This is a genomic window from Pseudomonas sp. MF6394, from assembly GCF_002018845.1.
Taxonomy (GTDB): domain Bacteria; phylum Pseudomonadota; class Gammaproteobacteria; order Pseudomonadales; family Pseudomonadaceae; genus Aquipseudomonas; species Aquipseudomonas lactis.
In genome coordinates this window covers 1-101,095 of sequence record NZ_MVOJ01000026.1, presented here as the reverse complement: position 1 = coordinate 101,095, position 101,095 = coordinate 1, and the positions used below count along the sequence as shown (strand labels likewise).

At 63.1% G+C, this 101,095-nt stretch carries 59 protein-coding genes and 1 pseudogene; 22 read left to right on the top strand and 38 right to left on the bottom strand.

The window, feature by feature from the left end; all coding sequences use genetic code 11:
* A partial coding sequence (locus MF6394_RS23390; RefSeq protein WP_161952179.1) for an RHS repeat-associated core domain-containing protein occupies positions 1 to 2,324 on the top strand: 2,324 nt, incomplete at its 5' end.
* A gap of 25 nt (positions 2,325 to 2,349) precedes the next feature.
* On the top strand, positions 2,350 to 2,748 hold the full coding sequence (locus tag MF6394_RS23385; RefSeq protein ID WP_371264142.1) for a hypothetical protein: 399 nt from the start codon (positions 2,350 to 2,352) through the stop codon (positions 2,746 to 2,748).
* 254 nt (positions 2,749 to 3,002) lie between these two features.
* Here MF6394_RS23385 and MF6394_RS23380 read toward each other — a convergent pair whose 3' ends face one another.
* The 5 genes from MF6394_RS23380 to MF6394_RS23360 form a co-directional block, all read right to left on the bottom strand.
* The gene (locus MF6394_RS23380) at positions 3,003 to 4,232 is read right to left on the bottom strand and encodes a M20/M25/M40 family metallo-hydrolase (RefSeq protein ID WP_078467673.1); all 1,230 of its coding nucleotides are present in this window, start codon (positions 4,230 to 4,232) and stop codon (positions 3,003 to 3,005) included.
* Between the two features lie 48 nt (positions 4,233 to 4,280).
* A complete protein-coding gene (locus MF6394_RS23375) occupies positions 4,281 to 5,339 on the bottom strand; it encodes a diguanylate cyclase (RefSeq protein WP_078467672.1) in 1,059 nt (352 codons plus the stop codon).
* 79 nt (positions 5,340 to 5,418) lie between these two features.
* Positions 5,419 to 6,051: a LysE family translocator gene (locus tag MF6394_RS23370; protein WP_032892247.1), complete on the bottom strand. Its 633-nt coding sequence runs from the start codon at positions 6,049 to 6,051 to the stop codon at positions 5,419 to 5,421.
* Between the two features lie 69 nt (positions 6,052 to 6,120).
* The gene (locus tag MF6394_RS23365; RefSeq protein WP_078467671.1) at positions 6,121 to 6,990 is read right to left on the bottom strand and encodes a sugar phosphate isomerase/epimerase family protein; all 870 of its coding nucleotides are present in this window, start codon (positions 6,988 to 6,990) and stop codon (positions 6,121 to 6,123) included.
* 27 nt (positions 6,991 to 7,017) lie between these two features.
* Positions 7,018 to 7,200, bottom strand: a complete 183-nt coding sequence (locus MF6394_RS23360) for a rubredoxin (RefSeq protein WP_032892249.1) — start codon at positions 7,198 to 7,200, stop codon at positions 7,018 to 7,020.
* 158 nt (positions 7,201 to 7,358) lie between these two features.
* Here MF6394_RS23360 and MF6394_RS23355 point away from each other — a divergent pair, with 158 nt between their 5' ends.
* Positions 7,359 to 8,801, top strand: a complete 1,443-nt coding sequence (locus tag MF6394_RS23355; protein ID WP_078467670.1) for an aminotransferase-like domain-containing protein — start codon at positions 7,359 to 7,361, stop codon at positions 8,799 to 8,801.
* Positions 8,802 to 9,326: 525 nt separating this feature from the next.
* On the opposite strand, the gene MF6394_RS23345 is transcribed toward MF6394_RS23355, so the two are convergent.
* Entirely contained in the window at positions 9,327 to 9,797 is a 471-nt protein-coding gene (locus tag MF6394_RS23345; RefSeq protein ID WP_014718112.1) for an Lrp/AsnC family transcriptional regulator, read from the bottom strand.
* A gap of 123 nt (positions 9,798 to 9,920) precedes the next feature.
* Between MF6394_RS23345 and MF6394_RS23340 the strand changes: the two genes are divergently transcribed.
* Both MF6394_RS23340 and MF6394_RS23335 read left to right on the top strand, forming a co-directional pair.
* A complete protein-coding gene (locus MF6394_RS23340) occupies positions 9,921 to 11,165 on the top strand; it encodes a methionine gamma-lyase (RefSeq protein WP_078467669.1) in 1,245 nt (414 codons plus the stop codon).
* A gap of 229 nt (positions 11,166 to 11,394) precedes the next feature.
* Positions 11,395 to 12,066 carry a helix-turn-helix transcriptional regulator gene (locus MF6394_RS23335; RefSeq protein WP_177345153.1) on the top strand — a complete coding sequence of 224 codons (672 nt, stop codon included), beginning with the start codon at positions 11,395 to 11,397 and terminating at the stop codon, positions 12,064 to 12,066.
* Positions 12,067 to 12,629: 563 nt separating this feature from the next.
* Here MF6394_RS23335 and MF6394_RS23325 read toward each other — a convergent pair.
* From MF6394_RS23325 to MF6394_RS23295, 5 genes and pseudogenes are all read right to left on the bottom strand, one after another.
* A complete protein-coding gene (locus tag MF6394_RS23325) occupies positions 12,630 to 14,588 on the bottom strand; it encodes a MacB family efflux pump subunit (RefSeq protein ID WP_078467667.1) in 1,959 nt (652 codons plus the stop codon).
* Positions 14,589 to 14,591: 3 nt separating this feature from the next.
* Positions 14,592 to 15,743, bottom strand: coding sequence for a macrolide transporter subunit MacA (gene macA / locus MF6394_RS23320; protein ID WP_034135256.1), 1,152 nt, complete (start codon positions 15,741 to 15,743; stop codon positions 14,592 to 14,594).
* Positions 15,744 to 16,550: 807 nt separating this feature from the next.
* Positions 16,551 to 27,877, bottom strand: a pseudogene (locus MF6394_RS23305) (amino acid adenylation domain-containing protein).
* A complete protein-coding gene (locus MF6394_RS23300; RefSeq protein WP_078467665.1) occupies positions 27,874 to 40,797 on the bottom strand; it encodes a non-ribosomal peptide synthetase in 12,924 nt (4,307 codons plus the stop codon). The pseudogene MF6394_RS23305 and the gene MF6394_RS23300 overlap by 4 nt, the downstream one beginning before the upstream one ends.
* A 353-nt stretch (positions 40,798 to 41,150) precedes the next feature.
* Complete coding sequence (locus MF6394_RS23295) at positions 41,151 to 52,538, bottom strand: autotransporter-associated beta strand repeat-containing protein (protein WP_078467664.1); 11,388 nt, start codon at positions 52,536 to 52,538, stop codon at positions 41,151 to 41,153.
* A gap of 412 nt (positions 52,539 to 52,950) precedes the next feature.
* Here MF6394_RS23295 and MF6394_RS23290 point away from each other — a divergent pair, with 412 nt between their 5' ends.
* Together MF6394_RS23290 and MF6394_RS23285 are read left to right on the top strand one after the other, a co-directional pair.
* Complete coding sequence (locus MF6394_RS23290) at positions 52,951 to 54,762, top strand: monovalent cation:proton antiporter-2 (CPA2) family protein (protein ID WP_078467674.1); 1,812 nt, start codon at positions 52,951 to 52,953, stop codon at positions 54,760 to 54,762.
* 72 nt (positions 54,763 to 54,834) lie between these two features.
* Positions 54,835 to 55,389, top strand: coding sequence for a hypothetical protein (locus MF6394_RS23285; RefSeq protein ID WP_032892257.1), 555 nt, complete (start codon positions 54,835 to 54,837; stop codon positions 55,387 to 55,389).
* 561 nt (positions 55,390 to 55,950) lie between these two features.
* Here MF6394_RS23285 and MF6394_RS23275 read toward each other — a convergent pair.
* The 6 genes from MF6394_RS23275 to MF6394_RS23250 all read right to left on the bottom strand — a co-directional run bounded on the left by MF6394_RS23275 (position 55,951) and on the right by MF6394_RS23250 (position 62,249).
* Positions 55,951 to 56,667: an alpha/beta hydrolase gene (locus tag MF6394_RS23275; RefSeq protein ID WP_044268384.1), complete on the bottom strand. Its 717-nt coding sequence runs from the start codon at positions 56,665 to 56,667 to the stop codon at positions 55,951 to 55,953.
* 10 nt (positions 56,668 to 56,677) lie between these two features.
* Positions 56,678 to 57,433, bottom strand: a complete 756-nt coding sequence (gene cobF, locus MF6394_RS23270; protein WP_044268387.1) for a precorrin-6A synthase (deacetylating) — start codon at positions 57,431 to 57,433, stop codon at positions 56,678 to 56,680.
* A 45-nt stretch (positions 57,434 to 57,478) separates the two neighbouring features.
* Positions 57,479 to 58,033 carry a histidine phosphatase family protein gene (locus tag MF6394_RS23265; RefSeq protein ID WP_078467663.1) on the bottom strand — a complete coding sequence of 185 codons (555 nt, stop codon included), beginning with the start codon at positions 58,031 to 58,033 and terminating at the stop codon, positions 57,479 to 57,481.
* A 151-nt stretch (positions 58,034 to 58,184) separates the two neighbouring features.
* Positions 58,185 to 59,504, bottom strand: coding sequence for an MFS transporter (locus tag MF6394_RS23260; protein WP_078467662.1), 1,320 nt, complete (start codon positions 59,502 to 59,504; stop codon positions 58,185 to 58,187).
* 33 nt (positions 59,505 to 59,537) lie between these two features.
* The gene (locus MF6394_RS23255) at positions 59,538 to 61,067 is read right to left on the bottom strand and encodes a class I adenylate-forming enzyme family protein (RefSeq protein WP_078467661.1); all 1,530 of its coding nucleotides are present in this window, start codon (positions 61,065 to 61,067) and stop codon (positions 59,538 to 59,540) included.
* Between the two features lie 3 nt (positions 61,068 to 61,070).
* Positions 61,071 to 62,249, bottom strand: coding sequence for an acetyl-CoA acetyltransferase (locus MF6394_RS23250; RefSeq protein ID WP_078467660.1), 1,179 nt, complete (start codon positions 62,247 to 62,249; stop codon positions 61,071 to 61,073).
* A gap of 130 nt (positions 62,250 to 62,379) precedes the next feature.
* Here MF6394_RS23250 and MF6394_RS23245 point away from each other — a divergent pair, with 130 nt between their 5' ends.
* The 4 genes from MF6394_RS23245 (at position 62,380) to MF6394_RS23220 (ending at position 66,894) form a co-directional block, all read left to right on the top strand.
* Entirely contained in the window at positions 62,380 to 62,952 is a 573-nt protein-coding gene (locus MF6394_RS23245; RefSeq protein ID WP_003190613.1) for a LuxR C-terminal-related transcriptional regulator, read from the top strand.
* A 745-nt stretch (positions 62,953 to 63,697) separates the two neighbouring features.
* Complete coding sequence (locus MF6394_RS23230) at positions 63,698 to 64,594, top strand: VOC family protein (RefSeq protein ID WP_078467659.1); 897 nt, start codon at positions 63,698 to 63,700, stop codon at positions 64,592 to 64,594.
* Positions 64,591 to 65,982 (top strand): alginate export family protein, encoded by a 1,392-nt coding sequence (locus MF6394_RS23225; RefSeq protein WP_078467658.1) that lies wholly within the window; start codon positions 64,591 to 64,593, stop codon positions 65,980 to 65,982. The genes MF6394_RS23230 and MF6394_RS23225 overlap by 4 nt, the downstream gene beginning before the upstream one ends.
* A gap of 93 nt (positions 65,983 to 66,075) precedes the next feature.
* Positions 66,076 to 66,894 (top strand): alpha/beta fold hydrolase, encoded by an 819-nt coding sequence (locus MF6394_RS23220; protein ID WP_078467657.1) that lies wholly within the window; start codon positions 66,076 to 66,078, stop codon positions 66,892 to 66,894.
* Between the two features lie 149 nt (positions 66,895 to 67,043).
* Here MF6394_RS23220 and MF6394_RS23215 read toward each other — a convergent pair whose 3' ends face one another.
* Positions 67,044 to 67,430 (bottom strand): DoxX family protein, encoded by a 387-nt coding sequence (locus MF6394_RS23215; RefSeq protein ID WP_047710623.1) that lies wholly within the window; start codon positions 67,428 to 67,430, stop codon positions 67,044 to 67,046.
* Positions 67,431 to 67,613: 183 nt separating this feature from the next.
* Between MF6394_RS23215 and MF6394_RS23210 the strand changes: the two genes are divergently transcribed.
* Positions 67,614 to 68,612, top strand: coding sequence for an NAD(P)H-quinone oxidoreductase (locus MF6394_RS23210; RefSeq protein ID WP_044272306.1), 999 nt, complete (start codon positions 67,614 to 67,616; stop codon positions 68,610 to 68,612).
* A 42-nt stretch (positions 68,613 to 68,654) separates the two neighbouring features.
* Here the strand turns inward: MF6394_RS23210 and MF6394_RS23205 are convergent, their stop codons facing one another.
* From MF6394_RS23205 to MF6394_RS23195, 3 genes are all read right to left on the bottom strand, one after another.
* Positions 68,655 to 69,782 carry an alkene reductase gene (locus MF6394_RS23205; RefSeq protein ID WP_078467656.1) on the bottom strand — a complete coding sequence of 376 codons (1,128 nt, stop codon included), beginning with the start codon at positions 69,780 to 69,782 and terminating at the stop codon, positions 68,655 to 68,657.
* 78 nt (positions 69,783 to 69,860) lie between these two features.
* On the bottom strand, positions 69,861 to 70,538 hold the full coding sequence (locus tag MF6394_RS23200) for a type 1 glutamine amidotransferase domain-containing protein (protein ID WP_044272312.1): 678 nt from the start codon (positions 70,536 to 70,538) through the stop codon (positions 69,861 to 69,863).
* Entirely contained in the window at positions 70,535 to 71,164 is a 630-nt protein-coding gene (locus tag MF6394_RS23195; protein WP_044272315.1) for a TetR/AcrR family transcriptional regulator, read from the bottom strand. The genes MF6394_RS23200 and MF6394_RS23195 overlap by 4 nt, the downstream gene beginning before the upstream one ends.
* A 173-nt stretch (positions 71,165 to 71,337) precedes the next feature.
* Between MF6394_RS23195 and MF6394_RS23190 the strand changes: the two genes are divergently transcribed.
* Entirely contained in the window at positions 71,338 to 72,276 is a 939-nt protein-coding gene (locus MF6394_RS23190; RefSeq protein ID WP_044272318.1) for a GlxA family transcriptional regulator, read from the top strand.
* A gap of 580 nt (positions 72,277 to 72,856) precedes the next feature.
* Here MF6394_RS23190 and MF6394_RS23180 read toward each other — a convergent pair.
* Entirely contained in the window at positions 72,857 to 73,495 is a 639-nt protein-coding gene (locus tag MF6394_RS23180) for a GNAT family N-acetyltransferase (protein ID WP_078467655.1), read from the bottom strand.
* Positions 73,496 to 73,543: 48 nt separating this feature from the next.
* On the opposite strand from MF6394_RS23180, the gene MF6394_RS23175 reads away from it, so the two are divergent.
* Positions 73,544 to 74,416, top strand: coding sequence for an undecaprenyl-diphosphate phosphatase (locus tag MF6394_RS23175; RefSeq protein WP_078467654.1), 873 nt, complete (start codon positions 73,544 to 73,546; stop codon positions 74,414 to 74,416).
* Between the two features lie 106 nt (positions 74,417 to 74,522).
* Here MF6394_RS23175 and MF6394_RS23170 read toward each other — a convergent pair whose 3' ends face one another.
* From MF6394_RS23170 to MF6394_RS23150, 5 genes are read right to left on the bottom strand one after another with little or no spacing between them, the layout of a single operon-like run.
* The gene (locus MF6394_RS23170; RefSeq protein ID WP_078467653.1) at positions 74,523 to 75,476 is read right to left on the bottom strand and encodes a Dyp-type peroxidase; all 954 of its coding nucleotides are present in this window, start codon (positions 75,474 to 75,476) and stop codon (positions 74,523 to 74,525) included.
* Between the two features lie 50 nt (positions 75,477 to 75,526).
* Positions 75,527 to 76,345 (bottom strand): sugar phosphate isomerase/epimerase family protein, encoded by an 819-nt coding sequence (locus MF6394_RS23165; protein WP_078467652.1) that lies wholly within the window; start codon positions 76,343 to 76,345, stop codon positions 75,527 to 75,529.
* A 1-nt stretch (position 76,346) separates the two neighbouring features.
* On the bottom strand, positions 76,347 to 77,546 hold the full coding sequence (locus MF6394_RS23160; protein WP_069558714.1) for an NAD(P)/FAD-dependent oxidoreductase: 1,200 nt from the start codon (positions 77,544 to 77,546) through the stop codon (positions 76,347 to 76,349).
* The gene (locus tag MF6394_RS23155; RefSeq protein ID WP_044272333.1) at positions 77,543 to 77,869 is read right to left on the bottom strand and encodes a MocE family 2Fe-2S type ferredoxin; all 327 of its coding nucleotides are present in this window, start codon (positions 77,867 to 77,869) and stop codon (positions 77,543 to 77,545) included. Before MF6394_RS23155 ends, MF6394_RS23160 begins: the two co-directional genes overlap by 4 nt.
* Positions 77,866 to 78,960 (bottom strand): fatty acid desaturase family protein, encoded by a 1,095-nt coding sequence (locus MF6394_RS23150; RefSeq protein ID WP_078467651.1) that lies wholly within the window; start codon positions 78,958 to 78,960, stop codon positions 77,866 to 77,868. The genes MF6394_RS23155 and MF6394_RS23150 overlap by 4 nt, the downstream gene beginning before the upstream one ends.
* 161 nt (positions 78,961 to 79,121) lie before the next feature.
* Here MF6394_RS23150 and MF6394_RS23145 point away from each other — a divergent pair, with 161 nt between their 5' ends.
* Positions 79,122 to 80,171: a LacI family DNA-binding transcriptional regulator gene (locus MF6394_RS23145; RefSeq protein WP_047710616.1), complete on the top strand. Its 1,050-nt coding sequence runs from the start codon at positions 79,122 to 79,124 to the stop codon at positions 80,169 to 80,171.
* Between the two features lie 18 nt (positions 80,172 to 80,189).
* Here the strand turns inward: MF6394_RS23145 and MF6394_RS23140 are convergent, their stop codons facing one another.
* Positions 80,190 to 82,151, bottom strand: coding sequence for a sigma-54 interaction domain-containing protein (locus MF6394_RS23140; RefSeq protein WP_044272342.1), 1,962 nt, complete (start codon positions 82,149 to 82,151; stop codon positions 80,190 to 80,192).
* 187 nt (positions 82,152 to 82,338) lie between these two features.
* Between MF6394_RS23140 and MF6394_RS23135 the strand changes: the two genes are divergently transcribed.
* Genes MF6394_RS23135 through MF6394_RS23125 form a run of 3 tightly spaced genes read left to right on the top strand, consistent with a single transcriptional unit; the run spans position 82,339 to position 85,080 of the window.
* Positions 82,339 to 83,355 (top strand): Gfo/Idh/MocA family oxidoreductase, encoded by a 1,017-nt coding sequence (locus MF6394_RS23135; protein ID WP_078467650.1) that lies wholly within the window; start codon positions 82,339 to 82,341, stop codon positions 83,353 to 83,355.
* Positions 83,355 to 84,134: a TIM barrel protein gene (locus tag MF6394_RS23130; protein WP_044272346.1), complete on the top strand. Its 780-nt coding sequence runs from the start codon at positions 83,355 to 83,357 to the stop codon at positions 84,132 to 84,134. The genes MF6394_RS23135 and MF6394_RS23130 overlap by 1 nt, the downstream gene beginning before the upstream one ends.
* A gap of 19 nt (positions 84,135 to 84,153) precedes the next feature.
* Positions 84,154 to 85,080 (top strand): sugar ABC transporter substrate-binding protein, encoded by a 927-nt coding sequence (locus MF6394_RS23125; protein ID WP_078467649.1) that lies wholly within the window; start codon positions 84,154 to 84,156, stop codon positions 85,078 to 85,080.
* Positions 85,081 to 85,199: 119 nt separating this feature from the next.
* Here the strand turns inward: MF6394_RS23125 and yghU are convergent, their stop codons facing one another.
* Positions 85,200 to 86,027, bottom strand: coding sequence for a glutathione-dependent disulfide-bond oxidoreductase (gene yghU / locus MF6394_RS23120; RefSeq protein ID WP_032892288.1), 828 nt, complete (start codon positions 86,025 to 86,027; stop codon positions 85,200 to 85,202).
* A 95-nt stretch (positions 86,028 to 86,122) separates the two neighbouring features.
* On the opposite strand from yghU, the gene mug reads away from it, so the two are divergent.
* Complete coding sequence (gene mug / locus MF6394_RS23115) at positions 86,123 to 86,677, top strand: G/U mismatch-specific DNA glycosylase (RefSeq protein ID WP_078467648.1); 555 nt, start codon at positions 86,123 to 86,125, stop codon at positions 86,675 to 86,677.
* Positions 86,678 to 86,796: 119 nt separating this feature from the next.
* On the opposite strand, the gene MF6394_RS23110 is transcribed toward mug, so the two are convergent.
* Positions 86,797 to 87,564 (bottom strand): SDR family NAD(P)-dependent oxidoreductase, encoded by a 768-nt coding sequence (locus MF6394_RS23110; protein WP_078467647.1) that lies wholly within the window; start codon positions 87,562 to 87,564, stop codon positions 86,797 to 86,799.
* Between the two features lie 138 nt (positions 87,565 to 87,702).
* Between MF6394_RS23110 and MF6394_RS23105 the strand changes: the two genes are divergently transcribed.
* Positions 87,703 to 88,851 (top strand): aldose epimerase family protein, encoded by a 1,149-nt coding sequence (locus tag MF6394_RS23105; RefSeq protein WP_069558706.1) that lies wholly within the window; start codon positions 87,703 to 87,705, stop codon positions 88,849 to 88,851.
* 115 nt (positions 88,852 to 88,966) lie between these two features.
* Here MF6394_RS23105 and araH read toward each other — a convergent pair whose 3' ends face one another.
* From araH to MF6394_RS23070, 7 genes are all read right to left on the bottom strand, one after another.
* A complete protein-coding gene (gene araH, locus MF6394_RS23100) occupies positions 88,967 to 89,935 on the bottom strand; it encodes an L-arabinose ABC transporter permease AraH (protein WP_032892292.1) in 969 nt (322 codons plus the stop codon).
* Between the two features lie 9 nt (positions 89,936 to 89,944).
* Positions 89,945 to 91,447, bottom strand: a complete 1,503-nt coding sequence (araG, locus tag MF6394_RS23095; protein WP_078467646.1) for an L-arabinose ABC transporter ATP-binding protein AraG — start codon at positions 91,445 to 91,447, stop codon at positions 89,945 to 89,947.
* Positions 91,444 to 92,448: a substrate-binding domain-containing protein gene (locus tag MF6394_RS23090; protein ID WP_069558932.1), complete on the bottom strand. Its 1,005-nt coding sequence runs from the start codon at positions 92,446 to 92,448 to the stop codon at positions 91,444 to 91,446. Before MF6394_RS23090 ends, araG begins: the two co-directional genes overlap by 4 nt.
* A gap of 139 nt (positions 92,449 to 92,587) precedes the next feature.
* Positions 92,588 to 93,451 carry an SMP-30/gluconolactonase/LRE family protein gene (locus tag MF6394_RS23085; protein ID WP_078467645.1) on the bottom strand — a complete coding sequence of 288 codons (864 nt, stop codon included), beginning with the start codon at positions 93,449 to 93,451 and terminating at the stop codon, positions 92,588 to 92,590.
* Positions 93,452 to 93,467: 16 nt separating this feature from the next.
* Positions 93,468 to 95,048, bottom strand: a complete 1,581-nt coding sequence (locus MF6394_RS23080) for an aldehyde dehydrogenase (NADP(+)) (protein WP_078467644.1) — start codon at positions 95,046 to 95,048, stop codon at positions 93,468 to 93,470.
* Positions 95,049 to 95,058: 10 nt separating this feature from the next.
* Positions 95,059 to 96,051, bottom strand: a complete 993-nt coding sequence (gene araD1, locus MF6394_RS23075; RefSeq protein ID WP_078467643.1) for an AraD1 family protein — start codon at positions 96,049 to 96,051, stop codon at positions 95,059 to 95,061.
* A 16-nt stretch (positions 96,052 to 96,067) separates the two neighbouring features.
* Entirely contained in the window at positions 96,068 to 97,390 is a 1,323-nt protein-coding gene (locus MF6394_RS23070) for an MFS transporter (RefSeq protein ID WP_034135673.1), read from the bottom strand.
* Positions 97,391 to 97,582: 192 nt separating this feature from the next.
* On the opposite strand from MF6394_RS23070, the gene MF6394_RS23065 reads away from it, so the two are divergent.
* Positions 97,583 to 99,319, top strand: a complete 1,737-nt coding sequence (locus tag MF6394_RS23065) for an IlvD/Edd family dehydratase (protein WP_003190553.1) — start codon at positions 97,583 to 97,585, stop codon at positions 99,317 to 99,319.
* A gap of 48 nt (positions 99,320 to 99,367) precedes the next feature.
* Positions 99,368 to 100,090, top strand: a complete 723-nt coding sequence (locus MF6394_RS23060; RefSeq protein ID WP_078467642.1) for a FadR/GntR family transcriptional regulator — start codon at positions 99,368 to 99,370, stop codon at positions 100,088 to 100,090.
* 7 nt (positions 100,091 to 100,097) lie between these two features.
* Here MF6394_RS23060 and MF6394_RS23055 read toward each other — a convergent pair whose 3' ends face one another.
* The gene (locus MF6394_RS23055) at positions 100,098 to 100,697 is read right to left on the bottom strand and encodes a hypothetical protein (protein WP_047710605.1); all 600 of its coding nucleotides are present in this window, start codon (positions 100,695 to 100,697) and stop codon (positions 100,098 to 100,100) included.
* Positions 100,698 to 101,095: the final 398 nt, after the last annotated feature.

The following is a 101,095-nucleotide window of genomic DNA, read 5'->3' as shown; positions in this document are numbered from 1 at the left end:
CCCATGGTGGGATCAAGCGTTATCGCTATGACGACTTGGGGCGACAGGTTGCCCGTGAGGATGAGCATGGCGCACTAATCCAGTATCAGTGGGACGCCGCAGGACGCTTGCTGAAACTGATCCAGCCTGGTGGTGGATGTAGGGAATTCAGCTACAACCCCTACGGCAAAATCATCGCCGAACGCGATGAACTCGGCCACGTCACCCGCTACGAATACGCAGACGGCCTGCACCTGATCAGCCGCCGCCTCAACGCCGATGGCACCCAGGTCAAGTACCGCTACGACAACGCTCGGCTGCTGCTCACCGAGATCGAAAACGAAGCCGGCGAAACCTACCAACTCGACTACCACCCCAACGGCCTGATCCGCCAGGAAACCGGCTTCGACGGCCAGCGCACCGCGTATGCCTACGACCTCAACGGCAACCTGCTGGAAAAAACCGAATACGGCGACGATGACAGTCAGCTAATCACCCGTTACGAGCGCGACCACGCCGGACGCCTCGTAAGAAAAACCCTGCCCGATAACAGCATTATCGATTATGCCTACGACCGCCAAGGCAACCTCCTCAGCGTCGAAGACGGTCACTGGGCACTGGCCTACGAATACGACCGCCAAAACCGCCTCACCGCCGAACACCAAGGCTGGGGCACCCTGCGCTACGGCTACGACGCCTGCGGGCAACTGAAAAACCTGTGCCTGCCGGACAACAATCGCATCACCTTCAACCACGACAAAGGCGGCCACCTCGCCACGGTCGAACTCAACGGTGAAGTGCTTACCTCGCATCTGTTCAAGAGCAGCCGCGAACACCAGCGCCAGCAAGGCCAACTGCTCAGCCACTACCACTACGACGACCAAAACCGCCTGCACGCCCACGCGGTAACCCAACAACAGAACCACCTCTACCAACGCCAATACGACTACGACAAAGCCGGCAACCTCACCCGCCTACTCGACACCCGCAAAGGCGAACACCGCTACCACTACGACCCCCTCGCCCGCCTGACCCGCGCCGACCACTCGCAGGACGTACAGGAACGCTTCGGCCACAACCCGGCGGGCAACCTACTCATGCAAGACCGCCCGGGCCCGGACATCGTTGCGGCCAACCGCCTGATGATCCAGGGCGACCGCCATTACGACTACGACGCCTTCGGCAACTTGATTCGTGAGCGGCGCGGCAAAGGCCAGCAACTCGTCACCGAATACCACTACGACTGCCAGCATCGGCTGATCGGCATCACAAAGCCGAACGGCGAAACCGCCAGTTATCGCTATGACCCATTTGGGCGGCGCATCAGCAAGACCGTGGAGGGCAAGAACACCGAGTTTTTCTGGCAAGGCGACAAGCTGATTGCCGAACACCACGCAGAACGCCATCGAAGCCACCTCTACGAACCCGACAGCTTCCGCCCACTGGCGCTACTGGAAGGCTTCGGCCCCCAAGCCACAACGCCCTACCACTACCAACTCGACCACCTCGGCACCCCGCAGGAACTGACCGACACCGAAGGCGAAATCGTCTGGTCCGCCCACTACCGCGCCTACGGCCAGATCGCCCGGCTCGACGTGGGCAAAGTCGACAATCCACTGCGGTTTCAAGGGCAGTATTTCGATGCGGAAAGCGGACTGCACTACAACCGCCATCGCTACTACAATCCGGATACTGGTCGCTATCTGACGCCGGATCCGGTGAAGTTGGCGGGTGGGATCAATGGGTACCAGTACGTGCCAAACCCTACAGGGTGGGTGGATCCATTAGGCTTAAGTACCTGCCCAGGTGACCAATGCAAGCCTAACGCTCCTCCTATTCTTCCGAAGCCTAGTGTAAATGAAGGCGCGCCCGCTTTACCTCAACTGGGGCGTACTCAGCGACAGGCGAGAATAGATGAACTGGTAGAGGCAAATGCAAAACGAAAAGTGCTGGGTTGGGAGCAGGAATATGATATGCATTCGGTTGAAAAGCATAGCCCAGAGATACCAGATAACGCTTTAAGGCAACGATCTATTGATGGAACAAATCCGACCACTGGGGAGAGAGAAGCTATCAATTCCAGCTCTCAATTTAAAACCTGGGTGATGCAGCTTAATGCTATAAATAAAGCCATGGGCAGGATGCAGGGCGATTCACCACTTCCTACAGGTTTTGATAGAAGGGGTAACCCTGTGATTATAGTCGAGCTACCCGGAGCCGGACGAGGCTACAAGCCTAACCACCGAAACTTAAACGACCCTAAGTACATTGAAAATATGGACAGAGCAGAGATCAGATTTGATAGAAACAATCCGACTCGGCCATTTACCGCATTCCCAAAGTGAGCAGACAATGCTGAAGTGCCCATTCATGAACACCCCTTACACCCCTAATATCTCTCATATATTGGGAGCCTTATCGATATACGACCTTGAGGATACAGTTGGAAAAGAACTATGGAAGTACGACCCTAACAATGAGAAAGACAGAGAAAAAATCATAATTTCTTTTGTTCTGAAGGACCTTATGTATTTGTCATACAGACATCGCTTCGTATTAATGGCTGCACTTAGAGATGTGCTAGACAAACCCGACTTCGACTTTTCGAAAGAATTTGAAAGCGATTATGATGAGTACATAACAATGGCTTGGGACGAAACAGAAATAGACGACCCCCGAGGTTTCTTTGCGGACATTTATCGACTGGCCAACGAGGTCTGGAAAGACGACCTTCAAAAAGCCAGTCTCGAAGACCCTTCCACATGGTGACTTCCGCATTGAACGCAGTACTCGATGTCGGAGGGGCTGCCCCAATGCGAGTTACTCAAGCAAACACAACGCTCAAATCAACAAAGATCAAATGTGGGAGCTGGCTTGCCTGCGAAAGCGGTAGTGCAGTAACACATGCAGCGACTGACACACCGCCTTCGCGGGCAAGCCCGCTCCCACAGGGGATCTGCGTTTGCCGGACGGGCATTCCTCCCCCGTTCAAATCTGCTTCGTTCGCTCATCCAGTGTTCTGATCAGCGCTTGGAAAGCTCCATGATCATCCGACTCAACAAATAAACCCGCGGCACCACACTCTCCACCTCGGCATATTCCTCCGCCGTGTGAATATTGCCCCCCACTATCCCAAACCCATCCAGCGTCGGCGTGCCTACACCGGCGGACAAGCTGGCATCCGCCGCGCCGCCGCTGCCTTCGATGGTCAACTTGCGTCCCAGTTCGCCATAAATCCCTTGGGCAATCGCTACCAACTTATCCGACTCGGCCGTCTGCGGCATCGGTGGCAGGCCACGCTGCAGGCTGGTTTTTACTTCGGTTTCCGGGATCAATTTGTTGGCTGAAACCCGGGCCAGGTCTTTCTCGATTCGGTCGAATTCTTCCGGCAAGGCCGCACGCACGTCGGCCTTGGCGGTCGCCTGGTCAGGGATGACGTTGGTGCGGTCGCCAGCCTTGAGCACGGTGAAGTTGATGGTGGTTTTCTTGTCTTCATCGCCAAGTTTGCCCAGTTGCAAGATCTGGTGCGCGGCTTCCATGGCGGCGTTGCGTCCCAGTTCCGGGGCGACGCCGGCGTGGGCGGCTTTGCCTTTGACTTCGACCACGGCGGTGGCGCTGCCTTTGCGCCACACCACCAGGCCGTCGGCGGGACGGCCGGGCTCCAGGTTCAGGGTCACGTCGTGGCCCTTGGCAGTGTTGCGGATCAGTTCGGAGGCGGCGTCGGACCCGGTTTCTTCGCTGGCGTCGAGCAGGAAGGTGATCTGCGCGTAGTCCTTGAAGCCCTGGCTTTTGAGGACTTTGAGCGCGTAGATGCCGGCGACGATGCCGCCCTTGTCATCCATCACGCCGGGGCCGTAGGCGCGGCCGTCCTTGATGTGGAAGGGGCGCTCGGCAGCCGAGCCTTCCTTGAATACGGTGTCCATATGGGCCATCAGCAGAATCTTGGCCTTGCCGGTGCCTTTGAGGGTGGCAACCACATGGCTGTTGTTGGCGGCTTTATCCGGCACCCGTTCGATGGTGAAACCCAACTGTTTCAACTCATCCACGGCGATATCGCGCACTTGGGTCAGGCCGGGCTCGTAGCCTGAGCCCGAGTCGATATTCACCAGGCGCTCCAGCAGCTTCAAGGCTTCGGCCTTGTATTGTTCGGCCTGTTGCTGGATCTGTTTATGGGGCTCGGCGCTGTAGGCCGGCAGGCTGAAAGACAAGGCCAGGGTGGCGGCCAACAGGGTTTGCGGGAAGGAGAAGAGCATGGACCGATCCTTGTTTTTTGTTGGAGGGTGCCCGGCCACCCTACCCCACTAAACCGACCGCAACCAACTGCCCTGTACTGAACTGACCCGGTTGCGCCCGCTGCTCTTGGCCTCGTACAGCGCCTGGTCGGCATCGTTGAGCCAACTGATGGAGTCGGCATGGCTCGGCTGGTAAGGCGCCAGGCCGATGCTCAGGCTCACTCGCAGTGTCGGGTCCTGGGCGTAGGCCAAGGCGTTGAAGCGACCGCGCAGGGCCTCCATCACCTCGGTGGCACGGTTGAGGGGCATGTCTGGCAGGATCACGCAGAACTCATCGCCGCCATAACGCCCGGCCAGGTCGGTGGTGCGCAGGTTCTGGCGCAGCACCTTGCTTAGTTGGCGCAGGACGATATCGCCGGTCACATGGCCGTAGGTGTCGTTGATGGTCTTGAAGTGGTCGATGTCGATCAACGCGATGGCGGCACCTGCCGGGCCTTGGCGGCAACGTTGAAACTCGAGGTCCAGGTGGTCCTTCCAGGCGCCGTGGTTGAGCAGGCCCGACAGGCTGTCGGTGCGGCTCAAGGCCAGCAGCTCACGCTTGTGGCGGGCCAAGGTGACGGCCTGGCGGTAGCAGATCCAGCCCAGGGCCAGGGGATACAGCATCAGGATCGGCAGGCAGGCATACAGCTGGGCCTGGGTGGTCACGGCGATAAACCCAGGCGTGAACAGCAGCAGCGCGGTGCCCAGCCCCAATGCCTGCGCCGCCCAACCCGCGAATAGGAAGCGCGGCCCGCCGATGGCGACGTTGTTCATGCTCATCATCGACAGGGTGGTGACGCTGGGCAGCGGGTTGAAGTGCATTGCGCCAACCCAGAACCCACCGCAAAAGGAATCGAACAGCAGGCTGCGGCGTTCGCTGCGCAAGGTATTGGCCGAGTGCAACGAGCATTGAAAAGCCAGGTGCGGCCACGCAAAGGCGTTGATCAGCATCCAGGCCCACACCCACAGGGGCGGGTTCAACGGATACATGCCGAACGCCACGCACACAAAGCCGAGCGTCAGCCCCAACAGGCGGGATTTGTACAAGCGCAAAGCGAGCGGAAGTCCTTTTCCTCCGACGGCTGGCATGGTGGGGGCGATCCTGGGTGATTGCCTGGAGTCTAACAGGGCAACGTCAAATCGCCACTACCGCTTATTGGCTAATACTTCAGTGCGAAAACCCACGCGCCAGCATCAAGGCCACGCCCAGCAGCAACACGGCTGTGATCCGCTGCAACAGCACGCGCCGCTTGGGGTTTTCCAGCACATGCTTGATGCGCTGGCCGAAATAGCAATACAGGCAGCCGCTGGCAAATTGCAGCAGCAGGAAAGTCAGGCCGAGGATGGCGATATCCGCCGCCGAGCTGTGTTCACCGGCACCGGCAAACTGCGGGAACACGGCGCTGAACATGATGATGGTCTTGGGGTTGGAAAACCCGGTCAACAGCCCTTTGCCGAACAGGCTTCGCGCGCCCTCAACCGTGCCGGCGTTGTTGATCGATACGCCACTGCTGGTCCACTGCTTGTAGGCCAGGTAAAGAATGTAGGCCACCCCGACAAACTGGATGGTCTGGGTAATGGCGAGGTTGCCCTTGATCAACTCCGAAAAGCCCACGGCAAAGATCAGGATCGAAATCAGGTACGACACACTGGCGCCGACCTGCGCCGGGATCGAACTGCGCAGGCCGTCCTTCAAGCCCAGGCTGAGCAACAGCAGGGTCATGGGGCCCGGGCTGAAGGTCATGGTGGCGCAAAACAACAGGAAGTAGAGAAATGAAGACAGGGTTAACGCACTTGTCATGGCCAGCACCTTGAATAAAGAGAAACAGCAGCAACGGGGCGAACGCAGCCAGCGCCCGCCCCAGGCCGATCAGGCGACGGCGATTTCGGTGGTCAGGGAGTCGCGGTACATCACCGCCAGGTCAGCCAGGGCGGCCTTGGCGGTCTGGTTGCGGGTTTCAAACGCGACCAGGCCCTTCCAGTTGGTCTCGACAATGGCCTGCAGCACATCGGCGTAATCGCAGTTGCCGTCATGGATGCCGAAGTGCTGGTCTTGCACGCCGTTGTTGTTGCTGAAGGAAATGCCCTTGATCAGATGGTGGTACTTACGCACCACCTCTGCCGGCAGGCCGTTCTCGATGTTGGCGTGGCCGGCATCGAGGAAGAAGTACACATTGCTGTGGGCTTGCAGGCGCTCGAACACAAAGGCGTATTCCGCGTCATGGGTGAAGATGTAATGGAATGGCCGATAGTTGACGTAGTTGGACAGGTTTTCCAGGTAGATATCCGTGCCCTTGGCCTCGGCGTACAACGCCAGTTCCTGCACCGACTTGAGGTAATGCTCCAGGGCAACCTTCTTGGCCATCAACACCATTTTCGGCTCGACGATGCAACCACCGTGAATGATCAACGGCGCGCCCAGGCGGCTGGCGATGTCGATTTCCTTCTTCACGTACTCCACGGCCGCGCTACGGAAGGCTTCGACATCACTGCCCAACGGCGCCTTGAAGTTGCCGTGGAAAACCGGCTTGACCCCCGTGGCCGCGATTTGCGCTTGCAGGCTTTCGATACGCGCCTCGGTCCAGTCATCGACCATTTCGCCGAACAGGCTGCCGTCGATGTACCAGTGGGTGCAGTCACCTTCGATGGCGGTTTGCAGGCCCTTTTCGGCGCCCAGGTATTTCTGGTGGGCCACACCGGTGCAGAACGGGACGGTGGCGTTGATCAGTTTGCTGTCCATGGGACGATTCCTTTCGTTGATGGCGGGTCAGGCTTCTTGAAGTTCGGGTAGGTTGATGGCCATGAAATCGGCCTTGGTCACGCCGCAATCCGGGCATGCCCAGTCTTCAGGCACCTCTTCCCAAGGGGTGCCGGCGGGAATTCCGTCCTCCGGAATGCCCAGTTCTTCTACGTACATAAAACCGCAGGGTGCGCACATATAAGTCTTCATGGAAATGCAAAATCCATTGCTCAGGTGTAGGAAATTTCGCCATCTCCTGGCGAGATGCCGCGCAGTCTAGGGGAGTGGCATTGCGCAAGGCAGGTAAAGTGATGCCTAATCCGGCCTAACTTCACCGGTAAAAGCACCGGCAAACACAAGGACGCGTCATGTTTGTATCCGCCATCGCTTTTGTAGAGGGCACGCCCAAGGTCCAGCAGATCGTCGAGGCGTTCAGCCACGCCATCGAAAAGGGCGAATGGGCCCCGGGCAGCAAACTGCCATCCGTGCGTGAACTGACCCAGATCCTCGGCGTCAGCAAGTTCACCCTCAACGAGGCACTGGACCGTCTGCGCGGTCGCCACCTGCTCACCTCGAGCCAGGGCCGCGGCTACTTCGTGGCGATGGACAGCACCCGCCCAGCCTCGGCGACCTGGGTGGACCTGTTGCCCCAAGACCTGCTCAGCGTTTTGCGCCGGCCCTTGGCCACTGCCAGTGGCGAACTGCGCCCTGGCGGCGGGCACTTGCCGGAGGATTGGCTCAATGGCGAAGCGATCCGCCAGGCGATGCGCAGCGTAGTGCGTGCGCCGTCACTGCGCATCGCCGGGCTGGGCACACCGGCGGGGCTATTGCCGTTGCGCCAGGCGCTGCAACAGAAACTGCACGGCGAAGGCTTGTCGGTGCCGGTGGAACAAATCATCACCACACCCAATACCGTGCAGGGCCTGGACATGCTCATGCGCCTGCTCGCCCGCCCCGGCGACACGGTGCTGCTCGATGCACCGTGCTATTTCAACTTCCACGCCAACTTGGCGCTGCACGGCGTCAAAGTCATCACCATTGCCCGACGCCCCGACGGCTTTGACTTCACCGCCCTCGAACAACTGCTGGCCGAACACCGCCCCAGCCTGTACCTGACCACCAGCGTGTTGCACAACCCCACCGGCCACTCCTTCAGCCCCAGCCAGGCGTTCCGCCTGTTGCAACTGACCCAGCAGTATCACTGCCACATCGTCGAGGACGACCTCTACGGCGACCTGCACCCCAACCCACCCCCACGCCTGGCCGCCGTCGCCGGGCTGGACCAGGTCACCTACCTGTCGGGTTTCTCAAAGATCCTGAGTGCCAACACCCGCGTCAGCTACGTCGTCGCCGCGCCGCAACTGGCCGCCAACCTGACCAACATGAAATTGATGAGCGGCGGCGTCACCTCCGAACTGTTCGAACAGATCGTCTACCGCATGCTCAGCGAAGGCAGCTACGCCAAGCACCGCAAACGCATGGTGCAGCGCCTGATGGAAGCCGGGGGGCGCGTCGAACAATGGCTCAAACGCTGCGGGTGCGAACGGCCCATGGCGTATGAAGGCGGGATGTTCATCTGGGCGCGCCTGCCACCCGGCGTAAACGGCGAACTCCTGGCCCAGGAAGCCCTGAAACGCAGCATGGTACTGGCCCCCGGCGCCCTGTTTGGCTACGACCCGGCCCACCGCGACTCAATGCGCTTCAACGTGGCACACAGCGACGAACCACGCGTGCAGCGAGTGTTCGAGGCGCTGCTGCTGCACGGTGTCGCCCAAAAAAGCAAAAGCCCCCCAACCCCAACCCCAACCTAACCTAACCACGATGCGAAGCGAGCAGCTCTTGATCTACCGGTAACCACGATGCGAAGCGAGCCGCTCTTGATCTGCTCTTGATCTGCTTGTGATCTTGATCTCAAGCGCCCCGTTAAACCACGCTGGCCGAACGCAGGCTTGAATTCGTGGGTAACCCGGCAGGACGCCGGGTTAGCCGCCCCGCGCCATGGATGGCGCGTGGCGGCGGCCCACGGATTCAAGCCTGTGTTCGGGCACACCGAGCCTAGGCGAGGTGCCGAGTGGTGGGGCAAGAGCGTTTTGCTTACTTTTGCGCTGTTCAAAAGTGAGCCGCCGTCAGGGCGGAACCCCAAGTAGCCGTTACCGCAGCAATGGATATATACCCAATCCAACTGTGTCGCCTGCCAGGCCGCCTTCGCGAGCAAGCCCGCTCCCACAGTTGGATTGTGGGGTGTCAGGTAGAGTTTCAGGTCGCCATCGCAGGCAAGCCAGCTCCCACAGCTGGATCGCGAGGGTGTCAGTAGGTAAGGCGCCGTAAGCCCCCCATCAACCCGGCAATGGAATCACCCGCAACGGCCGCACCGACTTGTACGAAAAACTCGAATAAATCTCCTTGACGCAAGGCAACGTCTGCAAAACCTCCCGCGCAAACTCACCAAACGACTCCAGGTCCTTGGCCACCACCTCCAGCAAAAAGTCATAGCGCCCCGAAACGTTATGGCAGGCCACAATCTCCGGAATCGCCAACAGCCGCTGCTCGAACGCCCGGGCGATTTCCTGGGTGTGGCTCTCCATCATGATGCTGACAAACGCAGTCACCCCATACCCCAGCGCCTTGGGAGAAAGGATCGCCTGATAGCCACTGATCACCCCGCTCTCCTCCAGCGTGCGCACCCGGCGCCAACAGGGTGACGTGGTGAGGGCCACCCGCTCGGCCAACTCGGCCACGGTCAGGCGGGCATTGCCCTGCAAGGCGTTTAAAAGGGCTTTATCCGTGCGGTCCAGCTTGATGGGCATAACGTGCCTCTAATCATTATTTTTATCGGTGTTTGATCCACAAACGCAGGTTTTTCCGGGCTTTTTAGCAAGGTTCGTCTGTGGTTATGAGCATAGCATTGTAGGAAATAAGGAGCGCCCGACATGCACACTAAACACACCAGCTTCGGCTTTTCTACCCGTGCCATCCACCACGGCTATGACCCTGTTGACCACCACGGCGCCCTCGTCCCGCCCATCTACCTGTCGGCCACCTTCGCCTTCCCCACTGTCGAATACGGCGCCGCCTGCTTTGCCGGCGAAGCCAGCGGCCACTTCTATACGCGCATTTCCAACCCCACCCTGGCCTTGCTGGAGTCACGCATGGCCAGCCTGGAAAACGGCGAGGCCGCCGTAGCGTTCAGCTCCGGCATGGGCGCGATTGCCGCGACGTTCTGGACCCTGTTGCGCCCGGGCGACGAGATCATCGTCAGCCAGACCCTCTATGGCTGTACCTTCGCCCTGTTGCACCACGGCCTCGGCGAATTCGGCATCAAGGTGCGGCATGTCGACCTGACCGACCTCACCGCCCTGCAAGCAGCCTTGTCCCCGGCCACCCGCATGCTCTACTGCGAGACTCCGGCCAACCCTAACCTGCGCCTGATCGACATCGCCGCCGTGGCCGAGCTGGCCCATCAACAGCCGAACGTCACCGTGGTGGTCGATAACACTTACTGCACCCCCTACCTGCAGCGTCCCCTGGAACTGGGCGCCGATGTGGTGGTGCACTCGGCCACCAAATACCTCAGCGGCCACGGCGACATCACCGCAGGCATCGCGGTGAGCAACCAGGCCCTGGCCCAGCGCATTCGCCTGCAAGGCCTCAAGGACCTGACCGGCGCGGTGATGTCGCCCCAGGACGCCGCGTTGTTGATGCGCGGTCTCAAGACCCTGGGCCTGCGCATGGACCGCCATTGCAGCAACGCCCAAGCGGTGGCCGAGGCGTTGCAGGCACACCCGGCCGTGCAGTGGGTGACCTACCCCGGGCTGCGTTCTTTCCCACAGTACGAACTGGCAAACCGGCAAATGAAACTGCCCGGCGGCATGATCGCCTTTGAGCTCAAGGGTGGCATCGAGACCGGCCAGCGCTTCATGAACGCGCTGCAACTGTTCACCCGTGCGGTCAGCCTGGGAGATGCCGAATCGCTGGCCCAACACCCGGCAAGCATGACCCACTCCACCTACACCCCCGAGCAACGGGCGCAGCACGGTATCAGCGAGGGGCTGGTGCGGTTGTCGGTGGGGCTGGAAGACGTCGCCGACCTGCTGGCCGATATCCACCAGGCCCTGGCCAAGTGCAGCGGTGCCAACCTGCGGCCCACCACGACAGCGGCGTACGCGATGAAATAGCGCCCAAACCCACGCGTTTTGCGGTGCCTGGGCGGCGGTCGGAAGGATCCGACTGCCGCTGTACCTGCTTAATGTTTTTTTTCGCAGATTGGATCCCCCTCCTTCAGCCAGCCTGTACTAGCATGTCAGCGGCGGGACGCACTATCACTGCAGGTTATTCACATTAGTTACCTTCTTAATCCCCGTCGCTATAAGGCCCAATACCTGCACGAAACTCATGGACGAATTGATGAACTCACACCTGTTCCCACAGATAGGCAAGGTCATCGCCAGCACCGGCAGCCGCCATTTCCCACGCATGCTGCATGACCTGATCCTTACCCAACTGGCAGTGGACGCCACCCATATCACCCAATTGCACGTCAGCCGTGAAGGCCTTGGCCGTCGCAAGATCAGCCCGGTGTACACCGATTCGGTGGCGGCCCTGGACAGCGAGCAACTCGCCGCACAACTGCACCTCACGCGCCGCAAGGACGATGTGCGCTATGTACTGTCGGTGTACCGCTCCCACCCGTCCGAGAGTTTTTCTGCGCAAGAACGCAGCATGCTCCAGGACTTCTCCACGCTGTTGCTGCCCATGGTGGAAAAACACATCACCGCGCTGCAGCCATCGCTCCCTGACAGCCCGTCGGCAGAGCCGCAACACCAGGGCATCGATACCTTGCGCCGACGTATCCAGGAGCGCCTGGTGCAATCGGGGCTGACCTTGTCCAACCGTGAACTGGAAGTGTGCGTAGGCCTGCTGGCCGGGCGCACCGCGCCGGAGCTGGCCGAACAACTGGCGTTGAAGGTCAACACCATCGAGAGCTACCTCAAGCGTGCGGCGATCAAGTTGGGGATCAGCGGGCGGCATTCGTTGTTGCGCTGGATGTACTCGACCGAGTCTGACACGGCCCCATAGGCCAAGCAAAAATCCCCGTGGGAGCTGGCTTGCCTGCGATAGCGGTGGGTCAGCAACCCTGGGGAGACTGTCACACCGCTATCGCAGCATAGGTATCTACACAACTGTGCAGTTCCCCGCAGCCACCGGTAACCACGATGCGAAGCGAGTAGCTCTTGATCTGCTTTTGATCTTAAGCGCCCCGTTAAACCACGCTGGCCGGAATTCGACAGGGATTTGGGGGGTAAACCGGCAGGGATGCCGGTTTAGCCGCCCCGCGCCATGGATGGCGCGTGGCGGCGGCCCCCCAAATCACTGGCGGATTACGGGCACACCGAGCCCAAGCGAGGTGCCGAGTGGTGGGGCAAGAGCCTTTTGCTTACTTTTGGGCTCTTTTCAAAAGTGAGCCGCCGTCAGGGCGGAACCCTAAGTAGCCGTTACCGCAGCAATAGATATGCACACAATCCAACTGTGTCGCCTGTCAGGCCGCCATCGCAGGCAAGCCAGCTCCCACATTTGGATCCTGGGGCGCCAGGGAGATAGGCGCCGGCTGTCAGGCCGTCACGGGAGCAAGCTCCCACAGATCAGTCCCTTGCCAATGCCTCTATCGGGTCCAACCGCGCCGCATTCCGCGCCGGTACAAAACCAAACACAATGCCGATCAACGTCGAACAGGCAAACGCGGTAACGATCGAGCCCACCGAAAACACCATTTCCCACTCCTTCACAAACAACGAAAACAGGTAGCCGATGGCGTAGGACAGCGAGATCCCGATGATCCCGCCGATCAGGCACACCATCACCGCCTCCACCAGAAACTGTTGGCGAATATCCGATTGCCGCGCCCCCACCGCCATGCGAATCCCGATCTCACGGGTGCGCTCGGTGACCGACACCAGCATGATGTTCATCACGCCAATACCGCCCACCAACAAAGAAATCACTGCGATCAACGACAGTAACAGCGCCAGGGAGCGGCTGGTTTTCTGTACCGTCTGCATGATGCTGTCGAGGTTGTTGGTGAAGAAATCCTTGGTGCCGTGGCGTTGCAGCATGAGCTTATTGACGTTGTCTTCCACCACCTTGCTCGGCTGGCCGTCCTTGATGCGCACGGTGATGCTGTCCAGATGACGCTGGCCCAGCAGACGCCCCGCCGCGGTTTCATAGGGCACCCACACGTTCAGGGCCTTGCTGGCGGCGAACATGTTCTTGTTGTCCGCCGTCACCCCGATCACCGTGCACGGCAGGTTGCCTATCAGGATCACCTGGCCCAGCGGGTCGATGTTGGGCCCGAACAGGCGCTGGCGGGTATTGTGGTCGATCACCACCACCTGGGCCTGGCGCCGTGCATCGCTTTCGCTGAAGGCAATGCCGGCTTCAAGCTTGAGGCCCTTGACCTTGAAGTAGCGGTCACTGACACCATTGACCTGTGCATCCACGTCGATGTTGCCAAAGCGCAGCATCAGGTTGCGGCCCACCACCGGCGTCGCGCTGTCGACGTAATACAGCTGGTTCAGCGCGTCCACATCCGCGGGCATCAGCGTCTGGATCGCCGAGGCGCGGCTGTCGCCAAAGCTGGTGCCGGAAAAGATATCGATGGTGTTGCTGCCAATCGCCTGGATGTCCTTGAGCACATAGCGCTTGGCGCCTTCGCCGATGGCCGAGATCGACACCACCGAGGTGATGCCGATGACAATCCCGAGCATGGTCAGCAAGGTGCGCATGCGGTGGGAGATCAGCGCCACCCACGCCATGTTGAACGCTTCCTTGAACAGCCCCAGGCTCGCCACCAGGCGCCGCGCCCCGCTGCGCCTGGGCTCGACCGGCGCCTCGGCGGGCAACTCCAGGCCGACGCTGTCGTTGGCCTTGTCGCTGATGATCTCGCCATCACACACCTCGACAATGCGCTGGGCGTTCGCCGCGACCTTGGGGTCGTGGGTGACGATAATCACCGTGTGCCCCGCCGCGTGCAGCTCGGCGAGGATGCGCATCACCTCCTTGCCGCTGTGGGTGTCGAGGGCGCCGGTGGGTTCGTCGGCCAGGATCACTTCGCCGCCGTTCATCAACGCCCGCGCAATACTCACCCGCTGCTGTTGCCCGCCGGATAGCTGGCTGGGCCGGTGGCTGGTGTGGCCTGACAGGCCCAGGCGTGCCAGCAATTCCCCGGCGCGGCTATGGCGCTGGCTTTGCGGGGTGCCGGCGTAGATCGCCGGCATTTCCACGTTATGCAAAGCGCTCAGGTGCGCGAGCAAATGGTAACGCTGGAAGATAAACCCGAAGTAATCACGCCGCAGCTCCGCCAGTTGCTCATCGCCCAGGGAGCGGGTTTCGATGCCATTGATCTTGTAGCTGCCGGCGGTGGCGTAATCCAGGCCACCGAGGATGTTCATCAGGGTCGATTTACCCGAACCGGAGGCGCCGATGATCGCCAGCATTTCCCCGGCATGGATGCTCAGGTCGATGCCCTTGAGCGCGATGAATTCACGCTCGCCGGCCATGAAGCTGCGGGTGATGCCCTTGAGTTCCAACAGAGGCTGGCTCATGACTCAACTCCCCGCCACGGCAGGTGTAGCATCGCCGATCACCACGGTGTCGCCCTCGGCCAGGCCGTCAAGGATCTGCACCTTGACGTTGTTATTGATACCGGTCTTCACCGTGCGGGCGACCGCCTTGCCCTTGGCATCCAGCACCCGCACTTCATAGCGGCCATCGGCATTGCGCACGCCCAGCGCCGCCACGGGCACCATCAGCGCGGCCTCGGCGGTGTCGAGCACGATGCGCACCTGGGCGGTCATGGCGATACGCAGGCGGTGGTCGGGGTTGGGCACGTCGAACAGCGCGTTGTAGAACACTGCGGTGTTTTGCTTTGGTGTACCGGCGGTCTGGGTTTCCAGAAAGTTCTGCGGCGCCGGCTCAGTGCCGCGCAGCTTGGCGTAATAGCGCTTGTCCGCCTCGCCGAGAATGGTGAAGTACACCTGCTGGCCGGGGCTGATATGAATCACATCCGCTTCCGACACTTGGGCCTTGACGGTCATGGTGTCCAGGTCTGCCAGCTTGAGCAGCACGGGCGCCAACTGGCTGGCGATCACGGTCTGGCCTTCCTGGGTGACGATGCCCACCACATCGCCGTCGATGGGCGCGTTGATACGGGTGTAGGCCAGGTTGACCTTGGCGGTGTCGATCTGGATGTGTGCGCTTTTGATCTGCGCGTCCAGGGACAGCAGGTTGGCCTGCTGTACCTGGTAGGTCGATTCGGCGTCTTCAAAATCCTGGCGTGACACCGACTCGTCGGCCTGCAATCCCTTGTAGCGCTCATACACGGACTTGGCCTGCTTGAGTTGCGCGGCGGTCGCGCGGCGTTGGGCCTGGAGGTTTTCTTCATCGACCTGGGCTTTGCGCAGGGTGTTCTGCAGGATCAACGGGTCGATTTCGGCCAGCCATTGGCCCTTCTTTACCTTGTCGCCGACTTTGACTTTCAGCGACTTGAGCTGGCCGGAGACTTGGGCGCCGACGTCGACTTGTTTGACGCCTTCGAGCAGGCCGGTGGCCAATACCGCGTTTTCGATATCGCCGCGTTCGGCGGTGGCGGTGAGGTACTGGGGGGCGTCGGCGGGGGCGTTTACGGTGTAGATGGCCAGGCCGATTGCGACGGCCGCTATAGCCAGAATGCCGATTTTGCGGAATTTAGACGTTTGCATGGTTGGCTTCTTGATTGAGTACAAATGCGTGGCTAGGGCCCTTGGTGTGGGAGCTGGTTTGCCGGCGATGGCGGCCTGACAGCCGACCCCTGTCTACCTGACACCCCGCGATCAACCTGTGGGAGCGGGCTTGCTCGCGAAGGCGGCCTTCTGGTCGACCGTTTCGTTGGGTTGGAATGAGTACATATCCATTGCTGCGGTAACGGCCACTTAGGGTTCCGCTCTGACAGCGGCTCACTTTTGAACAGCGCAAAAGTAAGCAAAACGCTCTTGCCCCACCACTCGGCACCTCGCCTAGGCTCGGTGTGCCCGTAATCCGCCAGTGATTTGGGGGGGCGCCTGAGATCAAGATCACAAGCAGATCAAGATCAAGAGCGGCTCGCTTCGCATCGTGGTTACCGGGGGCATGCCTGCCCCCACATATCTCACCGAGTTCACCTTCAAAAACCGGTCGGCTATAAGGCCGCCGCGCTCTGCTTTTGATCTGCAATCGCCCCGTTAAACCACGCTGGCCGAACGCAGGTTTTGCAGCGTGGGTAACCCGGCAGGACGCCGGGTTAGCCGCACTGGGCCAGGGATGGCCCATTGCGGCGGCCCACGCTGCAAAACCTGCGTTCGGGCACACCGAGCCTAGGCGAGGTGCCGAGTGGTGGGGCGAAGGCCTTTTGGTTACTTTTGGGCCTTTCCAAAAGTGACCCGCTGTCAGAGCGGAACCATAAGTGGCCGTTACCGCAGGAATGGATATGTACGCAGACAGACCGCTATCGCAGGCAAGCCAGCTCCCACATTCGGATCGGTGCACACCCGTCAAGACACCACCTCCCCAACCCCAACAACGTCCAACCACCACCTGGCCAACCCCAAAACATTCGGCGCCTTGAGCAACGTAAAGTGATTCCCCAAGCCATACCAAACCTGCAACCCACCCCCCTGCCCTCGCCACCCCTCAACCATCAACCCCTGCTCCCGCTGGTTCCCCGCCGCATCCAGCGCCGGGTCCTGCGCCAACACCAGGCGCACCACCCCTCATACCGCCCTTGCGGCTGATACACCGTGCGCAACGCCGCCGCGTAAGTGCGCGCCGGCCCATCCATCGCCTCCACCGCCACACGCGCCGGCAACAACCCCACATTCACCATCCCCGCGTGTAACGCTTGCCGCTGCGCCACCTCATCGCGCCCGGCAAAGTCCACCGCATCAATCCCCAGCGACTTCCCAGCCGCCAACTGCATCGCCTCGATCAACCGCAACAACGCCGCCGTCGAGGTATAAGCCTTGCCCGCACGCCCCGGCGCCTCGCTGTCGATCACCGTCAAAGAGCCCACCTCACGCCCCATCGCCTGCAAGCGCAGCGCCATTTCCAGCGCCACCCAGCCGCCGAACGAATGCCCCACCAGATGCACCGGCCCCTCGGGGCATTCCTGTTCCAGCGCCGCCAGGTAACACTGGGCCGCCGCTTCCACCTGGCTATGGGGCACCGCTTCGCCATCCAGCCCGCGTGGCTGCAAGCCATACAGCGGCCAGTCGCGCCCCAAAGCTTCGCTCAAGCCGACAAAGCCGGTGACGCTGTCTCCCGCGCCCGGCACGCAGAACACCGGTGCATAACCGACGCGCCCGCTCTGGATGCGCAGCAAGGGTGAGTGCGCCGCGCAGCTCACCGGGGTGCTCGCCGCCAGCGCTTGGCTCATGGCCTGGCCAAGGCTCTGGATATGCGGCGCCTGCATCATGCTCTGGTGATCCCCCGGCACCTGCACCTGGCGCAGTTGCCCAGGCGCCAGGGCGGTGTCCCACCCCAGCGCGGCACTGCGCCACGACAGTTCGGTGGGCCGCTGCTCGGCGCTGAACAGGTGCACCGGAATCGGCAGCGGGAACAGGCTGTAGTGGGCCAGGGCATGCCCATGGCCAACTTCCCTTTGCAAAAAGCTCAACAGGTCGGCGTCCGTCGCCGCTGCCATTTGCGCGTATAGCAAACCTTGATCGCGACAGCGTTGCAGCAGAGCCGCAATGTCCAGCTGTCCAAGGCCTGCCTCCAGTTGTTCCAGGCTCGCCAGCTCATCCACACCTCCCTGTGCCTTCCAATAGGCCGTGCACTGCAACAACAAATGCCGCTCGAGGGCGTCCGGCCCGCTCCAGCGGGCCTTGCCCTGGTCGGTCATGCGCGGCACGTAACTGTCGATCAAGCCGAGAAACGCCACGGCCTCATCCTGCCCCAGCAACTGCATGGCAACTTCATAGGCCAGCACCCCACCAAACGACCACCCCGCCAGGCGGTAAGGGCCGTGGGGCTGGATCTGGCGAATCAGCCCAACCATGCGCGCGGCCAAGCCTTCCATGCTGTCCAGATGCGCCTCGCCCAGCGCCAGGCCCGGCAGGCCATAAATCGGGTAATCGCCCGGCAGGTGCTGGCCCAGCGCCGGGAAGTACACGTCCATGCCACTGAACTCATGCACCAGAAATAACGGCGCCTGCGACCCACGGCTGCGCACCGTGATCACCGCCGTTTCAGGCAGCGCCTCGTCACCGCGCAGGCGCAGCAGCGCCGCGACCGAGGCCACGCTGGCATGCTCGAACAGCTCGGCCAGCGACACCGGCAACCCGGCCTCTTCCAGCCGATTGACCAGGCGAATCGCCAACAACGAATGCCCGCCCAGTTCGAAGAAACTGTCATGGCGCCCCACCTGCTCAAGCTTCAACACGTCGGCCCACAGCTGGGCCAAGGTCTGTTCCAGTGCATCAGTTGGCGCTTCGAATGTGCCGCTGGCCGCAGCGTCCCAGGCCGGCGTCGGCAAGGCTTTGCGATCAACCTTGCCATTGGCCGTCAACGGCAAATGCTCCAGTGCCACAAAGGCCGAAGGCACCATGTAGGCCGGCAAGTGCGCCTGCAGGTAAGCGCGCACCGACTCGATGCCGACCGACTCGCCCGCCCAGGTAAAGTAGGCCACCAGGCGCTTGTCCCCCGGCACGTCTTCGCGGGCCAGCACCACCCCTTCGCGGATGCCGGCGAATGTGGCCAAGCGTGCTTCGATCTCACCCAGCTCAATGCGGAAGCCGCGGATCTTCACTTGATCGTCATTGCGCCCGATGCACTCCAGCAAGCCGTCTGCGCTCCAGCGCCCGAGGTCGCCGGTGCGGTACAGCCAGGCGCCTGGGTTGAACGGGTTCTGCACGAACTTTTCAGCCGTCAATTCAGGTCGGTTCAGGTAGCCCTGGGCGACACCGTCGCCGCCGATGCAGATTTCACCGGTCGCCCCCACAGGCAGCAGCTGCAACTGCGCATCCAGTACGTAGACCTGCGTATTGGAAATGGGTCGCCCTACCGGCACGCTGTCGGCATCAGCGGTAAGCGCGTGCACTTCATAAGTGGTGGCGTAGGTGGTGGTTTCGGTCGGCCCGTAGCAATGCACCAGGCGCAACCCCGGTGCCAATGCCAGCAGGTTGCGGAACGCCGCCGGGTCGGCACGCTCGCCGCCGCACAGCAAAATACGCAAGCCGGCCAGGGCCTGGGGAATCAGTTGCACATACTGGTTGAACAGCGCGGTGGTGACGAACAGCACCGTCACGCCCTGAAGTGCCGCGCCAAACGCCAGCGGGTCGAGCAAGGTGGCGTGGTCGATCACCTGCACCTGACCGCCGTTGAGCAATGCCCCCCACACATCCATGGTGCTGGCATCGAACGCCGGGTTCGAGGCGAAGGCTACGCGGTCATCGGGATTGAAATCGGCGTAGCCGTTGTTGAGCACCAAGCGCGTGATGCCACGGTGCGGCACCAATACGCCTTTGGGCATGCCGGTGGAGCCGGAGGTGTACATGATGTACGCCACGTTCTGCGTAGACTGCGGCAGGCCCGAGTTGTGCTCGGGGTATGAGTCGAGGGCCAGGGTGTCCAAGTCCAGGCGCTGCACCGCACTCTCCACGCTGCAGTCGCTGCGGGTCAACAGCCAGGCCGCGCCGCTGTCTTGCAGCATGAAAGCCTGGCGTTCGGCCGGCGCGTTGATGTCCAGCGGTACATAGGCGGCGGCGCATTTGAGAATCGCCAGTTGGCTGACCAACAACGCCACCGAGCGTGGCAGCAGGATCGCCACGTTATCGCCGGGGCACACACCCAGGCCGAGCAGGTGATGGGCCAGGCGGTTGGCGCGGCGGTTGAGCTCGCCGTAGCTCACCCGTTGCTCGCCGTGCCGCACCGCCACCGCATCGGGGCGCGCCTGGGCCTGGGCTTCGAACAGGTGTTGCACGCTGCGTTCACGGGGGAACGCGCGGGCTGTGGCGTTGAAGCCCTCAAGCAGTTGCTGGCGTTCGGCCTGAGGCAGGATCGACAAGCAATTGAGCGCGATGTCGCTGCGCTCTTCCAGTGCCTGCACCACCTGCACCAAGGCGTTATGCAGGTAGTCACCCAAGCGTCGGGCCCCCTGCCCCATGGCCGTGAGGCTGAAACCTTCACCCAGGTCATCCACGCTCACCGACACGCCGTAGTGGGTGTGCTCTTCGGTCTTGAGCACTTCGATCCCCTGCCACGCCTCGGCCACACCCCCGGCCTGGGGTGCGCTGTGGCGATAGTTGAACAGCACGCTGAACAACGACGTGGCCATCGGTACGCCGCTGCAACGCTGGGCCAGCGCCAAGGGCGCGTGTTCATGGCTGAGCAGTTGGGTCAGGCGCCCATGGGTGGCACGCAGCGCGGTCAGTACCGAGTGTTCACCCAGGTCGACTCGCAGCGGCAAGGTATTGATAAATACGCCCATGGCGCGCTCGGCGCCTTCGCCACCTTGCAGGCGGCCGAGCATCACCGTGCCGAACACCACCTGTTCACGGGCGCAGACCGTGCCCAGCACATGGGCCCAGGCCAGGTGCATAAGGCTGGCGGCGCTGACGCCGGCTTGACGCGCCTGAGTGCGCAGGCGCCGACTCAACCCCAGGTCGAGACTCACCTTCACGCGCTCATCGGCGCCCAGGTGCGGTAAGTCAGTGGGTTCGTCGACCCCAGCGAGCATCTCGCGAAAAAACGTCTCGTGGTCCTCAGCGCCCAGACGGGTCTGGGCCACGTAGTTGCGGTACGGGACGGGCGCGCCCAAGGTGTCTTGCGCGCCCAACAGGAAGGCCTGCATGTCGTGTTGCAGGATGTCCAGGGCGATGTGGTCCATCACCAGATGGTGAAACAGCAACGTCGCCACTACCCGTTGTGGTTCCTCGGCATACACCAGGCGCATCAGGGGTGCCTGGCCGAGGTCCAGGCGTGGCAGCAACGGGCCGCTTTCAACCCGTAATGAGGCGGTGCGCCACACCACTTGCACCGGTTCCTCTAGCCCGTCCCAATGGAAGGATGAGCGCAGGATGTCATGGCGCTGGATCACCGCCTGCAAGGCATGGGCGAAGGCGTCCAGGCGCAGGCGGCTGTCGAAGGCAAACTGCGCCTGCAACACATAGGCGTCGTCACCTTGCACGGCGCGATGCTGATACAGGATGCCGGCCTGCAAGGGTGCCAGCGGGTAGATCTCCTGCACATTCGCCGCGCCGCCGGGGATGCTGGCGACGATGCGCTCGATGGCAGCGGGGTCCAGGGTGATCAGCGCAAGCATGTCCGGCGTGATCCGGGTGCAATCGGGCGCAATGCGATTGGCCGGCACCGCCACTTCACGCCCACCACCCAAAGCCGCAGCCAGGGCGGACAAGGTCGGTTGGCCAAACAGCACTTTCACATCCGCCGACAAGCCCAGGCGGCGCATGCGCCCGATCAGGCTGACCGCCAGCAAGGAGTGGCCACCCAATTCAAAGAAATTGTCATGCCGGCCCACGCGCTCCACGTTGAGCAATTCGGACCACAGCGCGGCCAGGGTGATTTCCGTGTCCCCCACGGGCGCTTCATAGTCGCGCACGCTCAATGCGTCCAGGCCCGGCGCCGGCAACGCCTTGCGGTCGAGCTTGCCGTTGGGGCTCAGCGGCAGCGCCTGAAGGTGCATAAAGCTCGTCGGCAGCATGAATTCCGGCAGGTGTTGCAGCAGATGGGCGCGCAGGTTTTCGACCTCGCTCGGCACGCCGGTGTAATAGGCGATCAGGCGCTGCTCGCGGGCAATCACGGCGGCTTCCTGCACCGCTGGATGCTCGCTCAGGCGCGCCTGGATTTCCCCCAGTTCGATGCGCAGGCCACGGATTTTCACCTGGTCATCATTGCGCCCCAGGTATTCGAGCGTGCCGTCGGGCAAGTAGCGGCCCACGTCGCCGGTGCGGTACATGCGCCCCGGGGTGAACGGGTCGTCGAGGAAGCGTTCGGCGGTCAGCTCAGGGCGGTTGAGGTAACCCCGTGCCACCTGCACGCCCGCGATGAACAATTCACCGACCACCCCCAACGGCACCGGCTGTAACTGCCCGTCCAGTACATACAGGCGCGTGTTGGCAATCGGCTTGCCGATGGGGGTGTTATCCGGCACTACGGCACCCGCGCAGTCCCACGCGGTGACATCCACCGCCGCTTCGGTGGGGCCATACAGGTTGTACAAGCCAACCTCCGGCAATTGCTGTTTGAAGCGCCGCACCAGGCTGCCCGGCAGGGCTTCGCCGCTGCACATCACCCGCACCAGCCCGGCGGCCTGGCTGACATCGCCGTGAGCCAGGAACACGTCGAGCATCGACGGCACAAAATGCAGCGTTGTGACCCGCTCGGCCTCGATCACCTGGCACAGGTAGTCAGGGTCCTTATGCCCGCCAGGGCGGGCCATGACCAGCCGCGCGCCGGTGCACAGCGGCCAGAAGAACTCCCACACCGACACGTCGAAGCTGAACGGGGTTTTCTGCAAGACCGTATCGCTGGCCGTCAGCCCGTATTCGTCCTGCATCCACAGCAGGCGGTTGACCACCCCAGGGTGTTCGTTGATCACGCCCTTGGGCTGGCCGGTGGAACCGGAGGTGTAGATCACATAGGCCGCCACGCTGGCCGCCTGCGGGTTATGGGTGGGCTGGTGCTGCCAGGTGGGTGAATCGAGGTTGACCACCGGCACCTCGCCCAACAACCCGAGGGTGCTGGCCTGGGCCAGCACTACCGTCGGCGCGCTGTCGTGCAGCATGTAGGCGATGCGTTCCAGCGGGTAGGCCGGGTCCAGCGGCACATAGGCGGCGCCGGCCTTGAGGATCGCGTACAGGCCAATGACCATGTCCAGGCCACGCTCCACGCAGATCGCCACCCGCGCCTGGGGCTGCACACCCAGGGCTTGCAGGTGATGGGCCAATTGGTTGGCACGCGTGTTCAGTTCGGTATAGCTCAGTTGCTGCTCGCCCGCCTTCAAGGCAATGGCATGGGGCGTGCGCAGCACCTGGGCTTCAAACAGGCCGTGCAGGGTCTGGTCGAGGTTGTACTCAATGGCAGTGGCGTTGAAATCCACCAACAGTTGCCGACGTTCGCGCGCGTCCACCAGAGGCACCTGCGCCAGCACCGCCTGGTCGTTATCGACCATGGCCTGCAACACGCGGGTGAAATAGCCGACGTAGCGCTGCATCGTCGACTCGTCAAACAGCGCCACGGCATATTCCAGCGCACCGAGGATGCTGCCCTGCACTTCCCCCAGGTTCAACGACAGGTCGAACTTGGCGAAATGGCTGTGCTCGACAATGCTCTCCAGAGCCAGGTCGCCCAGGGCCAGGGTCGGCGCGCTGCTGTCCTGCCAGCTCAGCAGGGTCTGGAACAGCGGGCTGTGGGCCAGGCTGCGCGGCGGCCGGGTAATTTCCACCACCTGTTCGAAGGGCAAGTCCTGATGGGCCTGGGCCTCCAGCGTCAGCGCCTTGACCCGCGCCAGCAACGCCTCGGTGCTCAGCTCGCCCGAGGTGTCGATACGCAGCGCCAGGGTGTTGACGAACAGGCCAATCAGCCCCTCGACTTCGGTGCGCATGCGGTTGGCCACCGGCGTGCCGATCACCAACTCGGGCTGCCCGGACAGGCGCGCCAACAGCGACGCCCAGGCACTCATCAAGGTCATGTACAAGGTGGTGCCATGGCGTTGGCTCAAGGCCTTGAGCCCGGCGGTGAGGCGTTCATCCAGGCGCACTTCGACACTGCTGCCAGCGTAGTCCTGCTGCGCCGGGCGCGGGCGGTCGGTGGGCAAGGTCAGCAACGCTGGCGCACCGGCCAACGCCTGCTGCCAGAAGCTGCTTTGGCGTTGCAGCACCTCGCCGCTCAACCACAGGCGTTGCCACACGGCAAAGTCGGCGTACTGGATCGGCAAGGGCGGCAGCGGGTCGGCGTGGCCGTGGCTGAACGCCTGGTACAGCGCCATCAGCTCGCGGGTCAGCACGCCCATGGACCAGCCGTCGGAGACGATATGGTGCAGGGTCAGCAACAGCACATGGTGATCATCGGCCATCACCACCAGGCGCCCGCGCAGCAACGGGCCGCGTTCAAGGTCGAAGGGTGCCGAGGCTTCGCCGTGGATCAGCGCGTCCAGGGCCTGTTGCGGCTGCGGGTGGCGACGCAGGTCCTGCACTTGTAGCGCCAACACCTCTTCGGCCGGCACGACCAGCACCTGGGCCTGGTCACCCTGCTGGGCGAAGCGGCTGCGCAGGGTGTCATGCCGCGCCACAATGCGCGCCAGGGCCCGTTGCAGCGCCTGTACATGCAGCTGCCCGCGCAACCGCAGGCCGATGGGAATGTTGTAGGCGGTGTTGGCCCCTTCCATCAACGCCAGGAACCACAGGCGTTGCTGGGCGAAGGACAGCGGCACGTCGTCATCACGGTTGGCCGGCAAGATATCCGGCAAGGTGCTGCGACCGGCCTGGGCCAGCACCTCGGCGACCGCCGCCAGTTCGGCGTTGGCAAACAGTTCGCCCAGCGCCAATTCGACGCCCAGCCGCTGGCGCACCTGGGACACCATGCGCATGGCCAGCAGCGAATGCCCGCCCAGCTCAAAGAAATGGTCGTAACGCCCCACACGCTGCACCTGCAACACCTCGGACCAGATCTGCGCCAGCACGGTTTCGATTTCGCCCTGGGGCACGGCGTACTCGCGGGTAAATACCGCGGCCATGTCCGGCGCCGGCAGGGCCTTGCGGTCGAGTTTGCCATTGGCGGTCAGTGGCAGTGCGTCGAGCTTCATGAACGCGACGGGCACCATGTAGTCCGGCAGATGTGCCACCAGGTGGGCGCGGATTTCGGCGAGCGTCAGCGGGTCCAGTTGCGGGTTTTCAGTGAAGTAGGCCACCAGCCGCTCTTCACGCACCACCGCCACTGCTTCCAGGATGCCGGGCAATTGGTTGAGCTGGGTCTCGATTTCGCCCAGTTCGATGCGCACGCCTCGGATTTTCACCTGGTCATCGTTGCGCCCCAGGTAGTCGAGCGTGCCGTCCGGCAACCAGCGCACCAGGTCGCCGGTGCGGTACATGCGCCCTGCATTGAATGGGTCGCGCAGAAAACGCTCGGCAGTCAGTTCCGGACGGTTCAGGTAACCGCGTGCCACGCCCTTGCCGCCCACGTACAACTCCCCCGCCACCCCCAGCGGCACCGGGCGCTGGTGTGGGTCGAGCACGTAGACCTTGGCATTGGCGATGGGCTTGCCGATATGCAACGGCTGGCCCGCCTCGACCTTGCCGGAAGTGGCCACCACCGTGGCTTCGGTGGGCCCGTAGTTGTTGATCAGCTCAAAGCGCTGCGCCCGCCCGAACTGGCGTAGGCGATCGCCACCGACCAGCAAGGTGCGCAAGGTCGGGTGCTCGATGTTCTGGCTGAAGGCGTATTCCGCCACCGGCGTCGGCAGAAAGCTCACGTCCAAAGGCTGCGCGCACCACCAGGCCAGCAGTGCGTCGATATCTTCACTGCCCTCATGGGCCGGTGGCAGGTGCAAGGTGGCGCCCACACACAGCGCCGGCCACACTTCCCAGGCCATCGCGTCAAAGCCGAAACCGGCAACACTGGCGGTATGCCGCCCGGCGCGCAGGTCGAAGGCGCTGCAATGCCAGTCCACCAGGTTGGCGACAGTGTGATGTTCCACCATCACCCCTTTGGGCAAACCGGTGGAGCCGGAGGTGTAGATCACATAGGCCAGGTGCGTCGGGCCGACGGCGATTGTGGGGTTGCTCGCCGAATGGTGCTGCCAGGTGAAGCGGTCCAGATTGATCACCGGCACTTCCAGGGCCGGCAGGCGCTCCAGCAATGCGTGCTGGGTGAGTACCGCCACTGGCGCGCTGTCACTGAGCAAATAGTTCAGACGCTCGGCCGGGTGGGACGGGTCCACCGGCACATAACCGGCACCGGCCTTGAGAATCGCCAGCAACCCGGCCAGGGTATCGAGGCCGCGCCGCGCCACAATCGCCACGCGGTCGTCGGGCTTGACCCCCAATGCCAGCAGATGATGGGCCAGCAGGTTGGCTTGCTGGTTCAGTTCGGCATAGGTCAGTTGCCGGCCCTGATGCACCGCGGCGATGGCGTGCGGCGTGAGCGCGGCCTGGGCTTCGACCCTGCCGTGCAGGGTGGTGCCTTGGGGGAAGACGGTCTGGGTGGTGTTGAACTGTTCCAGCAGCAAACGCTGTTCGGCAGCGGGCACCACCGACAGTTGCTCAAGCGCGGTATGGGGGGCCTGTTCCAGTGCGCTCACCAGGTTTTCCAGCGCGGTGTGCAGGTAGGCGCAGACGCGTTGAGGGTCGACCAGGGTGCTGGCCAGCAAACTCAGGCCAAAGCCCTCGCCCAGGTCGTCCACGCTCAGGGTCAGCGGGTAGTTGGTGCGTTCCTCGACGCGCAGTGCGGTGATGCCGTGCCACGCCGACACGGCCTCGGCGCTGGCGGCGGACGCGCTGTGGCGATAGTTGAGCAGCGCGCTGAACAGCGGCGTCGGCGCGAGCACGCCACTGCAACGCTGGGCCAGGGCCAACGCCGCGTGTTCATGGCGCAGTAACGTGGTCAGCCGTGCGTGGGTGGCCTTGACGGCGGTGCGCACGTCCTGGGCGTCCACGTCCACGCGAAACGGCAAGGTATTGATGAAAATGCCCAGGGCGCGGTCGGTGGCATGGCTGCCCTGCATGCGCCCCATCAACACAGTGCCGAACACCACCTGGGCTTTGCCGGCCAACACCCCCAGCACCTGGGCCCAACCCAGGTGAAACAGGCTGGCGGCGCTCACGCCCAGTTGGCGTGCCTGTCCGCGCAAACGCTGGGCCAGTGCCGGCGCCAACGGCAGGCTGACTTCAGCGATAGCGCGCGCATCGCCTTGCACATCCTGCAAACCGAACGGCAAGGTGGGCTCGCTGATATCGCCGAGCATCCGCCGGAAGAAACTTTCATGTTCTTGTTCACTGATGCCCAGCCGCGCCTGCGCCACATAGTTGCGAAACGGCACGGCCTGGCCGAGGGCCGCGCCTTGACCCAACAGGCACGCCTGCATTTCGTGGCACACCACGTCCAGGGCGCTGTGGTCGAGCGCCATGTGATGGAACAACAGGGTGGCGACGATGCGCTGGTTGGCCGGGTCTTCAGCGCGCACCAGGCGCAGCAACGGCGCCTGGGTGACGTCGAGGCGGTAGTGGCGGGCATCAAACAGGTCATGCAGTTGCGTGGCGATATCGCCGTCGCCCGGGTCCAGCATCAAGGCTTGCACCGGCAGGCGTGCCTGGCGCCACACCACTTGCGAGGGTTGCGTCAGGCCATCCCAGACCACCCCGGTACGCAGGATGTCGTGACGGTCCATCACCCGTTGCAGCGCCTGGGCAAACGCATCGAAACGCGCCAGGTTGTCAAAGGCGAACTGCGACTGCATCACATAGGGGTCACCCTGCTCGGCACTGACATGGTGGAACAGAATGCCTTCCTGTAACGGCGCCAGTGGGTAGATGTCCTGGATATTCGCCACGCCGCCCTGCACCGTGGCGACAATGCGCTCGATCTCGTCTTGGTTCAGGGTCGACAGGGTCAGCATTTCAGGAGTGATGCGCTCGGCGTTGGCCGGGATGCCATTGGCCGGCACCTGCACCTCACCGGCCTTGGTCGCGGCGTATTCACCGGCCTTGATCAGTTCGATCAGCACCGGCTTGTGCTCACGCAAGGCGGCCAATATCGCCGGGTCGCTCAAGGCGTGCTTGTTGCCGTTCACCGACAACTGCTCGCCCTTGAGCGCCAGTTGCACATCCTTGGTTTTCAGGGTTGCCAGCAGCTCGAGGATGTTCACAGGACGATCTCCATTCGTTCGGTCATTGCGGCGTAGCCGGCCAGGGTCGGTTGTTCGAACAAGCCCCGCACATCGGCTTCCATGCCTTCCTGGCGCAGGCGCCCGATCAAGCTCACGGCCAGCAGCGAGTGCCCGCCCAGTTCAAAGAAGTTGTCGTGGCGCCCTACCCGCTCCACCTTGAGCAGCTCGGCCCAGAGTTGGGCCAGGAGGATTTCGGTGTCGCCTTCGGGCGCCGCGTATTCATGTACCTGCAAGGCGTCCATACCCGGTGCAGGCAGAGCCTTGCGGTCGAGCTTGCCGTTGGGGCTCAGGGGCCAGGCGTCCAGGTGCATGAACAGCGCCGGCACCATAAAGTCCGGCAGGTGCTGCAACAGCTGGGCGCGCAGGCTGTCGATGTCGGCGGGTGCGCCGGTGTAATACGCGACCAGGCGCTGGTCCCGGGCGACGACCACGGCGTCCTTGACCGCCGGATGCTCGATCAAGCGCGCCTGGATTTCTCCCAGCTCGATGCGCAGACCACGGATCTTCACCTGATCGTCGTTGCGGCCCAGGTACTCAAGCGTGCCGTCGGGCAAGTAGCGGCCCAAGTCGCCGGTGCGGTACATGCGCCCCGGGGTGAACGGGTCGTCGAGGAAGCGTTCGGCGGTCAGCTCAGGGCGGTTCAGGTAACCCCGCGCCACTTGCACGCCCGCGATAAACAGCTCACCGACCACGCCCAACGGCACCGGCTGCAACTGCCCGTCCAGAACATACAGGCGAGTATTGGCAATCGGCTTGCCGATCGGGGTGTTGTCCGGCACCTCAGGGCGGGCGCAGTTCCAGGCCGTCACGTCCACGGCCGCTTCGGTGGGGCCGTACAGGTTGTATAAACCAATCCCCGGCAACTGCTGCTTGAAACGCCGCACCAGGCTGCCCGGCAAGGCCTCGCCGCTGCACATCACCCGCACCAACCCCGCCGCCTGGCTGACATCGCCGTGGGCCAGGAACACATCGAGCATCGACGGCACAAAGTGCAGGGTCGTGATGTGCTCCGCGGCGATCACCTCGCACAGGTACGCCGGGTCTTTGTGCCCTTCAGGGCGCGCCATCACCAGGCGTGCGCCGGTGAACAGCGGCCAGAAGAACTCCCACACCGACACATCGAAGCTGAACGGGGTTTTCTGCAACACCGCATCGTGGGCCTTGAGGCCATAGGCGTCCTGCATCCACAACAGGCGGTTGACCACCCCGGCATGTTCGTTGATCACGCCCTTGGGCTGGCCGGTGGAACCGGAGGTGTAGATCACATAGGCCGCGTGCCGGGCAATGAGGCCCGGTACTGGCGGGTTGGTGATGGGTTGGTGCTGCCAGGTGCTGTGGTCGAGGTCGATCACCACCGCGTCACCCAGCAAGGCGCGGGTGGCGCTTTGGGCCAGCACCACCACCGGCGCGCTGTCGTGCAGCATGTAGGCAATGCGCTCTGGCGGGTACGCCGGGTCCAGCGGCACATACGCACCGCCGGCCTTGAGGATGGCGAACAGGCCGATGACCATGTCCAGGCCGCGCTCGACGCAGATGCCCACCCGCGCATCCGGGCGCACGCCGCTGGCACGCAGGTGATGGGCCAGGCGGTTGGCGCGCTCATTGAGTTGCTGGTAGCTCAAGCTGTGCTCGCCGGCCTTCACCGCCACGGCCTGTGGGGTACGTACAACCTGGGCTTCAAACATGCCGTGCAGGGTCTGGTCGAGGTTGTAGTTCACCTCGGTGGCGTTGAACTGCACCAGTAGCTGTTGCCGCTCTTGCAGCCCCAGCACCGGCAGGCAATTGAGCGCCTGGTGCGGCGCCTGCTCAAGAGCCTCGACCAGCCCGCTCAACGCGTTATGCATATAGCCGCACACCCGTTGCGCATCCACCTGGGCCAGGGCGGTGAACGCGTAGCCGTCGCCCAGGTCATCCACGTTCAAGGTCAGCGGGTAATTGGTGCGCCCGTCATTGACCAGGGTCTGCATGCCTTCCCAGGCCAACTGCGCATCCGCCGAGCGGGTGGCGGCGCCGCGATGGCGATAGTTGAGCATCGAGCTGAACAACGGCGCCGGGGCCGCGACACCGCTGCAACGCTGGGCCAAGGCCAGGGAGGCGTGTTCATGGCCGAGCAGCTCGGTCAGCCGCGCATGGGTGGCGCGCACGGCGGCGCGGGCGCCCTGGTCGTCGATATCCAGGCGCAGCGGCAAGGTGTTGATAAACACGCCCAGGGCGCGGTCGGCGCCCTCGCCGCCTTGCAAACGGCCCACCAGCACCGTACCGAACACCACCGAATGGCGCGCCGATACCGCGGCCAGCACCTGCGCCCAGGCCAGGTGGAACAGGCTGGCAGCGCTGACCCCCAGCAACCGCGCCTGGCTGCGCAGGCGGCGGTTGAGCTGACTGTCCAGTTGCAGGGTATGTTCGTCGATGGCATTGCCGTCGCCGCGCACGTCCTGCCAGCCGAACGGCAGCGTTGGCTCGTCGACATCGCCCAGCATCTGGCGGAAGAACTGCTCATGCGCCTGTTCGCTGACACCCAGGCGCGCCTGGGCCACATAGTTGCGATACGGCATCGGCGCGGCGGTGGGCGCGGCGTGGCCCAACAGGTGGCCCTGCATTTCGCGCAACACCACGTCGAAGGCGGTGTGGTCCAACACGATATGGTGATAGAGCAGCACCGCCACCACGCGCTGGTTGACCGGGTCCTGGGCATACATCAGGCGGATCAACGGCGCCTGGCTGATCTCCAGGCGATAGCGCCGCGCATCAAAGCGCTCGTGCAGGCCGGCGAGTACGTCGCCTTGCAGGTGCAGTTCCTGTACGCACAACTGCGCCTGGCGCCACACCACTTGCAGCGGTTGTGCCAGGCCCTCCCACACCACCCCGGTGCGCAGGATGTCGTGGCGGTCGATCACCTGTTGCAGGGCGCGCACAAAGGCGTGCAGGCGCTCGAGGCTGTCAAACGCCAGATGCGATTGCAGCAGGTAAGGATCGCCCTGCGCCGCCGTGAGGTAGTGATAGAAAATCCCTTCCTGCAACGGCGCCAGCGGGTAAATGTCCTGCACGTTGGCAGCGCCTCCCGGCACCTGAGCCACCACCTGGTCGATGGCCGACTGGTCGAGGCTCACCAGGGCCAGCATGTCCGGGGTGATGCGCTGGCAACCGGCACTGATGCGATTGGCCGGCACCTGCACTTCGCGGCCACTGCCGACAGCGGCGGCCAGCGCGGCCAGGGTTGGCTGGCTGAACAGCACGCGCACATCCGCGCTGAGGCCGGCCTGGCGCATGCGCTCGATCAGGCTGACGGCCAGCAAGGAATGGCCGCCCAGTTCGAAGAAGTGGTCATGGCGACCCACCTGCTCCACCTGCAACACCTCGGCCCACAGCCGCGCCAGGGTGGTTTCGACGTCACCTTTGGGGGCTTGGTATTCACGGCTGAGCAAGGCGCACTGGTCTGGCTCTGGCAATGCCTTGCGGTCCAGTTTGCCATTGGCGGTCAGGGGCAACTGGTCAAGCCGCATGTAGGCGACCGGTACCAGCGCCTCGGGCAGTTGGGCTTGCAGGTGCGCACGCAAGGTCTCGATCTGCAACGGGCGCTGTTCGGTGAACCAGGCCAGCAGGCGGCCTTCGCGCACCAGCACCACGGCCTCACGAATACCGTCCAGTGCCGCCAGGCGGCTTTCGATTTCACCCAGTTCCACCCGCACGCCGCGCAGTTTTACCTGGTCGTCGTTACGGCCCAGGTATTCAAGGTTGCCATCGGGCAGCCAACGCACCAGGTCACCGGTGCGGTACATGCGCCCTGGGTTGAACGGGTCTTGCAGAAAGCGTTCGACCGTCAGCTCGGCACGGTTGAGGTAGCCCCGCGCCACGCCGCTGCCGCCTACATAGAGTTCACCGGCCACGCCCACCGGTACCGGCCGCAGGTGCGCGTCCAGCACATAGCTGGTGGCATTGGCGATGGGCCGGCCGATATGCAACACCTGCCCGGCCCGCACGCGACCGGAGGTAGCAACCACCGTGGCTTCGGTGGGGCCGTAGTTGTTGATCACGGCAAAGCGCCGCTCTTGGGTGAACTGGCGCAAGCGGTCACCGCCGATCAGCAGGATGCGCAAGGTGGGGTGCTGCTGGGGCAGGCTGAAGGCGTATTCGGCCACCGGCGTCGGCAGGAAGCTCACGTCCAACGGCTGCGCCAGCCACCAGGCCAACAGTTCATCGACGTTTTCGTTGCCCATCTCGGCGGGCGGCAGGTGCAGGGTCGCGCCGACGCACAGGGCTGGCCAGACCTCCCAGGCCATGGCATCAAAGCCCATGCCGGCCACGCTGCTGGTGTGGCTCACCGCCGTCAGGCCAAAGGCCTCACAGTGCCAATGCACCAGGTTTTCCACGGTGCGGTGTTCCACCATCACGCCCTTGGGCTGGCCGGTGGAACCGGAGGTGTAGATCACATACGCCAGGTGCGCGGGCGTCAGGTTGGGCAGTTGCGGATTGCTCACAGAGTGGCGCTGCCAGGCGGGGTCATGCAGATCGACCAGAGCAACCGAACCGAGCAGCTCCTGGGTACTGGTCTCGGCCAGCACCGCCACGGGCGCGCTGTCTTGCAGCAAGTAGGCGATACGCTCGGCCGGGTACGCCGGGTCGATCGGCACATAGCCCGCGCCAGCCTTGAGAATGCCCAACAGCCCCACCAGCATCTGCGGGCCGCGACGGCAGCACAACGCCACGCGGTCGTCGGCTTGCACGCCGAGTTCCAGCAAGTGATGAGCCAACTGGTTGGCGCGTTGATTGAGCTGCTGATACGTCAGCGCCTCACTGCCTTGCTGCACGGCAATGCGATGGGGTTGGCGCTCGGCCTGCACTTCAAACGCACCGTGCAGGGTCTGGCCATGGGGGAAGTCGTGGGCGGTGGCGTTGAACTCGCGCAGTACCGTGTCGCGCTCTGCGGCGGGCAGAATCGGTAACTGGCGCAGCGCACTGTTGGGCGCCGTCTCCAGGGTGACAATCAGTTGCTCAACGGCACTGAGTATGTAGTCGCACAGGCGTTGCGCGCCAATCTGCGGCACGGCCAGCACGCTCAGGCCAAAGCCTGCGCCCAGGTCATCCACGCTCAGGGTCAACGGGTAGTTGCTGCGTTCTTCGCCGCCCAGTAGCTGCACGCCTTCCCAGATGCCGTAGCCGTCGCGGGCCATTTCCCCTGGGTTGCTGTGGCGGTAATTGAGCAAGGCGCTGAACAGCGGCGTGCTGGTCGGCACGCCGCTGCAACGCTGGGCCAGGGCCAGTGACGCATGCTCATGCCCGAGCAAGGCGCTCAAGCGTGCATGGGTGGCTTTGACCGCCTGCGTCGTACCGGCTGCAACGTCGACCCGCAGCGGCAAGGTGTTGATAAACATCCCCAGCGCACGGTCTGCGCCCTCGCCGGCTTGCAGTCGGCCCATCAGCACCGTACCGAACACCACCTCGTCGCGGCCCGAGACCAGGCCCAACACCTGGGCCCAGGCCAGGTGCATCAGGCTGGCGGCGCTGACCCCCAGTTGGCGCGCCTGCTGGCGTACGCGCCGGGCCAGGCCTGCCTCCAGGTGCACCTCGGCTTCTTCGATGGCACGGCCATCGCCCTGCACATCCTGCAGGCCAAACGGCAAGGTCGGCTCGTCGACCTCGGCGAGCATGTCGCGGAAAAACTGCTCATGCTGCGCCACACTGACGCCCAGCCGCGCCTGGGCCACATAGTTGCGAAACGGCGCGGCAGCGGGCAAGTCCTGGGCCTGGTTGAACATGAAGGCACGCATTTCCTGGCCGACCACTTCCATGGCGGTGTGGTCCAGCGCCAGGTGGTGGAACAGCAGGATCGCCGCGACCCGGTTGTGCGCCGGGTCCTGGGCATAGACCATGCGCAGCAACGGCGCCTGGGTAATGTCCAGGCGGTAGTGACGCGCATCGAAACGCCCATGCAGTTGCGCCATCACATCGCCGCCGGCCGGGTCGAGCATCACCTCCTGCACCACCAGCTTGGCATCGCGCCACACCACTTGCACCGGGCTGTCGAGCCCTTCCCACACCACAGCGGTACGCAAAATATCGTGGCGCGCCACCACCTGTTGCAGCGCGCCCATAAAGGCGTGCAGGCGCTCGGCGGTGTCAAAGGCCATGCGCGATTGCAGCAGGTACGGGTCGCCCTGCTCGGCGCTGATGTGGTGGTAGAGAATGCCTTCCTGTAGCGGCGCCAGCGGGTAGATATCCTGGATATTCGCCGCACCACCCGGCACGCTGGCGACAATGCGCGCTATGACCTCTGGGGTCAGTTGCACCAGGCTCAGCATCGCCGGCGTGATCTGTGTACAGCCGGCGGGGATGCCATTGGCGGGCACCACGATTTCTCTGCCACTGCCCACGGCGGCCGCCAGCGCGGCCAGGCTTGGCTGGCTGAACAACACGCGCACATCGGCGCTCAGGCCCACTTGGCGCATGCGTTCGATCAGGCTGACCGCCAGCAACGAATGCCCGCCCAACTCGAAGAAATGATCATGGCGCCCCACGCGTTCAAGCTTGAGCACGTCCTGCCAGATCTGCGCCAGCAGGCTTTCCACCTCGCCTTGCGGGGCTTCGTAGCCACGGCTGATCAAGGCGGCCTGGTCGGGTGCCGGCAATGCCTTGCGGTCCAGCTTGCCGTTGTTGGTCAACGGCAGGCTGGCCAGCGGCATATAGGCCGACGGCAGCATGTAGTCCGGCAGTTGGCCTTGCAGGTGCGCGTGTACCTGGTCAATGCCCAGGTCTGCGCCGGCCCAGGTGAAATAGGCCACCAGGCGCTTGTCCCCCGGCACGTCTTCACGGGCCAGCACGGCAACCTCCTGGATACCCGTACAACTGGCCAGGCGTGCCTCGATCTCGCCCAGTTCGATACGGAAACCGCGGATTTTGACTTGGTCGTCATTGCGCCCCAGGCACTCCAGCAGGCCATCCTCCGACCAGCGCCCGAGGTCGCCAGTGCGATACATCAGTGCCCCAGGCTGATCGACAAAGGGGTTGCTCACGAACTTCTCGGCGGTCAACTGCGCACGGTTCAAGTAGCCCTTGGCGACGCCCTCCCCGCCAATACAGATTTCACCGGTGATACCCAGCGGCACCGGCTGCAACTGTGCATCCAGCACATAGATCTGCGTGTTGGAAATGGGCCGCCCTACCGGCACGCTGTCGGCGTCAACGGCCAGCGCGCGCACTTCATAGGTGGCGGCGTAGGTGGTGGTTTCCGTCGGCCCATAGCAATGCACCAGACGCAACGCCGGAGCCTGCGCCAACAGGCTGCGGAAGGCCGCCGGGTCGGCACGTTCGCCGCCGCACAGCAAAATGCGCAGGCCGGCCAGGGCCTGTGGAATCAGTTGCACATACTGGTTGAACAGCGCAGTGGTGACGAACAGCACCGTGGCGCCCTTGAGTTCAGCGCCCAACGCCAGCGGGTCGAGCAAGGTGGCGTGGTCGATCACTTGGACCTGGCCGCCGTTGAGCAGCGCACCCCACACATCCATGGTGCTGGCGTCGAACGCCGGGTTGGAGGCAAACGCGATGCGGTCTTGGGGGTTGAAGTCGGCGTAGCCATTGTTGATCACCAGCCGGCTGATGCCGCGATGGGTCACCAACACGCCTTTGGGCGTACCGGTGGAGCCGGAGGTGTACATGATGTACGCCACGCTGTCCGAGCTCTGGGCCACAGCGGGGTTGGTCGCAGGCATTACGTCCAGGTTCAGCTCGGTGAGGTTGTCCAGCACCTGGCGGGCGCCGCTGTCCTGCACCATGAAGGCTTGGCGTTCAGGCGGCGCGTTGACGTCCAGCGGCACGTAGACCGCCGCGCACTTGAGTACCGCCAATTGGCTGACGATCAGGTCGATGGAGCGCGGCAGCGCCAGGGCGACCGGCTCACCCGGCTGCACGCCCTGGTTAAGTAAATGATGGGCGAGCCGGTTGGCATGGCGGTTAAGGTCGCGGTAGCTCAGGGCGCGTTCGCCATGCACCACCGCCGTGGCTTCCGGCCGGGCCAGCACCTGGGCTTCGAACAGTTGGGCGACGCTGAGGTGCGACGGGTATTCACGGGCGCTGGCATTGAAGTCCTGCAGCAGTTTGCGCCGCTCCGCCGGCGGCACGATCGACACGCTGTGCAACGCGGTGGTCGGCGCCTGTTGCAGCGCAGTCACCAGGTGGCGCAGTGCGGTGAGCATGTAGTTGCCCACCCGTTGCACATCAAGGTCGGCCACGCCTTGCACGGTCAAGCGCATGCCCGTGCCGAGGTCATCGACGTTGAGCGCCAGTGGGTAGTTGCTGCGTTCTTCGGAGCTGAGAATCTCGATACCGGAGGCGGCAAAGGGGTTGTCCCCCGGGGCTTCATCGGCGGCGCTGTGCCGGTAATTGAGCAAGGTGCTGAACAACGGCAGCGAGCCCGGCACACCGCTGCAACGCTGGGCCAGGGACAACGAGGCATGTTCGTGCCCGAGCAGTTGCGCCAGGCGCGCATGGGTGGCGCGCACGCCGGCCTGTACGCCGACGCTGCCGAGGCTGACCCGCAGCGGCAAGGTGTTGATGAACATCCCCAGCGCCCGGTCCGCGCCCTCGCCGCCCTGCATACGCCCCAGCAACACGGTGCCGAATACCACCTCCTGCTGGCCGGACACCTGGCCCAGCACCTGGGCCCAGGCCAGGTGCACCAGGCTGGCAGTGCTCACGCCCAGTTGCCGCGCCTGTTCGCGCAAGCCCAGGTTGAGCGCCGGCTCCAGCGGCAGGCGCGCTTCATGAATGCCGCTGCCGTCGCCATTCACGTCTTGCAAACCGAAGGCCAGGGTCGGCTCATCGATGTCGCCCAGCATCTGGCTGAAGAAGGCTTCGTGCTGGGCCTGGGTCACACCGAGGCGGGCCTGGGCCACGTAGTTGCGGTACTGCACCGCGTCAGGCAATTGCGCACTGTGACCATGCAGGCTGGCACTCATTTCTTCGACCAGCACCTGCAGGGCGGTGTGGTCGAGAAGGATATGGTGCAGCAGCAAAATGCCGACCACGCCGTGGCTGTCCTGCGCATACGCCAGGCGCATCAGCGAGGCGCGTGACAGGTCTAGGCGATAGTGGCGTGGGTCGAAACGCTGTTGCGGGTGCGCCAGTGCCTCGCCGCCCAGCGTATCCAGGCGTTCGACCACCAAGGGCGCCTGGCGTAACACCACTTGCACCGGCTCCTCCAGGCCCTCCCAAAAGATGGCGGTGCGCAGGATGTCGTTGCGTTCGATCACCGTGTGCAGCGCGTTGACGAAGCCGTCGACGGCGCCCTGGTCGTGAAAGCGCAACTGCACCTGCAACACGTAGGGGTCGCCCTCGGTGGTCGCCAGGTGGTGGTAGAGAATGCCGGCCTGCAACGGCGCCAGGCCATAAATGTCCTGCACGTTGGCAACGCCACCGGGCACGGCCTCAAGGATATGGTCGATTGCAGCCTGATCCAGTTCGACCAGGGGCAGCATGTCCGGGGTGATGGCCTGGGTGTCTGCTTGAATGGGATTGGCCGGCACCTGCACGCTCTGCTGGCCGCCCACGGCCGCAGCGAGCGCCGCCAAGGTCGGTTGGCCGAACAGCACGCGCACATCGGCGCTGAGGTCGACCTGGCGCATGCGTTCGATCAGTTTGACCGCCAGCAGCGAATGGCCGCCGAGTTCGAAGAAATTGTCCTCACGACCGACACGGTCGACGTGGAGCAGGTCTTGCCAGAGCCTGGCGAGGGTGGTTTCCACCGCCCCCTGGGGCGCCGCATACGCACGCCGGGCCACGGCGTCGGCGTCAGGTGCGGGCAAGGCCTTGCGGTCGAGTTTGCCGTTGGTGGTCAGCGGCAGCGTGTCCAGGCGCACGAAGGCGCTGGGCACCATGTGTTCGGCCAGGCTGCGCTGCAGATGGTCACGCAGGGCGGCCACGTTGAGTTCGCCATCGCTGATCACATAGGCCACCAGGCGTTGGTCGCCCGGCTGATCTTCACGGGCAATCACCACCGCATCGCGCACGCCGCTGGCCGTGGCCAGGTGTGCCTGGATTTCACCCAGTTCGATACGGAAACCCCGGATCTTGACCTGGTCATCGTTACGCCCCAGGTACTCGACACTGCCATCGGCCAGCAGGCGGCCGAGGTCGCCGGTCTTGTACATGCGCAAACCGGTGGCCGGGTCGGCGAGGAAGCGTTCGGCATTCAGCGCCTCGCGGTTGAGGTAACCACGCGCCACCCCGGCACCGCCCACGTACAACTCGCCCACCACACCGTGAGGCAAGGGCTCGCGGCGTGCATCCAGCACGTACAACTGCAAATCGGGAATACGCACACCAATCGGGCTCACGCCGACCAAGTGCGCGTCGGCCGCTTCCAGCGCACGGTAGGTCACATGCACGGTGGTCTCAGTGATGCCATACATGTTCACCAGTTGCGTACCGGCATTCACCGCCCGTGCGTACCACGGTTTGAGCATGCCCGGTTCCAGGGCTTCGCCGCCGAAGATCACCTGACGCAGGGAGTGGGACTGGGCGCTGTTGCCCTGGGCCGCGATCAACTGCCGGAACGCGCTCGGCGTCTGGTTGAGAATACTCACCTGGGCATCGCACAACAGCGCGTAGCACTCATCCGGCGAGCGGCTGACCAGTTGCGGCACGATCAGCAACTGGCCGCCGTGCATCAGCGCGCCCCAGATTTCCCACACGGAAAAGTCGAACGCAAAGGAATGGAACAACGCCCACACATCGTGCGAGTTGAAGCCGAACCAGTGGTGGGTAGCGCTGAACAGGCGCGCGACCTGGCGATGCTCGATCATCACGCCCTTGGGCTGGCCGGTGGAGCCGGAGGTGTAGATCACATAGGCCAGGTTGGCCGGGCTCAGGTGCAACCCAGGATTGTTGATGGGCAACGGGCCCAGGTGGTCGAGGTCGATCTGGGCCAGCGCGCCGACCCGCTGCGCCGTGTTGGCCTGCACCAGCACCGCCACCGGTTGGCTGTCGGCCAGGGTGTAGGCGATGCGTTCCTGGGGATAGGCCGGGTCGATGGGCACATAGCCGGCGCCGGCCTTGAGGATGCCGAGCAGGCCGATGATCATCTGCGGGCCGCGCTCTACGCAGATCGCCACGCGCGCGTCGGGGCGCACGCCGTGGGCCAGCAGCGCGTGGGCGACCTGGTTGGCGCGTTCGTTGAGTTGGCGGTACGTCAGGGCGTGTTGTTCGAAGCGCAACGCAATGGCATCGGGCTGGGCGGCGGCGTGGGTTTCGACGTGCTGGTGGATCAGCTGGGTATCGGCGTAGTGCGTGGGGCAGTCGTTCAAGGTATGCAGCAAGTGGTGGCGTTCAGCGTCAGGCAGGAGGTTCAGGCCGCAGAGCGGCATATCCGGTCGTTGTTCAAGGGCGTCGGCCAGGCTTTCCAAGGCCGTATGCAGGTAGCCCGCAACCCGCTGCGCGCCAATGGAGGCATCCACCATCACGGTAAGGGCGAAGTTTTCACCCAGGTCATCGACGTTCACCGTCAGCGGGTAGTTGGTGCGCTCCTCGGCGCCCAGCACTTGTATGCCGTCGGCCACTTCAATCACCGCCGCCATATCGGTGGCGGCGCTGTGACGGTAGTTGAGTATCGCGCTGAACAGCGGCGTAGGCGCCGCCACGCCGCTGCAGTGTTGGGCCAGCGCCAGGGACGCATGTTCGTGGTCGAGCAAGCGCGTGAGGCGCTCATGGGTGACCTTGACCGCAGCGCGCACGCCCTGCTCGCCCACATCCACCCGCAGCGGCAAGGTGTTGATGAACATGCCCAAGGCCCGCTCACCGCCCTCGCCTGCGCCCATGCGCCCGAGCATCACGGTGCCGAACACCACCGCCTCCCGCCCGGAAACTGCGCCCAGCACCCGCGCCAAGGCCAGGTGCATCAGGCTCGCCACACTCACCCCCAGCGGGCGCGCCATGCTGCGCAGGCGGCGGCTCAGAGCGCTGTCGACGGGAATGCGCACTTCGTCGATCCCCTGGCCATCACCCTGCACATCCTGCAGGCCGAACGGCAGCGTCGGTTCATCGATATCCGCCAGCATGTCGCGGAAGAACGCCTCATGAGCCTGCTCGCTGACGCCATGGCGCACCTGGGCGATATAGCTGCGAAACGCTACCGGTGCAGGGGCCTGGGCTTGCTGCCCGGCCAGGTACAGCTGGATTTCATGCCGCACGCCGTCCAGGGCGGTGTGATCGAGGATGGTGTGGTGGAACAGCAACATCGCCACCACCCGCTGGTTGGCCGGGTCGTCAGCGAACACCAGGCGCAGCAGCGGCGCCTGGCCAAGGTCCATGCGATAAGCGCGGGCATCATAGCGAGCGAGCAATTGAGCCAGGCGGTCAGCACCGTCCAGCTGCGCCTCTTCGCAGGCCAGCACAGCCTTGCGCCACACCACTTGCAGCGGTTCGTCCAGGCGCTCCCAGACCATCGAAGTGCGCAGGATGTCCTGGCGGTCGATGACCCATTGCAACGCCTCGGCAAAAGCCTCAAGACGTGCGCGGCTGTCGAACACGAACTGCGCGTGCAGCACGTAAGGGTCACCCTGGTGCGCCGACAGATGGTGATAAAGCATGCCTTCCTGGAGCGGCGCCAGCGGGTAGATATCCTGCACATTCGCCGCACCGCCTGGGACCGCCGCGACGATGCGGTCGATGGCCGGCTGGTCGAGGTTGACCAGCGCCAGCATGTCCGGGGTGATGCGGTAGGCCGGGCTCAGCCAGTCACCGCCATGTTCGGCGACCAACTGCAGGAGTTGGGGTTTGTGCGCAATCAATTGATCCCAGAGCGCGTCGTCCAACGCTTGGTCATCGCCCAGAACGATCAGATCGTCTTCTTCCGTTTGCAGACGGATCGCGTGGGTGGAGATCGCTGCCAGTAAGTCGCTGAACTGCATGGGGAACCTGCCTGATAATTCACGGTTGACGAGAATGTCCGTATTCAGTTTTGCCGCTTGGATCGGCAGTACCGCGCGCCTGTAAAAAATGCGGGCGCAGCCGTAGGCCTGGAGGGGCTTCCGGCAGGCTTGAAAATTAAGGGATCTATGGGCTGGGGGGTGACATGGGAAGCGGGGACAAGAGGAATAGCACGGCTCTTACCTGTAGGAGCGAGCTTGCTCGCGAAAAAATCTCAGGCGCCGCGTTTAATCAGGATGCCGGCGTTATCGTTGAGGTTTTTCGCGAGCGAGCTCGCTCCTGCATGGGGCAAAAAAAACCGCCCTTGCGGGCGGTTCAAAAAACTCGGCCTTGATCAGAAACCGAGGGAGAAACTTACCGTCACGGCGTGGTCCTTGTCGTTGCGCGAGAGTTGGCCCGAATAGCCCAGGCCCAGTCTGCCGTTCTGGCTGATCTGGTAGTCCAGGCCCGCTTCCACCACCGCGCTGTCCTTGGCTATCGGCACGCCCTGGGTGCTGAACGAGCCACCGCCATTGATAAAGCTCAGGTCGGCGTCGGGCTTGGTGTCACCGAAGGCATGGCGCCAGCCGATGCTGCCCCGTGGGGTGATTTTCGAGCCGTTGCCCAGGGTGATGGTCTGGCCAATGCGCACGCCCAAGGTCGAGTAGGTGATGTCCTGGTCGGCATCGCCGCGCAGGGCTGCCGAGCCGCCTTTCTCCTTAATGGTGTCACTGTCGTAGTTGACGTAGGCCAGGCCGGCGAACGGTTCCAGGGCCACGGTAGGGGTTTGAATGGTGTAGCCGACTTCACCGAACACTTGTGCACTGCGTGCCTTGTAGTCGGCTTTGAGGCGTTGGCCCTCGCCACCGACGGCCACGTTGCGCTTGCTTTCGATGTCATGCCAGCTGTACGCCACGCCCATGCGTGCGGCGAAGGCTTCTTGCTGGTAGGCGGTGTAGGCCATCAGGTGGTAGCTGTCCACATCGGCGCTGGAATTGCGGCGCTTGGCGTCCAGGTCGCTGCGGGTGTAGCCGGCGGCCACGCCCACGCGCCAGGCGTCGTCCACTTGCTTGTCGGTACCGAGCAGGAAGCCGCTGAGGTTGCGGTCCAGCTTGGCGCTGTTGCTGTCACCGCCCATATGGCCCCAGGTGCCGAGCACGCGCATCCAACCGACCATCTCGCCGTGGCAACCGGCGCTGCTCAGGTGGTTCTCGCTGGGTGCCAGGGCATTGCGCGGGTCGTCCTCGCGGTAGCAACCCGGTTGGCGCAGGCGCTCGTTGACGGCGTCACGCACGTAACGCGAGTCTTCAAGCATGGCGCTGGCAGTGCTGGCGTGGATTTCGCCGGACAAGCTGTCGAAGGCCGCACGGGCTGCCGCTGCATCACCGTTAAGCAGTGCATTTTGCACCGCTGCGCCACCGACTGCAGTACCGGTGCCTAACGCCGCCGCCACGCCGCGTTGGTTACCGGTGGCCGCCACGCTGGCATAGCTGACGTCGTTGCGGCTGACCGCCAGGGCCACTTGGGTTGGGCTGTAGTTCAACGCGGTAGTCAGGAACGCCAGGTTCTCCAGGTTGGTGGTGGCAAAGGTGCCGTTGACCGCGCCGGCTGTCAGCAGAGTGTAGGTGGTGGCGCCGGCATAGGGTGCCAGGTTGACCACATTCAAGGTGCCGCCCAGGTTGGCGGTGCCGCCCACGGCCAGGGAGCCGGTGGTGGAGGGGGTGATCACCAGGTTCAGCGCACCGGTGCTGGCGTTGGTGAAGTTGCCGGCCACGGTCAGCTTGCCGCCGTCGGGTGTCACCGAGCCGTTGTTGACCAGCGAACCGACACTGCCGTTACCGGTCAGCCCTGCACCGTTGGCCACTGTGACCTGGCCGCCAAGTACCGCGCCTGGGTTGGCCGCGTTGCCCACTTGCAACACGCCCTCTTCCACCGCCACGGTGCCGCTGAACGGCTGGTTGCCGGTCAGCAACAGCGCGCCTGCGCCTTGCTTGATCAGCGCACCGGTGCCGCTCAAGGTGCCGCTGAACTGGCCATTGGTGCGCTGGGTAAACAACAACCGCGCGTTGTTGAGGATCCTGCCACGCAGGCTGGTGGTGGTGCCCGCCAGCGTACCGCCACTGACGGTGGTGCCGCCGGTGTAGGTATTGGCGCCGGTCAGCAGCAAGGTGCCGGCATCCAGCTTGTTGATGCCGCCGGTTCCCACCAGCGGTGCATCAATCTGAGCGGTCACGCCGGAATTGACCCGCACCGGCGCCAGGCTGCCATCCGCCGCATTGGTGGGGCTCAAGCTGCCGCCTTCGCCGGCGACCAGCGTGTAGCCGGCGTCCAGCACTTGCAGGCCAGTGAAGCCTTGGTTGCCGACCACGGTCACGGTGCCGCCCTGCCCGCCAAATACGGCGAACTGGTTGGTGGACGCTTGCCCTTGGGTGCCGGTGGGGTCGGTCCAGTTGGTGCCTGGGCCCCAGGTACCGCTGCCGCCGGTGATGCTGCCATCGGGGTTGGTGGTGCCGCCGTTCCAGAACTGGATCTGCCCTGGGGCGGTTTGCACCACCAGGTTGAGCTGGTTGGCCAGCGCCGTTTGCAGGCTCAGGTTGCCCAGCGCCACCGGCAAGGTGCCAAAGGTGAGGCCGTTATCGGTCAAGCTGCCGCCGTAGCGGAACAGCTGGTACACACCGACACCGAAGCCGCCCGTGTCGCTGACGTTGAGCGTGCCGTCCAGGGTCAGGTTGCCCGCCACGTTCACCGCTGTACTGGAGGCACCCGGCGCACCGAGGGCGAAGTCCAGGGTGGTGCCCGACGACAAGGCCAGCGAACCCACCGACAGTGGCGTCGCGGCACCGGCCTGGAGCACCGAGCCGTCGGCCATGTTCACCGCACCACCCAGGGTACCGCTGCCGCCGAGGGTCGCGCCGCTGGCGACTTGCACCGCGGCGCTGTTCAAGGTGCCGTTGACCAGCAGGCTGCCGGTGTTGACGTTGGTGTTGCCAGTAAAGGTGTTGTTGCCGCTGAGCAGCAACGCGCCGGTACCGGTTTTGTTCAACACGCCGGTACCGGTGAGGTTGCCGGTGTAGGTGCCGTCGCTGGCTTGCTCAAAGGTCAACGCCGCGTTGTTGGCGATAGCGCCTTGCAGGCTGGTGGTGTTGCCCGTGGTGCTGCCGCCGTTGAGCGTGGTGCCGCCGCTGTAGGTGTTGGCAGCGGTCAGCAACAAGGCGCCGTTGCCATTTTTCACCAGGCTGCCGCTGCCGCTGACCACGCCGTTGAGGGCCAGGTCGTGGCTGCCGGCCAGGGTCAGCGGGCCACCGAGGTTGAGGGCATTGGCCAGTTGCAGGTCGGTGCCGCCATCCAGTTGCGCCGCGCCGCCCACCGTTAAAGCGCCACTGCCCAGGGCAGCATTATTGCCGAGGATCAATTGACCGGCGTTCAGGCCCGTGCCGCCGCTGTAGCTGTTGACGCCATTGAGCGTCAGCGCGGCCGCACCGTTTTTCACCAGGCTGCCGCTGCCGCTGATGCCACCATTGAGGGTCAGCGCGTTGCTGCCACCCACCGTCAACGCACCGTTGAGCACGGCCGCATTGGCCAGGCTGACCGCCGCGTTGCTGTCCAGGGTGGTGCCACCGGCCGCCGTCAGGGCGCTTGTGCCCAGGGCACTGTTATTGCCCACCACCAGGGTGCCGCCGTTCAGCGTGGTACCGCCGGTGTAGCCATTGCTGCCGTTGAGTACCAGGGTGCCGCTGTCGAGCTTGGCCAGGGTGCCGGCGCCGTTGAGGGTCACGCCCAGGGTCGCGGTGGCGTTCGGGTCGACGCGCACCGCGGTGTTGCCGGTGCCGCCATTGACCAGGTTGAGCACGCCCGCCGTGCCGGCGCCCAGGGTGTAGCCGTCGGTGACGAACTGCATGCCGGTGATGTTCTGCGTGCCGTCCACCGTCACGTTGCCTGCCGCGCCTTGGAACACCGCGAAGCTGTTGACCCAGCTTTGGTTGAGGGTGCCGTCGACATTGGTCCAGTTGGTATTGCCGGCGTTCCAGGTGCCGTTGCCGCCGTCAATCGCACCGTTGCCGATCAGGCTGTTGCCATCCCAGAATTGCACGGTGGTGTTGGGCGCGGTCACCAGCAGGTTGACCTTGTTGGTGATCGCGGTCTGCACTTGCAGGTCGCCCGGCACCACGCTGCCTGGCAGTGTGCCAAGAGCCAGGCCGTTATCGGTCAAGGCCCCGGTGTAGTTGATGAGGTTGTAGACGCCGCTGCCAAAGCCGCCGATATCGGTGACATTGAGGTTGCCGTCCAGGGTCAGATTGCCGCCGACATTCAGCAGGCCTGTGCCGCCACCCAGCACCGGAGTGCCGAGACCGACATCCAGGTTCGAGTTGCCGCCCAGCACCAACGAGCCCACCGACAGCGTGCTGCCGGAGGCCAGGCCGATGTGCCCACCGTCGGCCACGGTCACCGCGCCGGCCAATGAACCGCTGCCGGCCAGGGTCGCGCCGCTGTTGACTGCCACCGTGCCGCTGGCCAGTGAGCCTGTGACATTCAAGGTGCCGCCGTTGACGGTGGCCGCGCCGCTGAGGGCATTGGTGCCGCTCAGGTTGAGCACCCCGCTGCCGTTTTTATCCAGGTTGCCGGCACCGTTGAGCGCACCGCCAAAGCTGTTATCCAGGTTGCTGCCACCCACCGCCAGCGTAGCGCCGCCAGCCACCTGCACCGTGCCGTTGCCGGCCAGGCTGTTGAGGTTGGCGTTGCCACCCAGGTTGAGGCTCGCGCCGCTGCCGACAGTGACGCCGGAGGTGGTGCCCAGCGCACCATTGCCCGCCGTGGTCACGCTGCCCGCCGCCACGGTCAGTGGGCCGCTGAAGCTGTTGTTGCCGGTGAGCAGCAGGTCCGCCGCGCCATTTTTGATCAGCGCTGCATTGCCAGCGAGTACACCGGCGAGGGTCAGGTTGTTGCTGCCAGCGACAGTGAGGTCGCCATTAAGATTGACCGCATTGGCCAGCACCAGCGGCGTGCTGTTGGCCAGGGTCGCCGCAGCGCCGACGGTCAACGCGCCCGAGCCCAGGGCTGTGGTGCTGCCGAGGGTCAGCGTGCCGGCATTGAGCGCCGTGCCGCCGCTGTAGGTGTTGGCGCCGTTGAGGGTCAGGTTGGCGCCACCGGCCTTGGTCAACGAACCCGTGCCGTCCACCACACCGTTGAGGCTCAGGTCGTTGCTACCGCCGACCGTGAGCGCTGCATTCAGGCTGGTGTTATTGGCCAGGGCCAACGCCGTGTTGGTGTCCAGGGTGGTTGCCCCATTGACCGCCAAGGCACCGCTGCCCAGGGCCGACGCATTGCCCAGGGTCAAGGAGCCGGCATTCAATTGCGTGCCGCCCAGGTAGGCGTTGGCGCCGTTGAGCGTCAGGTTGCCCGCGCCGGTTTTGGTCAGCCCACCGCTACCGCTGACCAGGCCGTTCAAGCTCAGGTCGGCGGTGCCCAGAATGCCCAGGTTGCCGGCCAGATTGACCGTGTTGGCCAGGGCGACCGCTGTGCTGCTGTCGAGGGTGGTGCCAGCGGCCGCGTTCAGAGCGCCACTGCCCAGGGCCGTGTTGGAGGCCAGGATCAGGCCGCCTGCGTTGAGTGCGGTTGGGCCGGCATAGGTGTTGTTGCCACTGAGGGTCAGGTTGGCGATGCCATTCTTGATCAGGCTGCCCGTACCCGCCACGGTGCCGGCCAGGGTCAAGGCATTGCTGCCGCCGAGGGTGAGGCTGCCGTTGACGTTGAGTGCATTGGCGAGGCTGACCGCGGTGTTGCTGTCCAGGGTGGTGCCGTTGGCGGTGGTCAAGAGGCCGCTGCCCAGGGCACTGTTATTGCCGACCACCAGCGTGCCGCCATCGAGGGCGGTGCCGCCGGTGTAGCTGTTGGCACCGTTAAGCACCAGGGTGCCGGTGTCGAGCTTGGCCAGGGTGCCGCCGCCGTTAAGCGCCACGCCCAGGGTGGCGGTGACGCCAGGATCGACACGTACGGCGGTGTTGCCACCCACGCCATTGAACAGGGTCAAGGCGCCCGCTGTGCCACCCGCCAGGGTGTAGCCATCGGTGACGAACTGCAAACCGGTGACGGCTTGCGCGCCGTCAACCGTGACGGTGCCCGCCGTGCCTTGGAACACGGCAAAGCTGTTAGGCGTCCAGGCGGTATTGAATGCACCGTTGACGCCGGTCCATTGGTTGCCGCCTGCACTCCAGGTACCGCTGCCGCCTTCGATGGTGCCATTGCCGGTGGTTTGGCTGCCGTCCCAGAACTGCACATTGGTGCTGCCGTTGACCAGCAGGTTGATCTGGTTGCCGATCGCAGTTTGCAGGTCCAGGTCGCTGGCCGGGATGTTCACCGGCAGGCTGCCCAGCAGCAGGCCGTTGTTGGTCAGGCCACCGGTGTAGTCGATCAGGCGGTAGATGCCCGCACCGAAGCCGCCGATATCGGTGACGTTTAGGGTGCCGTCCAGGGTCAGGTTGCCGTTGACCTGAACCAGCGCCGTGCCGCCAGTGGCGGGCGCGCCGAGGCCTGCATCCAGGTTGGAGTTGGCATTGAGCAGCAGCGAACCGGTGGTGAGGGTCGCGCCGGAATTGACGGCCAGGTGGCCGCCGTCGGCGATGGTCACGTTGCCCAACAAAGTACCGGTACCACCGAGGGTGGCACCACTGCCCACCGCCACATTGGCGCTGGCCAGGGAACCATTGACGAGCAAGCTGCCGGCGTTGACCTGGGCATCCCCGGTCACCACGCTGAGGCCGCCGAGGGTCAAGGCGCCCGTGCCGTCTTTGGCCAGGTTGCCGAGGCCTGCCACGACGCCGTTGAAGGTGCTGTCCAGATTATTGTTGCCCACGCTCAAGGTGCTGCCGGCCCCTACGGTTGCAACCCCGGTACCCGTGAGTGCGCCCAGGCTGGCGCTGCCGCCCAGGTTGAGGGAAGTACCGCTCGCCAGGTTGACCCCAGCGCCGACACCCAGTGCACCATTGCCCACCGTGGTGAGGCTGCCCGATTGCACATCGAACAGGCCGTTGAAGGTGTTAGTGCCGGTCAGGCTCACATCGGCCGTGCCGGTTTTGACCAGGCTACCGCTGCCGGCCAGCACGCCGGCCAGGGTCAGGTTGTTGTTGAGACCGCCCACGGTCAGGCCAGCATTGAGGTTGACCGCATTGGCCAATACCAGCGGTGTGCTGTTGGCCAGAGTAGCTGCACCGTTTACGTTCAAGGCGCCGGTACCCAGGGCCGCTGCCGTGCCCAGGGTCAGCGTACCGGCGTTGAGCGTGGTGCCGCCTTGGAAGGTGTTGACGCCATTGAGGGTCAGGTTGGCCGCGCCGTCTTTGCTCAGGCCAGCCGTGCCGGTAATCAGGCCACCCAGGGTCAGGTCGTTGCTATTGGCAACGGCAAGGTTGGCGTCAAGCACGAGGCCATTGCCCACACTCAGCGCGGCCGTGTTATCCAGGGTCGCCGCGCCGCCCACGGTGAGGTTGCCCAGACCAAGGGCGGTGGCGCTGCCCAAGGTCAGCGTACCGGCGTTCAGGGTGGTGCCACCCAGGTAGGCGTTGGCGCCGCTGAGGATCAGATTGGCCGTGCCCTCCTTGGTCAGGCTGCCCGCACCGTTGATTGCGCCGCCGAGGGTCAGGTCAGCGCTGCCGCCGATGCCCAGGTTGCCCGCCAGGTTGATCGCGTTGGTGGTGGTGACCGCCGTGCTGGCGTCCAAGGTGGTACCGCCTGCGGCGTTCAATACGCCCGCGCCCAGCGCCGTATTGCTGGCCAGGATCAGCCCGCCTGCGTTCAAGGCCACAGGGCCCAGGAAGGTGTTGGTGCCGCCGAGTGTCAGGCCTGCCGTGCCATTCTTGACCAGGCCACCGATGCCGCTGATGGCGCCGTTGAGCGCCAATGCGTTGCTGCCACCGACCGTCAGGGTGCCGCTGAGTACCGCATCATTGCCCAGGGTCACCGGGGCATTGCTATCCAGTGTGGTGCCCGCCGCAGCGGTCAGCGTGCCAGTGCCCAGCGCGGTGTTGCTGCCGACCACCAACGTGCCGCCATTGAGCAAGGTGCCGCCGGTGTAGCTGTTGGCGCCATTGAGCACCAGCGTGCCGGTATCGAGTTTGTTCAGAACGCCCGCACCGGTGATATCGACGCCGAGGGTGGCAGTCGCCAGTGGGTCGACGCGCACGGCGAAGTTGCCGCTGCCGGTGCTCAACTGCCCACCGGTGCCATTGACCAGGTTGTAGCCATCGGTGACGAATTGCATGCCAGTGATGGTTTGTACGCCATTCACACTGACGGTGCCCGCCGCGCCTTGGAACACCGCAAAGCCGCCGCCCCAGGTCTGGTTGGACAGGCCGTCGGCCGAGGTCCAGTTGGTGCCGCCCACTGTCCAGGTGCCGTTGCCTCCGTCAACAGTGCCGTTGGCGATGGTGTTGCTGCCGTCCCAGAAACGAATATTCGGCGCCGCTACCACCAGGTTGACCTGGCTGCCCACGGAGGTTTGTACCAGCAGATCACCTAGGCCGAAGCCCAGCGGCACCGTGTTGACGTTCAACGCACCGGTCAAGCCGCCGGTGTAGTTGATCAAGCGATACACTCCCGCGCCGAAGCCACCGGCATCGCTCACATTGAGGTCGCCGGCCAGGTTCACGTTGCCACCGACATTCATCAGCGAGGTCAGCGACGGTGCGCCAAGAGCCACATCCAGACTGGCCCCGGCACTCATGTTCAGGCCGCCCGCCGACAAGGTCGTGCCACTGCCCAGCGCCAGGTGCCCGCCGCTATTGATATTCGCCGTACCCAATAGCGAGCCACTGCCGGTAAGGGTGCCGCCGCTATTCACGTCGACCAACGCGCTGCCCAGGGAACCCTCGACATCCAGGGTGCCCGCGTTGATCGCCGTGTTACCGGTGATGCCATTGATTCCGTTGAGCGTGAGGGTGCCGGTGCCGACCTTGATCAAGCTGCCCGCGCCACTGAGGTCACCGTCAAAGGTACTGCTGGTGCTGACGCCACCCACCGTGAGGTTCAAACCGCCGCCGACTGCCACGCCACCCGCACCGCTGAGACCGGCCAGACTGGAATCGACGCCCAGGTTCAGCGCAGCGCCAGCGCTGACATCAACGCCAGAGGTGCTACCCAATGCACCGGCGCTGCCGGTGGTGACGCTGCCGGAGACAATATTCAATGGCCCGGTAAAGGTGTTGTTGCCGCTCAAGGTCAGGTCAGCCAAACCATTTTTGATCAGTGCACTGGCGCCGCTGATCACGCCGCTGAGGTTGAGGTCATTGTTACCCGCGAGCGTCAGGTCGCCATTCAAGGCAATCCCGTTGCCCAGGGTGAAGGTCGCGCTGGTATCCAGAGTTGCCGCACCGCCGACCGTCAAGGGACCCGCGCCCAAGGCGCCTGCCGTGCCCAAGGTCAGCGTGCCGGCGTTGAGGCTGGTGCCACCACTGAAGGTGTTGGTGCCGTTGAGGGTCAGGTTGGCCAGGCCATCCTTGATCAGCGCACCCGCGCCGCTGACTACACCGCCCAGGGTCAGCGCATTGGCGCCGCCGACGGTCAGCCCGGCGTTGAGGACAATGTTATTGCCCAGCGCCACCGCCGAGGTGCTGTTAAGGGTGGCGGCGCCGCCGACGGTCAAGTTGCCCAGGCCAAGCGCCGTGTTGCTGCCGACGGTCAGGCTGCCCGAATTCAGGGTAGTGCCACCCAAGAAGTTATTGCTGCCGCTGAGTGTCAGGCCGGCCGTGCCGTCTTTGGTCAGGCTGCCTGCACCGTTGACCGCGCCGCCCAGGGTCAGGTTGGCGCTGCCGCCGATTCCAAGGTTACCGGCCAGGTTGATCGCGTTAGTCAGCGTGGCAGTGGTGCTGGCGTCCAGGGTCGTGCCTGCGGCTGCATTCAACGTACCCGCACCCAAGGCATCGGTAGCGCCAATCACCAGCTTGCCGCTGTTGAGTGCCGTGTTGCCCAGGTAAGTGTTCGCTTGATTGAGGATCAGATCCGCCGGGCCGTTCTTGATCAACCCGCCAAGGCCCGCCACCACGCCGCCAAGGGTCAGCGCGTTGCTGCCGCCAAGGGTCAGGTTACCGCCCAGGTTGAGGTTATTGCCCAGGCTCACTGCTGCACTGGCATCCAACGTGGTACCCGCCGAGGCGTTCAACACACTGGCGCCGAGCGCAGTATTGGAGCCAACCACCAGCGAACCGGCGTTGAGGGCCGTGGCGCCGGTGTAAGTATTGTTGCCCGTAAGCGCCAGGCTCGATACGCCCTCCTTGATCAACCCGGAACCACCGCTGACAACCCCGCCAAGGGTCAGCGGGTTCACGCCATCGACGGTCAGATTGGCGTTCAAGGTAATCGCATTGCTGGTTGTCAGCGCAGCATTGCTCTGCAAAGTACCCGCACCCGCCACGGTCAAGGCACCGGTACCTAGCGCTGCGGCATTGCCCAATGTAAGCGTGCCGGCGTTCAAGGTGGTACCACCCTGGAAGGTGTTGGCGCCGCTGAGGATCAATTCGCCCGTACCGACTTTGGTCAAGCCAGTGCTGCCCGAGATCAGGCCGTTCAAGGTCAGCCCGGTAGCAGCCCCCTGCACCGTCAGGCCACCGGTTCCGAGGGTCATCAGGTTAGCCAGTGTCAGGTTGTTAGTGGTGGCTTCGATAGCGCCGCCGTTGGACGTGAGCACACCGCTGCCGAATGTCGCGTTGTTATTGAATTGCGCCACGCCGCCATTGAGCGTGGTGCTACCGCTGACCAGCGGCCCTAGCAAGGTCCAGGTGCCGCTGTTGATGGCCAGGTTGTTGAAGTTGACATAGTTGGCGCTTGAGGCCGTGCCGGTACCCGTACTGCCACCACCGACACCCGTCGTGTTTTCAAGGATCAGTGAGTTGCTGCCGCCTGCCCCGCCGTCCACCTGGCCGGTGGGCGCAAAGGTGAGGTTCACTCCGATCAGTCCGCCCAGGCTTACGCCAATGCCGCCGCCGTTGGTCACTTGCGACCCCGTGACTGCCGTAAAGGTGTTGGTACTGGCGGTCCCCATCGACACGCCGCCAGAGATGGTGCCGGTGTTGCGGAACGTGTTCCCTGTAGTGGAGCTCTCGAACGCCACGCGCCCGGTCAGGGTGCCATTATTCGTCATATTGACCTGGCCGCCACCCTGGACCGCCACCACCGGGGTATCGGAGGCGAACAGCGTCAGGCCGAGCAAAGAGGAAGAACCAATGACACCGTTGTTAACGATCGTGGTGGTGCCGCCTGCGCCGTTGGTGGCGTTCAGGGCCATGCCGTCCAGCGAGGCCAGGTTCAGCCCCAGCAACGCGCCAGTCCCGCGCATGATGCCGGTGGCGCTGTTGGTGATGTTCAACACGCTGGCTGCCGTGTTGCCGATCACCACACCACCGCTCAGCACCGAAACCAACCCGAGGAGTGCCGGGTCAATGGTGCCGGCGTTGTTCAACGTCGTGTTGTTGCCGGTCAGGGTCAGTGCTTTACCGCCCAACGTCGCATTGAGCTGCGCCCCCGCGTTGACGTTGACCGTCAGGCTGTTGACTGCACTGCTGAAGGTATTGAGAAACAGCGGCAATGACGGCACACCTGTACAGGTCACCGTCGCTCCAGCGGTGGGACTCGCCGGGCTACAGGCGGCGAACACATCCGGGCTCGCCAGCCCCATCACCAGCCCGGCCACTCCCAGGCGGATCGCAAGAGAAAGCGCAGAAATACGAGGTAAAGCGGCAGTCGCAAGTCTTCTATCCACGTTCTACTCCTTGTGGTCCAAGCCTTTCATCCGTGACTGCGTGCAAGCCTTGTTTCAACGATCCACACGCATCGAATTCGAAACACCTGACCGTGGTGACTACTGATCCAGTTTTTCGAAACGTTAGTAGACCTGCGCGAAAGCCATTGAATTAAATGGTATTAATACTTTCGTAAGACCGGCGTAAGAATGGGATGAGAGCCAACACCCATTGACTGTCGCGACAAAAATACAAGTTTCCAAATGTGAAAAAGCGCTCTAATAGCGCCCTATCCTCCCCCACCGTAGGCGCGAGCTTGCTCGCGAAAATCCTCAACGATGACGCGACAAACCAGACACAGCGCGGTGCCCTTGCGTTTTTCGCGAGCACGCTCGCTCCTACCGTTGATCGATGCAAATGCTGGAGTTCGTGATGCCCCATGAAGGCAACCTGTTACAAGCAGCCGTGGTGTTCCTGTTCGCCGCCGTGCTGACCGTGCCCCTGGCCAAGCGCCTGCAATTGGGCGCGGTGCTGGGCTATCTGTTCGCCGGTGTGATCATCGGCCCGTCGGTACTTGGCCTGATCGGCAACCCGCAAAGCGTGGCGCAGTTTTCTGAACTGGGCGTGGTGCTGTTGCTGTTCATCATCGGCCTGGAGCTGTCACCCAAACGCTTATGGGTGATGCGCAAGGCAGTGTTCGGCGTCGGCCTGGCCCAGGTCCTGCTCACCGGCGTGGTGATGGGTGCGGTCGCGCTGTGGCTGTTTGGCCAGTCGTGGAACAGCGCCATCGTGCTGGGCCTGGGCCTGGCGTTATCCTCCACGGCGTTTGGCCTGCAAAGCCTGGCCGAACGCAAGGAGCTCAACCAACCCCACGGGCGCCTGGCCTTTGCCATCCTGCTGTTCCAGGACATTGCCGCCATCCCGCTGATCGCCATGGTGCCGTTGCTGGCCGGCAGCGATCACCCGACCACCGAGGCTCAGGGCGTGCAACACGTGTTGCAGATCCTGGGCAGCATCGCCGTGGTGATCATCGGCGGGCGCTACCTGTTGCGCCCGGTGTTTCGCATCGTGGCCAAGACCGGCCTGCGCGAAGTGTCCACCGCCACCGCGCTGCTGGTGGTGATCGGCACCGCCTGGCTGATGGAATTGGTGGGCGTGTCCATGGCGCTGGGCGCGTTCCTCGCCGGCCTGCTGCTGGCAGACTCGGAATACCGCCACGAACTGGAATCCCAGATCGAGCCGTTCAAAGGCTTGCTGCTGGGCCTGTTTTTCATCAGCGTGGGCATGGGCGCCAACCTCAGTTTGCTGCTCAGCACGCCGCTGGTGGTGATCGGCCTGACCCTGCTGCTGATCGGCTTGAAGCTGCCACTGCTGTACGCCGTTGGGCGGATGGTGGGCGACCTCAATCGCGAAAGCGCTTTACGCCTGGGCGTGGTGCTGGCGGCGGGGGGTGAATTTGCCTTCGTGGTGTTCAAGATCGGCCGCGACCAGGGCCTGTTCGAACCGCAGCTGTACGACGTGCTGGTGCTGACTATCACCCTGTCCATGGCCGTGACCCCGCTGCTGTTGCTGGTGTGCCCGAAGCTGTTCAAGCCCAAGGTCAAGCCGGTGGAAGTACCCGAGGAATACCGCGCCATCGAAAGCGATGCGCCCCGCGTGGTCATCGCCGGCATGGGCCGGATGGGCCAGATCGTGGCGCGTATCCTGCGCGCCCAGAACATCTCGTTCATCGCCCTCGATACCTCGGTGGAAACCATCGAGCTGACCCGCAGTTTTGGCGGCATGCCGGTGTTCTACGGCGACCCCCAACGCCCGGAAATCCTCCACGCGGCCAAAGTCGATCAGGCGGAATTCTTCGTCATCGCCATGGACGACCCGGAGATCAACATCAAGACCGCCGAGTTGGTGCGCAACCTCTACCCGCACATGAAGATCATCGCCCGTGCGCGCAACCGCCAGCACGTACACCGCTTGGTGGACCTGGACGCTTCACCGGTGCGCGAAACCTTCTACTCCAGCCTGGAAATGAGCCGCCGTACCCTGGTGGGCCTTGGTTTGAGCCAGGCCCAGGCCGATGCGCGCATCAACCGCTTCAAGACCCACGACCAACAGGTACTCGCCGCCCAACACGCGGTGTACGACGACGCGGCCAAGGTCATGCAAACCGCCCAGGAAGCCCGTGCGGAACTGGCGCGCTTGTTTGAAATGGACAGGCTTGAGGAGGAATCTTCCGACAAAGCGTGACGGGACCGATGAACGAGATTGCGAATTTTCTGACAGAATACGCCGCAATTTCGTTCATCCCCGGAGTGCTTCATGGCCACGTTCACCAAGACCGCAATGCTGCTGGCCCTCGCGCTCACCGCCGGCAGCGTGTTCGCTGCTGCCAAGCCCACCACCCAGACCATCTCCACCTTGGGTGGCAAGTTCACCTTCAAACTGCCCAAGGCCTACAGCGCCGACACCCTGCCCTCCGGCACAGCGCAAGACGGCACCGCCGACACCCAAGGCACCCTGTACGCCAACTCAACGACGAAAAGTGTGGTGATCGTCGCCGAAACCGTGCGCAACGATGGGGCAAAGATCCAGGATAACGACCCGCAGTTCCTCGACGGCGCCGTGGCCGATTTCGTCAAGGACCAGAGCGCTGCCCTGCCCGACTTCAAGAAACTGGGCGAGAAGAAACTCACCTACAAGGGTTTGGGCCTGCGCCAAGTGGACAGCAGCGCTACCCAAGGTGGTGGCAAGACCTTGAACTCCACATTCCTGGGGGGGTCGGGCAACCATTTGCTGGTGATCCAGGCGATTTCCCGGGCGGATGATGTGAAGGGGCATGCGCAGCTGGTGAAGCAGATTACAGGCGGCAAATAACCCACCTCTTCCAGCCAACACAAAACCCGCGTGGGAGCGGGCTTGCCCGCGATGGCCATAGGTCTCTACACAACTGTGCAGTTCGCCGCAGCCACCAGTAACCACGATGCGAAGCGAGCCGCTCTTCATCTTGATCTGCTTGTGATCTTGATCTCAGGCGCCCCGTCAAACCACGCTGGCCGGAATTCGACAGGGATTTGGGGGGTAAACCGGCAGGGATGCCGGTTTAGCCGCCCCGCGCCATGGATGGCGCGTGGCGGCGGCCCCCCAAATCTCTGGCGGATTACGGGCACACCGAGCCTAGGCGAGGTGCCGAGTGGTGGGGCGAGGACCTTTTGGTTACTTTTGGGTCCGTCCAAAAGTGACCCGCTGTCAGAGCGGAACCCTAAGTAGCCGTTACCTAAATAACGGATATATACCCGATCCAACTGTGTTAGCTGCCAGGCCGCCTTCGCGAGCAAGCCCGCTCCCACAAGTTTGACAGCGGGGTGTCAGGTAGATAGCCGTAGGCTGGGAGGCCGCCATCGCAGGCAACCCAGCTCCCACATTTTTAAGCGCATTTCACTTCAGGCTTTTCTCCAGCCACGCTTTCAAGTCCTGGATTTCCGCCGCGCTGATGGTGTGATTCATCCCCAGGTATCGATGAAACTCCGGCTTGAGCCCCAACCCCGCCAGCACCTCGTTCGCCCGTTTGGCAGAGTCAAAGGGCAACGCCTGATCCAAAGTGCCATGGCCAATAAAGATCGCCAGCTTGCCCATCGCCGCATCCGGTTTCAGCGCAGACCTGAGCACTGGTAGCACGCTGCCACTGAGCGCGGCGATACCGCGTACCAATTCGGGTTCACGCAAGGCCACCTCGTAAGACATGATCGCGCCCTGGCTGAACCCCACCAGGAACACCCGATCACTTTGGGTGTGGTACTTGGCGGTGGCCTTGAGCACAAAGTCCTTGATCAGCCGGGCGCTGCTGAACAGTTCGTCGGTCTCGCCGTTGTACTCAGGCTCATCGGTCTTGGTGAACCAGCGATAACCCTGCGGCTCCACCGGCAGCGGCGCACGCACCGACAGGTAGGTCCAGGTAGACGGCAACGCGTCCTTGATGCCAAACAAATCTTCCTCGTTACTGCCAAAACCATGCAGGAAGATCACCAGCGGCTGGTTGCGCGCATCGCCCTGGGTCTGTTCCAGGTAGGACAACGGCAAGTCGGTGTGCAAGCCGCTATCGGCATGAGCGGCGCCGGCCACCAGGGCCAAGGCGAAGGCAAGCTGTTTGAGCATCGGGTTTACCTCAGGGTTTGCGCAACAAATAGGTGTCCATGATCCAGCCGTTTTCCAGGCGCGCCGCCTTGCGTACCCGTTCGATCTCTTCTGCCACCTGCGCCACTTTGCCGCTGATCAGGATCTCGTCCGGCGTGCCCAGGTAAGCGCCCCAGTAAATATCCAGGTCCTGATCTGCCACGCTGCGGTAGGAATCTTCGGCGTCGAGCATCACCACCAGAGTATCGGCATCACTCGCCTGCCCCGCTGCCAACCGGCGCCCGGTGGTGATTTCGATGGACTTGCCGATGCGGTTGAGCGGCACCTTATGCTGCGCCGCCAGGGCCTGCACGCTGGTGATGCCGGGGATCACTTCAAACTCGAAGACACAACGGCCACTGGCAAGAATCGCCTGCAAGATGCGAATGGTGCTGTCGTACAGCGCCGGGTCACCCCAGGCCAGAAACGCGCCCACTTCGCCGTCGGCCATTTCTTCGTTGATCATGCGCTCGAAGGTGTGCTGCTTATCGCGGTTGAGGTCTTGCACGGCGGTGGTGTAGTCGATTTCACCGCGCACACGCTCCGGGCAGTCGGCCTCGACAAAACGGTAGCCGGGTTGGGTGATGTAGGTGTCGCAGATTTCCCGGCGCAGGTCGATCAGCTTGTCCTTGCTCTGGCCCTTGTCCATCAGGAAGAACACGTCGGTACGGTTCAGCGCCTTCACGGCCTGCATCGTGATGTAGTCAGGGTTGCCGGCGCCAATGCCGATGATCAGGATGCGTTTCATGGGGTGCTCTCAGTGCGGGGCGTCGATTTTGCCATGTTCCGGGAATCAGGCGGAAGTTTCCAGGCGCAAGCGCCACACGCCGTTGAAGCGTAGCTCGGTGGCGGACAATGGCTCGACGTCGATCCGGTAGAACATCGAGACAGGCAACTGCATCGCGGACAGCATCGCCGCACGGATGACGAACGGGTGGGTCACAGCGATAACATGGCCGGGGTGGGTTTCAAGAGATTTGAGCCATTGGCCGACCCTAATGCACAACTGATCCACCGACTCGCCGCCGTGGGCTGCGCTGGTGCTGTCGGTGGCCCAGGTGTTCAAGGTTTCGCTGTCGAGTTGACCGATGGCCTGGCCTTTCCATGCGCCAACATCAAGGTCGCGTAAGGCGGGATCGACCTGAGCGTTATCGCCGAACAAGCCCGCGCTCTGGCGGGTTCTGGCCTCGGGGCCGCACAGCAGGCGTGCCGGTTGTTTGTAGCGGCCAGCCAGGGACAAGGCCGCGCCCTGCCAGTCTATCGTGACGGATTCGTCATCAGAGAAACGTCCCTGCTTTTGCAGGGGCGTGAGGGCGTGGCAGATCAGGGTCAAGCGGGTGGCCGGCATGGCGATTCTCTTGTAGGAGCGAGCTTGCTCGCGAAGAACGTCAACGATAACGCGTGTTGCCTGAGTAAACGCGGCGCCTTTGAGTTTTTCGCGAGCAAGCTCGCTCCTACAGGGAGTTGGGGCAAGTTCCGTTCCACAGGGTGTTCGTGAATCAGGCCAACGCAGTATTGGCGGGCACGACTGTCGAGTGACCGCTGGCGACAAAATCTTCCTTGCGCAACACCACCAACGCCAGCAACGACACCACCCCGGTCGCCACGTAGAAATACCACGGCGAGGTAATGTCGCCTGTCACCTTGATCAGCCAGGTGGAAATCAGCGGCGCACTGCCGCCGAACACCGCCACTGGCACGTTATAGGCCACCGCAATCCCGGTAGAACGAATGCGCGTGGGCAGCAGTTCACTCATCAGCGCATAGGTCGAGGACGCATACAGCCCGAACAAAATCGCCACCGCCATCAACGGCGCGAAGAAGGTCGCCGGGGTGGCGGTCGGGGCGGATTTGAACAGCCAGAACATCGCCAGGGTCGCCAGTGTGCCGATCACCATCAGGAACGGCTTGCGCCCGTATTTATCGGTAAAGGCCCCGCCAAACGGCATCACAAAAGCCGCCGAGAAACTGGCGACGAACACGTACAGCAAGGTGGTGCCGCTGTCGAACTTAAGGATCTTGGCCATGTAGGTCGAGGCGAAGGTCAGCACCAGGTAGAAGATCGAGCTGTGCAAGGTGATGATAAAGAACACCAGGGCAATTGCACGCTTCCACTGCCAGACCTCGCGCAGCGGCGCGCGGGAGGTTTGCCCGGCGCGTTGCAGGGCGAGGAACTCGGGGCTGTCTTCGAGCTTGAGGCGAATATACATGGAGATAAAGCCCAGGGGCGCGGCGATCAGGAACGGTACGCGCCAGGCCCATTCCTGCATGACCTCGGCGCCCAGCACCCAGGTCATGCCGTTGGCCACAGCGCCACCGAGCAGCAAGCCCAGCACGGCGGTGACCATCAGCCAGCAGGTGGCAAAACCGCGGCGACCGGGGCCGGCGTATTCGGAGATGAAGCTGGTGACGGTGCCGATTTCGCCGCCCGCCGAGAAGCCCTGCACGCAGCGCACCAGGATCAACAGGACGGGGGCGGCGATGCCCAGGCTGGCGTAGGTCGGCAACAGGCCCAGCATCACCGTGGAGCCGGTCATCATCACCAGCGCCATGATCAGGGTTTTGCGCCGGCCGATCTTGTCCGCCAGCGGGCCGAAGAACAGCCCACCCAAGGGGCGGATAAAGAAGCTCAGCGCAAACGCGGCAAAGCTGGCCAACAGGCTGGTGGTGGGGTCATCGGAGACGAAGAACGCCTGGCCGATATAGACCGCGAGAAAGCCATACACGCCGTAGTCGTACCACTCGATCAAGTGGCCGGAGGTGGCACCGAGAAACGCACGGCGGCGCTTGCGGACGGTGTCTTGTGCGGGATTGCCCATCGTTAGAACTCCTTGTCTGATTATCGATCCATGTTAAAGCGCGGCGATACTCGCGGTTTGCAGCCAATGCCGCAAGTCGGTCTTGAGAATCTTGCCGTAGCTGTTCTTGGGCAAGTCGCTGCGCCACACATATTTTTTCGGTTTTTTGAACGAGGCCATGCGCGCCAGGAACCATGCGGTGAGTTCGCCTTCGTCCAGCGGCTGGCCGCTGCGGGTCACCACGAAGGCCACCACCGACTCACCCCATTGCGCGTCCGGCTCGCCCACCACGCACACCTCAAACACTTCGGGATGCTGTGCAAGCACTTCCTCGACTTCACGGGGGTACACGTTGCTGCCGCCACTGATGATCACGTCCTTGGAGCGGTCCGTGAGGGTCAGGTAGCCGGCCGGGTCGAGGTAGCCGATATCGCCGGTCAGCAGCCAACCGTCCACCAGCGTCTGGCGCGTGGCCTGGGGGTTGCGCCAGTAGCCTTGCATCACCGTGGCGCCACGCACCGCGATTTCACCGCGCTGGCCGGTGGGCAGTGGCTGGTGCTCGGCATCGAGGATGCGAATCTCCACACAGGCTTGCGCATGGCCCACCGAGGCGGCCAGGGCAGCCCAGTCGGGACGCTGGCGCTCGGCGATCAAGGCGCGGGGCAAGACGCTGATGGTCATCGGGCTCTCGCCCTGGCCGTAGATCTGCACCAGGCGCGGGCCGAAGGTGTCGACCGCTTCGCGCAGGTCAGCCAGGTACATGGGCCCGCCGCCATAGACAATGGTCTTGATGCCAGCGCCGTGATAATCCTGGCGCCGCGCCTGCTCCACCATGCGCTTGACCATGGTCGGCGCGGCAAACAGCGACACATCGCCCATCTGCTCTGCCAGCCCGAACAGCTCCGCAGCATCGAAGCCATGGGAAGCCGGCACCACATGGCGGGCGCCGCAGCGCACATGGATGAAGTTGTACAGGCCGGCGCCGTGGGACATGGGCGCGGCATACAGCGCCGCATCGTCGGCACTCACCGCGTCGACATCCGTGGCGTAGCACAGCGACATGGCGATCAGGTTGCCGTGGGACAGCATCACGCCCTTGGAGCGCCCGGTGGTGCCCGAGGTGTAGAACAGCCAGGCGAGGTCGTGATCCTGACGGAGCACTGGCTGTTCCAGGGTCGGCCAACCATGGCTGGGCGGCAGCGGGTGGCCGTCCAGTTCGGTGCAACGCGCGGGCAAATCCCGCGATGAAAACACTTGGCCGCCGTCGGTAAAGATCAACTGCGCCTCGGCATTATCGGCAATCCACGCCGCTTCGCTGGGGTGCAGCTTGGCGTTGATCGGCACCGCCACCCCGCCCATCCACCAAATGGCGTAGAGCAGTTCCAGGTAGTCGCAGCTGTTTTTCATCAGCAGCGCCACGGCGTCCCCCGGCACCAGGCCATGCTGTTCCACCAACTGCGCGGCGCGTTGGCGAACGTGGGCGGCGAAGGTGGCGTAGTCGGCCACTAGCACGCTGCCGTCGAACAAAGCCGGGCGTTGCGGGGCCCGGCGCTGGGTGTCGTGCAGCCAGTTGGCAATGTTCATGGCTCAGCTCCGGCGTGCCTGCAGGACCGAGGCGTAGTTGGCCACCGCCATGCCGCCCATGTTGAACACCAGGCCGAACTCCGGGTTGGGCACCGCCAGGCCAATCGGCTCGCCGGTCAATTGCCGGAACGCCAGGGCATGCATGGACACCCCCGTGGCGCCGACGGGATGCCCCTTGGCCTTGAGCCCGCCGGAAAGGTTCACCGGCAAGCGCCCGCCGGCGCGCACCACGCCACTGTCGAGCACGCGATGCCCTTCGCCCTTGGGCGCCAGGCCCATGGCTTCGTAGATCAGCAGCTCGGCGATGGTGAAGCAGTCGTGTACCTCGGCGAAACTCAGGTCAGCCAGGGTCACATTCGCCCCGCGCAGCGCTGCATGGATCGCGCGTTGCGGCCCTTCAAAGGCCAGGATGTCGCGCTGGGCGATGGGCAAGGTGTCGTTGACCTGAGTCATCGCGCGGATTTGCACCTCGCGACGAAACGCCCGCGCACGTTTGGGCGAGGCAAGGATAATCGCAGCGGCGCCGTCGCTGATCAGCGAGCAATCGGTCAGGCGCAGGGAGTCGGCCACGAACGGATTGCTTTGGGACACGTTATTGCAGTGCTCGAAATTCATCTCCCGATGCATCTGCGCCAGCGGGTTGGCCATGGCGTTGGAGTGGTTTTTGGTGGCGATGGCCGCCATCGAGCCCAGCGGGCAGTGGTAACGCTCAGCGTATTGGCGCGCAGCGCGGCCGAACAACTGCGGGAAACTCAGGCCGGCTTCGGCCGCGTCGTTCTGGTAACCGGCCCCGGCCAAGGCTTGGGTGACTGCGGCGGTGCTGGTGTGGGTCATCTTCTCGGCGCCCACCACCAGCACCAGTTCAGCGCTGCCGGAGAGGATCGCATTGACCCCCGCCTGGATCGCCGCCGAGCCAGACGCACAGGCGTTTTCACAACGGGTAGCCGGTTTGAAGCGCAGCCCGGGGTCGGCTTGCAATAGCAAGGAGGCGGCAAACCCGTCGGGCACCAGCCCCGAGTTGAAATGACCGAGGAACAACGCATCGATTTGCGACGCGTCAATCTCGGCGTCGCTCAGGGCTTCCCGGGTCACCTGGACGATCAGGTCTTCCAGCGTCGTGCCTTCCAGGCGACCAAAGCGGGAGTGACCAGCGGCAACAATGGAGACGCAATCAGCAGGCATAATCAATTTCTTCTGTTCTTGATTCGGACTTTACTTACAATGACCCACCCCTGATCGTGCGCCAATTCGTGTAACTACTTACACGGGTAAGTAGCGCCCCAGGGCATTGAACAACGAGGCAGGATGCCCCATGACCGCGCTAGCCCAGCAATTTCCCGACCTCGAACGCCTGGCGTTCAAGCTGTCCCCTGCCCCGCAGATCGTCACCAGCGACCGTGTGATACTCGACTGCAACGACGCTTTCCTGAAGCTGTTCGGCTATACGCGCGACGCACTGGTCAACCAACTGACCCTGCTGATCTACCCGTCCCAGGCCGACTACCACGCCATCGGCAAGCGCAGCCATGACTGGCTGCTCGACAGCGACAATGGCTTTTATTCCGATGAACGCTTCATGCAGCACCACAACGGCGAAGTGTTCTGGGCCAAGTCCCACGGCTACACCCTCACGCCCAAAGACCCGTTCAAACTGATGATCTGGCACTTCGAACGCCTGGACCGCATGCACCAGGGCACCGGCGACCTCACGCCCCGTGAGCGGGAAATCGCCATGCACATCGTCAACGGCTTCAAATCCAAGGAAATCGCCCTGCGCCTGGCAATCTCCCACCGCACCGTTGAGGTGCATCGGGCGCGGCTGATGAAGAAACTCCAGGCCAAGACGGTGGTGGAATTGGTGTCGAAGATCATCATGGTGGCGTGACAGACAACGGCTATTTAACTGATGCGCCGCGATCCAAATATGTGGGCATCCCCAATTTCTGTAGGAGCGAGCTTGCTCGCTCCTACAAAAAAGCCTTAACTGACTGGCATTATGGCTTTCCTGCGAAAGCGGTAGTGCAGTAGATACACAACTTGCAGGTTGCACACTCCACAGTAACCACGATGCGAAGCGAGCCGCTTTTGATCTTAGGCGCCCCGTTAAACCACGCTGGCCGAACGCAGGCTTGAATTCGTGGGTAACCCGGCAGGACGCCGGGTTAGCCGTCCTGGGCCAAGGATGGCCCATGACGGCGGCCCACGGATTCAAGCCGGAGTGAGGGCACACCGAGCCTAAGCGAGGTGCCGAGTGGTGGGGCAAGAGCGTTTTGCTTACTTTTGCGCTTTTCAAAAGTGAGCCGCCGTCAGGGCGGAACCCTAAGTGGCCGTTACCGCAGCAATGGATATGTACACAATCCAACCGTGTCGCCTGTCAGGCCGCCTTCGCGAGCAAGCCCGCTCCCACAATTTGATCGGGGGGGTGTCAGGTAGATAGGTGTCGACTGTCAGGACGTCATCGCAGGCAAGCCAGCTCCCACAGGTTGATCTCGGGGGTGTCAGGTAGATCGGCGTCAGCTGCCTGGGCCGCATAGCTGAAACGTTCAACCGAGCACGTCCATACAATTCCCCACCGCCCTGCCCCCCTAACCTCACCGCTTTCAAACCCTCAGAAGCGCTGGAGAACGGGCATGGGCAACACAACAACCAAGGTATCGCTGGCATTGACGCTGCTGGCAAGTGCGATGATGAACAGCGCGTTCGCCGCCACCCCAAGCGTGGCCGTGGCACCGCAGTACGACACCAGCCATGTCTATGTGGCACCGGCCGATGTGGACCGTTTTGCCCAGAGTTTCCTCGCCACCTTCGGCGGCAAAAGCACGCCCCAGGTCGTGGTCAACGTGCTGCCGGTGCCGAGCAGCACCACCTCGCAATTGCTCCAGACCCCGGCGGGCACCGTGTCGTTGTTCGGCTTTACCACCCCCGTCCCCCACCCCTTCGGCCAGGAACGCAACGGCTATCTGGTCAAGGACATGGACGTGGCCCTCAAGGCCGCGCGGGAAAATGGCGCCGACGTGATCGTCAGCGATTTCCCCGACCCCATCGGCCGTGACGCCGTGGTGCAATGGCCAGGCGGCGTGAACATGCAGCTGTACTGGCACACCAAGACCCCGGATTACGCCGCCTTCGAGACCGTGCCGGAAAACCGTGTGTATGTGTCCAGCGGCAGCGCCGAGCGGTTTATCAAGGCGTTCCTGGGTTTCTCCCACGGCAAGGTGTTGAGCGACGACAAGCACGCCCCAGGGGTTGATGTCGGCCAGGCCGGCGGCCACTACCGCCGGGTTGATATCGAATCGCCGTTCGGGCGCATGGTGGTGCTGGTCACCAACGGCCAACTGCCCTACCCGTTCGGCCACGACACCACCGGTTATCAGGTCACCGACCTGGCCGCCACCCTGGGCAAGGCCACTGGCTCTGGCGCCACAGTGCTGGTGCCGGCGTTCGACAGCAAAGGTCGGCGCAGTGCGTTGGTGGAGTTCCCGGGCGGTTATGTCGCAGAAATCCACCAACTCAGCGCGGCAAAATGATGCGTCACGCAGGCTGGAGCCTGGCTGTGCTGTGGCCGTTGCTTGCTGGCAGCGTGCAGGCCGACGACCAGCTGGTACGCCCGGCGATCAAGGCCAACCGCTGGCAGGAAGACTGGTCGGTGCTCAAGGACCCGGCATTGCGCACGCAACCGCTGGACAACCTCAAGTACGTCCCACTGTCCGCCGCCAACCCGTTCACCTACTTATCGTTGGGCGCCACCTTGCGTGAACGCTTCGAGATGAACGACGCCAGCGGGTTCGGCGTGCGCGATGTACCGCGTGACCGCTACCTGATCCAGCGCTTTCAGGTGCACGCCGACTTGCACCTGAACGAACACTGGCGGCTGTTCACCCAGTTGGAAGATGTGCGGGCCTATGACAAGACCACCATTGGCGGTGCCGACCAGAACCGCGTCGACCTGCGCCTGGCCTTTGCCGAATACGTGAAGACCTTCAGCGCTGGCACCTTCAAGGCACGGGCTGGCCGCCAGGATTTCGCCTTCGACTTGCAGCGTTTCATCTCGTCACGGGACGGCCCGAATGTGCGGCAGTCCTTCGATGCGTTGTGGGCGGACTGGGAAACGCCGCAATGGCGTTTTATCGGGATCGCCAGCCAACCGGTGCAGTACCAGGATGGCCGGCATTTCGACGACAACTCCAACAGCGATGCGCGCTTCCACATGCTGCGGGTCGAGCGACTGGTGGGCGGCACCAATGAGCTGTCGGCCTATTACGGCGTGTACGAGCGCAGCGCCGCCCATTACCTGGATGCCGACGGCGAAGAGACCCGACAGTTATTGGACGCCCGCCTCGGTGGCGCAGCCCAGGGGTTCGACTGGGATGTCGAAGCCATGCTGCAACGCGGCTCGGTGGGCAGCAAGACGATTCGCGCCTGGGCCGGTGGCAGCCGCACCGGCTACACCTTTGACACGCTGGCCTGGAAGCCGCGTATCGGCCTTCAACTGGATATCGCCTCCGGTGACCGCAAGGCCCATGACGGCCGGGTCGGCACCTTCAACCCGCTGTTCCCCAATGGCTATTACTTTTCCCTGGCGGGTTATACCGGCTACAGCAACCTGATCCACGTCAAGCCGTCGATTACCGTCAAGCCCATCGCCAAGCTCAGCGTGCAAACCGCTGTCGGCCTGCTGTGGCGGCAGACCACCGCAGACGCCGTCTACACCCAGCCCAACCTGGCCGTGGCGGGCACGGCGGGCCAAGGTGAGCGCTGGACCGGCGCCTACGGGCAACTGCGCACCGACTACGCCTTTACGCCCAACCTCAGCGGTGCGGTCGAGGCGGTGCACTACGCGGTTGGCCAGACCCTGCGTGATGCCGGTGGGCACGACAGCAATTACCTGGGCATGGAGCTCAAGTTCAGTTGGTGAGACAAGCACACCCATACAAGCCTGGGCCCCGGTTTACGGCAATAGTGATACGGTTTTTTCACCGCCCTTTTTCAGCCCTGCAAGGAGTTTCAGATGAGCACATTCGTTGCCAAAGACGGTACCCAGATCTACTTCAAGGACTGGGGCAGCGGTAAGCCCGTGCTGTTCAGCCATGGCTGGCCGCTGGATGCGGACATGTGGGAATACCAGATGGAATACCTGAGCAGCCGTGGCTTTCGCACCATTGCGTTCGACCGTCGTGGCTTTGGCCGCTCGGACCAGCCATGGACCGGTAACGACTACGACACCTTCGCTGACGATATCGCCCAGTTGATCGAACACCTGGACCTGCAGGACGTGACCCTGGTGGGCTTCTCCATGGGTGGCGGCGACGTGGCGCGCTACATCGCCCGCCACGGCAGTGCCCGCGTCGCCGGCCTGGTGTTGCTGGGCGCGGTCACGCCGATCTTCGGCCAGCAAGCCGATTACCCCCAAGGCGTGCCTGGCGAGGTGTTCGATGGCATCAAGGCCGGCCTGTTGAAGGATCGTGCGCAGTTCATCAGCGACTTCAACACGCCGTTCTTCGGTCTCAATAAAGGCCAGCACGTTTCGGAGGGTGTGCTCAGTCAAACCCTGCAGATCGCCATGCTCGCGTCGCTCAAATCCACCGTGGATTGCGTCACCGCGTTTTCGCAAACCGACTTCCGCCCGGACATGGCCAAAATCGACGTGCCGACCCTGGTGATCCATGGCGACGGCGACCAAATCGTGCCGTTCGACACCACCGGCAAAGTCGCGGCGCAGATGATCGAGGGCGCGCAATTGAAGGTGTACAAGGATGCGCCGCACGGGTTTGCCGTGACCCACGCTCAACAGCTCAACGAAGACCTGTTGGCGTTCCTGAACCGCTGATACCTCGATGCACTTGTAGGAGCGAGCTTGCTCGCGAAGAACGTCAACGATAACGCGTGCTTGCTGAATGAACGCGGCGCCTATGAGTTTTTCGCGAGCAAGCTCGCTCCTACAGAAGGCAAAAGGCCGGGTTCACCCGGCCTTTTTTTTCAGGCAAAGCGCTGGCTCAACACCAGCCGCCCTGGCCCTGCGATCAGCACGCTGGTGAAGATGATCAGCAGCAGCCAACCGAACTGCCCTTCGAACAGCGTCCATTCCGGGTGCACCACCAGCAACGCAATCACCAGCACCGCCAGGATCGGCAGACACGCCAGGCGCACCAGCACGCCCGCGATGATCAGCAACGGGCACAGCACCTCGGCGAAAATCGCCAGCAGCAAGGTGATAGACGCGCCCAGGTGAAAGGGGTCTTCGATCAGCTTCAGTTGTTCGCTGTAGTGCAGCAACTTGGGCAACCCATGCACCCACAGCAGGAACAATGCCCCACTGGCCCGCAGAAACAACAGCCCGATGTCCTGATTTCTTGCTTGGTTCATATGCCACCTGTTTGCGTCGAAAATGACCGACAGTCAGTGTGTCCAACACCGCGTCGCCGCACTTGCAGGCTTGTGCTGAAATCCTGCGTTTGCATTGCCCGAAGAACCCGGCATGATCTTGCTGAACTGCCGACCCCGCGCTACGGTCCCAACCCATACGCTCATCGCTACAGGAACTTTTCCATGACGCTCCCCCAAGAAATGACCCTGATCGAAATCACCACCCCTGGCGGGCCCGAGGTCTTGCAGCCGCGCAGCGCCGACGTACCGGTGGCCGGGCCGGGCGAGATTCTGATTCGCGTGCACGCCGCCGGGGTCAACCGCCCAGACGCCTTGCAACGCGCGGGCAAATACCCGATGAAGCCCGGCATGAGCCCGATCCCAGGCCTGGAAGTGGCCGGTGAAGTGGTGGCGCTGGGTGATGGCGTCACCGAGTACAGCCTGGGCGACAAGGTCTGCGCCCTGACCAATGGTGGCGGCTATGCGCAGTATTGCGCGGTGCCGGCCAGCCAGGCGCTGCCGATCCCGGCGGGCATGGACTGGATTCAGGCCGCTGCCGTACCGGAAACGTTTTTTACGGTGTGGGCCAACCTGTTCGGCCTCGGCGGCGCCCATAAAGGCCAGCGCGTCTTGATCCACGGCGGCACCAGCGGCATCGGAACCACCGCGTTGATGCTCTGCCAGGAGTTGGGCATCCAGGCGTTCGCCACGGCCGGCAGCGCCGACAAATGCGCAGCGATTGCCAAGCTCGGCGCCGAGCCTATCAACTACCGCGAACAGGACTTTGCCGAGGTCATCGCCAAACAGACCGATGGCAAAGGCGTCAACGTGATCCTCGACATCATGGGTGCCTCGTACCTGAACAACAACCTCAAGGCCTTGGGCATGGACGGCCACCTGGTGATCCTCGGTTTCCTCGGTGGCGCCAAGGCCAACGACGTCGACCTGCTGACCATCCTCGGCAAACGCGCGGTGATCACCGGCTCACTGCTGCGCGCCCGCACCCGCGAAGAAAAGGCCGAGATTGCCGAGCAACTGCGCGAACACGTGTGGCCGCTACTCAGTGCCGGGCGTTGCCTGCCAATGATCGACCAGGTCTACGCCTACACCGACGCCGCCCAGGCCCATGCGCGGATGGAAGGTGGGGACCATATCGGCAAGATTGTGTTGCGGGTGGACTGAGGCATTTTTGATGTGCAGAGGGGTTGCAAGCCCCCTCCCACACTAGTGTTGGGCATACACCGGATAATCCACATACCCCGCCTCTGTCCCGCCATACAAGCCTTCGGCCTTCAACGCATTCAACGGCCAGCCATTGAACAGCCGCTGGGGCAAGTCCGGGTTGGCGATGAAGGGCCGCCCGAAGGCAATCAAGTCTGCCAACCCGGCCTCTACCAAGCGTGCACCACGCTCGGCGGTGTAGCGGCCGGCATAGATGATCCTGCCGCTGAAGGTGCGGCGTACGGCCTGGCGGAATGTTTCGGGCAGGTCGGGCGCATTGTCCCAATCGGCTTCGGCGATGGACACATAGGCGATGCCCGACGCTTCCAGCACTTTGATCGCTTCGATATAGGTAGGGTGCGGGTCTTCCTCCACCAGGCCGATGTAGACCCGGTCCTGGTCGGTGCCACTGAACAGCGGCGAAAAGCGCACGCCCAGGCGTTCCGGCCCCACCACCTTGCACACGGCTTCGACAATCTCGCGCAGCAAGCGCAGGCGATTGTCCAGCGAGCCGCCGTACTCATCTTCACGAGTGTTGGAATGGGCCGAGATGAACTGGTTGACCAGGTAGCCGTTGGCCGCGTGGATTTCCACACCGTCGAACCCGGCGTCCAGGGCATTGCGTGCAGCCTGGGCGTAGTGCCCCACCAGCTCTTCGATTTCCAGCGTGGTCAAGGCACGGGGTACGGGGGGCTGTACCAGTTCACCCACACCCGGCCCGGTCTCAATGAAGGCTTTGGCTTGCACCGCAGCCAGCGCAGACGGCCCCACCGGCGCACCACCGTCAGGTTGCAGCGCGTTATGGGACACCCGCCCCACGTGCCATAGCTGGGCAAAGATCACCCCACCCTCGGCATGCACCGCTGCGGTGACTTTGCGCCAACCCTGGATTTGCGCCGGTGTATGAATGCCCGGCGTCCACGCGTAGCCCTGGCCCCGGGGTTCGATCTGCGTACCCTCGCTGACCATGAACCCGGCACTGGCCCGCTGACGGTAATACTCGGCCATCAGGTCGGTGGCGATATTACCCGGCTGGGCGCTGCGCTGGCGGGTCAGCGGCGGCAGTACGACGCGGTTGTTCAAGCGGTGATGCCCCAGCTTGATCGGGGTGTTCAGGATGCAGTCAGGCACGGCGATATTCCAAATTCAGGACGAACGAAAACCGTGGCGACTCCTGGGAGTCGCCACCGTGTAGATCGGTTGATTAACTTAAGCGCAGAGTGTCAGCAGGGCCTTGGCCACTTCGCTGGAGCTGCCTGGGTTTTGCCCAGTCACCAGCAAGCCATCGACGAGGACGAAGGATTGCCAGTCAGCGCCCTTCTCATACTGGCCGCCCAGTTTTTTGAATTCATCTTCAATCAGAAACGGCACGACTTCAGTCAACTGCACGGCGGCCTCTTCCGAGTTGGAGAACCCGGTGACGCGGCGGCCCTTGATCAATGGCTCACCGTTAACCGCCTTGACGTGACGCAAGGCACCCGGTGCATGGCACACAAAGCCGATGGGCTTGCCGGCCCGCTCGAAGGCTTCGATCAGGGCGATGGACACCGGCGACTCCGCCAGGTCCCACAGCGGGCCGTGGCCGCCTGGGTAGAACACCGTGTCGAAGTCGGCGGCGTTGACCGAGTCCAGCTTCACGGTGGTGGCCAAGGCTTGCTGCGCAGCCGAGTCTTTGGCGAAGCGCTCGGTCTGCTCGGTTTGCGCATCCGGTTCATCGCTTTTAGGGTCCAGCGGCGGCTGGCCGCCGGCCGGGGAAGCCAACACCACCTCGGCGCCAGCGTCCTTGAACGCGTAATAAGGTGCGGCGAATTCTTCGAGCCAGAAGCCGGTCTTGCGCCCGGTATCGCCAAGCTGGTCGTGAGAGGTCAGTACCATTAATACTTTCATTTTCCAGTGCCTCGATCGATGTGAATAACAGGGTTTTCAGGGCCGCCCAACAGCTGTTGGGTCAGCAGCAGCGCCTCAGCGAACGGCGCGGTGGTACGGGTGATCTTGCCCATGACGCTGGTTCCCAACCATAGCGCATACAAGCGCCTGGCCAGGCTTTCGGGGGCCTGCGCGAACCTGAGCGAGCCGTCTTCGACGCCGCGTTGCAGGGCCACGGCAAGCAAATCGATGGTGCGCGAAGTGCCGCGTTGCAGCGCCAGCCGCATGGGTTCTGACAGGTCGGAGACCTCAGCCCCAAGCTTCACGGCCAGGCATTTGCCGGCGTCGGTGCAGCCGGTGTGGTTGTCGATCCAGCCTTGCCAATAGCGCATCAGCTTGGCGTGGTGGGTTGAGCCCGGCTGATCTAACAGCTGCTGCATGCCCTCGACGTACTGGTCGAAATAGGTATCGAGTAACACCACGCCAAAGGCGTCTTTGGAGTTGAAGTAGTGATAAAACGAGCCCTTGGGTACTTGCGCGGCTTGCAGGATTTCGTTCAAGCCCACCGCCGAAAACCCCTTGGCGCCGACAATGGATTGCGCCCGTTCCAGAATCGCTTGCCGCGCACTGCTGCTTGCGTTGCTCATGCTTGCCCCTCTGCGATTAGACCAGTCGTCTAGTGCGTTGGGCTCATGTTAGGCAGCGCGGCATTGGCTCACAATGTCATATCCGCAAGGATTTCGGACATGCACCAAAGTCGGTTGCCGTTTGCCGGGCACACGCCGACAATCGCCACTCCCCCGCCCCTTGGAGAGATGCAATGCACAGCGTTGCGCTGATGGTTTACCCGAATTTCCAGTCGTTGAGCCTCAGCCTGGGCTCGGTGTTCGAGTGTGCCAACCTGCTGCGCGGCGAGCCGGCCTATGAGTTTCACCTGGTGTCGGAAAGCGGTGGCGCGGTGATGACCTCCCAGGGCTTTTCGGTGAACACCAGCGCGCTGCGGCCGGAGGGCTATGACACGTTGATTGTCAGTGGCTACCTGGAGTTTCGCCTGCCGGAAGCCAACCTGCTGGAGCTGGTCAAGGCCGCGTCCGCGCAGTCGCGCCGGGTGGCGTCGTTATGCATGGGCATTTTTGTGCTGGCCGAGGCTGGGCTGCTGGCTGGCAAGCGCACCACCACTCACTGGATCCACGCACCCGCGTTTCGCAAGCGTTACCCGGATATCCGCCTGGAAGAAGACAAGTTGTTCATTGTCGACGGCCAGGTGTGGACCGGTGCGGGCATGAGTGCCGGGGTCGACCTGGCGCTGGCGATGGTGGAGGACGATCTGGGCAGCGACCTGGCCCGGCGTATTGCGCGCAAGCTGGTGATTGCCCAGCGTCGCGGCAGCGAGCAGTCGCAATTGTCGGCCTTGTTGGAGCTGGACCCCAAGTCCGACCGCGTGCAGCTGGCCCTGGCTTACGCTCGCGAGAATCTCACTCAGGATTTATCCGTGGAGGCCCTGGCCGACGTTGCCCGGTTAAGCCCGCGCCAGTTCAGCCGGGTGTTTCGCGAAGAAACCGGGCAGACCCCGGCCAAAGCTATCGAAGCCCTGCGGGTGGAAGCTGCGCGGGCGATGATGGAAACCAGCCGGCACCCGGTGGAGGTGGTGGCGCGCGAAACCGGGTTTGGTGATCGCGAGCGCATGCGCCAGGCGTTTCTCAGGGCGTTCGGGCAGCCGCCTCAGGCGATGCAGCAGGTGTTGTTCAACCCGGGCTAGGCCCGTGACGGCCTGACAGCCGACTCCTATCTACCTGAAGTGCCATGATCCAAATGTGGGAGCTGGCTTGCCTGCGATGGCGGCCTACCAGCCGACACTTACCTACCTGACACCCCGCGATCAAACTGTGGGAGCGGGCTTGCTCGCGAAGGCGGCCTGACAGTCGACACAGTTGGATTGCGTACATATCCATTCCTGCGGTAACGGCCACTTAGGGTTCCGCCCTGACGGCGGGTCACTTTGGAAAAGCCCCAAAGTAACCAAATGGCTCTTGCCCCACCACTCGGCACCTCGCTTAGGCTCGGTGTGCCCGTAATCCGCCAGTGATTTGGGGGGCCGCCGCCACGCGCCATCCATGGCGCGGGGCGGCTAAACCGGCATCCCTGCCGGTTTACCCCCCAAATCCCTGTCGAATTCCGGCCAGCGTGGTTTGACGGGGCGCTTAAGATCAAGATCAAAAGCAGATCAAGAGCAGATCAAGAGCAAGATCACGAGCGGCTCGCTTCGCATCGTGGTTACGGGGTTGATCGCCACAGCCTTGTTCAGATATCGATGCTCATCGAGAGAATGCCCCAGCCCGTCAATGCAACGAAGCTCGGGTAATCAGGTAGCTCACCAACTGCGGATCATCCTCCAGTTCAATCATCTGCACCGGACGCGGCAAGTTATCCAGCACGGTGCGCCAGAACGCCTGGGACACCTCGTCCTGATCATAGAAACGCACCAACCAATTGGCCGCGCCGCTGCACAGCACCTGGCTGGCAATGGCACGGCCGATGCCTTTGCGGCGGTAGCGCTTGAGGATGAACAGGTCAGCCAGTTCCAGGGCGTCGATGCCCGGCAGTTCGCTGCTTTCGATCAACAGGAAACCGGCGATATAGCCGTCTACCAGCAGCAGGTTGGCGCTCCATTGCGGGTCGCTCCAGTAGCGGGCCAGGTGTTCGTCGTGGATGTAGAAACGCCCATCGGCCTCGACATCTTCCTGTTCCCAGTCCGAAGACTCGTAGGCGTAGTACTGGTAAAGATTGCGGATCAGTTCGGCTTCTTCGGGGCCGGTCTGGATCAATTCGACGGTGGTTTCAGGCATGGGGCTCTCGGTGGAAAAACGCAGGGCGCCATTGTTCACAAAAGTGCTGCCCACGCCAATGGCCTGGCGAATCCTTTCTATTGGCTGAACCGATTGTAAATAGCAGTTGCCTTGGCCGAAATCCTGAAACATTTAGAATAAACTTCGCCGGTTTCTCCCTATTGCTCAAGGACACGTATTTTGACCAACGTCTGTACCGCCGGCCTGGATGTGGGCTTTGCCTCCCTGGATTACCTGCAGATCTTCATCCTGGGCGTGATCCAGGGCATTACTGAATTGCTGCCGGTGTCGTCCACCGCCCATATGCGCGTGGTGCCCGCCCTGCTCGGCTGGCAAGACCCCGGCTCGGCGTTTTCTGCGGCCATGCAACTGGCGGCGTTGGCGGCGGTGGTCAGTTACTTCTGGCGCGATGTGCGCCAGGTGACCACGGGCAGCATCAGTGCGGCGCGCCGGGGCGACTACAATGACCGCTGGTTCAAGCTGGCCGTGGCGATTGTGCTGGCAACTGTTCCGATTGGCATTGCCGGGCTGGCGTTGTCGTCGACCTTGAATGCTTGCAACTCACCGTTGCGCGGGCTGATGGTGATCGGCATTTCCTGCGTGGTGATGGCGGTGCTGCTGGCAGTGGCCGAACTGCGTGCCCGGCATACACGCGACGTGAGCCAAATGCGCCTGCGCGATGCCTTGATTGTGGGAGTTGCGCAGATTGGCGCGTTGATACCGGGCGTATCGCGTTCGGGCTCCACGTTGACCGCGGCGCTGTTCCTGAATTTCAAACGCGAAGAAGCGGCGCGGTTTTCCTTCCTGCTGGGCCTGCCGGCCATCGCCCTGGCCGGTTTTAAAGAGTTGTGGGTGCTGCTGCGCGCCGACCTGCCCGCCCACGCTTGGCCGCACTTGATCTTTGGCTTGGTGGTGGCGAGCATCTCGGCGTTCTTTGCCATCTGGGGCCTGATGAAATTTCTGGAGCGTTTCTCCACCTGGCCGTTCGTGATCTACCGTGCGTTGCTGGGGGTGTTTTTGATCGTGGCCGTCAGCACCGGCCTGCTTACCTGACCCTTGTAGGAGCGAGCTTGCTCGCGAAAAACGTCAACGATAACGCGGGCATTCTGTATGTTCGCGGTGGCCTTGGTTTTTTCGCGAGCAAGCTCGCTCCTACAGGTTATTGGCGGTCGGCCAGCGCTTCGAGCAAGTCGGCCGAGGGTACGAAGAACAGGCCGCCGGTCACGGCCGTGCTGAAGTCGAGCAAGCGGTCGTAATTGCCGACCGGGCGGCCGACGAACATGTTTTCCAGCATCTGTTCCAGGGGCTGAGGCGAGCGTGCGTAGCCGATGAAATAAGTGCCGAATTCGCCCGCGCCTGGGCGGCCAAAGGGCATGTTGTCGCGCAGGATCTTCACTTCCTCACCGCTCTCGTCGGTGATGACGGTCAGCGCGCTGTGGGAGTTGCTCGGCTTGGCGTCTTCGTCCAGTTCGATGTCCGACAATTTGGTGCGCCCGATCACCTTCTCTTGAGCCTCCACCGTCAAGCCATTCCACGCGGTCATGTTGTGCAGGTATTTCTGCACCAGCACATAGCTGCCGCCTTCGAACTCAGGGTCTTCATCGCCCACCAGGGTGAAGGCCTCGGCCTTGCGCCCCACCGGGTTCTCGGTGCCGTCGACGAAACCGATGATGCTGCGCATATCGAAGTACCGAAAGCCGTGGACCTCATCCACCACTTGCACGCTATCACCCAGGGCCGTCATCAGTTGGGTCGCCAGCTCGAAACACAGGTCCATCTGCTCGGCACGGATATGCAGCAGGATGTCGCCTGGGGTCGACACCGCCTTGCGCCCTTGCACACCGAACTCGCGAAACGGATGCAAGGCCGCCGGGCGCGGCGCGCCGAACAGGCGGTCCCAGGCATCCGAGCCAAACCCGCAAACACAGGTCAGGTTGCCCGAGGGCACGCGCTTGCCTACCGAGCGCACCAGGCCTGCGATGTCGGCGCACCAGGCCCGCACGTTTTCAAGCGCATCGGGCGCCAGGGTGGCGACCATGAAGATCGCGCTGCTGGTGATCGGATGGCACACCGATTGCGGTTCGAGCGGGGGGCGGACGGGGCAGGTTTTCATGAAGGCGATCCACTGGCTAAGGTCGGTTTGAACCCCGGCAGGTTAGCAGATCATCCCTGACAACTGGCCCACACCTGGCGAATCAGCGCTTTGAGCTTCAAAGCCTCGGCCCAGCGATCGGTGAGCTCGCGACCATCCGCGCCAGTGATCGCATAAGGTGGCGGGCCCAGTTCGCAGGTGAAGGACAGGCTCTGGGGTGTCTCGGCGCGGGCCAGCCAGTCTTCGATCCCGTAGCGCCACCAACCGGTAAAGCGTTCGACCCAGGGCTGATGCTGGGGAAAATCCAGGCCCACCTGCACCTGTTCGCTGCTGGCGATGCGGCCATGAAAGCCCCAGCTGTGACGCAGGATCTTTTGGATCTGCTCATCGTCCACCTCGCTGCCAGGCTCGGGCAATTCGCGCCCGACGACGTAGTGGGACAGGTCAGCGAGCAGTTTCAGATCGGGCATCTGTGCCAGCAGGTCGAGGGTGAACAACAGGTCGTTGGTGAGCCGGTAACGGTGGGTTTCCAGCAGGATCGGGAAGTCCACCTGTTCGGCCAGGCGTTGCCAGCCGTCGATCAGCCTGGCCGCCTCGGCCTGGGTACGCGGGCGCACGTCGGCTTGCAAGGTGAGGTGGTGACAGCCGTGACGGCTGATCACCTCCAATGTCCTGGCTAGATCTTCCACCGATTGCGGGAACAGTTGCCCTTCAATCTGCAAGCCCCTGGCCGTGGCCGCCGCGTGCAGGCGCTGCACCGACGCCGGCGCCCAGTAATGGTCGGTGATGCCATCAAAACCGGCGGCGGCGATGCGGTCCAATTGCGCTTCCAGGCTGCCGGGTTCGGTTTGCATGGCCCACATCGATTGGAATACTAAGAACTGGCGCATGTCAGCCTCGCAGTAATGGCTTCAGGGAGACGTCAGGGTCGGCCAGGCTGGCCGGGTTGAGCGGGATGTGGGCGGTGATCAAGCGCTCGCACAGCTTGATGTCCTTGGCTGCGCGGTTACCCATGGCCCAACCGCAGGCGCCTTGCAAACGGTGATGGTCGTCCAGGTAGAACAGCAGCAGGCCGCCTTCGGGCAATTGCCGGCGAACCATCAGCGCAGTCATCACCCCGACGGTGTGCAAACCCCACGCGTATTGATCGGACCAGAAACCCGGGATCGTCTCGAACGCCAGCTGGCGCCCCAGCAGGTTCAACGCCGCGAGACGGCCCTGGGCTTCGGCGTTGCGCCAGGTTTCCTGGCGCTGATAAAGGCCCGCCAGGCGAAACTCGCACACGTCCCCCGCCGCGTAGATATTCGTCGCACTGGTGCGCAACTGCGCGTCGACACGAATGCCCTGCCCGACGTCCAAGCCCGCCGCTGCGGCCAACTCGATGTTGGGCTGCATGCCAATGCCGACCACCACCAGGTCGCAGGGCAGCCGCTGCCCGTCGACCAGTTGCACGGCGTCGGCATGGATGCATTCCAGGGCAACGTTCAAACGCACGTCCACACCCTGCTCACGGTGCAATGCCAGTAGCGCGTCACTGATCACCGGCGGCAACACCCGCCCTGCCAGCCGTGGCCCGGCTTCCAGCAACGTCACCTCGCAGCCCAGGCCCCGCGCGGTCGCCGCCACCTCCAAGCCGATAAAACCACCGCCAACCACTACCAACCTAGCGCCAGGGCGCAACCTATCGCGCAGGGCCAAGGCTTCATCGTGGGTGCGCAGGTAAAAGACATTCGCCTGCTCTTGGGGCAAACGCCGCGCCCGGCCTCCGGTGGCCAGCAGCAGGCCGGCATAGCTCAACCATTGGCCATCGGCCAGTTGCAACCGGTGGTGCTGCGGCTCCAGGCGGCTGACCGGGTTGGCGGCGATATGCTCTACCTCGAGCGCCGCCAACTGCTGGCTGTCGCACAGGCTGCATTGCGCCAGGTCGGTCGAGCCTTGCAGCAAGCCCTTGGACAGCGGTGGCCGCTCGTAGGGCAAGTGCGCTTCATCGCCGATCAGGATCAGGCGCCCGCCGTAGCCTTCTTCACGCAAAGTCAGTGCCGCACGGCCACCAGCATGGCCGGCGCCGACGATGATCAGGGGGGCGTTCATCCTTCGGCCGTGACGGCGAGCAGTACTCGCCCCGCATCCACCCGCACCGGGTAGGTCTTCAGATTGACGCAGACCGGCGCGCCCAAGGCCTTGCCAGAGCGGTAATCAAAGCGCCCGTTGTGCTTGGGGCATTCGATCACATGGTCCATCACCAGGCCGTCGGCCAGGTGGATTTTCTCGTGGGTGCACAGGCCGGCAGTGGCGAAGAATTCATCCTCGGCAGAGCGGAACACCGCGTAGGTCTGCGCGCCGTGGTCGAAGCGCAGCACGTCTTCTGCTTCTATTTCGCCCACGGCGCAGACGTCGATCCATTGATCGTTCATGCATTTATCTCCAATGACTGGCTCTTACTCTGTGGCGAGCGAGCTTGCTCGCCACGGGTGGGGCGCTGGACGAAGTAGCTGGGGTCGCTGCGCTGGCGCCAGATCGTCGGAATGATTTCCTGGTAGGCCTGCCACAGGTTGGCATACGGCGGTGGGCAGTCGCTGCGGATCTCTTCGTGCAGCTGGCTGAGCGCGTGGTAAGGCACCATCGGGTACATGTGGTGTTCGAGGTGGTAGTTCATGTTCATGTAGATAAAGCGCAGCACGCGGTTCATGTAGATGGTGCGGCAATTGCTGCGGTGGTCGAGCACATCTTCGGCCAGGCCCACGTGCTGGCTGAGGCCAAACAGGTAGCCGAGCCACGCGCCATAGAGGCTGGGCAGGCCCACCAGCATCAGCGGCAACCAGCTGTGCAGGTACAGCGCAGTGCCAATGATCACCGCATAAAGACCGACCCAGATACGCGCATCTCGGTACACCTTGGGCCACTCGGATTCGGGGATGAAGTCCTGCTCCTGGGCACTCATTCGCCCGAGCGCGTGGCGGGCCACGCCGCTGAAGGTCTTCCAGGCCAGGGGCAGGTTGAACAGGCTGAGGGCCATCATCCATAAGCTGGGCGGGCGCGGTTCGACGATCTCCGGGTCACGGCCGACGACGATGGTGTCGGTGTGATGACGGGCGTGGCTCCAGCGCCACACGTGGGGTTCGAAGAGGCACATGAAGCTCGCCACCTGGTACAGCGCATCGTTCATCCAGCGGGTCTTGAACGCCGTGCCGTGGCCGGTTTCGTGCCAGCGCGGGTTGGAGGCCGTGCCATAAAGCACACCGTAGGCGATGAAGAACGGCACGCAGGCCCAACTGCCCCAGAACCAGTAGCCGCCGACACCAGTGGCCAACAACGCCGAGAACCACAGGGCGGTGTCGAGCAACGCCGGAGCGTCGCGGCGTTGCATCAGGGCTTTCATGCGATTGCGCGGGATGGGCGACTGGTACCAACGGGCCGAGACCAGGCCCTTGTCGGCGGCGCGGGCCGCTTCGGGGCCGGTGAGGCTGTAGTCGCGCCGAGCGCGGTGAGCGGTGTGTTCAGGCATTGTTATTGTTCTCCGCAAGCGTGGGTTTCAGGGGCTTTGCGAAACCAACCATAGAGCGCGGCTAAATCACCCTCAAGGCCTTGAATCCATTCCCTATCAAGCTATCATCCAGGCCCAGCGGAGCTTGATAGTTTTCTATCAAGACGCTCAAGGGGCCTGCCATGCACAACAACAAACGCCCAACCATCGCCACCGTTGCCGCCCAGGCGGGGCTCAGCGTAGCCACCGTCGACCGCGTGTTGAACGCCCGCGCGCCGGTCAACCCCGGCACCGCCGAACAGGTGTTCCAGGCCGCCGAAGCGGTGGGCTATTTCGCCGCACGGCTGATCGGCCAACGCATTCGCGAGCGCCGGCCCACCTACCGTTTCGGCGTGCTGTTGCTGGGGACCGCCCAAGCGTTCTATGCGCAGTTGGCACACTGCATCAGCGAGGCCGCGCAGCATCACGCCACCGCCAACTTGAGCTGCCAGTTCGACTACATCAACGACCGCACGCCCGGCGCCATCGTCGCGCAAATCGAACAACTGGCCGTGCAGTGCGACGCCCTCGCGGTGGTCAGCTTCGCCCACCCATTGATCAACGCCTGCCTGGCGCAGATCCGCACAGCGGGCGTGCCGGTGGTTGCCCTGCTCTCGGACATCCATGAACACGCCGCCGAACCCTATGTGGGCCAGGACAACCACGTGGTCGGGCGCACCATGGGCTGGCTGCTGGCGCGCACTTGCGGCGCACGCAAAGGCAGCGTGGGCATCCTGTTGGGTGGCCACCGTTTTCTCGGGCATCAGGCACGGGTCGAGGGCTTGCACAGCTACCTGGCCGAACACGCGCCGGGGCTCAAGCCGTTGGAGCCGCTGATCAACCTGGATAACTGCGACATCACCGAAGAAGCCACCCTCGACCTGCTCAGCCGCCATACCGATTTGCGTGGGTTATGCGTGGTCGGCGGTGGTGGCGACGGTGTGATCAACGCCTTGGCCCAACTGCCCAAGCGCCCGGCGCTGTGCTGCATCCTGCAAGAGTCCACGCCGTTGTCGCGTCAGGCATTGAGCAACGGCTTGATTGATGTGGTGATGGACTCGCAGCCACGGCAAACGGCCGTGGCGCTGGTGGAGTTGCTGGTGCGCTTGCAGAGTGATGAGGGGTTTGACCCCTTGAGGCACCGCGTGCATATACCGCCGCAGATAGTGACCCCGGAAAACCTGTGCAACTGATCGGGTTGGCTTGAGGTTTCAGCGCTCACGGAAATCGGCGGCGCTCAAGCCAAACCGACTCATCTTGTTGTACAGCCCGCCCCGCGACACATCCAGTTGCTGTGCGGCCAGGCGAATGTTGCCGTGGGTGCTGGTGAGCGCGGCAACGATGGCGTGCATTTCATGGCTGCTCAAATCCTGCGCGGGCTGGGGCTGGTAGGCGCGCAACGTGGTGCGTTGCTGGGTTTCCAACGGCAAGTCAGCCGATTGAATCAGCTCGCCCATCGCCAGGTTGGTCGCCCGCTCAATGACGTTTTCCAGTTCCCGCACGTTGCCCGGCCAACCATGGGCTGACAGCAACGCCAACGCATCCGGCGCGAAACCTTGCACCGTTTTACGTAGCGAGCGGGCACAGCGCTGCAGGAAGTGCCGCGCCAGCAATGGGATATCGTCACGGCGCATGCGCAGTGGCGGCACGCTCAGGTTCAGCACGTTGAGTCGGTAGTAAAGGTCTTCACGAAACGCGCCCTCGGCCACCGCCTGGCTCAGGTTGCGATGGGTGGCCGCGATGATGCGCACGTCGACTTGCCGCGATTGTTTGGCCCCGACGCGGGTGATTTCACCCTCCTGCAAAACCCGTAGCAGACTGACCTGGGCATCGAAGGACATGTCGCCGATTTCATCCAGGAAGATGGTGCCGCCATCCGCCAGTTCGAACTTGCCTGCCGCCCCACCCCGCGCCGAGCCGGTGAACGCACCTTCGACGTGGCCGAACAGTTCGCTCTGCACCAGGTCCCGTGGGATCGCGCCGCAGTTGACTGCCACAAACGGGCCGTTGCAACGCTCGCTGCCGTTGTGAATGGCCTGGGCAAACAGCTCCTTGCCGGTGCCGCTTTCGCCGAGGATCAAGGTGGTGGACTCGCTGCGACTGGCAATGCGCCCCAGGTGCAGTGCATCTTGTATGGCCCGAGAGGTGCCCAGGATGGTCTCGAAGGTATAGCGCGCCTGGGTGCCGATAATGCGCCGGGTAATCTCGCGGATACGGCGGTTTTCGCGCACCGACACAATCACTCCACCCTGCTCCAGTGGGCATACCGAAACCAGGCAGGCGAGTTGGCTGCCGTCGTGCAAGTGGAAGGTGCAATCGCGGTCGCGCACCGGCTCACCTAGCGCGTCGCTCAGTTCACTGCGGCCCAGGCGCTGGAAAGGACTGCCGATCAACTCGCGCCCCACCCCGAACAGTTGCCGCGCATAACGGTTGAGTGCCTTGATGCAGCCACGCTCATCGAGCACCACCAAACCTTCGTTGAGCACTTCGAGCACGGCCTGTTGTTCTTCCAGCAACACCTGCAGCGCCATCTGCCGCGACACCGCTTCGGCCGCCGCTTGAACGGTGCCCAGGGTATGGAAATGAAACCAGCCGGGCTCGGCGGTCAGGGTGAGCATGGCCAAGGTCTGGCCTTGGGCATCCTTGATCGGCGCGGCGGCGCAGTGCATGTGGCGCTGGCGCAGGCCGCTGGCGAAATTTTCTTCCGCCAGCACATACACCAGGCGATCTTCGGCCAGGGCCAGGCCGGTGCAGTTGGTGCCTTGCACCGATTCGAGCAAGCGACTGCCCACCGGGGTGATGTCCAGCCCGCAAAAATACAGCGTCGTGCCCTCGGCATCGGTGAGGTTGATATGCCCGCGCGGGTTGTAAGCCAGTAATCCATGCATGACCTGCGCGGCGGCGGCGATCAGGGCGCGATGGTGGGCCAGGGTCGCCGCCAGCGCATGAGGCGCAACAAAGCGGTAGTCGTTGTGACCGGGCTCGATACCCGCCTCGACACTGCGTCGCCAGGAATCCCAGATGACTTGGCGCACCCCGTCCGGACGCACGACTTGGCCAGCCAGGCACTCTCGCCACGCCTGTTCCAACGCGGCGATGGGCCCGTCGTTCAGCGCGGCAGGCCCCAGGTTCGTGAGGTATTCGAGGTCTTGCACACTGAACGCCTGGGTCATTGCGGTTATCCATGTTCATATTTTCGACATGTCAGTATAGACATGTCATAAAAATGAACACTTTTTGTTTGATTAAAATAATAAGCCTTTATAAATCAGCTACTTATAAACTGGCACAGGCCTTGCTCTTGCCCCTGTGTCACCCAGGACGGTCCTGGGGGCCCATAACAACAAAAGGGGTCGTTTCATGAGTACACAGAACATCCGCCTGGGCTTGATCGGTGCCGGCCGCATGGGCAGCTTCCATGGCCTTACCGCTGCACGCCATATCCCCGGTGCCTGCCTCGCCGCCATCGCCGATCCCGTCCCAGGCCAGGCCGCTCGCCTGGCAGCAGAACTGGGGGTGGACAAGGCCTACACCGACCCGCAACAGCTGCTGGACGACCCGGACATCGACGGCGTACTCATCGCCGCCCCTGCCCGTAGCCATGCCGAGCTGGTGATCAAGGCCGCACGTGCCGGCAAGGGCATCTTCTGCGAAAAACCCATGGCGATTACCCTGGATGAAGCCGACCGCGCCATTGCCGCCGCTGCCGATGCACGGGTGCCCCTGCAGGTCGGCTTCAATCGGCGCTTCGCCAGAAGCTTTCGCACGGCGCACCTCGACGTCGTCGCCGGACGTATGGGCACGCCGCAGCTGCTGCGCTCGCTGACCCGCGACCCGGCGCTGAACAACCCGGCCAACTCACCGCAATGGGTGATCTTCCTCGAAACCCTGATCCACGACTTCGACACCCTGCGCTACCTCAACCCCGGAGCCGAAGTGGTACAGGTGCAGGTGATGGCGGACGCACTGATTGCCCCGCAATTCAAAAGCCAAGGCTTGCTCGACACCGCCGTGGTCACCCTGCGCTTTGACAACGGCGCCATTGCCACCGCCGAAGCCAGCTTCCAGGCCGTGTATGGCTACGATGTGCGCGGCGAAGTGTTCGGCAGCAAGGGCATGCTGAGCATGGGCAGCCTTAACGACTGCGACCTGGTGCGCTACCTGGCCGAGGGCATCCAGGCAGACACGCAGCGGATGGACACCGACCTGCTGCGCGACGCCTACATCGCCGAGCTCAACCACTTTGTCGACTGCCTGCGCAGCGGCGCCAAGCCCCTGGCCAGCGGTGAAGATGCGCGTGCAGCCCTGGCAATTGCCCGTGCCTGCATTGAGTCGTACCAAACCGGCAAGGCCGTGGCCGTTCAAGGAGCCCGCTGATGATGCCGTTCAAATTGGCCGTCAGCGCCGAAATGGTGTTCCTCGACCTGCCCTTCATCGAACGGGTCAAACGTATTCATGCCCTGGGTTTCAGCGCCGAAATCTGGGGTTGGGCCGATAAGGACATTCAGGCATTGGCGGCGACCGGTGCGGACTTCACCTCGATGACCGGCTACCTCACCGGCACCCTCACCGACCCCGACGGCATCCGCCAATTGCTCGACAGCGCCCGTGAGTCCCTGGGCATTGCCGAGCGCCTCAATTGCCCCTGCCTCAACCTGCATGGCACGGGCCTGGGTGAAGGCGGCCTGCCCGTGCAGCCCGTCAGCCACACCACCGGGCGCATGTGGCTGAGCGCATGCAAAAGCCTGGAGAAAATCGCGCGCCTGGGGGAAGACGCCGGCCGCGTGTTTCTGCTGGAAAACCTCAACACCGCCGTCGACCACCCCGGCACACCGTTTGCGCGTGCCGACGACACCCTGGCCCTGATCGAAGCCGTCGGCAGCCCGCATCTGAAGATGAACCTGGACCTGTACCACGCGCAGATTGGCGAAGGTAACCTGATCGAATTGATCCAGCGCGCAGGCAGCGCCATCGGCGAAATCCAGGTCGCTGATGTGCCTGGACGCAAGGAGCCCGGCACGGGCGAAATCCACTACCCGGCCATTGCCCGGGCCTTGCACGCCATGGGTTACACCGGTGTGGTCGGCCTGGAGGGCTGGGCCAGCGGCGACAGCGAGACGGCCCTGGAGCGTTTCCGCCAGGCATTCACCCTATAACAATAAAAGGAACAGCCTCATGCACCGTTATTCATTACTAATGGCCGCGCTGTTATTGATGTTCAGCCAGTGGTCCTTCGCCGCCTATCGCATCGGCGTGAGCATTGCCCGGGTGGACGATAACTTCATGACCTACGTGCGCACCGGCCTGGAAGCGGCAGCCAAACACCAGGACGTGCAGATCCAATTCGAAGACGCCCAGAGCGATGTGGTGCGCCAGCTCAATCAGGTCGAAGGCTTTCTCAACCAGAAGGTCGATGCGGTGATCGTGCTGCCGGTCGACACCGCCGCCACCGCCAACATCACCCGCGCAGCCGTGGCGGCGAAGACGCCGCTGGTGTACGTCAACCGCCACCCGGATGAGCGTACGCTGCCTGAGGGCGTGGTCACGGTGGCCTCCAACGACATCGAAGCGGGGCAATTGCAGATGCGTTACCTCGCCCAAAAACTGGGTGGTAAGGGCAACGTGGCGATCATCATGGGCGACCTTGCGCAGAACGCCACCCATGCCCGTACCGAGGGGGTCAAACAGGTGCTCAAGGACTTCCCGGGGATCAAGATCGTCGAGCAGCAAAGCGCCGAATGGCAGCGCAGCAAAGGCATGGACCTGACCAGCAACTGGTTGCTGGCCGGCACCGCGTTCAATGCCATTGTCGCCAACAACGATGAAATGGCGATTGGCGCGGCCATGGCCTTGCAACAAGCAGGCAAGGCCAAGGGCGAGATTGCAATTGTCGGCATCGACGGCTTGCCCGATGGCCTGGCAGCGATCAAGCGCGGGCTGTTGGCGGGCTCGGTGTTCCAGGACCCCAAGGCCCAGGCTGCCCAGGCCGTGCAAGCGGCGGTGCGGATGATCAAGGGCGAGCAGGTTGAAGCACAGGTGTGGGTGCCATTTGAACTGATCACACCTGAACAGGTGGCGGTGTTTGAGCAGCGCTACAAATAACGCAGCTTTGTAGGAGCGAGCTCGCTCGCGAAGAACGCCCAGACGCCGCGCTCATTCAGGAAGCACGCGTTATCGTTGACGTTTTTCGCGAGCAAGCTCGCTCCTACCTGGTTATCGTATCAATCCAGGTCACTTGCATCATGGCGCTCGGGCAACTGATCATCCCCCGACACCCGGTTCACCCGCCGCCCACGCTGCACCGCCGGCCGTGCGTCAATCGCATCCGCCCAGCGCTGCACATGCTTGTATTCATGCACCGACAAAAACTCCGCCGCACCATACAAACGGCCTTTGACCAACCCACCGTACCAAGGCCATATCGCGATATCGGCAATGGTGTAGTCATCCCCGGCAATGTATTGGCTGACCGCCAGGCGCTTATCCAGCACATCCAGTTGGCGCTTGGTCTCCATGGCAAAGCGGTTGATCGGGTATTCCATCTTGCTCGGCGCATAGGCATAGAAATGCCCGAAGCCGCCCCCCAGGTAAGGCGCGCTGCCCATCTGCCAGAACAGCCACGACAGGCATTCAGCCCGTGCGGCGGGCTCCGTGGGCAGGAACGCACCGAACTTCTCGGCCAGGTACTGCAAAATCGCGCCTGATTCGAACACGCGAATCGGCGTGGCGCCGCTGTGGTCCATCAGCGCAGGAATCTTCGAGTTCGGGTTCACCGCCACAAAGCCACTGCCGAACTGGTCGCCGTCGCCGATCTTGATCAGCCAGGCATCGTATTCGGCGCCGCTGTGCCCCAGGGCCAGCAGTTCTTCCAGCAGGATCGTGACCTTCTGCCCATTGGGCGTGGCCAGGGAGTATAACTGCAGCGGGTGCTTGCCCACCGGCAGTGGCTTTTCGTGGGTGGCGCCGGCGATGGGCCGGTTGATGCTGGCGAAGGTGCCGCCGCTTTCGGCGTCCCAGGTCCAGACTTTGGCAGGTACGTACTCGGTCATAATCAATGCTCCAGAGGCGCTTGTGATCCACTAAGCGTTGCAGACTAAACCAAAGGTTGATGACTCGTCACACCTATCAGCATGGAAGATCCGGCATGAACGAGCGACTCGACGACCTCCTCGCCGACCACTTGCACGTACTGTTCTGCGGCATCAACCCTGGCAAGGGCTCGGCAGCCCTCGGCCTGCATTTTGCCAATCGCAGCAATCGCTTCTGGCGTACGGTGCATCTGGCCGGTTTCACGCCCCATGAAATTCGCCCGCAAGACGGCGCCACCTTGCTGCACTACGGTTGCGGATTGACCACCTTGGTGGAGCGCCCCACGGCCAGTGCAGGCGAGTTGGCGCGGCATGAATTCCAGGACGCGGCGGCGGCGTTCGAACACAAGATCCGCCGCCATGCCCCGCGCTTCGTCGCGTTCCTCGGCAAGCCCGGCTATAGCGCACTGACCGGCCAGCGCGAGGTCGCCTGGGGTTTGCAAGCGCAGCCACTGGGCGACGCCTCGGTCTGGGTGCTGCCCAACCCCAGCGGGCGCAACCTGGCGTTCAGCCTTGAGCAACTGGTGGAGGCGTATCGGCGGCTACGCGAGGCCGTTGTGCAAGCGCCCCAACCTCAAGCGTTACCCCATCGAGTAAGCACCACAATTTGAATGTGGGAGCGGGCTTGCTCGCGAAGGCGGTGTGTCAGAACCTAATAAGTTCACTGGCACACCGCCTTCGCGAGCAAGCCCGCTCCCACACCCGATGTGCATCATTCTGAAAATCGCGTTTATACCCAGCCGCCGTCGACGATAAAGTTCTGCGCCGAGCACATCGCCGAGGCATCCGAGGCCAAAAACAGCGCCATGTTGGCGATGTGTTCCGGCATCACGCTGCCGGGCAGGCACTGGCTGCGGGCGATGAGGTCCTTGGCGGCGTCGTCGACCCACATGGCCAGTTGTTTTTCGGTCATCACCCAACCCGGCACCAAGGTGTTGACGCGGATATGGTTGGGCCCCAGTTCCCGCGCCAGGGCTCGGGTCATGCCGTGGGCGGCGGCCTTGCTGGCGGCGTATACGGGGTAGCCGGCCGAGGCCATCATCCAGCCCACCGAGCCCAGGTTGATGATCGAGCCGCCACCGGCCTGTTTCATCATGGGCACCACCGCTTTGGCGGCAAAGAAGGCGTGCTTGAGGTTGACCGCAATCAGCTGGTCGAACATGTGCGAGTCGATTTCTTCCAGGCTGTGGCGCACATCGTTCGCTGCATTGTTGACCAGTACCGTGATCGGCCCCAGGGAATGCTCGAAGCGCCCGATCGCGGCGCGGTAACCGATCTCGTCGGTGATATCGCAGCACTCGAACTCGACACGCTGCCCTTTGGAGTTCAGCAGCGCCGCCAAGCGTTCACCCTGGCTCTGTGCACGGTCCACAAACGCCACCTTGGCGCCCTGTGCGGCGAAGGCCCGCACCATGAACTCGCCAATCCCCGAAGCCCCGCCGGAAACCAGCACGGTTTTGTCCTTGAGGTCGGGATAAATCGCTTGCTGGGTAATCATAACAATCAGTGCTCCGCTTAATTAGTCTTATTTTATTTTGCAAGAACGGCGTTAAAGGCTATAAATCTGCTGTCATATCGACAAAATATCTCAAATTAGTAGAACTATTCCAGCAAAACAACAAAAGGAAGTTCGACCATGAAGCACCCTCGATATCTGCTGTCCGGCCTCGCGTTGTCCATGCTGATCGCCAGCGGCGGCGCGCACGCCGCTGGCCTTAGCAGCGAACACAAACCCTTCGGTAAAACCAACGATGGCACCGCCGTCGAACAGTACGTGTTGCGCAACAGCCATGGCATGCAAGCCACGGTGATCACCTACGGCGGCGTGCTGCAGTCGCTAAAAGTGCCGGACAAACACGGCAAGCTCGACGACGTGGTGCTGGGCTTCGACGACGTGCAAGGTTATCAAGGCGGTACCGCGTTTTTCGGCGCCACCATCGGCCGCTTCGGCAACCGCCTGGCCGGCGGCGCCTTCGAACTCGACGGCAAACGCTACCAGGTACCGCTCAACGACGGCCCCAACTCATTGCATGGCGGCGCCCAGGGCTTCGACAAGCAGGTGTGGCAAGCCAAATCGGTCAAGGACAAAGACTCGGTGGGCGTCACCCTCACCTACCTGTCCAAGGACGGAGAAATGGGCTTTCCGGGCAACTTGAAAACCGAGGTCACCTACCGCCTCAACGACAACAACGAACTGCACATCGACTACACCGCCACCACCGATAAACCGACGGTGCTCAACCTCACCAACCACAGCTATTTCAACCTGGCCGGCGCGGGCAACGGCGACATTCTCAAGCAGGTCGCCACCTTGCACGCCAGCCACTACACACCAGTGAATGCCACCTTGATTCCCACCGGTGAATTGGCGCCGGTCAAGGGCACGCCGATGGACTTCCTGAAGCCCACACCTATCGGCCAGCACATCAAAGACGACCATCCGCAGCTCAAATTCGCCGAGCCGAAACAGGGTGGCTTCGACTTCAACTGGGCGCTGGATACCAAAGGGAATGTGAAACAGCTGGCCGCCGAAGTGCATGACCCTGAGTCGGGGCGGCGTTTGCAGCTCTACACCACAGAGCCTGGCGTACAGTTCTATACCAGCAACTTCCTGGACGGTTCGGTGAAGGGCAAAGGCGGAAAGGCCTATCAGCACTGGAGTGGGTTTACTTTGGAGACCCAGCACTTTCCGGATGCGCCTAACCAGCCGAGCTTTGCCTCAACGCGTTTGAATCCAGGGCAGACTTACAGCCAACACACTATTTTCAAGTTCACCGCTGATTAAACTGTGGGAGCTGGCTTGCCTGCGATAGCGGTGGTTCAGGCAACACTTGCGTAGCCTGTGCCACCGCTATCGCAGGCAAGCCAGCTCCCACATTGGTTTTTCACAGGGCCTGGGTTCAGCGTTGTTTCATGCGGTCGATGACCACGGCCAATAGCAGGATCGAGCCGCGGATCACATACTGGTAGAAGGTATCGATGTTCTTGAGGTTCATCGCATTCTCGATGATCGCCAGAATCAACACCCCGGCAATCACATGCCGGATCATGCCGATACCACCGCTCAGCGACACCCCACCCAGCACGCAGGCCGAGATCACCGTGAGCTCGAAGCCCTGGCCGATCATCGGCTGACCGGAGGTCATGCGTGAAGCCAGGATTACTCCCGCCAGCGCGCCAATCAGGCCGTGCACGGCAAAGATCAGGATCTTGGTGCGATCAACGTTCACCCCCGCCAACAGCGCCGCCTCCGGGTTACCGCCGATGGCCATGGTGTTGCGCCCGTAGGTGGTGTAGTTGAGCAGCCAGCCGAAGAACAGGAAGCAGACAATGGTGATCAAGATCGGCACCGGCACACCAAACAATTGGCCGTTGCCGAACACAAAGAATTGCTCCTGGGACACACCCACCGCTTTGCCGTCGGCAAAGATATAAGCCAGGCCGCGCACTATCTGCATGGTCGCCAGCGTGGTGATCAGGGCGTTGACCCGCAGCTTGGCGATCACGATGCCGTTGATCAGCCCCACCATCAGGCCCATCAGCAGCGCTGCGCCAATGCCCAGCATCACGCTGTCGGTATCGCGCATCACAATCGCCGCAACCACCCCGGCGCAGGCGATCACCGAGCCTACCGACAGGTCGAAGTGCCCCGAGGCCAGGCAAAACAGCATGGTGCACGCGGCAATACCGACAGTCGAAATTGCCAGGCCCAGACCGCGCATGTTCAGTGGCGAGAGGAAGTTATCGATCAGCAGCGCGCACAGTACGAAGATGCCCACCGCTGCCAAGAGCATCGCCCAGTTATCGAGCAATGCGCGTATATCGAGGGGTTTGCGTGCCGAGGGCAGCGCGTTGTTTTGAATAGTCATGGTCGTCTCTCAGTTCGCCAGGCCGCGTGGCAAGGCCAGTTGCAGCAGGTTGGATTCAGTCGCCTGTTCTCGCAGTTGTTCGCCGCGCAAGGCGCCTTCGCACAGCACCAGGATGCGGTCGGAGATGCCCATCACCTCCATCAGGTCGCTGGACACCACAATCACCGCAATGCCGCTGGCTGCCAGGTTATGGATGATCTGGTAGATCTCCGACTTGGCGCCGATGTCGATACCGCGGGTGGGTTCGTCCAGTAACAGCACCTTCATGGGCATCGACAGCCAGCGGCCAAGGATGGCTTTCTGCTGATTGCCGCCCGACAGGTAGAGGATTTTCTGCTCGGCATTCGGCGTCTTGACCTTCATGGCCTGGATCTGCCGCTCGGCGTTGCCCTTCTCCCAGCCGTCGCGCAGCAGCCAGCCGAACGAGGCATGGGCGCTACGGGCGCTGATGTTGATGTTTTCAGCGACGCTGCCCAGCGGGATGATGCCCTCTTTCTTGCGGTCCTCCGGACACAGCAATACCCCGGCGGCGATGGCGTCGCGGGGTGAGCGCAGTTGCAGCGCTTGCCCACACAATTCCAGGCTGCCAGCACTGGCGCGCTCTAACCCACTGAGCAAGCGAAACAGCTCGGTACGCCCCGCGCCCACCAGCCCGAACAGGCCCAGGATCTCACCCTTGCGCACCTGGAAGCTGATCGGCTCACGCAGGCCCGGACCGAGCAAGCCGTCCACCTTGAGCGCCACTTCGCCCTGCTCACGCGGTCGGTAATCGTAGATATCCTGGATATCGCGACCGACCATGCAGGTCACCAACTGGTCGTGGGTCAGTGTGCTCATGTCCTCGAACGTGCGCACGTAGCGGCCGTCCTTGAACACCGTCACCGCATCGCAAATACGGAACACCTCTTCCATGCGATGGGACACGTAGAGCACCACTTTGCCCTCATCGCGCAGGCGCGCGATGATCGCCATCAAGCGGTCGATTTCCCGCGCCGATAAACTGCTGGTGGGTTCATCAAAGGCGATCACGTTGGCGCCGCGAGACAGCGCCTTGGCGATTTCCACCAATTGGCGCTGGCCCAGGGACAGGCGCCCGAGCTTCTCGTCGGGGTCGATTTCATCGGCCAGGCCCTTGAGGCAGGTCAGGGCCTGCTTGCGCAGCAGGCCTCGGTTGACCACGCCAAAGCGCGTGGGCAAATGCCCGAGAAAGAGGTTCTCGGCCACGCTCATTTCCGGCACCAGGTGCAGCTCCTGGTGAATCACTGCCACACCGCTGGCAATGCTGTCGGCGGCGCATTTGAACGCCATGGTTTGCGCGCCGATCTGCACGGTGCCGCTGGATGGAATGTAGGCGCCGCCGAGGATTTTCAGCAAGGTCGATTTGCCGGCGCCGTTCTCGCCCATCAGCGCATGCACCTGGCCCGGGTGGGCGGTGAAGCAGATGCCATCCAGCGCCTTGACCCCGGGAAAGGTCTTGCCGATGCCGTCAAACCGCAGGGCCGCAGCGGTCATTTCCACAGCCCGATCTTGGTCAGTTCCGCTTGGAAGTTTTCGCGGGTGATCAGCGTCACTTCGTCCATGGCCGTGTATTTCGGCGGCTCGGTGCCCTGGGTGACCCACTCGTACATCATCTCGGCGGTTTTGTAGCCTTCAATGTGCGGGCTGGGCAGCATCGAACCAAAGAAGCCGCTGTTGGCTTTCTTCAATTCGCCGATGGCGTCGGTGCCATTGATGCCGATGCCGATCACATTGGCTGCGGCGAAACCGGCACTTTCGGTGGCGCGCACGCCGCCGAGCACGGTGTTGTCGTTCATGCCGCCGATGATCAGGTTCTTCGCCCCGCTTGGCAGCTTGACCAAGGCCGAGTTGGTGGCGTCCATGCTCCCGGGCACGTCGAGGGTTTTCAGGGGGGCGGTGAGGATGTGGTCCTTGGGAATACCCGCCTCCTCTAGGGATTTGATCGAGCCATCGGTGCGTTTCTTGCCGGTGTCGAGTTCGTTGAAGGTGTTGATCACCGCGTAGGTGTCCTTCCAGTCCCAACCGCGCTTTTTCGCTTCGGCGGCCATGGCGGCGCCCTGCTTCTGGCCGACTTCAAATGCGGCCATGCCCAGGTACGGCACGTCTTCCATGAAGTTGCCCTTGGCATCGACAAAGCGATCATCCACGGCCATCACTTTCAAGCCGTTGGCCTTGGCCTTGGCGACAATGGCCGGGCCCAGGGACACGTCCGGCGGGCAGATCACAAAACCCTTGGCGCCGTTGGCGGCCAGGCTGTCGATGGCCGAGAGGGTTTTCTCGCCGTCGGGCACCGCGATCTTGATGAGTTTGAAGCCTTTGTCCTGGGCGGCTTTTTCCGCAAACGCCCATTCAGTCTGGAACCAGGGCTCTTCGGCCTGCTTGACCAAAAAACCGATCTTCACTTCTTCAGCGGCCAGCAACAGGCCGCTCAAGCTCATGGCCGAGACCGCCACAGCGGCGCAGCACAGGGAACGCAAACCACGACGACAATTCATACGGGTGACTCCTTGTTGTTGTTTTTAGGTAGAACGTTGTAGGAGCGAGCTTGCTCGCGAAAACCCCGAGGGCGACGTGTTCATCCAGCCTGAACGCGTTATCGTTGACGTTTTTCGCGGGCAAGCCCGCTCCTACAGGTTATCCGGCGAAGCGGTGACAGGGTTTTCCGGGAACATCCATTTCAATCGCCAGTACCGCACCATCCAACGGATGCCCCGAGGGACTCGCGGCACTGGTGATGTACAGCGTGGTGAGCTCGGGCCCACCGAACACGCAACTGGTGGGACGGCTGACCGGTAGTTCGATGATGCGATCCACCTCACCTGAAGGCGTTAGCCGCAGCAGGCAACTGCCGTCCCAGCGCGCGTTCCAGATGTAGCCGTCGGCGTCCATGGCCGAGCCATCCGGCCCGCCGCGTGTGTGCGGCCCGAACCAGGCCTGGGCGGCGCCGAGTTGGCCGTCAGCCTGGATCGAATGCTGATAGAGCGTACCGTCCATGCTGTCGCCGAAATGCACCTGGCTGCCCGCCTCGTTCCAAAGCAAGGTGTTGGGAATGCCCAGGCCCGCCAACAACGGCGTGACCCGCGCATCGGCATCGATGCGAAACAAGCCACCGGAGCGCCGGGTAATCGGCAGGTCTTCGCCCTGCTCGCCTATGTTGTTCTGCATGGTGCCCAACCACAGCCGGCCCTGGGCATCGCAGCGTGCTTCATTGCCGCGGTTGCCCGTTTGCGGGTCGGCTACGCACAGCAGGGTCAAGGCTTCGGTGGCCAGGTCCAGGCGATACACGCCGCTGCTCAAGGTCACCAACGCATCGCCGCGTTCACAGGGGATGAACGCCGAGACGTGCTCGGGCAATTGCCACACCTGCAACTGCCCACCCATCAGGCGCAGTGCCTGGCGGGCGGCGATATCCACCCAATACAGGGCCTGGGTCGGTGCATCCCAGAACGGCCCTTCGCCCAACCGGGCACGGTGCGGGGTGACTGCGCTCAACGACATGAAGCCTCCTGATCAGTTACAGCGATTCGCGCGATGGCGTGCCATTTACCAGGCGCTGAATACGCAAGGGGTTGGCGTTTTTCAACGCGTCGGGCAGCAGGCTATCAGGGTAGTTCTGGAAGCACACCGGGCGCAGGAAGCGGTCGATGGCCAAGGTGCCGACCGAGGTGCCACGCGCATCGGAAGTTGCCGGGTACGGCCCGCCGTGGACCATGGAATCGCACACTTCCACACCAGTGGGGTAACCGTTGAGCAGGATGCGCCCGACTTTCTGTTCCAGCAGGGGCGTGAGTTCGGCGAACTGGTGCAGGTCGCCCGGTTCGCCGATGAGCGTGGCGGTCAACTGCCCGTGCAGCCCTTGCAGGGCGGCGCTGAGTTGCGCCTGGTCGGCTACTTCGACGAACACCGTAGTGGGGCCGAACACTTCCTCTTGCAGCACTTCGTCACCGTCAATCAAAAGACGTACATCCGCCCTGAACAGTTGCGGTTGCGCCTGGTTGCCCGATTGCGCGCTGCCCGCCAGATGCTGGATGCCCGGGTGAGACAAGAGTTTTTCCAGGCCCTTGCCGTAGCTTCCCAGGGTGCCGGCATTAAGCATGGTTTGTGGCGGTTGCTCGCCGATCAATTGCGCGACCTGCTGAGTGAACGCGGTGAACGCAGACGAAGCGATACCGATCACCAGGCCTGGGTTGGTGCAGAACTGGCCGCAGCCTTGTACCACCGAGGCGGTCAGGTCGCGGGCAATGCTGTCGGCGCGGACGTGCAGCGCCTGGGGCAGCACGATCACCGGGTTGATGCTCGACATTTCGGCAAACACCGGGATCGGTTGCGGGCGCGCCGCTGCCATGTCGCACAGGGCGCGGCCGCCTTTGAGCGAACCGGTAAAGCCCACCGCCTGGATCGCCGGGTGCTTGACCAGCGCCTCACCGACGCCGCCGCCAAAGATCATATTGAACACGCCAGCCGGCATCTCGGTGGCTTCGGCGGCGCGGATGATCGCATCGGCTACGCGCTCGGCGGTCGCCATGTGCCCACTGTGGGCCTTGAACACCACCGGGCAACCGGCGGCCAGCGCGGCAGCGGTGTCGCCGCCAGCCGTTGAAAATGCCAGGGGGAAGTTGCTGGCGCCGAACACCGCCACCGGGCCAAGGCCGATGCGGTATTGGCGCAGGTCTGGGCGCGGCAGCGGCTGGCGCTCTGGCAGGGCCTTGTCGATACGCGCGCCGTAGAAGTCACCGCGGCGCAGCACGGTGGCGAACAGACGCATCTGGCCGCTGGTGCGCCCGCGTTCGCCTTTGATGCGTGCGGCCGGCAAGGCGGTTTCGCGGCAGACCAGTTCGACGAAATCATCGCCCAAGGCGTCCAGTTCATCGGCCACTGCATCCAGGAACTGCGCACGCCGTGCGGCGCTCAAGGCGCGATAAGCCGGGTAAGCCTGGGCCGCGGCCTGGGCGGCGGCATCCACTTCCTGGGCGGTGGCCTGGTAGAAATCCTGGGGCAAGGCTTCGCCGGTGGTGGCGTCGATGCTTTGCAGCTTAATGCTGCCGTTGGCGCTGCGCTGGCCGCCGATGTAGTTGTGGCCGAGGAACGGGGTCATGTTGATCTCCTTAAAGGGGGGTGACTTGGCCGGGTTCAAATGCCGCATCGCTGCTGCCGAAACCGTTGATCAACGGCGCGCCGAATTCAGCCTGGCTGATCTCGAACACATCGCCCGGCTGGGTACGTATACCGTCGGCGAATGACAAGGTGGCGGTGCCGAAGAAGTGAATGTGCACATCGCCCGGCTTGAGGAACTGGCTGTATTTGAAGTGGTGGTATTCGAGGTTTTCCAGGCTGTGGCACATATTGGCCTCGCCGCTGAGGAATTCGTTCTGCCAGATGACTTCGCCGTTGCGCAGGATGCGGCTGGTGCCCGCCAGATGCTGGGGCAGTTCGCCCACGCGCAGCTCCGGGCCATAGCTGCAACTGCGCAGCTTGGAATGGGCCAGGTACAGGTAGTTCTTGCGCTCCATCACATGGTCGGAGAACTCGTTGCCCACCGCAAAACCCAGGCGATAGGGTTTACGGTCATGCCCGATCACATAGAGGCCGCCGATTTCCGGCTCTTCGCCGGCGTCTTCGGCGAACGGCGGCACCGGGAACGCCTGGCCCGGGCGCACGACGATGCTGCCATCGCCTTTGTAGAACCACTCCGGTTGCACACCGGCCTGGCCGGCGCCTGGTTTGCCGCCCTCCACGCCCAATTTGAAGATGCGCATGGTGTCGGTCATCGCGCTGTCGTCGCCGGCCTGCTGGTGCATCTTGTCGCGGGCCGAGGCGCTGCCCAGGTGGGTAAGGCCGGTGCCGCTGATCAGCATGTGGGCCGGGTCAGGGTGGTCCAGCGGGGGCAAAATTTTATGGTCCGCCAATAAGGCGGCGTAGTCATGGCTGCCGCCCAGGCCAAAGGCCTCCACCTGGTGCTGCAACTTGCCGCCGGCCTCAATGGCGGCCAGCGCCAGTTCACGCACGCTGTGGGCGCCGCGCACTTCGCGTACCTGGTTGCCTTCTACCACGCCGACGCGGCGCTCACCGTTGCTCAACTCGAACTGAACTAAACGCATGCGGGTTCTCCTGGATTTAAGTGCGTGTGGCGCCACGGGCGCTGGCGGCGAATTGGTCGGCGGGCAGCACGTGCTTGCGCTCCAACAAGCGGTAGACCACAAGGGTCAGCAGCAGCCCGAACACCATCACACCGGATAAGAAATACAAGCCTGAAGCCAGGTTGCCGGTGTACTCCTTGAGCGCACCGATCACGAACGGGCCGATATAGCCGCCGAGGTTGCCCACCGAGTTGATCAAGGCAATACCGGCCGCCGCACTGGCGCCGGCAAAGAAGCGCCCCGGCAGGGTCCAGAACACGGCGGTGCAGGAAAACATTGCAAATGCCGCCAGGCACAGCGCGGCCATTTGCAGCACCGGCACGGTGAGCCAGGCGCTGCAGAACAGGCCGATGGCGCCCAATACATAGAGCACGGCGAGATGGCCGTAACGGTCGTTCAAGCGGTCGGAACTGCGCGGAATGATCAACAGGCCGATGATGCCGAAGATATAGGGCACGGCGGAGATGAAGCCGGTGGTGAGGTCGCTGCCGCCAAACTGTTTGATCAGGGTCGGCAGCCACAGGCCGAGGCCGTAGATGCTCAAGGTCACCGGCAGGTAGAACAGCGCCAGCAGCAACACGCGCTTGTCCTTGAGCGCATGCAAGGGGTTGCCGTGGCGCGTCTGGCCGTAGGCTTGCAGGTCTTTGTGCAGCTCGCCGGTGAGCCAGGCTTTTTCTTCCTCGCTCATCCAGTTGACCTTTTGGGGGCCATCCGGCAGGTAACGCAGCACCGGCCAGGTCAGCAGGATCGCCGGGGTGCCGATCACGATAAACAGCCACTGCCAGCCATGCAGGCCGAGGATGCCGTCCATGCCGAGCAGACCGCCGGACACTGGACCGGTGATCATCATTGCAATCGGTTGGGAGAGGATGAACAGCCCGAGGATCTTGCCGCGATGGCGCACCGGGAACCATTGGGTGATGTAGTACAGCACGCCGGGAAAGAACCCCGCCTCCGCCGCGCCCAGCAGAAAGCGCATCACATAGAAGCTGTGCGGCCCCTGCACGAACGCCATGCCAATGGTGATGGCGCCCCAGGTGATCATGATGCGCGCAAACCAGCGCCGTGCGCCGAAGCGGTCGAGCATCAGGTTGCTGGGAATCTCGAACAGGAAATAGCCAATGAAGAACAACCCCGCACCCAGGCCATAGGCGGCGTCGCCGATGCCCACGTCAGCGCCCATGTGCAGCTTGGCGAAGCCCACGGCGGAACGGTCCACGTAGGCGATCAGGTACAGCAGGATCAGGAAGGGAATCAGTTTCAGCGTGATGCGCCGAATAAGCCGCAGTTCCTGGCTCATGGGGTCGATCTCCGATTGTTGTTTTTATAGAAGCTCGGGGGACGCCTCTCGCGAAAATCCGCCAGGGTCATACCTCAGTTGAGAAAGACTATATAGTATGACTATTTGCAAAACAACACTTCCAAAGCAGCGATTTTGCGCTTATGTTTAAGCACGCATAGAACATATAGTCATACAATAAGAGAATCGATCATGCCTGACAAAAAGCCCGGCCTACGCTCTGCCCAGTGGTTCGGTACCGCCGACAAGAACGGTTTCATGTACCGCAGCTGGATGAAGAACCAAGGCATTGCCGACCATCAGTTCCATGGCAAGCCGATCATCGGCATCTGCAACACCTGGTCGGAGCTGACGCCGTGCAACGCGCACTTCCGCCAGATCGCCGAGCACGTCAAGCGTGGCGTGATCGAGGCCGGTGGCTTCCCGGTGGAGTTCCCGGTGTTTTCCAACGGCGAATCCAACCTGCGCCCTACCGCCATGCTCACTCGCAACCTGGCGAGCATGGATGTGGAAGAAGCGATTCGCGGCAACCCGATTGATGGCGTGGTACTGCTCACCGGCTGTGACAAAACCACCCCGGCGCTGCTGATGGGCGCGGCCAGTTGTGATGTGCCGGCCATCGTGGTCACCGGCGGGCCGATGCTCAACGGCAAGCACAAGGGCCAGGACATCGGCTCGGGAACGGTGGTGTGGCAGCTCAGCGAACAGGTCAAGGCCGGCACCATCACCCTGGATGACTTCCTCGCGGCCGAGGGCGGCATGTCGCGTTCGGCGGGCACCTGCAACACCATGGGCACGGCTTCTACCATGGCGTGCATGGCCGAAGCACTGGGCACTTCCCTGCCCCACAACGCGGCGATTCCGGCGGTGGATGCGCGTCGCTATGTACTGGCGCACATGTCGGGCATGCGCGCCGTGGAGATGGTGCGTGAAGACTTGAAGCTGTCGAAGATCCTCACCAAGGAGGCGTTTGAAAACGCTATCCGCGTGAACGCAGCCATCGGCGGCTCGACCAACGCGGTGATCCACTTGAAAGCCATCGCCGGGCGCATCGGTGTCGAACTCGACCTGGATGACTGGACCCGCATCGGCCGCGGCATGCCGACCATTGTCGACCTGCAACCCTCCGGGCGCTTTCTGATGGAGGAGTTTTACTACGCCGGTGGCCTGCCCGCCGTGCTGCGCCGCCTGGGTGAAGCCAACCTGATCCCGCACCCCAACGCCTTGACCGTCAACGGCAAGTCCCTGGGCGAGAACACCAAGGACTCACCGATCTACGGCCAGGACGAAGTGATCCGCACCCTGGACAACCCGATCCGCGCCGACGGCGGCATCTGCGTGCTGCGCGGCAACCTCGCGCCCCTGGGCGCGGTGCTCAAGCCTTCGGCAGCGAGCCCCGAACTGATGCAGCACCGTGGCCGCGCCGTGGTGTTCGAAAACTTCGACATGTACAAGGCACGCATCAACGACCCGGAGCTGGACGTGGATGCCAACTCGATCCTGGTCATGAAAAACTGCGGCCCCAAGGGTTACCCCGGCATGGCCGAAGTCGGCAACATGGGCTTGCCCGCCAAGCTGCTGGCCCAGGGCGTGACGGACATGGTGCGCATTTCCGATGCACGCATGAGCGGCACCGCCTACGGCACCGTGGTATTGCACGTGGCACCGGAAGCCGCTGCCGGCGGGCCGTTGGCGACTGTGAAGGAAGGTGACTGGATCGAACTCGATTGCGCCAATGGCCGCCTGCACCTGGACATTCCCGACGCCGAGCTGGCAGCGCGCATGGCCGACCTGCCGCCCGCGCAGAACCTCATCGTCGGCGGCTATCGCCAGCTGTACATCGACCATGTGCTGCAGGCCGACCAAGGCTGTGACTTTGACTTCCTGGTGGGCTGTCGCGGGGCGGAAGTCCCACGGCATTCCCACTAATTGGGATGCTATGATGCGGCGAATCTAAGCCAGAGCCTCCCCGTCGTTATGGATCACCAGCCGCCCAAGCCGCGCAAGAGCCAGCATGCCCAGATCGTTCAGGACTTGGGCATGCACATCGTTTCCGGTCGCTTCAAGCCCGAGGAACGGTTGCCCATGGAAGCCACGCTGTGCGAGGAATACCAGGTCAGCCGCTCGGTATTGCGCGAAGCCACGCGAGTGCTCAGCGCCAAGGGCCTGGTGTATTCCAAGCCACGGGTGGGCGCGGTGGTACGGCCACGCTTGAAATGGCACCTGCTCGACCCGGACGTGCTGTCCTGGTTGATGCAGTCCACGCCCCACAGCGAGTTCTTCAACACCCTGGCCGGGGTGCGCCGCATCCTCGAACCGGAGATCGCCGCCATGGCCGCGACCACCGCCACCGATGAAGACATCGCCACCATCGAACACGCCTACCAGGGCATGGAAACCGCCAAGACCCACGAGGAGCTGTTGCAGGCCGACCTGGACTTCCACCGCGCGATTGCCGACGCCACCCGCAACGACCTGCTCGCCTATATGTGCAACATGCTCTCGTTGCCGTTGCGCGAGTCGATCAACATCACTAACCGACGCCCGGACATCCAGGGCCTGAGTCTGCCGCGGCACAAGGCGATCCTAACGGCGATCCGGAACCGCGATGCCCTGGGCGCACGGCATGCGTCGCTGGTGCAACTGGATGACACGCGAGTGGCGCTGGACACGGTGATGAATGTGTTGACGCCGTTGTAAACCCGCGTCATTCCTGATTGTTATTGTTGGCCCTGGGGCAGCTGTTATCGCCCTCTTTTTTCAGCGCCAGGACGGCCTGGCGCTCGGACAGCAAGTGGGTGATGGCGCCGCCGATCGCCGCAGAAATCAACGCCAACGCCTCTTTAGGCAGATTGATCGCCGCCCAGGTCAACCCGCCGATCAGCAGGATGACAAACAGGATATTGAACCGTGACACCCCGAGTTTTATCGAGCGGACGATATCGGACGTGTCCTGCATTTTTTCGAAGCGTTTTAGGTCTTCGAACTTGCGCACCGATTCCAGGGTTTCCAGGTAATGGGTTTCGGCCCGCTTGAGTTTCTTGATCACATCGGCTTCAAGCATGATCTCCTCTATCTCGATCCTGACCAGGCTGATATTGGCGCCTGGGCGGCCGAGAATTTCCGAACTCAACGACCCCTCGGCCAGCTCGGCCAGCAGATAGGTATAGGAGGTTTCGCTGATGTCCTTGGCATATTTTTGCAAGGCTGAGGTGTAGCACTTGGTGGCGTATCGGGTGAACAGACGCTCGGCGTCGTTAGTCTTTTTGATCAGTTCTTCAACTTCGTCGATCAGTTCCCGTTCCATTTTTAATATCCCTATTAAGCGTGGCTTCGAAAAGCAATGAGCGCCGACCGCTGCGCTGGCACGTTAGGGGCAAACATCCCTCGATCAAGGGCCAGTGTCTACTGTCAAACCTGACAGGTGAATAGGAGGCAGGGCACTGTGGCGAGGGAGCTGGCTCGCCTGCGATAACCCTAGGTATCCACACAACTTTGCAGACCGTAGCAGCCAACGGTAACCACGATGCGAAGCGAGTCGCTCTTGATCTTGATCTTGACCCCCGGTGTCAGGGTAGCCCCCGGTGTCAGGGTAGTTGTCGTGTCCCCCGCTTTTTGAAAAGCATTCCGGGGGCGGCAAGAGTATGGTCATGCCTTTCTATTCAGAAGAACGTAAAGCTGCGCTGCTGAAAATGATGCTTCCGC

Coding starts and splice junctions, on each gene's coding strand:
- MF6394_RS23385 (WP_371264142.1), top strand. CDS start 2,350: ATGAACACCCCTTACACCCCTAATATCTCTCATATATTGGGAGCCTTA.
- MF6394_RS23380 (WP_078467673.1), bottom strand. CDS start 4,232: ATGCTCTTCTCCTTCCCGCAAACCCTGTTGGCCGCCACCCTGGCCTTG.
- MF6394_RS23375 (WP_078467672.1), bottom strand. CDS start 5,339: ATGCCAGCCGTCGGAGGAAAAGGACTTCCGCTCGCTTTGCGCTTGTAC.
- MF6394_RS23370 (WP_032892247.1), bottom strand. CDS start 6,051: ATGACAAGTGCGTTAACCCTGTCTTCATTTCTCTACTTCCTGTTGTTT.
- MF6394_RS23365 (WP_078467671.1), bottom strand. CDS start 6,990: ATGGACAGCAAACTGATCAACGCCACCGTCCCGTTCTGCACCGGTGTG.
- MF6394_RS23360 (WP_032892249.1), bottom strand. CDS start 7,200: ATGAAGACTTATATGTGCGCACCCTGCGGTTTTATGTACGTAGAAGAA.
- MF6394_RS23355 (WP_078467670.1), top strand. CDS start 7,359: ATGTTTGTATCCGCCATCGCTTTTGTAGAGGGCACGCCCAAGGTCCAG.
- MF6394_RS23345 (WP_014718112.1), bottom strand. CDS start 9,797: ATGCCCATCAAGCTGGACCGCACGGATAAAGCCCTTTTAAACGCCTTG.
- MF6394_RS23340 (WP_078467669.1), top strand. CDS start 9,921: ATGCACACTAAACACACCAGCTTCGGCTTTTCTACCCGTGCCATCCAC.
- MF6394_RS23335 (WP_177345153.1), top strand. CDS start 11,395: ATGAACTCACACCTGTTCCCACAGATAGGCAAGGTCATCGCCAGCACC.
- MF6394_RS23325 (WP_078467667.1), bottom strand. CDS start 14,588: ATGAGCCAGCCTCTGTTGGAACTCAAGGGCATCACCCGCAGCTTCATG.
- macA (WP_034135256.1), bottom strand. CDS start 15,743: ATGCAAACGTCTAAATTCCGCAAAATCGGCATTCTGGCTATAGCGGCC.
- MF6394_RS23300 (WP_078467665.1), bottom strand. CDS start 40,797: ATGCAGTTCAGCGACTTACTGGCAGCGATCTCCACCCACGCGATCCGT.
- MF6394_RS23290 (WP_078467674.1), top strand. CDS start 52,951: ATGCCCCATGAAGGCAACCTGTTACAAGCAGCCGTGGTGTTCCTGTTC.
- MF6394_RS23285 (WP_032892257.1), top strand. CDS start 54,835: ATGGCCACGTTCACCAAGACCGCAATGCTGCTGGCCCTCGCGCTCACC.
- MF6394_RS23275 (WP_044268384.1), bottom strand. CDS start 56,667: ATGCTCAAACAGCTTGCCTTCGCCTTGGCCCTGGTGGCCGGCGCCGCT.
- cobF (WP_044268387.1), bottom strand. CDS start 57,433: ATGAAACGCATCCTGATCATCGGCATTGGCGCCGGCAACCCTGACTAC.
- MF6394_RS23265 (WP_078467663.1), bottom strand. CDS start 58,033: ATGCCGGCCACCCGCTTGACCCTGATCTGCCACGCCCTCACGCCCCTG.
- MF6394_RS23260 (WP_078467662.1), bottom strand. CDS start 59,504: ATGGGCAATCCCGCACAAGACACCGTCCGCAAGCGCCGCCGTGCGTTT.
- MF6394_RS23255 (WP_078467661.1), bottom strand. CDS start 61,067: ATGAACATTGCCAACTGGCTGCACGACACCCAGCGCCGGGCCCCGCAA.
- MF6394_RS23250 (WP_078467660.1), bottom strand. CDS start 62,249: ATGCCTGCTGATTGCGTCTCCATTGTTGCCGCTGGTCACTCCCGCTTT.
- MF6394_RS23245 (WP_003190613.1), top strand. CDS start 62,380: ATGACCGCGCTAGCCCAGCAATTTCCCGACCTCGAACGCCTGGCGTTC.
- MF6394_RS23230 (WP_078467659.1), top strand. CDS start 63,698: ATGGGCAACACAACAACCAAGGTATCGCTGGCATTGACGCTGCTGGCA.
- MF6394_RS23225 (WP_078467658.1), top strand. CDS start 64,591: ATGATGCGTCACGCAGGCTGGAGCCTGGCTGTGCTGTGGCCGTTGCTT.
- MF6394_RS23220 (WP_078467657.1), top strand. CDS start 66,076: ATGAGCACATTCGTTGCCAAAGACGGTACCCAGATCTACTTCAAGGAC.
- MF6394_RS23215 (WP_047710623.1), bottom strand. CDS start 67,430: ATGAACCAAGCAAGAAATCAGGACATCGGGCTGTTGTTTCTGCGGGCC.
- MF6394_RS23210 (WP_044272306.1), top strand. CDS start 67,614: ATGACGCTCCCCCAAGAAATGACCCTGATCGAAATCACCACCCCTGGC.
- MF6394_RS23200 (WP_044272312.1), bottom strand. CDS start 70,538: ATGAAAGTATTAATGGTACTGACCTCTCACGACCAGCTTGGCGATACC.
- MF6394_RS23195 (WP_044272315.1), bottom strand. CDS start 71,164: ATGAGCAACGCAAGCAGCAGTGCGCGGCAAGCGATTCTGGAACGGGCG.
- MF6394_RS23190 (WP_044272318.1), top strand. CDS start 71,338: ATGCACAGCGTTGCGCTGATGGTTTACCCGAATTTCCAGTCGTTGAGC.
- MF6394_RS23180 (WP_078467655.1), bottom strand. CDS start 73,495: ATGTTTCAGGATTTCGGCCAAGGCAACTGCTATTTACAATCGGTTCAG.
- MF6394_RS23170 (WP_078467653.1), bottom strand. CDS start 75,476: ATGAAAACCTGCCCCGTCCGCCCCCCGCTCGAACCGCAATCGGTGTGC.
- MF6394_RS23165 (WP_078467652.1), bottom strand. CDS start 76,345: ATGCGCCAGTTCTTAGTATTCCAATCGATGTGGGCCATGCAAACCGAA.
- MF6394_RS23160 (WP_069558714.1), bottom strand. CDS start 77,546: ATGAACGCCCCCCTGATCATCGTCGGCGCCGGCCATGCTGGTGGCCGT.
- MF6394_RS23155 (WP_044272333.1), bottom strand. CDS start 77,869: ATGAACGATCAATGGATCGACGTCTGCGCCGTGGGCGAAATAGAAGCA.
- MF6394_RS23150 (WP_078467651.1), bottom strand. CDS start 78,960: ATGCCTGAACACACCGCTCACCGCGCTCGGCGCGACTACAGCCTCACC.
- MF6394_RS23145 (WP_047710616.1), top strand. CDS start 79,122: ATGCACAACAACAAACGCCCAACCATCGCCACCGTTGCCGCCCAGGCG.
- MF6394_RS23140 (WP_044272342.1), bottom strand. CDS start 82,151: ATGACCCAGGCGTTCAGTGTGCAAGACCTCGAATACCTCACGAACCTG.
- MF6394_RS23135 (WP_078467650.1), top strand. CDS start 82,339: ATGAGTACACAGAACATCCGCCTGGGCTTGATCGGTGCCGGCCGCATG.
- MF6394_RS23130 (WP_044272346.1), top strand. CDS start 83,355: ATGATGCCGTTCAAATTGGCCGTCAGCGCCGAAATGGTGTTCCTCGAC.
- MF6394_RS23125 (WP_078467649.1), top strand. CDS start 84,154: ATGCACCGTTATTCATTACTAATGGCCGCGCTGTTATTGATGTTCAGC.
- yghU (WP_032892288.1), bottom strand. CDS start 86,027: ATGACCGAGTACGTACCTGCCAAAGTCTGGACCTGGGACGCCGAAAGC.
- mug (WP_078467648.1), top strand. CDS start 86,123: ATGAACGAGCGACTCGACGACCTCCTCGCCGACCACTTGCACGTACTG.
- MF6394_RS23110 (WP_078467647.1), bottom strand. CDS start 87,564: ATGATTACCCAGCAAGCGATTTATCCCGACCTCAAGGACAAAACCGTG.
- MF6394_RS23105 (WP_069558706.1), top strand. CDS start 87,703: ATGAAGCACCCTCGATATCTGCTGTCCGGCCTCGCGTTGTCCATGCTG.
- araH (WP_032892292.1), bottom strand. CDS start 89,935: ATGACTATTCAAAACAACGCGCTGCCCTCGGCACGCAAACCCCTCGAT.
- araG (WP_078467646.1), bottom strand. CDS start 91,447: ATGACCGCTGCGGCCCTGCGGTTTGACGGCATCGGCAAGACCTTTCCC.
- MF6394_RS23090 (WP_069558932.1), bottom strand. CDS start 92,448: ATGAATTGTCGTCGTGGTTTGCGTTCCCTGTGCTGCGCCGCTGTGGCG.
- MF6394_RS23085 (WP_078467645.1), bottom strand. CDS start 93,451: ATGTCGTTGAGCGCAGTCACCCCGCACCGTGCCCGGTTGGGCGAAGGG.
- MF6394_RS23080 (WP_078467644.1), bottom strand. CDS start 95,048: ATGACCCCGTTCCTCGGCCACAACTACATCGGCGGCCAGCGCAGCGCC.
- araD1 (WP_078467643.1), bottom strand. CDS start 96,051: ATGCGTTTAGTTCAGTTCGAGTTGAGCAACGGTGAGCGCCGCGTCGGC.
- MF6394_RS23070 (WP_034135673.1), bottom strand. CDS start 97,390: ATGAGCCAGGAACTGCGGCTTATTCGGCGCATCACGCTGAAACTGATT.
- MF6394_RS23065 (WP_003190553.1), top strand. CDS start 97,583: ATGCCTGACAAAAAGCCCGGCCTACGCTCTGCCCAGTGGTTCGGTACC.
- MF6394_RS23060 (WP_078467642.1), top strand. CDS start 99,368: ATGGATCACCAGCCGCCCAAGCCGCGCAAGAGCCAGCATGCCCAGATC.
- MF6394_RS23055 (WP_047710605.1), bottom strand. CDS start 100,697: ATGGAACGGGAACTGATCGACGAAGTTGAAGAACTGATCAAAAAGACT.